The organism is Streptomyces sp. NPDC047049 (genome assembly GCF_040643995.1).
In the GTDB taxonomy this organism is placed as follows: domain Bacteria; phylum Actinomycetota; class Actinomycetes; order Streptomycetales; family Streptomycetaceae; genus Streptomyces; species Streptomyces mooreae.
On the sequence record NZ_JBEYVM010000002.1, the window covers coordinates 738,466 to 852,280 of the forward strand.

Here is a 113,815-nt window from a genome sequence, read left to right on the forward strand (position 1 = left end):
TCCCTGCTGCCGTTCTTCTACAACGTCTGGAAGACGGCGAAGTACGGCGAGAAAGTCGGGGCCGACGACCCGTGGGGATACGGCCGCTCGCTGGAGTGGGCGACGTCCTGTCCACCACCGCGGCACAACTTCCGCACCCTGCCGCGCATTCGCTCCGAATCCCCGGCGTTCGACCTGCACCACCCGGAGATCGCAGGGGGCAGGGAGGCCCTGGCGGATGCCGCCGGGAAAACGCCCGCCACCGGCATCGGGGCACGTACATGAGCCGAGGGGACGCGGAGGAGCGAGGGAACGCGGAGGGGTGGGGACATGCGACGGGGTGAGGAAATGCGACGGGGTGAGGAAAAGCGACGGGGTGAGGAAATGCAGGGGGACCAGGCCATCAACGAGATCGAGGGTTTTCTCCTCTGGGAAGCGGAGAAGGACCGGACCCGCACTCGCGCCCAGGCCTTCTGTGCCGGCCTGCCCTGGCTCACCGACTCCCAGCGGCGGGAAGTGGAGGGGCGCTACTGCCAGGACCAGCGCGACACCTCACGCGCCTACCTGGAGCGCATCGCCGTCCGCAGCGCCACTCTGCGGACCGAATACGAAGGCGTCTACCGGGCCTTGCGGCGACGGCTGATCACCGGGTTCCTGAGCGGCACGGTGGCCGTGGCGGCGCTGGTGACCGTTGCTGCCGCCGGCCTGGCCGTACGGTGAGCGAGGCGACGGTCCACTGGGCGGCGGGAACGGGCGGACGTCCCCCGGGGGCGCGAACGGAGGGAACGTCTCCCGGGGCGGGAACGGGTGACGTCCGCGTACAACGGCCCGTCACCCGTCACCGTGACCCGTCCGCCGCTCAGCCCGTGACGGTGATCTGGGACGCGGGGTCGGTGGTGTCACTCACCTTGTAGACGGCGTTGAAGGTCGAGGTGGTGGCGCTGGTGGGGCAGCCGAAACCGCCCGTCACCTTCACCGGCACCTGTGCGTTGGTGAAGCCGAGGGTGGAGGGAGCGCCGTTGGTCCAGGTGCCGTTCACCGTTGCCGCCGAGGTGGGGGCCGCGGTCACCGTGCAGGACGCCAGGCCGCTGGTCTTGAGCACGAAACCGCCGGTGGGGATGGTCAGTCCGGCGGTCACCGGTGCCCCGTTCTGCATGGCCACGCCCCAGCTGCCGCCGGTGGTGACGCTCGCGCTGACACCCGGCATGCTCGTCGAGCAGGAGCTGTAGGTGGCCGGAGTGGTGGAGCTGCTGACCGGGCCCGCCGGGTTGTGGTTGCCGGGCGCGGCCGGAACCTGTCCGCTGGAAGAGGAGACCGTACAGGTGACGGTCACCGAACCTGCCTTGAAGGTGGCCTTGCCGCTGAGCGCGGCGGTGAAACTGTGGCCCGCGGGGGTCACGGTCGTGGACGCTGCCGGGTCGGAGGGTGTCCCGGCGGGCTGTGCCGTCGCCGAGCCCGTCATGGCGAGCGACAGGCCGAGGGCCGCGACGACCCCGGTACCGGCGGTGAGCAAGGCGCGCTGACGGGGTGTGTGCCGGGCGGGCTGCGTCATGGTCATCGTGGGTCTCCTTCGAGGGGTGGGGTGCCGGAGGGAGCGGTGCGGCGGGTGGGGTGCGGGCAGCGCTCCGGTTCCGTACGCGGGCAAGGCGTGGGGATGCGCGTACGGGGTGCGCGTACGGGGGGTGCGCGTACGGGCGGACGCCGACGGGTGGCGGCGGGCTTACGGTTCGCTGGGGGCGGGCGCGCCGCCGCCGGGTTCGGCAAGGGCTCCGGGTTCGGTGAGCGCCCCGGGTTCGGCAATGGTCCGGGGTGTGGATACGGTCCCGGACTCGCCAACGGCCTTGGAATCAGCGGCAGTTGCGGCAGTTGCGGCAGTTGCGGCAGTTGCGGTGGTGGCGGCGGTTTCGGGTTCCGTCGGGGCGACCGGCTGCCAGGCAAAGATCATCGAGCCGCCGAGAATCCCGATGATGGTGCCGATCAGAAAGCCGCCGAGGTTGGACATCACCAGCGCGGCCGCCGCGCACAGCACGGTGAGCACGCCCGCGAGGCCCCGGTAGTGCGGCGCGAACCACGCCGAGAGCCCCATCACGATCATCACCAGCCCCATCAGCACCGACGGGATACCCGCGATGCCCTGTTGCAGCATGATCTTCAGTGGTGCCAGCGGGATGGCGCAGATCTCGGCGCCGGCGAGGACGGCCGCCAGACCGCCCCAGAAGGGCCGCCCCCTCCGCCAGCGCCGCCAGGTCAGAAGCATTCCTTCTTACCCTTGGAGATCTTCATATTGAGGCCGGACAGCTTGAAGGTCCCCGCGTTGGTGGCCCACGCGGTCTGCCGGAGGCTGCTGATGTTGATGTCATCGGCCTGCTGGGCGAAGAGGTCCTGCATGCCCTGGGCGCTGTCCGGCCCCTTGTCGAGGGTGGAGGCGTCCCGGCCGATCTCGATCTGGTGGAAGGTTGCATTGCCGGAGAGCTGGGTGGCGTCCACGAAGAGATTGGTCGCCTCGACGGGCTTGCCGCCCGTACCGGCGCTGAGGTTGAGCGAGATATCGCCGATGACCGGCAGGTGGGTGACGACCGACTGGCACAGGTGGTTCATCTGCGCCGACTTGATGGCGGTGACGGCGACCGGCAGGAGGTCTCCCCTGGCGTTCGCGTCCACACCGCCGTACTGGGCGAACCCGTCGCCCTTGAGGCTGTCGGCGGACACCTTGAACTGCTGCCCCGAGACGGCGAATGACGCCGCCAGCGCCCCGTTGGCCAGGGCGATGCCCAGGGCGGCGGTGCCGGCGAGGGCCGGAACGGACAGCACGGCGAACTTTCGCCAGCTGATGCGTCCCGTGACAGGTCTGCCGTGTGCGTCCTTCATGATGGTATGTCCCCTTCGAAGAGCGGTGGAGCGCACTGTCGAACGCGTGGGGGTGCGGAGACGCGAGGTGCGGGTGCGCGAGGTGCGGGTGGTGCTGGAGTCGCGCGGGGAGCCGGACCGGGCATCCATGGGGGACGTCGCGTCGTGCGGCTCGGGGGTACGCGGTGTGTCGAACGGTGCGCGAAAAGGCCGAACTACCAATTGTTACTGGCGAGTTGAATGTAAGTCTGCCCATGGCGGCTGGCAAGGTTGAGGGCGGAACCGTTTTCGGACATACCGTCGGTCCGGCTTTCACCGCTCGCCGCTCGCCGCTCGCCGCCGGCCGCCCTTCGCTCGCCACCGGCCGTTGCGCCCGTCGTCCGTTGCACCCGTCAGCTCAGCCGTAGTGCACCTGAAGCTCCTTGACGCCATTGATCCAGGCCGAGCGGAGCCGGCGCGGGTCGCCCGCCAGGCTGATGTCGGGCATGGCGTCGGCGAGCGCGTTGAAGATCAGGTTGATCTCCAGGACCGCAAGGGACTTGCCGAGGCAGAAGTGCGGCCCGCCGCCGCCGAACCCCAGGTGGGGGTTGGGGTCGCGGGTGATGTCGAAGACCTCGGGGTGGTCGAAGACCTCCGGGTCGTGGTTGGCGGAGGAGTAGAAGATCCCCACCCGCTGGCCCTTCTTGATCTTCGCTCCGCCCAATTCGGTGTCCTGGGTGGCGGTGCGCTGGAAGGAGACCACCGGCGTTGCCCACCGCACGATCTCCTCGGCCGTCGTCCCGGGGCGCTCGCGCTTGTAGAGCTCCCACTGGCCGGGATGGGTGAGGAAGGCGTGCATCCCATGGGTGATGGCATTGCGCGTCGTTTCGTTGCCGGCCACCGCCAGCAGCAGCACGAAGAAGCCGAACTCGTCCGAGCCGAGATTCCCCTCGTGCTCCGCCGCGACCAGCCGGCTGACGATGTCCTTGGCCGGGCACTCCTTGCGCGCCGCGGCGAGGTTCATGGCGTACGAGATCAGCTCCATGGCCGCGTTGACGCCGACCTCTTCGGTGATGGCCAGTTCGGGATCGTCGTACGCGATCATCTTGTTCGACCAGTCGAAGATCCGGGCCCGGTCGTCCTGGGGGATGCCGATGAGTTCCGCGATGGCCTGGAGGGGGAGTTCGCAGGCGATATCGGTGACGAAGTCGCCGGAGCCCTTCCGGCGCGCCTCGGTGACGATGCGCGCCGCCCGCTCGCGCAAGGCGTCCTCCAGGGCGCGGACGGCGCGCGGGGTGAAGCCGCGCTGCACGATCTGGCGGACCCGGGTGTGCTCGGGCGGGTCCATGTTGAGCATGATCAGCTTCTGGACGTCGATCTGGTCGCGGGTCATGGACGCCTGGAAGCGGATGATCGAGGTGTTGAGGTTCGCGGAGAAGAGCTCCGGCTTGGTGGACACCTCTTTGACGTCCTGGTGACGGGTGACCACCCAATAGCCGTCGTCACCGAAGCCGGCGATGCCGTGCGGCTGGGCGTTCCACCACACGGGCGCGGTCTGCCGCAACTGCGCGAACTCCGGAAGCGGAACGCGGGACTGGTAGACGTCGGGGTCGGTGAAGTCGAACCCTTCGGGCAACGCGGGGCATGGCATCGGCGACTCCTGGTCCATCCGGCGGCCGGCGTCCGGCGTATCGATTTCTGACGGGGCATCAGATATGGGTCGCGGTGAAGGTAGTGACGAGTTCTGCAACTGGCAAGGGCCGTGGCGACTCCCTTTCCGGACAACAGCGTTGCATGCCCCTTGCGCCCCGGGGAGTGGCTCATAAGACTGTGGCAGAACTAGAACGCGTACTAGTTCTTCTTCCGTGGGTGCCGGGACGCCCCGCGGACGCGAGGAGAGGACGAGTCAGTCATGGCCGCGGAACCCGTCATCGTCGAAGCAGTACGCACCCCGATCGGCAAGCGCCAAGGCGCGCTCGCCAACCTCCACCCCGCCTATCTCCTGGGCGAGACCTACCGCGAACTCCTCGCCCGTACGGGCATCCAGCCCGACTGTGTCGAACAGATCGTCGGCGGCACCGTCACCCACGCCGGTGAACAGTCCATGAACCCGGCACGCAACGCCTGGCTGGCGATGGGCCTCCCGTACGAGACCGCCGCGACCACGGTGGACTGCCAGTGCGGCTCCTCCCAGCAGGCCAACCACATGGTCGCCAACATGATCGCGGCCGGCGTCATCGACATCGGCATCGGCTGCGGCGTCGAGGCGATGTCCCGGGTGCCACTGGGCAGCGGCTCCAAGCACGGTCCCGGCAAGCCCTGGCCCGACGAGTGGAACGTCGATCTGCCCAACCAGTTCGAGGCGGCCGAACGCATCGCCCGCAAGCGGGGGCTGACCCGCGGGGACGTCGACGCGCTCGGCCTGCGCTCCCAGGAGCGGGCGGCCGCGGCCTGGGCCGAGGAACGCTTCAAACGGGAGACGTTCGCCGTCCAGGTCCCCACCACCGAGGACGAACAGGCCGCGGGCCAGGGCATGTGGCGGCTGGTCGACCGCGACGAGGGGCTGCGCGACACCAGCCTGGAGGCCCTGGGCGGCCTCAAGCCCGTGATGCCGACCGCCGTCCACACGGCGGGCAACTCCTCACAGATCTCCGATGGCGCCGCCGCGGTGATGTGGGCCTCCAAGCGCATGGCACGCGCCCTCAAGCTCAAGCCGCGGGCCCGCATCGTGGCCCAGGCGCTGGTCGGCTCCGATCCGCACTTCCATCTGGACGGCCCCATCGACGCCACCCGTGCCGTGCTCGGCAAGGCCGGGATGTCCCTCAGGGACATCGACCTCGTCGAGATCAACGAAGCCTTCGCCTCCGTGGTGCTCTCCTGGGCGCAGGTCTTCGAGCAGGACCTGGAGAAGGTGAACGTGAACGGCGGCGCGATCGCCCTGGGCCACCCGGTCGGCGCCACCGGCGCGCGGCTCCTGACCACCGCACTCCACGAACTCGAACGCCGGGACAAGGAGTTCGCCCTGATCACCATGTGCGCGGGCGGGGCACTGGCTACGGGGACGATCATTCAGCGGCTGTAGTGCCTGCCTGCGGCCTAGCGGTTTCTCTCCCCCCGGCGGGATCGGAAGAAAAGGAGACGGGGACGTCGAAGGCCGCCCGGCGGGTGGCGCGGCGCAGGGCCCTGAGGACGGTGCCGCCCAGTGTGCAGGTGAGGAGCACGGTGACCAGGGCCCGGGGGACGTCCCAGCCCAGGGACGTGGCGAGGCAGTAGGCGAGGTAGCGGGCGAGGTTCTGGTCGAGCGGGTCCCCGGGGACGAAGGAGACCCCCGAGGCCATGCCGCCGATGTAAGGCCAGCCCTGAAGGTTCATGACCAGGCCGTAGAGGAGGGCGGAGACGGCTCCGTAGACGGCGAGCACGGCCAGTTCACGGCGGCCGCGCAGCCTCCCCCAAGCTCTCGGCTTCGCGCGAGCAGGGGGGTCCCCCATGGCCCCCGGCAGCAGGCCGGCGCCCATCGACACCCACCCCATCGACAGCATCTGGAACGGCATCCACGGGCCGACACCGCCGGTCAGCAGCGCGGACGCGAACATCGCCACCGACCCCAGCACGAACCCGAAGCCGGGCCCGAGCACCCGCCCCGACAGCACCATCAGAAAGAACATCGGCTCGATACCGGCCGTCCCCGCGCCCAGCGGGCGCATCGCGGCCCCGGCCGCGGCCAGGACGCCGAGCATCGCGATGGCCTTGGCGTCCAGGCCGGTGTCGGCGATGGTCGCCACGACCACGGCGAGCAGCATCGGCAGCAACGCGGCGAACAGCCAGGGCGCGTCCCGGGAATGCGCGAGCCCGGACGCGGAATCGGCGAGCAGCGGCCACCCGAAGGCCATCACGCCGATGGCCGAGACGAGGACCAGCGCGGCGACGGAGCGGGGACCGAGCCGTACGGCACGGACCTGGCGGCCGGGCCCGGTGCGCGGCCCGTCGCCCTCCGGCCGGTGCGGGGGTGCGCTCATGCGGGGCCTCCGGGGTGTGTGCTCTCGCGGTGGTCTCCGGGGTTTGCGCTCACCTGGCGGCCTCCAGGGCGTGTGCCACCTGGGGAACGGTCAGCCAGGGCAGCGGGGAGAGCACCTTGGCGACCTGCGGTGCGAAGGAGGGCGAGGAGACCACGACCTCCTCGGTGGGACCGTCGGCGACGATCTCACCGTCGGCCAGGAGGACGACCCGGTGGGCCAGTTCGGCGGCGAGTTCCACGTCATGGGTGGCCAGGACGAGGGCGTGGCCCTCGGCGGCCAGTGCCCGCAGCACCTCGACCAGACGGGCCTTGGCGGCGTAGTCCAGGCCACGGGTGGGCTCGTCGAGGAGGAGCAGCGGAGGGCGGGCGGTCAGCACGATGGCCAGGGCCAGGGCGAGGCGCTGGCCCTCGGACAGATCGCGGGGGTGGACGGAGTCGGGGACGTCCGGCAGCAGCCGGGTGACCAGGGTCCGGCAGCTGCCGGGGGCGGCGTCCGCGTCCTGGTCGGCCGCGGTGCACTCGGCCGCGACGGTGTCGGCGTACAGGAGGTCGCGAGGCTCCTGGGGGACGAGGCCGGCATGGCGCAGGAGGGCCCGCGGGCTGGTGCGGTGCGGGGTGACGCCACCGACCCGCACCGTCCCGGAGAACGGTGCGTGCATACCGACGAGGGTGGTGAGCAGGGTCGACTTCCCCGCGCCGTTCCGCCCCATCAAGGCCAGCAACTCGCCGCCCTTCACGGTCAGGTCCACGTCGTGCAGCGCCTCGGTCCGCCCCCGGCGGACACTGAGCCCACGGACGACCGCGGCGGCACCGGCGGCGGCACCGGCGGCGGCACCGGCGGCGGCACCGGCGGGGGAGCCCGCGGAGGCCGGCGTGGCCCCCAGGCCCCCGCCCGTACCTGTGCTCCTACCCGTGCCCCCGCCCGTACCCGGGCCCGTCTCCCGCGCCGGCGGCCTGACTCCCGCCAGCCGCTCGCGCAGGGGTGCGGCCTTCCGGCGGGCGTCGCGTACGGACAGCGGGAGCGGCGACCAGCGGGCCAGGCGGCCCAGGGCCACCACCGGGGGGTGGACGGGGGAGACGGCCATGATGTCGGCGGGGGTGCCGACGACCGGGGGCGCGCCGGGGGACGGGAGCAGGATGACCTGGTCGGCGTACTGGACCACCCGCTCCAGGCGGTGTTCGGCGAGCAGGACCGTGGTGCCGAGGTCGTGGACCAGGCGCTGGAGGACGGCAAGGACCTCTTCGGCGGCGGCGGGGTCGAGTGCCGACGTCGGTTCGTCGAGGACCAGGACCTTGGGGTGGGTGGTGAGGACCGAGCCGATCGCCACCCGCTGCATCTGCCCGCCCGAGAGGGTGGCCAGGGCGCGGTCGCGCAGTTCGGCCAGGCCCAGCAGGTCCAGGGTCTCCTCGACACGGCGGCGCATCACGTCGGGCGCGAGGCCCAGCGACTCCATCCCGTAGGCGAGTTCGTCCTCGACGGTGTCGGTGACGAAGTGCGCCCGCGGGTCCTGGCCCACGGTGCCGACCACATCGGCCAGTTCACGCGGTTTATGGGTACGGGTGTCCCGTCCGTCGACGCTGACCCGGCCGCGCAGGGTGCCGCCGGTGAAGTGCGGGACGAGGCCGCACACGGCGTTCAGGACGGTGGACTTGCCGACGCCGGAAGGGCCGACCAGGAGACAGAGTTCCCCCTCGGGGACGGTCAGGTCGATGCCCTGGACGGCGGGCGCCGCGGCGTCCCCGTAGGTGACCGAGACCTGCTCGAACCGGATCACTGGGTGGGCTCCTTCGCGTGCGGATCGCCATCGGGGGCACGGCCAGGGGACGCGGCCCTGGCTGCCCTGCTTGCCTTGCTTGCGCTGCTCGCCCCGTCAGTTCGGCCCGCCCGGCTCGTCCCGTCGGTTCGGCCCGCCCGGCCCGTCCCGCCGGCTCGGCCCGCCCGGCCTGCCCTTCCCGTTCGGTCCCCCCGTTCCGTCCGGTCCGCCCGGCCCGTGCCCGGCGGGAGCGGGGCGACGAACGCGGGCAGCAGCCCCAGGAGAACGGAGGCGGCCGGCCAGAGCGGGAGGACGGGGGCGGTGAGCGGGACCGCGGGCGGGTGGAGGGCGGTGGCCGCGTAGCCGTTCGCCCAGATCATCAGGGCGGCGACGGCGATACCGGAGCCCGCGACCAGCCAGGCGCGGGCGCCCCACCGGTCGGGCCGGTAGCGGCTGCGCACCGACCGTCGGCCGCCGAGCCACAGCCCGGCGAGCGCCGCCGCCAGCCCGGCCAGCAGCAGCGGCAGCCCGTAGCCGCCGCCGGCGTCGCCCAGCAGCCCGTACGTCCCGGCGCAGCTGCCGAGCAGCCCGCCGAGGGTGAGGACGGAGGTGAGGTGCCGTACGGCGGGCGGCACTTCGGCGCTACGGCCGTAGCCGCGCGCGTCCATGGCCGCGGCCAGCGCCACCGAGCGCTCCAGCGCGCCCTCCAGGACCGGCAGCCCGACCTGGAGGAGCGCCCTGACACCGCGGTCCGGGCGGCCGCGCAGCCGGCGCGCGGCCCGCAGCCGCTGGACATCGGCGACCAGGTTCGGTGCGAAGGTCATCGCGACGACGACCGCGACGCCCGCCTCGTAGAGCGCGCCCGGCAGCGACTTCAGCAGCCGGGCCGGGTTGGCCAGCGCATTGGCCGCGCCCACGCAGATGAGGAGAGTGGCCAGTTTCAGCCCGTCGTACAGCGCGAAGACCATGCCCTCGGCGGTGACCCGGCCGCCGATCCGGACGCCCTTCGCCCAGTGGGGCAGCGGCACTTCGGGCAGCGTGACCAGCGTGTGCGTACCGGGGATCGGCGAGCCGAGGACGAAGGCGAAGACCAGCCGGATCGCGATCACGACCAGCCCGAGCCTGACGAACGCCCCGTACGAACGGGCCCACGGCGCGTGGGTGCGGCGGGCCGCGACGACATAGCCGGCCACCCCCACCAGCAGCCCCAGCAGCAGCGGATTCGTGGTGCGGGAGGCCGCGGTGGCCAGTCCGAGCGCCCACAGCCACCAGGCGCCGGCGTGCAGCGCGGTGGTGCGGGTCGCCTGCGGGGCGCTCATCCGCGTCGGCGGCGCGCCTGCCACACCGCCGCCGCGCCCAGGACGGCGACGGCCGCGACCCCGCCGACCAGCCCGGCGGACGGGCCGCCGTCGTCCCTGCCGCCCGCACCGCTCGCGTCACCGCCGCCGCCCGCGTCACTCCCGTCCGCCGCCGTGCCCGAAGACGGCGCGGCGGACGACGCGCCCTCCTTCGCGCCCTCCACCTGTTCCGCGCACCCCGCCTCCGGGTAGCCGGCGATGGCGCACAGCAGGGCGCGGGAGTCATAGCGCAGCGGCCGGGCGACCGCCGCCAGCGCCTCGCCCGCCGAGGCGTCCTGTGCCACCTGGGCGCACTGTGTCCTGGGTTTCGGCGGCCGCTCCCCGCCGGGCGCATCCGCCGCGGTGCCGAAGTCGATGACGATGCCGACCCGCTTGCGGCCCTCCTTCGCGGGCGTGCCGTGGCAGATCGCGTCGAAGCCCGCGGCCGTCCGGGGCTTTCCGGCCGCGGCCGAGCCGGCGCTGACGGCGAAGCGGAAGCCCGCCACCGCGCCGTCGGCCGGCCGCAGCGTGGCCGGCCCTTCGGTGGCATACGCCCAGGAGCTGCCCTTGCCCTGCCAGAAGGACCAGTAGCGGTACTCCTGCGCCTGGGCGGGCGCGGCGGCCAGGCCGGTGACCGCACCGGCCAGCAGCGCCGCTCCGGCGATCCTGGTACGCCGCACCGGACGGGACTGCCGCATCGGGGGCTGCCGCATGGGACGGGAGTGCCGCATCAGAGCTGGGTCTTCTTACGGCTGCTCAGCAGGAAGCCGATGCCGGCACCGATGGCGAGGCCGATGCCGATGATCCACACCAGACCGAAACCGCCGCCCTTGGAACCGTCGGCGTCCTTGCCGGCCTTGCCGTCCTTCGTCGCCCCGGCGGCCGGCTCGGGGCCGGTGGCGTTGAGCGCGGCCACCAGGTCGGTGCCGCCGAAGGAGCGCGGGTCGGTGCCGGTGGCGTGCGCGGCCAGCACCAACTGGGCATACGCGGCGGGGCCGTTCTGCTCGGCCCAGGCCGCCGCGTTCTTCTCCAGCCACTTCAGCGGCTTCGCGGCGGCCGTGGGGTGCGCGCCGGCCGCCAGCGCCACCACGGCGTCGGCGGTGTTGCCGACATCGGGCTGCTCCTTCGCGCCCGGCATCGCGGAGAGCAGATGCTGCCCGTTCTTGTCGAGCTGGGCGACGAGGTAGCCGGCACCGCCCTGGGCCGCCGCTGCCACATCGCTGCCGCCCGTCTTCTTGTCGTCGCCGTCCTTGCAGCTCAGCGGCTTGACGGGAGTGTCCGCGCCGTTGCCGGCCGGCTCGACGACGAAGCCCTTGCCGAGCGCTCCGGTCGCGGCGGCAGCGGTGGCGTCCGCATTGGGGGCCGCCCCCTTGAGCTGGAAGGTGAACGCACCGCGCGCGTCCTCCTTCGCCTCGCAGCCCAGCCGGAAGGTGAGCAGCGCGTCGTAGGGGGTCTTACCGCCCTTCTCCGAGGTCACGGACCGCGGCTTCTCGCCCGCCGCGGCGAGCGCGCCGATGACCACGGAAGTGGAGTTGGCGTCGCTGGCCGCGCCGGCCATCGAGCTCCAGCCGCCGTCGTCGTTCTGCACCGATTTCAGCCAGCTCACGGCCTTCTTCACGGTGTCCGCGTGCCCGCCCAGCGCGGCCAGCGCCTGCACCGCGGCGGCCGTCTGGTTGGTGTCCCGAGAGGTCTTGGCGTCGCAGGGCGTGCCCGGCTCGGCTCGGAAGGCGGTGAACGAGCCGTCGGCGCACTGCTGTCCGGCCAGCCACCGCACGGCGGACGCCGCGGGGCGTATGCCCACGGTGTCCTGGGCCAGCAGCGCGAGGGACTGCCGCCAGACCCCGTCGTACTGCGGGTCCTTGGTGCCGTACAGCCCGGCGGGCAGCTTCTTGGGGGAGGCGGAAGCGGAGTCGGCGTACGCGGCGGGGGCAGCGGCCGCGCCCAGCACCGCCACGGCCGCCAGCGCCGTGGCGGCGCGGCGCGCCAGGAAGGCGACGGAGTGCGTCAAAGGGGCCGGTTGAGCCATGGAAGCCATGGGGGCCATCGGGTCGGTGCCTCTCGGGTCGGGTCGCGGCGATGCTACGCAGCCGCGCTCGGCCGGCCACTCGCGAGCCGATGCGTACATCGGCGGCGGTGGCACCGGGCTCAGCTCCGTGTACCTCGACGGTGCCGCGCACCGGACTTCCGCACGGGCGGGTGGTTCGGTGGCGGGAGCCTTGGTCGTGCCCGGTCGGGTGCTCCGGCTCGTACGGCCCGCCACGCCGGGCCGGGGGCACGGTGCGGGCGGGGCGTCCTCACGGTTGCGGGTCAGCGCCGGATTTCCACCGGCTTCCCCCGATCGGGTACGGATGAAGTTGTCCCGCACACCTTAACCGGCGCCCGCCGGGCCACTCGCTCGCCCGTACGAGCCGGCCCCGCGCCGGGGAGCGCCGGGAGCGCCCCGGAGCCTGCCTCTGCCGCTGCCCTGAGCCCGCCCCTGCTTCCGCCCTGACCCGGACCCTGCTTCTGCCCCTGAGCCCGTCTCCCTCACACCGCCTGGTACCGCACCGGACCGGACCCCGGCACCCGCTCCGCCCGCCCCTGTTTCACCAGCCGGCGCAGATGGGCCTCGGCCTCCGAGACGGCGATATTGCGGGAGGCGTAAGGGATCTGTTCCCAGGGGCGGTTCCACTCCATGGCCATGGCGAGCTGCCAGGGGGTGCGGGGCTCGCGGAGCAGTTCCCGCAGCCGGCGGAGCCGTTCCTCGTGGTGCGCGACGAGCTCGCGTACCCGCCCGCCGGCGTCGGTGAAGGCGTGCTGATGGGCGGGCAGCACCTCGGCGGGGGCGAGCTTGCCGACGCGTTCGAGGGAGTCGAGATAGTCACCCAGGGGGTCGGGGACGCCGGCGCCCTCCGGGTCCTCGGGGTCCTGCGCGCCCTTCGGATCCTCCGCGCCCTTCGGATCCTCGTACAGGCCGATGTGCGGGGTGATGCCGGGGAGGAGGTGGTCGCCGGAGAAGAGCCGGCCGAAGCCGCCGGCCCGCCCCGAGGGGTGCTCCTCCTCCAGGTGGAGGCACACATGCCCCGGGGTGTGCCCCGGTGTCCACAGGGCGCGCACCCGGCGCCCCGGCAGGTCGAGCAGTTCACCGGGGCCGATGTCGCGGTCGGGCAGTGCGGCCCCCTGCCCGGGGAACGTCCGGCCGCGGCCTTGCGCGCGGGCCTCCCGCAGCGGTGCCAGATGCTCGTCGGGCGCGCCCGCCGCCGCGAGCCTGGCGGTCAAGTGGTCGAGCCAGCGGCCCGGTTCGGCCTCGCGGGTGCGGCGGACCACGGCGGTGTCCGCGGCATGCATCGCGATCCACGCGCCGGAGATTTCCCGCACCTTGCCCGACAGGCCGTGGTGGTCGGGGTGATGGTGGGTGATCAGGACGCCGTGGAGCTCGGCGGGCGCGAAGCCGCAGGCGGTGATGCCGGCGACGAGTGTCGTCCAGGAGCCGGGGTCGTCCCAGCCGGTGTCGATGAGCACCGGTCCGCGGTCGGTCTCCAGGAGGTGGACGAGGGTGTGTCCGAGCGGGTTGTCCGGGATGGGGACGGCGATGCTCCACACCCCGCCCTTGTGGTCGGTCACCTGCGGCGTCATCCCGGTCCCCTCTCGGTGTGCCGTACACCCGGTACCCGGCCTCACTATAACTAGAACCGGTTTCAGTGTGACTGCCCTGTGGCGGGAAACCCTCCCGCGTCATCTCGCGAAGTAACCAGCGATACTGCGGGAGTTGGGATTCGGCCTCGCGCCGTGGACTCCTGCAACTAGAACTGGTATCAGTTCCTGGGAACGCCCAGCCCCCAGAAAAACCGTCAGGGATCGTCGAACAGGCGGCCAACCCGCAGGAGGCGGCAGCGATGAGCGACCTCGTCGAGCACGGAAAGCTCTACATAGGCGGTGAGTGGGCCGACCCGGCCGGCCAGGACGTGATCGAGGTCGTCTCGCCCCACACCGAACAGGTCATCGGCCGGGTGCCGCACGCCTCGCGGGCCGATGTCGACCGTGCGGTGGCCGCGGCCCGTACGTCCTTCGACTCCGGAGTGTGGGCGAATGCCCCGCTGGCGGACCGGATCGCGGTGGTCACCCGTATCAAGGACGCTTTCGCGGCCCGCAGCGAGGAGATTGCCAGGGTCATCAGCTCCGAGAACGGCACGCCCGTCACCTCCGGCGTCATGGTGCAGTCGCTGGCCGCGATGCTGGCGTGGGACGCGGCGCTGACGGTGGCCGGTGACTTCCCGTTCGAGGAGCGGCGGGCCGGGGTGCTGGGGCCGCTGCTGGTGCGGCGGGAGCCGGCCGGGGTGGTCGCGGCCGTCGTGCCGTGGAACGTCCCGCAGTTCACCGCCGCCGCCAAGCTCGCACCGGCGCTGCTGGCCGGCTGCTCGGTGGTGCTGAAGGTGTCGCCGGAGACCCCGTTGGACGCGTACCTCCTCGCGGAGATCGCGACCGAGGCCGGGCTGCCGCGGGGCGTGCTGTCGATCCTCCCGGCGGACCGCGAGGTGAGCGAGTACCTGGTCGGGCACCCCGGTGTGGACAAGGTGTCGTTCACCGGATCGGTGGCGGCGGGCAAGCGGGTCATGGAGGTCGCGGCCCAAAACCTCAGCCGGGTCACGCTGGAGCTGGGCGGGAAGTCCGCCGCGGTGATCCTGCCGGACGCGGATCTGGACGCCGCGGTGGCCGGCATCGTGCCGTTCGCCTGGATGATCAACGGCCAGGCGTGTGTGGCCCAGACGCGGATCCTCGCCCCGCGCAGCCACTACGACGAGATCGCCGAACGGTTCACCGCGGCGGCGTCCGCGCTCACCGTCGGCGACCCGCTGGATCCGGCCACCGAACTCGGCCCGCTGGTCGCCCGCCGCCAGCAGCAGCGCTCGCTGGACTACATCGAACTCGGCCGGAAGGAGGGCGCCAAGGTCCTCACCGGCGGCGGCCGCCCCGAGGGGCAGCCGACGGGCTGGTATGTCGAGCCGACCCTCTTCGGCGAGGTCGCCAACTCCATGCGGATCGCCCGCGAGGAGATCTTCGGCCCGGTCATCTGCCTGCTCCCGTACGACGACGAGGCCGAGGCGGTACGGATCGCCAACGACTCCGACTACGGGCTCTCCGGCTCGGTGTGGACGGCCGACGTCGACCGCGGCGTCGACCTCGCGCGGCAGGTGCGCACCGGCACGTACTCGGTGAACACCTTCAGCATCGACATGCTCGGCCCGTTCGGCGGCTACAAGAACTCCGGCATCGGGCGGGAGTTCGGGCCCGAGGGCTTCGGCGCCTACCTGGAGCACAAGATGATCCACCTGCCGGCCGGTGCCTGATGGGGGACCGCTGGCGGGTGGAGGTGGACCGCGGCGTCTGCATCGGGTCCGGGATGTGTGCCGCGGCGGCGCCGGACGGCTTCCGGCTGGACTCGGCCCGGCAGTCGCACCCGGTGGCACCGGAGGCGGAGGCCGGCGAGGACGTGCTGGCGGCGGCCGAGGGCTGCCCCGTGGAGGCGATCACCCTGACCGTGGCCGGCAGCGGCGAGGCGGTCTTCCCGCCGGAGGAGTGAGCGGGCCGGGGGAGGCGGCCGTAACGGGGGAGGTCCCGTAGGGGGTGGGGGCGGCGGTCCCGTAGGGGTGCGGAAGGCCCCCTACGGGCCAACTACCCAGGTGGCGGGCGGGGTTAACGCTCCGCGCCCGGCGCGCCCGGCGCGCCGGAAGCACCGGAAGCTCCTGGGGCACCGGAAGCACCGGAAGCACCGGGTGTACCTGGTGTGCCCGGGTCGCCGGAAGCCCCCGGCGCGGTGAGATCGATCAGCCGGCACACCGTCTCGATGTCTATTTTCACCTGGGCGATCGAGGCCCGTCCCGACAGCCAGGTGATCAGTGCCGAGTGCCAGGTGTGCTCGATGACCCGGACCGCGGAGAGCTGATCGGGGGTGGGCGAGAGGGAGGGGCGCGCCGGTTCCTGCGAAGGGTGGTGGGCGACGGGCGGGGCCATCGCGTCGAGGATGATCGCGGTGGTCAGCCGGGAGACGGTGTCGACCTCGGGGCTGACGGAACGGTCGGCGAAGGTCAGCGCGCGCACCATCGCGTCCGCGAGGTGCGGTTCACGCTGCAGCGCGCGGAAGGCCCGCATCAGGGTCTGGGCGACCCGGGCGCCCGGGTCCTGCTCCGACGGCGGGCGCTTGCGCAGCGTTTCGTGCATGTGCTGGAGCTGGTCCTGCATGGTGGCGACCAGCAGATGCACCTTGGAGGGGAAGTAGCGGTAGAGGGTGCCGAGCGCGACGCCCGAGGACTCCGCGACCTCGCGCATCTGCACGGCGTCGAAGCCACCACGGGACGCCAGCTTGGCGCTGGTGTGCAGGATGCGGCGGCGCCGCGCCTCCTGACGCTCGGTCAGGGGAGGACTCGCGGGAAGGGTCGGTCTGACCGCCTTGGATTCCGTAGTCATATTTCCCATTCCGTGGCATTCCGTCCGCGATGCGGTGGGTGCCGGTGGTGTGCTCGGCACAGCATGGCAGGGGGGCGGGTGGTGGCGCGAATCACCTGGTGCGGCTCTTTTCGCCTCGTTCTCGGCCGGTAGATTCGAAGCTGGTTGAACTGATGAGTAGCCAATCAGTTCTGAAACTTGTTCTAGATTACCGCCAGCGGTTACGCTCCGGCGAAAGTCCAGTGAGAAGGGGGCCGAGCGTGACCGCAGAGGCCGTCCAGGCAGCCGCGCCTCGCCCCGCAGAGGCCTCTTCGGCCTCCGCCCCGTCGAACGGTGAGCGGCCCCTGCGCATCGCGATGCTCACGTACAAGGGGAACCCGTTCTGCGGCGGCCAGGGCGTCTACGTCCGCCACCTCTCGCGCGAACTGGCCCGCCTCGGCCACACCGTCGAGGTCATCGGCGCCCAGCCCTACCCGGTCCTCGACGACGGGGTGACCCTGACCGAGCTGCCCAGCCTGGACCTCTACCGCCAGCCCGACCCGTTCCGCACGCCGAAGCGCGGCGAGTACCGCGACTGGATCGACGCGCTGGAGGTCGGCACGATGTGGACCGGCGGCTTCCCCGAGCCGCTGACCTTCTCCTTGCGGGCCCGGCGCCACCTCGCCGCCCGCCGCGACCAGTTCGATGTCGTCCACGACAACCAGACCCTCGGCTACGGCCTGCTCGGCGGGCCCGGCGCGCTCGGCGCCCCGCTGGTCACCACCATCCACCACCCCATCACCGTCGACCGCCGGCTCGACCTCCAGGCCGCCGGCAACTGGCGGCGCCGCGCCTCCGTCCGCCGCTGGTACGGCTTCACCCGCATGCAGAAGCGCGTCGCCCGGCGGCTGCCGTCGGTGCTGACCGTCTCCGGCTCCTCCCGCCAGGAGATCGTCGACGACCTCGGGGTGTCCGCAGGACGGATCCATGTGGTCCATATCGGCGCCGACACCGACCTGTTCTCGCCGGATGCCTCGGTGGCCGAGGTACCGGGCCGGATCGTCACCACCTCCAGCGCGGACGTGCCGCTCAAGGGCCTGATCCACCTGGTCGAGGCGCTCGCCAAGGTGCGCACCGAGAACCCCGACGCGCATCTGGTGGTCGTCGGCAAGCGCGCCGACGACGGGCCGGTCGCCGCCGCCATCGAACGGCTCGGGCTGTCCGGCGCCATCGAATTCGTCAAGGGCATCACCGACGGCGAACTCGTCGACCTGGTGCGCAGCGCCCAGATCGCCTGCGTCCCCTCCCTCTACGAGGGCTTCTCGCTGCCCGCGGCCGAAGCGATGGCCACCGGCACCCCGTTGCTGGCGACCACCGGCGGCGCGATCCCCGAGGTCGCCGGGCCGGACGGCGAGACCTGCCTCGCGGTGCCGCCGGGCGACGCCGGCGCGCTGGCGGGCGGACTGCTCCGGCTGCTGGGCGACGAGACCCTGCGCCGCCGGCTCGGCGCGGCCGGCCGGGAACGGGTGCTGGCCCGCTTCACCTGGCGCCAGGCCGCCCTCGGCACCGCCGAGCGCTACCGCGAGGCCATCGCCCTCCAGGGCGGCCGGGACGCCGCCCGTTCCTCCTTGCGGGCCCCGTCCGACAAGGCCGCCGGCGCCGCGCCCGCGCCGAGCACCGCCGGGCACGTCTAGCGGCCCGGCCGGCCCCGCCCTCTTTCCGCAGCCACACCGCCACCAACCGCCGGACGAAAGCAGAACGCCGTGCTGACCGTCGACTTTTCCCGTTTCCCGCTCGCTCCGGGCGACCGCGTGCTCGATCTGGGGTGCGGCGCCGGCCGGCACGCCTTCGAGTGCTACCGGCGCGGCGCGCAGGTCGTCGCCCTCGACCAGAACGGCGAGGAGATCCGCGAGGTCGCCAAGTGGTTCGCCGCGATGGAGGAGGCGGGCGAGGCCCCGGCGGGCGCCTCCGCCACCGCCATGGAAGGCGATGCGCTGAACCTGCCGTTCCCCGACGACAGTTTCGACGTCGTGATCATCTCCGAGGTCATGGAGCACATCCCGGACGACAAGGGCGTGCTCGCCGAGATGGTCCGGGTGCTGCGCCCCGGCGGCCGGATCGCCGTCACCGTCCCGCGCTACGGCCCCGAGAAGGTCTGCTGGGCGCTCAGCGACGCCTACCACGAGGTCGAGGGCGGCCACATCCGCATCTACCGCGGCGACGAACTCCTCGGCAAGATGCGGGAAGCCGGGCTGGAGCCGTACGGCACCCACCATGCGCACGGGCTGCACAGCCCCTACTGGTGGCTCAAGTGCGCCTTCGGGGTCGACAACGACAAGGCCCTGCCGGTGCAGGCGTACCACAAGCTGCTGGTCTGGGACATCATGAAGAAGCCGCTGGCCACCCGGCTCGCCGAGCGGGCGCTCAACCCCGTCATCGGCAAGAGCTTCGTCGTCTACGCGACCAAGCCGCACCTTCCCGAGACGGCCGCCGCCGAGCCCGCCGCCACCGCGGAGGGCGAGCCCGCCGGGGCCGCCGCCCCTGCCCGTGAGCCCGCCCGGAGCACGAAGGCCGGCGCCAAGTCCGGCGCCAAGGCCGGCGCCAAGTCCGGCACCAAGGCCGCTGCCAGGAAGGCCGCGGGTGCCAAGCCGGCCGCCACGTCCGCCGCCAAGAACTCCACCGGGGCCGCCAAGTGACCAGTCCCGGGCGTACCGAACGGCTGGTCCTGCCGGGGGTGCTCACCGCCGAAGAGGCGGCCCGCACGGTGGCCGGCATCCTGGCGGTCCAGCGGCCGGACGGCGCGATCCCCTGGTTCCGGGGTCACCACCTCGATCCGTGGGACCACACCGAGGCCGCCATGGCCCTGGACGCGGCCGGCGAACACGAGCGTGCCGAGGCGGCGTACGACTGGCTGGTACGGCATCAGAACCCCGACGGGTCCTGGTACGCGGCCTACGCCGACGGTGACGCCGAGGAGCCCACCGACCGCGGCCGGGAGACCAACTTCTGCGCCTATATCGCGGTCGGCGTCTGGCACCACTACCTCTCCACCGGCGACGACACCTTCCTGGACCGCATGTGGCCCGCGGTCCACTCGGCGATCGAGTACGTCCTGGAGCTGCAGCAGCCCGGCGGCGAGATCGGCTGGAAGCGCGAGGACGACGGCACCCCTGTGGGCGACGCGCTGCTGACCGGCTCGTCCTCCGTCTACCAGGCGCTGCGCTGTGCGCTCGCCCTGGCCGCACAGCGCGAGGAGCCCCAGCCCGACTGGGAACTGGCGGTCGGCAGCCTCGGCCATGCGATACGCAGCCACCCCGAGCGGTTCCTCGACAAGGCCCGCTACTCCATGGACTGGTACTACCCGATCCTGGGCGGGGCGGTCCGCGGCGCGGCGGCCAGGGAGCGTATCGACGCGGAGTGGGAGCGCTTCGTGGTGCCCGGTCTGGGCGTGCGCTGTGTGCTGCCCAACCCCTGGGTCACCGGCGGGGAGAGCGCGGAACTGGCGCTCGCGCTGTGGGCGATGGGGGAGTCCGAGCGGGCCGTACAGATCCTCAAGTGGATCCAGCACCTCCGCGCCGAGGACGGCATGTACTGGACCGGTTACGTCTTCGACGACGATGCGGTCTGGCCCCGCGAACGCACCTCCTGGACGGCCGGTTCGCTGCTGCTCGCGGTGGCCGCCCTGGGCGGTGACGAGGCCACCACCTCGGTCTTCGGGGGCGAGTGGCTGCCGACGGGGCTCGACCCGGACTGCTGCCGGCCGGCGGCCCCGTAGGACGGTGCGCCTCCCGGAAAGGGAGCGCGGGGAGCGGGAGGGCGCACTACTGTGCGTCGCATGACACTCCAAGGATCCCTCACCCACGAGGAATACTGCGCCCAACTCCTCGCCGAGACCGACGCGTTCCGGGCGATCGTGCGGACCGCCGACCTCTCGGCGACCGTGCCGACCTGCCCCGACTGGACGCTGGCCGATCTCGCCCGGCATGTGGGGGGTGCGCACCGCTGGGCCGGCGTGCTCGTCGCCACCCGCGCGGCGGAGAGCGTCGACCCCGCGGACGTCCCCGAGGGCGCCGGGCCCGACGGCGAGGACGCGGCGGCGCTCGACGCCTGGCTGGCGGCGGGCGTCGAGCGGGCCGTCACCGCCCTGCGGGAGGCCGGTCCCGATGCGGAGGTCTGGAGCTGGACGACGGCCCGCAACTCCGGGTTCTGGGCCCGCCGGATGACCCATGAGACGGTCGTCCACCGGGCCGATGCGGCGCTCACCGCCGGCGTCCCCTTCGAGGTCCCCGCGCCCGTCGCCGCGGACTGTCTGGAGGAGTGGCTGCAGATCGGCGAACTGCCGATGGTGGTGGCCCGCTTCGCCGAGCGCGGCACGTCGCTGCTCGGCCCCGGCCGGACGATCCACGTCCACGCCACCGACGCCCCGCCCGGCGTGGACGCCGAGTGGCTGCTCGACTTCACGGGGGAGGCGCCCACCCACCGCCGCACCCATGAGAAGGCGGCGGTCGCGCTGCGCGGCCCCCTGACCGATGTGCTCCGGGTCCTCTACCGCCGGCTGCCCGCCGACAGCGACCGGGTCGAGGTGCTGGGCGAGCGCGCCCTGCTCGACCGGTGGCTGGAGTGGGCGTCCTTCGGGTAAGCGGCCGGCCGGGGTCAGGAGTTGAGCTCGGCCAGTACCCGTAGCGTGTGCGGGTCCGGGGCGGTGACCAGCAGATCCGTGACCGGGCCCGCGCGCCACGACTCCAGCCGCTCGGCGATCCGTTCCCGCGGGCCGACCAGGGAGATCTCGTCGGCGAAGGCGTCCGGAACGGCGCGGACGGCCTCCTCCTTACGGCCGTCGAGGAAGAGCCGCTGCACCCGCCGGGCCTCCTCCTCGAACCCCATCCGCGCCATCAGATCCGCGTGGAAGTTCCTGGCGGCGTGGCCCATCCCGCCGATGTAGAAGCCGAGCATGGCCTTCACCGGCAGCAGCCCCTCGGCGAGGTCGTCACACACCACGGCGCGGGCCATCGGGGCGATCAGGAAGCCCTCCGGTGCGCCGGCGAGCGAGGCCCGGTAGACCTCGGGGCGCTGCGGTGACCAGTACAGCGGCAGCCAGCCGTCCGCGATCCGGGTGGTCTGGGCGATGTTCTTGGGGCCCTCGGCACCGAGGAGGAGCGGAATGCCCGCCCGGAGCGGGTGGGTGAGGGGCTTGAGCGGTTTGCCGAGGCCGGTGCCGTCCGGGCCGCGGTAGGGGTGCGGGTGGAAGCGCCCGTCCGAGACCACCGGCCCCTCGCGGCGCAGGACCTGGCGGATGACGTCCACGTATTCGCGGGTGGCGGTCAGCGGGCTCTTGGGGAAGGGCCGGCCGTACCACCCCTCGACGACCTGTGGCCCGGAGAGCCCCAGCCCCAGCAGCAGGCGGCCGCCGGAGAGATGGTCGAGGGTCAGGGCGTGCATCGCGGTGGCGGTGGGCGTACGGGCCGCCATCTGCGCGATACCGGTGCCCAGTTTGATGCCGGAGGTGTGGGCGGCGATCCAGGTGAGCGTGGTGAAGGCGTCCGACCCCCACGCCTCCGCGGTCCACACCGAGTCGTACCCCAGCCGCTCGGCCTCGCGGGCGAGTTCGAGGTGCCGGGGGTCGGGGCCGCGGCCCCAGTAGCCCAGTGCCAGCCCCAGTCGCATGCCGATCGCCCCTCCCGGACGCGGTGACCGCCCCTCTGCTGACGGTGCGTCAGCTCTGGGGCGTCCGGCGACTGTACGGGCCGGGCGCGGACATGGCAACGGCCCCCCGCCCGCGAGGGCGAGGGGCCGCGAGGTGAGAGGCCGCGAAAGGACCGCTGTGCATCCGGTGTCAGCCGCGCTGGATCCCGGTGGTGTCCTGCAGCACGCCGCGACGGCCGTCCTGGGTCTGGGCGATCAGGGCCTGGCCGCGCTGCTCCACCGCGAGGTACCAGGTGCCGGGCGCCAGTTCGGCGATCGGCGCCGGCGAACCGTCTTCGCCGTACAGCGGGCGGGCGACGGGCACCGCGAACCAGAACGGGGCGAAGTCCGTGGGGGCGGCGGCCGCGGGAGTGGCCCCGGCGGGGGCGGCTGCCGCCTGGCCGCCGGCCGTGGCCTCGGCCGGAACCTGCTGGCCGTAGGGCTGGCCGGGCTGCGGCTGCTGCTGGCCGCCCGGATAGCCGTAGCCGTGGCCCGCCTGCTGCTGGGCGCCGGGGTAGCCGTAACCCGGGTTGGGGCCCGCGCCGTACGGGGCGGCCTGCGGCTTCGGGGCGCTGATCAGGGCGGCCTGGAGCGGCGGCACGAGCGGCGTGGCGACGGCGCCGCCGGCCAGGATCAGGGCGGAGATCAGGCCGAGGATCAGGCCGGCGCCGACGCTGGGGAAGGTGAAGAGGGTCCACAGTTCCGTCCAGGCCGCGAAGACGGTAAGGGCGACACCGAACTGGGCGAGGTCGAGACCGGCCACCTTGCGCGGCTGCGACTGCGGCAGCGCACGGCCGACGACGATGATCGCCGCGCCGATCACTCCGGCCAGGTACACGCTCATGAGGAGACTCAGCGATTGCCAGGCGTTGACGCCGGAGTAGCTGGAGAGATCGAGGAACGAGGCGATGAACAGCAACACCGCTGCTCCGATCACCACGCCGTCGCCTCGACTGAGGGAGCGGATGTTCACGTAAGGGTCCTTTGTCGGTTTCGTGGGTCCGGTCGTCGCTGTCGCGGTGCGCAGTGCGAGGCACGGCGGTGGCCACCCATCGTAAAGGGGAACCTATCGCCGAATCCTGTGGGCCGTCCTCTTCGTTGGCCGCGCTATCGGTGCGGCGTATCGGGACCGGTATCGGGTGGGTTTCGCGGGCGCGGCCGGCGCTGCGGTCAGTGCGCCAAGAAGTCCGTAATGCCCTCGGTGATCCCGCGGGCCGCTTTCTGCCGCCACCGGGCGTCGGTCAATTGCGCGGCGTCCTTCGGGTCGCGCATATTGCCGCACTCGAGGAAGACCTTCGGCACCGTGGAGAGGTTGAGGCCGCCGAGATCGGAACGTACGTCGAGCCCGGTGCCGTGGCCGATGTAATTGGAACGCGGGCTTCCGGTGACCGTGTGGAACCGGTCGGCGAGCCGTTCGCCCAGCTTCCGCGAGGGCGCCACGATCGCCGCGGTGTCGGCCGGGCCGTCCGTGACGCGCGCGGGGAGGATGACGTGGAAGCCGCGGTCGCCGGCGCCCGAGCCGTCGGCGTGGATCGAGAGCGCGGCGTCGGCGTGTGCCGCGTTCCCCAGGGCGGCGCGCTTGTCCACGCACGGCCCGTACGGGCGGTCGCCGTCCTGGGTGAACACGACCTTGGCGCCCGCCTTCTGGAGGAGGGTGCGGGCACGGCGGGCGACGTCGAGGGTGAAGGAGGCCTCGGCGTAGCCGTCGTTGGTGGAGGTGCCGGTGGTGTCGCACTCCTTGCGGTCGTTGCCGATGTCCACCTGGCGGGCGATCTCCCGGCCGTGATCGTTGTTGTGCGGATTGTGGCCCGGGTCGATCACCACGACCTTGCCCTGGAGGCTGTCGTGATGCTTCTTGTCCGCTTCGCCGGCCCGCGAGCCGTGGCCGCCGTCCTCGCCGGCCGAGCCGTGGCCGCTGCCGTGCCCGGATATGCCGCCGGTCCGCGGCGGCTCGCCGCCGGCGCCCGCCGACCGCCAGGCCAGCCAGCCCCCCAGGCCGACGACCGCCACGGCGGCCACCACGAGGAGGAGGGTGCCGCGCAGGCGGCGGGGCGGAGAAGGAGTACTGCCGTTCGACACGTCGGCGATGGTAGCCCGCTCAGATGCCGGCGCCGGTGCGCCGCAGGACGCGCAGCGACCGGTGGGCCGATATCTCGGTGAAGGCGCCGGACTCCAGGGCCCTGCGGTAGATGCGGTACGGGGCCTGGCCCGTCCACTCATCGACCGGGTCGGGGAACACGTCGTGGATCACCAGCAGCCCGCCGGGCGCGACATGCGGGGCCCAGCCCTCGTAATCGGCGGTGGCGTGCTCGTCGGTGTGCCCGCCGTCGATGAAGACCAGGCCAGCCGGCGCCTGCCAAACGGCCGCGGCCTGCGGGGAGCGGCCCACCAGGGCGATCACCTGGTCCTCCAGGCCCGCGGCGTGCAGGGTGCGGCGGAAGGTGGGCAGGGTGTCCATCCGGCCGACCTCGGGGTCGACCACGGTCGGATCGTGGTATTCCCAGCCGGGCTGCTGCTCCTCGCTGCCCCGGTGGTGGTCGACGGTGACGGCCATGACCCCGGCGGTGCGGGCGGCGTCCGCGAGCAGGATCGTGGACCGGCCGCAGTAGGTGCCGACCTCCACCAGCGGCAGCCCGAGCGCCGCCGCCTCTGCCGCCGCCGCGTACAGCGCAAGGCCTTCGTCCACGGGCATGAAGCCCTTCGCCGCCTCGAACGCGGCGAGAATCTCCGGCCGCGGAGCGGTCGGAGCCGTGGGAGCGGACATGGCTGCCTCCTGATGGTGCGGTCAGGGCCTCATCGTGCCGTACGGGCCGGGACGGGCGGGGCGCGGGTCTCCCTTACGGGCATTCGGATATCGGAACGGGGATCCTCCTTTCCGTCCATCTCCGTGCATCGGGGGTTCTCGCTGGTTTCTGCTGGTTCCCCTCGGCTTTCCGCCGGTGTCCGGTCCGTTCCCGGCGTTTTATCGCCGGTCGTTTCCCCGATGCCGGAAAGCGGGCGAATGCGCGACGGAGAACCGGGGCGGAGGGAATGGCGGCCCTCCGCGCTTCATCCCGCGTCATCCCGTGTCCTCCCGCGAAGAGCGCGTACCGGAATTCACCGCGCCGATTCCTGTGCGCCTCCCCGTGGTTTCCCGTGGTCTCTGTGGTTCCCGTGGCGCCCTCGGGAATCCCGGCGGTGGAGTGGCGCATCAGCTGTCCAGCAGGAAGCCCAGCGGTCCGCGGAGGTCGGCAGGCCCGCGGTAGTGCACGCCGGTCATCCCGAGGCCGGCCGCGGCTTCGACGTTCTCCGGCCGGTCATCCACGAAGAGGCACCGGTGCATGGCGACCCCCGCCCGCTCGGCCGCGATCTCGTAGATCGCACGCTCCAGCCTTGCCGGCTCCGTCATGTCGTAGAAGCGGATCACGTTGTCGAGGTCGCAGAGCACCGCGTCGAAGGGCCGGCCGGTCATCGGGGAAGTCGTCACCGCCCCTGGGTAGCACGGCGGGTCAGGCCGCGGGTGGCCGACGGGAACTCCCGTCACGGGTGCCCTGCCGGCGGCTGTCCCGCTCCGCGCCGCCCCGCCCACGTCACGCGTCCCTGCCCGCCTTCTGACCTACCGTCAGAATGTAACCTGTTCTAGTCTGTTGCGTATGGGCATCGGAATCAGCGCAGACCACCGTGACCTGGCCGAGGCGGCGGGGGGCTGGGCCGCGCGGGCCGTGCCGCCCGAGGAGGTGCGCAAGCTGCTCGACGCCGCGCACCGACCGCAGGGGCGGCCCGCTTACTGGGACCAGCTCGCCGCCCAGGGCCTGCTGGGGCTCCACCTCCCCGAGGCCGACGGCGGTGGCGGCGGTGAACTGCTCGATCTCGCCGTCGTGCTGGAGGAAATGGGCCGCGCCGCGCTCCCCGGCCCCTACCTGCCCACCACCCTCGCCGCCGAGCTGCTGCACCGCAGCGGCGGCCACCGGCCCCTCGTACGGGCCCTGGCCGAGGGGGAGCGCATCGCCGCCGTCGCCCTGGGGCCCGGCTCCCTCACCGCCACGGCGCACGCCGACGGCTACGTCCTGGACGGCACCGCGCCCCCGGTCCTGGCCGGCGCCGATGCGGATCTGCTGGTGCTGGCCGCGCAGACCTCCACGGACACCGTCTGGCTCGCCGTCGACGCCGGGACCTTGTCCGTACGCGTCCAGGAGAGCGCCGATCCGACCCGGCCGACCGCCGAGGTGAGCGCCGACGCCGTGCCGGTGCCCGGCGACCGGCTGCTGGCCGTCGACAGCGACCTCGTCCGCGACACCGCCGGGGTGCTGTTCGCCGCGGAGAGCTGCGGAACGGCCGCATGGTCGCTGCACACCGCAGCCGAATATGCCAAGGTGCGCGAGCAGTTCGGCCGTCCGATCGGCCAGTTCCAGGCGGTCAAGCACCTCTGCGCCGATATGCTCGTCCGCTGCGAGCAGGCCCGCGCCCTGGTCTGGGACGCGGCCCGCGCGCTGCACGAGCCGCCCGCGGTCCGCGCGCTGGTCGCGGCGCTGGCCACCGCGACCGCCTTGGAAGCCTCCTTCAGCTGCGCCAAGGACTGCATTCAGGTGCTCGGCGGCATCGGCTTCACCTGGGAACACGACGCCCACCTCCATCTGCGGCGGGCGACCGTGGCCCGCCAGCTGCTCGGCAGCGGCGACACCCACCTGCTGCGCGCCGCCCGCCACGGCGCCGACGGTGCCCGGCGCGCCCTGCACCTCGAACTCCCCGCCGCGGCACAGGAGTACCGGGCCGCGGCCCGCACCGTCGTCGACGGCGTCCGCGGCCTCGACCCCGCGGCCGTACGGCGCGCACTCGCCCCCTCCGGCTATGCCGCGCCGCACCTCCCCGAGCCCTACGGACTGGGCGCGGGCCCCGTACAGCAACTGGCCATCCAGCAGGAGTGCGCCGCGGCCGGCGTCCGCATCAGCGATCTGGGCATCGCGACCTGGGTGGTCCCCTCGCTGATCGCCCACGGCACCCAGGAGCAGCAGGAGCGTTACCTGCTGCCGTCACTGTGCGGCGACCTGCTGTGGTGCCAGCTGTTCTCCGAGCCCGAGGCCGGCTCGGACCTGGCCTCCCTGCGCACCCGCGCCGAGCGGACGGACGACGGCGGCTGGCGGATCAACGGCCAGAAGGTGTGGACCTCGGCCGCCCAGGGGGCGAGCCACGGCATTCTGCTCGCCCGCACCGACCCCAAGGCCCCCAAGCGCAAGGGGCTGACCTTCTTCGTCGTCGAGATGAAGACCCCCGGCATAGGCGTCCGCCCGCTGAAGGAGATCACCGGCGACGCCCTCTTCAACGAGGTCTACTTCGACGATGTGCTGCTGCCGGCCGACGCGGTGGTCGGCGAGGTCGACGACGGCTGGAGGGTGGCCCGTACCACCCTGGACAACGAACGCATCCACATGGCCGACCAGTTGACCTTCGATACCGGCCTGGAGGCGCTGCTCGACCGCGCCGCGGGGCTGGACGCGACGGTGCGGGCGAAGGTGGGCGCGCTGGCCGCCGAGGCGCACGCCCTGGGCTGCATCGGGCTGCGCGCCACGCTCCGGCAGGTATCGGGCCTGGAGCCGGGGGCGGGCGCCAGCATCCGCAAGCTGGTGCAGACCCCGCACCAGCAGAAGGTCGCCGAGCTGGCGCTGGAACTGCTCGGACCGGACGGCGCGGTGCGGGAAGGGGCCGGCGGACGGGCGCTGCACGGCTTCTTGATGTCGCGCTGTCTGACCATCGCCGGCGGCACCACCCAGGTGCAGCTGAACGTCGTCGCGGAGCGGCTGCTCGGCCTGCCCCGGGACCCGGAGCCCCGCCCGCTGATCTGAGACTCCCCGTATCCGGCCGCTTCCAGGAGGACATCCATGGCTGGCAAGGCGTACGTCGTAGGCGTCGGGATGACGAAGTTCGAGAAGCCCGAGACCCGCGAATGGCAGTACTGGGACATGGCGAAGGAAGCGGGCTCCAAGGCGCTCGCCGACGCCGGGATCGGCTACGAGGCGGTCGAGCAGCTGCCGGTCGGCTTCTGCTACCAGGCCTCGACGGCAGGCCAGCGCGCCGCCTACGAACTGGGCCTGACCGGCATCCCCGTCTACAACGTCAACAACAACTGCGCGACCGCCTCGACCGCGCTGATGATGGCGCGGCAGTTCGTCGAGGCCGGGATCAATGACTGTGTCATGGCGCTCGGCTTCGAGAAGATGAAGCGGGGCGCGCTGGGCGGCGGCGCGGACGGCGGCGATTTCCAGACCTCGCCGGTGGCCCGCCACTACGGCGTGATGGCTGCCGCCCACGGCTTCGAGATGACCCCGCCCACCGCCCAGATCTTCGGCAACGCGGCCCGCGAGCACATGGAGCGCCACGGCACCACCGCCGAACAGCTCGCCGCGGTCGGCGCCAAGAACCACCGGCACTCCGCCCACAACCCCCACGCCCAGTTCCAGGACGTCTACACCGTCGAGGAAGTCCTCGCCGCCAGGACCATTCACCGGCCGCTGACCAAGCTGCAGTGCTCTCCGACCTCCGACGGTGCGGCCGCGGCCGTGGTCGCCTCCGAGCGCTTCGTCCGCGAACACGGCCTGGCCGACCGGGCGGTGGAGATCGTCGCGCAGGCCATGACGACCGACACCGAGGAAAGTTTCGCCTCCGGTTCCTGCATCGATGCCGTCGGCAAGCCCATGACACGGGCCGCGGCCCGGCAGGCCTTCGCGGCCGGTGGCCTCGGCATCGAGGACGTCGACGTCATCGAGCTGCACGACTGCTTCTCCGTCAATGAGCTGCTGACCTACGAGGCCCTGGGCATGTGCGCGGACGGGGAGTCGGGAAAGCTGGTCGCCGACGGTGCCACGACCTACGGCGGCCGCTGGGTGGTCAATCCGTCCGGTGGTCTGATCTCCAAGGGGCATCCACTGGGCGCGACGGGCCTGGCCCAGACCGCCGAGCTGGTCTGGCAGCTCCGCGGCACGGCGGGCCAACGCCAGGTCCCCGGCGCCCGCGTGGCCCTGGCGCACAACATCGGCCTGGGCGGCGCCGCGGTGGTGACTTTGCTGCGCAGGTGACCGGGTGGCCGGGTGGCCGGGTGGCCGGGTGACCGGGTGACCGGGTGACCGGGTGGCCGGGTGGCCGGACCAGGTGACCAGGTGTGCCATCCCGTAGGGGCCCACCCCTACGGCCCCGGCCTCCTGCGCCTCACCCCGCCGCCCGCCCTTGAGTCCTCTCCTCTGCCGCGCCCCTCCTCCCCCCACGCCCTCCGTCCCGCGTCCTAGGTCTCCAGTCAGGTGGTCCATGCACCGATATACCGATGCGGGAGCCAAGGGGTGAATGCGAGCATGGGCGGCATGCCGCCGATAGCCGCCCCCGCCACCATGCCCGAAACCACGCGCCGGACGGCCGCACCGGCGTGGCTGGTGATGCTGCTGGTGTGTGCGGGGCAGTTCCTGGTCGTCCTGGACGTTTCCGTGGTGAACGTCGCCCTGCCCGCCATGCGGACCGGCCTGGGCCTGAGCGAACTGGGCCTGCAGTGGATCGTCAACGCGTATGTGATCACCTTCGCCGGCTTCATGCTGCTCGGTGGCCGGGCCGCCGATCTCTTCGGCCGTAAGCGGGTCTTCGTCCTCGGGCTGGCGCTGTTCACCGTCGCGAGCGTGGGCGGCGGGCTGGCCCAGCAGCCCTGGCAGCTGATCGCGGCCCGGACGGTCCAGGGCGTCGGCGCCGCCGTGCTCTCACCGGCCACCCTCACGATCCTGACCACGTCGTTTCCGCCCGGTCCGGCCCGTAACCGGGCCATCGCCACCTGGACGGCGGTCGGTGCCGGCGGTGGCGCGGTGGGTGGCCTGGTCGGCGGGGTGCTCACCGAATACCTGTCATGGCGCTGGGTGTTGCTGATCAATGTCCCGGTCGGGGCGCTGGTGCTGACCGGTGCGGTGTGGTGGCTCACCGAGAGCCGGCAGGGCACCGGGCGGCGGCTGGACGTGCCCGGTGCGGTGCTGGTGACCGCCGGGCTCGCGCTGGTGGCGTACGGGATCGTGCAGACCGAGACGGACGGCTGGACCTCGGCCTCCGCGCTGCTGCCGCTGGCCGCCGGGCTGGTCGTGATCGCGGTGTTCCTGGCCGTCGAGGCGCGCGCCAAGGCTCCGTTGATGCCACTGGGGCTCTTCCGGGTGCGCTCGGTCTCCTCGGCGAACGGGGCGATGGTGCTGGCCGGCGCCGCGATGTTCTCGATGTGGTACTTCCTGTCGCTGTACGTGCAGAACGTGCTGGGCTACCGGCCCCTGGAGGCCGGGCTCTCCTTCATCCCGCACTCGCTCTCCATCGTGCTGGGCTCCAAGATCGGGCCGCGGCTGATGAACCGGGTGGGTGCCAAGACCCTGGCCGTCACCGGTGCGGTGATCTCCGCTTCCGGTATGGCGTGGCAGGGGACGATGGACGTCGACGGCACCTACCTCGGCACGATCCTCGGCCCCGGCATCCTGATGGCCCTGGGGGCGGGGCTGACGGCGACGCCGATCGCGGCGATCGCCACGTCCGGCGCCGACCCCGCCGACCAGGGACTGGTCTCCGGGCTGATCAACACCTCCCGCCAGATGGGCGGGGCGCTGGGCCTGTCGGTCCTGTCGACCATCGCCGCGTACCGCATCGCGGTGGGCCACGGCGGTCCGAAGGCCCTGGCGCACGGTTACGGTCTGGCCTTCCAGGTCGGCTCCATGATCCTGCTGGGCAGCATCGTGCTGATGGTCCTCGCGCTGCCCCGGCGACGCGAGGACGCCGCCCACGGCTGAGTTGCGCACGGCGAAGCCGGCCACAGTCGAGTCGTCCGCGGTACCCCCGGCCCGGCCCGCTGCCTCCCCGTTACAACCAACCGTTCCGCCGCGCCGCCCGCACCGCCTCCATGCGGTTGCGGGTGCCGGTCTTGCCGATGGCAGCGGAGAGGTAGTTGCGGACGGTGGCCTGGGAAAGGTGGAGTCTGGCGGCGATGTCGGCGACCGTGGCGCCGTCCACGGCGGTGGTGAGGACGTCGCGTTCGCGCTGGGTCAGGGGGTTGGGGCCGGCGCTCAGCGCCGCCGCGGCGAGGCCGGGGTCGATGACCCGCTCGCCGGCGAGCACCCGGCGGATCGCCGCCGCCAGTTCCTCCACCGGGCCGTCCTTCACCAGGAAACCGGAGGCCCCGGCCTCCATCGCGCGGCGCAGATAGCCGGGGCGGCCGAAGGTCGTCACGATCAGCACCTTGCAGGACGGCAGCTGTTCGCGCAGGTCGGCCGCGGCGTCCAGGCCGCTGCGGCCGGGGAGTTCGATGTCCAGGAGGGCGATGTCGGGGCGGGCGTCCAGGGCGGCGGCGACGATCTGATCGCCCGCCGCGACCTGGGCCACGACCTGCATGTCCTCCTCCAGGTCGAGCAGCAGCGCCAGTGCGCCCCGCATCATCCCCTGGTCCTCCGCCAGCAGGACCTTGATCACCTGGTCAACTCCTCCACGTCCGCCATATCACCCGTGCCGACCGGCAGTTCCGCCGTGACGCGGAAGCCGCGGCGGCCGTCCGGGCCGCTGCGCAGGGTGCCGCCCGCCGCGGCCAGCCGCTCGGCCAGCCCCTTCAGCCCGGTGCCGCCCACCGGTCCCGAAGGGCCGGCCGGCGCCGCGCTGGCCGGCTCCCCGGAGCCCGGCGCGGCAGGTTCCGGGCGGTCCGTGCCGTCCGGTCCCGGCGCACTGGCCGTAGCTCTCAAGTCATCCCCCACCCCGAAGCCGCCCGGCCCGCCGCCCGGATCGCCGCCGCGCCCAGGAACGCGGTCGCGGAGCCAGGCCAGGCCGGGTGCCGGGGCAGCAGCACCGGAGCTTACGGGACCGCGGCCGTCGTCCGTGAGCGTCAGCCGGACCCGCTCCTCGTCGGCGTGGACGTCGATCTCGCAGCGGGTGGCGCCGCTGTGCCGGACGGTGTTGGTGACGCCCTCGCGGACCACCCAGCCCAGCAGCGCACCGGCCTGCGGGGGCAGCGGCGGTCCCGCCTGCCGTACGACGGGTTCGATACCGGCCGCCTCCAGCACCGAACGGGCCCGGTCCAGCTCGGTGGTCAGACTGCCCTCGCGGTAGCCGGTGACCGCCTCACGGATCTCGGTCAGCGCCTGCCGGCCGACCGCCTCGATGTCGGCGGCCTGGGCGAGCGCCGCATCCAGATTGCGCGGGGCCAGCCGGCGGACCGCCTCGGCCTTGACCACCACCACGGACAGGGTGTGCCCCAGCAGGTCGTGCAGATCGCGGGAGAAGCGCAGCCGCTCCTTCTCGACGGCGCTGCGGGCCAGCTCCTGGCGGGTGGTGTTCAGCTCCTGGATGGTGTCGAACAGGCTGAGGACCGTGGCCGTCACCATGCCGGACAGGAAGGTGCCGTACCCGATGCCGAACGAGCCCCACGGGTCGGGACCGTGCCGGCCGACCAGATACCCGGCCGTGCCGCTGAGTGCGATCAGCCAGAGGGCGAGCTTCTTGCCGCGCAGCGCGCGCACCGTGCCCGAGGCCAGCGACAGCAGCGGGAAGAACAGGAACCAGTTGCCGCCGAACCCGAGCGCGATGGCGAAGGTGACGGCGGTCAGCAGGCCGAGGGCGTACACCGGGTGGCGGGAGTCCCGCAGCCGTGGGTTGAAGGAGGACCAGACGACGGTGAGGTAGAGGGAGTTGAAGGCGAGCAGCCCGAGGCCGGCCAGCCACGGATTGCCCGTCTTGCCCTGGATGATGTTGGAAAAGGCACCCAGGCCCATCAGCAGCCACGGCAGGAAGGCGTACTTGCCCGGCCCCCGGTCCGTCTTCCTGCCCGGCCGCTTCGGCCGGCACGAGGGCTCGCCGGCGCCCTCCGCGCCGCCGGGCCCGCCGTCACCCGCGGCCCGCTGCTTGTTGTGCTGCACTGTCACTTCCCCGGTCCGCGCCATCGCCGATCACACCGTTCGTGCGGCCCGACGGTACGCGTACACCGCGTATCCGCCGAAGAGTGCCAGCCAGGCGGCCAGCACCGCTACTGTGCCCAGGTCCGGAGCACTGCCCTGGGCGACGCTCTGGCCGAGTTCGGCGAAGCGGTTGCCGGGCGTCCAGGAGGACAGCGAGCGCAGCCAGGCGGGGAACAGCTCGGCCGGGAACCACAGGCCTCCGGTGATCGACAGCAGCAGCAGGCAGCCCGTGTTGACCATGCCGGTGGACTGCGCGGAGAGGCGGTAGCCGTTGCCGAGGCCGAGCAGGGTGAAGGGGGCGGTGCCGATCCACAGCAGCCCGGCCAGCGCGGCCCACTGCCAGGCCGGCATCCGGACGCCGTTGACCAGTGCGCCCACCAGCAGTACGGAGGCGATGGCCGGCAGTACCGTCACTGAGCCGGTCAGCCCACGGCCTACGACGACCCGTAGCGGGCTCAGCGGGGTGATGCGCAGCTGCCGCAGCCAGCCCAGCTGTTTGTCCTCGGCGACGCCCGTGCCCGTGCCGATCGCCGCGCCCAGCGCGCCGTATGCGGCCATGCCGACCATCGACGCGGTCTTCCACTCCGTACCGGCGCCCCCGGGACCCGCACCGATGTTGGTCATCAGCACGTACATCAGCACCGGCATGCCGATGCCGAAGAGGACGAAGCTCCGGTCGCGCAGGGTGCGACGCACTTCGAGACGGAGGTAGTCGAGCATCACGCAAGCTCCTTCGCGGACCGGGTGGCGGCGGAGTGCACCGGGGTGTGGCCGGCGGCGCTGCCGGAGGTGAGGGTGAGGAAGGCGTCTTCCAGGCCGGTGGGGGTGACCTGCAGTGCGCGGACGAGCCCGAGTCCGGCGAGGGCCACGACGGTCGCGTCGGAGTCCGTCGTCCGCAGCAGCGCGCGGTCGCCGCGCACCTCCACGGCGCTCACGCCGGGCAGGGTGGCCAGCGGCCCGGTCGCCGCGCCCGCGAGGTTGAAGGAGACCAGCGTGCCGCCGGCCCGCTGCTTGATCGCCTCGCCGCTGCCGTCGGCGACCACCCGGCCGCCGTCCATCACCACGATCCGGTCGGCGTGCTCATCGGCCTCCTCCAGATAGTGGGTGGAGAAGACGACGGTGTTGCCGCGGCGGGCGTACGCGCGCATCGAGCGCCAGAAGGCGCGGCGTGCCTCGACGTCCAGCGCCGCGGTCGGCTCGTCGAGCACCAGCAGCTCGGGGTTGCCGGCCAGCGCCACCGCGAAGCGGACCCGCTGGGCCTGCCCGCCGGACAGCCGGTCCACCCGCCGCCCGGCGGCTTCGCTCAGGCCCGCCAGCTCCAGGGCCTCGGTGACCGCCATGGGGCGGGGGTAGGTGGCGGCGACGAACGTGACCAGTTCGCGGACGGTGACCCGCGGCAGGGGCTTGCCGTCCTGCAGCATGGCGCCCACCCTGCCCGCCCGTACCGCCGTCTCCGGGGTGCCGGCGAACAGCCGCACCGGTCCCGTACCGGGCGGCAGCAGCCCCAGCAGCATGGTGAGGGTAGTGGACTTCCCCGCACCGTTGCGCCCGAGCAGCGCCACCGTCTCGCCTGCCGCTATCTCCAGATCCAGCCCGTCCACGGCCCTGACCGCGCCGTAACTCCGTGTCACCCCGGAGAATGCCACCGCCGCGGCGCCGCCTGTCGTGTACGCAGTGCTGACCGGCTCTTTCATCCGTGCCATGCCCCCCGCCTCTCGTTCGATGTCTTTGACGTTACGGAGAGTTGCTGCGGGGCGTTAGAGGCGAATGTGTGTGATCCGCCCTGACAAATGTCACGGTTGACGCGAGGGAGGACGGGTCGCGGGCGCGCCGACGCAGGTGATCCGGGGGGGGAGATCCGACGGGACCCGAGGGATCAAGGCGCATCCGAAAGAATCTGACGCGGCGTCAGGGGGCTTCCGGGCGTGGGACGGATCGGCTATACATGAGGGCCATCGGCTAGAACGCGTTCTAGAAGTCCGAGAGGCATGCCGACGGAGCGCGGCCGCGCCGACCAGGTACGACCCCGGCACGGTCGACGGTGCGGACGGCCGGGCCGGGGTCTTCACAACGTGGTGAAGGAGCAAGCAGCCCCATGCCCATCGACGCCGCCAAGGCCACCTCCGCCGAGCCGCGGACCACCGAACTCGCCTGGGACCACAAGGACGTCCAGCTCTACCACCTCGGCATCGGGGCCGGCGCGGCCACCCCGGAGAAACCTCACCCCGCCACCGACCCGGACGAACTCCGCTACACCCTGGAGAGCGCACTGCACGTCCTGCCCAGCTTCGCCACTGTCGCGGGATTGGGGTCTCCCCTGCTCGAGCGAAGCCGAGAGCTTGGGGAAGGAATGGCCCTCGCCGGCGGGCTCTCCGCCCCGGGCATCGACGTCGACCTCGCCGCGGTGCTGCACGGCGGCCAGACCGTCACCGTGCACCGCGCCCTCCCGGTGAGCGGCCGCGCCACCCAGACCTCGTCCGTCCCCGCGGTGTACGACAAGGGCAAGGCCGCCGTCATCGTGCTGCGCTCCGAAGTCGCCGACGACGACGGGCCCTTGTGGACCTGCGACACCCAGATCTTCGTCCGCGGCGAGGGCGGCTTCGGCGGCGACCGCGGCCCCTCCGCCCGCCTCGGCCTCCCCGACCGCGCCCCCGACCTGCGCACCGAACGCCACATCCGTCCGGACCAGGCGCTGCTCTACCGCCTTTCCGGCGACTGGAATCCGCTGCACGCCGACCCCGGGTTCGCCAAGCTCGCCGGCTTCGACCGGCCGATCCTGCACGGGCTGTGCACCTACGGGGTCACCCTCAAGGCCGTGGTCGACACGCTGCTCGGCGGCGACGTGGCCCGCGTGCGGTCGTACACGACCCGTTTTGCCGGGGTGGTCTTCCCTGGGGAGACGTTGCGGATCGGCCTGTGGCAAGAGCCCGGCCGGATCCAGGTCTCGGTCACGGCCGCCGACCGCGACGACGCGCCGGTACTGGCCGACACGGTGGTGGAGCACAGCTAGCGAGACACCCCGGCAGGGAGACACCCAGCAGTGGGACACCAGTGGGAGACACCCGGTAGCGAGTGCCGTCCGGGGCGCGCCGTCGCCCCGGACGGCCCGGGCTGGGGCGGAATTGCCGTACGTACGAGAGGAGTCGTGACATGCGCGCAGCCGTACAGCACGAGACAGGTCAGGACAAGCTCGAAGTCCTCGACGACGTCGAGGCGGTGGGGTTTGGCCCCGGCAAGGTCAGGATCCGGATCCGGGCGACCGGTCTGTGCCACTCCGACCTCTCGGCGATGAACGGGGTGCTGCCGCAGCCCGCCCCCTTCGTCCCCGGGCACGAGGGCGCGGGCGAAATCCTCGACGTCGGCGACGGCGTCACCGGGCTCGGCCAGGGCGACCGCGTCCTGATGTGCTGGCTGCCCGCCTGCGGCAGCTGTCCGTCCTGCAAGCGCGGCCAGACCCATCTGTGCCTGGCCGGGTTCATGAACGCCGGTACCCCCAATTTCCGGCGCGCCGGCGGTGACGTGTTCGGCTTCGCCGGCACCGGCACCTTCACCGAGGAGGTCGTGGTCGCCGCCAACTGCGCGGTCCCCATCCCGGACGACGTTCCCTACGAGATCGCCGCGCTCATCGGCTGCGGCGTCACCACCGGGCTCGGCGCCGCCCTCAACACGGCCGAGGTGGAGGCGGCTTCCTCGGTCGCGGTGATCGGCTGCGGCGGCGTCGGCATCTCCGTCATCCAGGGCGCGAAGGCCTGCGGTGCGGCCCAGATCATCGCCGTCGACCCGGTTCCCGCCCGCCGGGAGGCCGCGCTCCGCTTCGGCGCGACCGAAGCCGTCGCCCCGGAGGAGTTCGCCGACGCCAAGGCCCGGATCACCGCGGGGGAGGGCTTCGACTACGTCTTCGAGGTGGTCGGCAAGTCCGCCACCGCCCGCACCGCCTACGAGATGACCCGGCGTGGCGGCACCCTGTGCGTGGTCGGCGCGGGAGCCATGGACGACACCTTCCAGGTCAATATGTTCGAGCTGTTCTTCGACGAGAAGCGGATCCTGCCGTCCCTGTACGGGGGCGCGGATGTGCTGCGTTCCTACGAGCGGGCCATCGCCCTGTGGCGGGCCGGCCGGATCGACCTCGAAGGCCTGATCACCCATCGCGTCCGGCTCGCCGAGATCAACGACGCGCTCGACCAGATGCGCTCCGGGACCTCGCTGCGCACCTGCATCGAGATCTGACACCCGCGCTCACGACGCTCCCAGCGCTCACGGCACTCACGGGCCTCACGGCGCGCACCCCGCGCACCGGACCCACCGCACCCACCGCACCCCACCGCGCTCCGCGAAGACTGGAGAGGACAGGAATGGCACAGCCACTGGAGGGCCTGACCGCGATCGTCACCGGTGCCGGGCGCGGCCTGGGCCGCGCCGAAGCCCTCGAACTCGCCCGCCTCGGCGCATCCGTCGTGGTCAACGACTACGGACAGCCGGGCCGCGACGGTTCGGGCGAGGCCTCGGCGGCGCCCGCCGAGGACGTCGTCGCCGAGATCCGTACGGCGGGCGGCCGGGCGGTCGCCCACCTCGGTGACGTCGCCGACCACGACGACGCCCGCGCCCTCGTGCAACTGGCGGTCGAGACCTACGGACGGCTCGACATCCTGGTCAACAACGCGGGCATCCTGCGCGACCGGATGGTGTTCTCGATGACCGAGGACGAGTGGGACTCGGTCATCCGCGTCCACCTCAAGGGCCACTTCAACACCACCCACTTCGCTGCCGCCCACTGGCGCGAGCGCGCCAAGGCGGCCGGTGGCCCGGTGCACGGCCGGATCATCAACACCTCCTCCGAGGCGTTCCTGGCGGGCTCGGCGGGCCAGCCCAACTACGCGGCGGCCAAGGGGGGAATCGTCGGCCTGACCACGTCCACGGCCCTGGCGCTGGCCAAATACGGCGTGACCACCAATGCGATCTGCCCGCGCGCCCGTACCCGTATGACGGAGGACGTCTTCGCCGGCTTTCCCGCACATCCGGGGGGCCGGGAGGCAGGGGAGGGCGAGGGGGGCGGGCTCGATGTGCTCGCGCCCGAGCACGTCGCACCGCTCGTGGGCTATCTCGCCTCGTCGGCCGCGGCCCGGGTCAACGGCCAGTTGCTGGTCGTGCACGGCGGCATGGTCGCCATCGCCGAACGCCCGCGCATCGCCGTCAAGTTCGACACCGGCAAGGATCTCTTCAGCTTCGAGGAGCTGGATGAACTGCTGAGCCCGTACTACGCGCAGCGCCCGCCGGACGAGACCTTCGCGGCGGCCGAGGTGCTGGCCCTCAAGCACGACTGACCCGCCGCGCGGTGCGCCGTGCACCACGGCCGTGGCCGCCGCCCGCGAGGACGCGGTGCGGCGGCCACGGCCGTTCGTACGGTCGGCGAGCGGGGCGCGCCGGACCGCCTTACGCGTCCTGCGGCTGCTTGTCCCGGCGGTGCCGGCCATGGGCGGCGGAGCCGGACTCCTCGGCGGCGGCCGGGCCGCGGTGCTTGCCGGAGCTTGCGGCCGCGGCGGCCTGGGCGGATGCCTCCTGGGGGCTCGCCTGGGTCGTGTCGGTTCGGGCTTCGGACATGGAAAGAGTCACTCCGTCAGATTGCTTACAGCTGTACGCGTCGGGACCTCGCCCGACGACCGCCAAGGCTGACCCGAGCGGCACTGTCGGTGGCCGGTCAACCGGCTGCGTAGCCCCCGCCCGAAATTCTAACGGGGCCGGAAATCGCGCTTCACCGGGTCTACCGGGCCGCCTGAGGTGCCTGTTGCAGGGGAACTGGCCTGCACATTCCAGGATGTGGGGGAAGGCTCCGCGGTTCCGTGGTTGCGGGCCGGGGTTGTGCAGATGCTGTGGAGCGGTTGTCAGTATCCGCCGCATCCGGGAAAATCCCCCCGCCGCTCCCGGCGGCCGTCACGGGCACCGCCCCGGAAGGTGCCTCTTGCATCTCCTGCTGCATCGCCTGCATCGCCTGCATCTCCGGCGCCTCCTGCTCCGGCTGTTGTGGCGGTACCGGCTGCGCCTCCTGCACCGCTTGCTCCGGCGGCTCCACCAGCCGCTCAGCCCATGCCGGCCCCTCGGCAACCACCGCCCCCGCCGGCTCCGCTGTCTCCACAGCCCCCACCGGCTCCGCCACCCCCACCGGCTCCGCCACCCCCACCGGCAGAAAGACCCGCGCCACCCCGCACGGCTCCGCCCCCGTCGCGTACGGCAGCAGCAGTTCACCGTCCGCCGTCCACAGCCCGGCACCCGCCAGCCACCCCTCCGGCGCCGGGTGGTGCCGCAACTGCCGCTCCGCGGGCCGCCAGACACCCAGCCATGTCCCGTTCGCCGCGGCCACCCGGAACGCCACCGCACAGCTCTCCGGCGCCAGCATCTGTCCCGGCTGCATCGCGAACGGTGTGAGGGCCGCCTGCGCCGGACGCAGGCACTCCGGGAAGCGCACCGGCAGACTGCTGCCCAGTACGCACCAGCCCAGCCGGTCGTGCCCCGGGGCGTCCGACCGCAGGAGCAGCAGCCCGCTGTCCGGATCGGCGAGCAGCAGCCGGTCGTTGCTCTCCTCGGTGATCTGCAGCAGCGGACCGGTCTCGCCGCCCCGCTCCAGATCGACCACCACGGTCTTCGTCCGGCCGTCCGTCTCCCGGTCCAGCGCCAGCAGCCGGCCGCCGCGGTCCAGCCAGACGCCTCCCGTACAGCGTCCCGGGATACGGGCGGCCCGCTCGGGTCCTTCCGTACCGCCGTGCAGCAGCCAGAGGGTGGTGTGGTGCTCCTCGGGAGCCAGGGCGTAGCCCCGTTTCCCGCCGGGGGCGGGCGGCAGCAGGGTCAGCGCGGGGGCGTGCACGGCGCCCAGCAGGAGTTCACCGGTGCCGGGGCCCGCCGGGTAGAGCAGGGAGACGGCGAAACGGCCGGCGACCCGACGCAGGATCAGCACCCGTCCGTCCGCGAGCGGCAGCAGCGCGCTGTCCGGTTCCTCGGGCTGGTTGCCCTGCAGCGGCACGGCGTAGGGCTCGGGGCCGTTCAGCGTCCAGCGCTCCGGAAACCAGTTCCCGGCGGCGTCGTCGTGACGGGCGAGCCGGGCGGCGTACGAACCGTCGGCGGCGATCGTCAGCGCCGCACGGTGCGTGCGGTCCCGCACGTCCCGCACGTCCCGCATGTCCTGCATGTCCCGCATGTCCCGCGCACTGGCGTCCTCAGTGGCGCAGATCGTCATCGCAAGGTCACCTCCAGTCGGCAACCGAAGCTAGTTTTCGCACGTCCGGCCGATCGCCGGGAGACGCCACACTTCACGCATAAGGGTGGCGATCGTCCGGTTCGCCGGTTCCCGGCAGGAGGGTTGTGCCTCGGATCTCCGGCACGGGCGGTGCGGATCTCCGGCACGGGCCGGTACGGATTTCTGGCACGGGCCGGTACGGATTTCCGGCACGGCCGGTGCGGATTTCCCGCATGGGCAGGGCGGCGGAGGGGCAGGGGCGGGGGAGACGACCCGAGGGCCCCGCGCCATGTCACAGCTGGGAGGTAATCTTCCACCCGTGCCCGTACTGTCTGAAGTCCTCACCGCGCTCGACGCCCTCTGGCCCCCCGAGCGGGCCGAAGGGTGGGACGCCGTCGGCACGGTCTGCGGAGATCCCGGCGCCGAGGTCCGCCGGGTGCTGTTCGCCGTCGACCCGGTCCAGGAGATCGTCGACGAGGCGGTGCAGCTCGGCGCCGACCTCCTCGTCACCCACCACCCGCTCTATCTGCGCGGGACGACGACGGTGGCGGCCTCGACCTTCAAGGGCAAGGTCGTGCACACGCTCATCAAGCACGACATCGCCCTGCACGTCGCGCACACCAACGCCGACACCGCCGACCCCGGTGTCTCCGACGCCCTGGCCGGCGCGCTGGACCTGCGTATCCTCGGCCCGCTGGTGCCGGACCCGAGCGATCCGGCGGGCCGCCGTGGCCTGGGCCGGATCTGCGAGCTGCCGCATCCGATGACGCTGGCCGAGCTCGCCGCATACGCCGCGGAACGGCTGCCCGCCACCGCCCAGGGCATCCGGGCGGCCGGCGACCCGGACCGCGAGATCCGGACCCTCGCCGTCTCCGGCGGCTCCGGCGACAGCCTCTTCGATGACGTACGGGCGGCCGGTGTGGAGGCGTTCCTCACCGCCGACCTGCGCCACCACCCGGCCTCCGAGGCCGTCCAGACCACCGGAGACCGCCCGCCGGCGCTGCTCGACGCCGCCCACTGGGCCACCGAATGGCCGTGGTGCGAGCAGGCCGCGGCCCAGCTCGATGCGGTCTCCGACCGGCACGACTGGGGACTGCGCACGCACGTCTCCCGTACGGTCACCGACCCCTGGACCGCCCACGCGGCGTCCACCCCCTTCTTCGCCCCGACCCACACCACAGGAGCCCCACGCTGAACGCCGCGCCCGCCGACCAGATCCGCCTCCTCGACGTCCAGGCCCTGGACGTGAGGCTCACCCAGCTCGCCCACCGGCGCAACAACCTGCCCGAGCTGGCCGAGCTGCAGACCCTGGAGGCCGACCTCATCCAGCAGCGCGACCTGCTCGTCGCCGCGCAGACCGAGGAGAGCGACACCAGCCGCGAGCAGACCAAGGCCGAGCAGGACGTGGACCAGGTGCGCCAGCGCGCCGCCCGCGACCAGAAGCGCCTGGACTCCGGTGCCGTCACCTCCCCCAAGGACCTGGAGAACCTCCAGCGCGAACTGACCTCGCTGGCCAAGCGCCAGGGCGACCTGGAGGACGTCGTCCTGGAGGTCATGGAGCGCCGCGAGAGCGCCCAGGAGCGGGTGACCGAACTGACCGGCCGGGTCGAGGCCATCCAGGCCAAGGTCGATGACGCCGCCGCCCGCCGCGACGCCGCCCACGCCGAGATCGACGCCGAGCGCGGCACGGTCGCCAAGGAGCGCGAGCTGACCGTCGCCGACATCCCGGCCGATCTGCTGAAGCTCTACGACAAGATCCGCGCGAAGGAGGGCGGCGTCGGCGCGGCCCGCCTCTACCAGCGCCGCTGCGAGGGCTGCCGCCTGGAGCTGAACATCACCGAGGTCAACGACGTCCGTGCGGCCGCCCCCGATGCGGTGCTGCGCTGCGAGAACTGCACCCGCATCCTGGTCCGTACGCCCGACTCGGGTCTGTAGGCCGTGTCGCGCGCGCTGATCGTCGAGGCGGACGGCGGCTCCCGGGGCAACCCGGGACCGGCCGGCTACGGCGCGGTCGTCCTCGACCCGGAGTCCGGCGAGGCGCTGGCCGAGGCCGCCGAGTTCATCGGCACCGCCACCAACAACGTCGCCGAGTACAAGGGCCTGGTGGCCGGTCTGCGGGCGGCGCATGCGATCGATCCGCAGGCCCGCATCCGGGTGCGGATGGACTCCAAGCTCGTCGTCGAGCAGATGTCGGGACGCTGGAAGATCAAGCACCCGGACATGAAGCCGCTGGCCGCCGAGGCCGGTGCGGTCTTCCCGCCCGGCCAGGTCACCTACGAGTGGATCCCGCGCGCGCAGAACAAGCACGCGGACCGGCTCGCCAACGAGGCGATGGACGCCGGGAAGATCGGCCGGCAGTGGGAGCCGGGCAACTCCACGGCGGCGCTCGTCACCGCGGCCGCGCCCGCCCGCAGCGCCGCCGCCCGGGCCGCCGACGAGGCGGTGGCGACGGCGGAGGAGGCCGCGTCCTCGGCCGCCCCGGCCGTCGGCTGGGGGTCCCCCGACCTCGGCCCGCCGGCGACCTTCGTCCTGCTGCGGCACGGCGAGACCCCGCTGACGCCCGAGAAGCGGTTCTCCGGCAGCGGCGGCACCGACCCCGCGCTCTCCGCCGCCGGGCGCCGCCAGGCCGAGGCGACCGCCGCCGCGCTCGCCGCCCGGGGCACGATCCAGGCCGTCGTCAGCTCTCCGCTGCGGCGCTGCCGGGAGACCGCCGGTGCGGTCGCGGACCGGCTCGGCCTGGAGGTCCGTATCGAGGAGGGCCTGCGCGAGACCGACTTCGGGGCGTGGGAGGGGCTGACGTTCGCCGAGGTGCGCGAGCGCCACCCCGACGACCTCGATGCCTGGCTCGGCTCCGCCAAGGTGGCGCCCACCGGAGGCGGCGAGTCCTTCGCGACGGTCGCCCGCCGGGTCGCCGTCGCCCGCGACAAGCTCCTCGCGCGGTACGCGGGCAAGACCGTCCTCGTGGTCACCCACGTCACCCCCGTCAAGACGCTGGTCCGGCTGGCGCTGGGCGCCCCGCCGGAGTCGCTGTTCCGGATGGAGCTGTCCGCGGCGTCGCTCTCGGTCGTCGCGTACTACTCCGACGGCAACGCCTCGCTGCGGCTGCTGAACGACACCTCGCATCTGCGGTAGCCGGTAGCGGCCGTGGCGCGACAGCGCGGCCTCGGCCCCCATGGCGACGGCGACCGGGCCCGGCACCTCACAGACCGAGGTGCCGGGCCCGTCGTCGTACGCGACGGCCTCAGGCCGCCAACGCCGCCGCCTCCCGGGCGAGCCGGCGCACCCGGTCCCAGTCCTGGGCGGCCAGCGCCTCGGCCGGCAGCATCCAGGTGCCGCCGACACAGCCGACGTTCGGCAGCGCCAGATAGGACGGCGCCGCCGCCAGGCCGATGCCCCCGGTCGGACAGAAGCGCGCCTGCGGCAGCGGCGCGGCCAGCGCCCCGAGATACGCGGTGCCGCCCGCAGCCTCGGCCGGGAAGAACTTCATCTCGGTGACGCCCTCCGCCAGCAGCGTCACCACCTCCGAGGCCGTGGAGACCCCCGGCAGGTACGGCACCCCGGAGTCCTGCATCGCGCCCAACAGCCGCGGTGACCAGCCGGGGCTGACCAGAAAGCGGGAGCCGGCCGTCAGGGCCGCCCCGACCTGGCCGGGGGTGAGCAGGGTGCCCGCGCCGATCACCGCCTCCGGGACCTCGTCGGCAACGGCCCGGATCGCGTCCAGCGCGGCGGGTGTCCGCAGGGTCACCTCGATCGCGGGCAGCCCGCCCGCGACGAGCGCCCGGGCGAGCGGTACGGCATCGGCCGCGTCGTCCAGCACGACGACCGGGATGACGGGGGCGAGCCCGAGGACCGAGGAGGGGGCGGCGCGAGTCACGCCGCCCATAGTGGGCCCGCTCGCCCACTCTCCGCAACGAGCGTTGCACATGCTGCAATCATGGCCCCCTCGCTGTCCGCCGGGCGCTCTTGCCGCCGGCCCGCCCCGCCCGTCCGCCCCTGTCCCCCGCCCTACAGCTCCGTCACGATCACATCGACGGCCCAGGCCTTGCCGTCCTTGGCCGGCGGCTCCGCCTCCACCGCGTACCCCAGTCCCCGCAGCGCCTCCACCAGCTCCGCCGGATCCGCCGGCGCCAGGCCCGCCGACAGCAGATCCCGCACCAGCCGTCCCTTGGTCGCCTTGTTGAAGTGGCTGACCACCGTCCGCTTCTCCACGCCGTCCACGGTCTTCGACTGCAGCACCCGCACCGTCGCGGTCCGCCCGGCCACCTCGCCCTTGGGCTTCCAGGCCGTCGCATACGCCGCCGAGCGCAGATCGAGGACCAGCCCGTTCCCCGCGGCCTCGGGCATCACCTCGGCCATCGGCGCCCGCCAGTACGCGCCCAGCGCGCCGAGCCCCGGCAGCTTCACACCCATCGAGCAGCGGTAGGACGGAATCCGGTCGCCGATCCGTACGGCGCCCCACAGCCCCGAGAACACCAGCAGGGACCGCTCGGCCCGCTTCCGGGCGGCCGCGTCCAGGGACGCCAGGCCGAGCGCGTCATAGAGCACCCCGGTGTAGATCTCCCCGGCCGGCCGCGTCCCTGCCGTCCGCAGGCCCGCGTTCTTGGCGATCTCGCCCTTGAGGCCGTCGCTGAGCCCCAGCACCTCCTGGGCCTTGGCCTCGTCCGCCGCGCACAGCCCGACCAGCTCCTCCAGCACCGCCTCACGCGCGTCGGTCAGCGCGGGCAGCGACAGCGCACCGGCATCCAGCGGCGCCCCGGCCGCTCCCGCGGCCTTCCCTTCGGACGGCGGCAACAGCACGAGCACGGTGGTTCTCCCTCACGGCGGTACGGGCGGTACGGCGGGGCGCGGCCCCGGCACAGGGTATGGCCTGCGGCGGACGGGCCGAGAACCCGCGAGGCGCCGTCACCCGGCCGGCAACCGCGCGCCACCCCGGCCCGGTACCCGCAGGTCACCCCGAGGCCGACGACCGCACGCCCCCGGTTCCGTTCCCGCACGTCCCCGGCCCGGCACCCGCACGCCGCGCCGGGAGCGGCCGCCCGCCATACGCTCGATGGCATGCCCCGTCTCCATATGCATGTGACCGACGCAGCCGAGGCCCCGCTGCGGGTCGCGCTGCAGGAGCTGCGTGGAAGGCTGGAGATCCCGGACCACTTCCCGCCCACGGCCCAGGCCGAGGCGGAGAGCGCCGCCCGCGCCCCGCGCATACCGGCCGCCGACGGCGCGGTGGCGACCGAGCACACCCTGGAGGACGCCACCGACCTCCCCCTCTTCACCCTCGACCCGCCCGGCTCCCTCGATCTCGACCAGGCCATGTTCCTGTCCCGGCGCCCCGGCGGCGGCTATCGCGTCCACTACGCCATCGCCGATGTCGCCTCCTTCGTGACCCCCGGCGGCGCCCTGGACGCCGAGGCGCACCACCGGGTGATGACCCTCTACTTCCCCGACGAGCGGGTGCCGCTGCATCCCCAGGTGCTGAGCGAGGGCGCCGCCAGCCTGCTGCCCGACCGGGACCGCCCGGCCGTCCTGTGGCAGCTCGACCTCGACGCGGACGGCGCCCTGACCGCCGCGTCCGTACGCCGCGCCCTGGTCCGCTCCCGCGCCCGGCTGGACTACGCGGGGGTCCAGCGGATCCTGGACGACGGGACGGCCGAGGAGCCGCTTGCCCTGCTCCGCGAGATCGGCCTGCTGCGCGAGGAGCTGGAGGTCGCCCGGGGCGCGATCTCCCTCCACGTCCCCGAGCAGGAGATCGTCGAGCGGGACGGCCACTACACCCTCGAATACCGCGCCCCGCTCCCGGCCTACGGCTGGAACGCGCAGCTCTCCCTGCTCACCGGCATGGCGGCGGCCGAACTGATGCTGGCCTCCGGCACCGGCATCCTCCGCACGCTGCCCACGGCCCCCGACGGCTCCGTCGCCCGGCTCCGCCTGACCGCCCGCGCGCTCGGCGTCGACTGGCCGCACCACACCTCGTACGCGGCGCTGATCCGCACCCTCGACCCGCGGCGCCCCGCCCAGGCCGCGTTCCTGCAGGAGTGCACCGCCCTGCTGCGCGGCGCCGGCTACACCGTCTTCGACGGCACCGCGCCACGGTCCTCACAGGCGTTGCACGCCGCGGTCGCCGCCCCGTACGCGCATGCCACCGCGCCGCTGCGGCGGCTGGCCGACCGCTACACCTCCGAGCTGTGCCTGGCCGCCTCGGCCGGCGCCGAACCGCCCGGCTGGGTGCGCAGCGCGCTGCCCGCCCTGCCCCGCGAGATGGAGACCGGTGCCCAGCGCGCCAACCTGGTGGAGCGTTCCTGCGTCGACCTGGTGGAAGCGGCGCTGCTCCGGGACCGGGTCGGCGAGATCTTCGAGGCGCTGGTCGTCGACATCCAGGAGAAGGACCCCACCCACGGCACCGTCCACCTCTACGACCCGGCCGTCATCGGCACCGTCGAAACCGCCCCGGAAGGCCCCGCGCTGCCCTTGGGCCACCGCATCCCGGTCCGCCTCGCCGAAGCCGAACCGGGCCACCACCCCGTCCGCTTCACCCCTGCCTGACCGCGGCCCCGCCCCTCTCCGGCGCCGCGCCGTCTCCCGTCCCCGGCGCCGAGCTCCCTCCGGACCCCGACCCCGGCCCCGGCCCCGTACCCTCTCCCGTCCCCGCGTGCACCGCCGCCAGTCGCGCCCGCAGGGCCGTCACCGCCGCCCGCGGGTCATCGGCATGGAACCGCACCGTACGCACCGTCTCCCGCCGCCCCAGCAAGCCGACGGCCACGACCGGTTCGGACAGCTCGACGGTGACCGAGGTCTGATCGCCGACCACCAGCTCCACCACCTCGCTGCCGTCCTTCGCCGGCTCCCGGACGAACCGGAGGTCGTGACGCACGGAGGCGATCAGCTCCAGCGGGATCCGGATGTCCCGGCGCGCACCGGCCCGTAGCCACAAGGTCTCCGCCCCCAGCACATGCGGCCGGGTGACCGCCGCCGCCTGCAGCCCCAGTACCACCAGCACCGTGTAGACGTCGAGCACCAGCATCACCGTGTGCGCCACCGGACGGTCCGCCAGCAGCACGCTGACCCCGACCGACTCCACCACACACACGAACGCCAGCCCGTACACGAACGCGGCCTGCGCCCCCGCATACTTCAGAGCCCGCTCACCCGGCGCCACCCCGATCCGCCGCCGCGCCACCCACCAGCCGAGGCTGACCAGCCACCGCGCCTCGTAGGCGGCCAGCCGGCGCAGCGCGGCCCCCCGGCTCACCGCGCACGCTCCGCGACCAGCTGGATCGCCCGGCGTACGGCCTGGGCCTGCGCGGGCGCGAAGTGCGCGTAGTACGCCGCCGTGAACGCACCACCGGACTCCGTGGCCGCGCGCTCCCAGTGCCCCTCCCCGCCGACCGCGGCGACCACCGCCTCCGGAATGCAGTCCGCCAGCGCCCGCGCGGCCGCTTCCACCCGCGGATCGTCCGCCGCGGCCTCCGCCAGCGCGTCGAGCAGGCCGTACACCTCGTACATCCGCTGCATCGCCCCGGGCGCCGCGACCGCCTCCCCCAGCAGCTCCATCATCCGCTTGTTCCCCTCCGCCTCGCCCGTCGTTTCGAGCAGCGCCAGCACCTCCCGTTCCTTCGCCGCCATCGCGGGCTCCGGCCCCGGGCGCGCGGCGGACGCGCGGGCCATCTCCGCGAAGAGTGCCGCGAGTTCGTCCGACACCGGCCCCTCCGCGGGCAGCCCGCCGTGCTCGTCCGCCTGCCGCCGCACCGCCGCCAGCCGGGCCCGCCGCGACCGGATCTCCTCCTCCTGGCGCGCCAGATCCGCGTCGAGCCCGTCCAGCACCTCGTGCAGCTCACGCCCCGCGTCGGCGGCGAGGACGTCCCGCACCTCGTCCAGCCCCAGCCCCAGCTCCGTCAGCCGGCGCACCCGGGCGAGCGCGACCGCGTCCCGCAGCCCGTACTCCCGGTAGCCGTTGGCGCGGCGTTCCGGTTCGGGCAGCAGCCCGAGGTGGTGGTAGTGGCGTACGGCGCGGGTGCTGACGCCGATCAGACCTGCGAGCTCTCCGATTCTCATGCGCCCAGTACAAACGTTGCCGCTGCGACAAGGTCAAGGCCCGGACATGGCGGGAAAAACGGGGAAGCCCGAGAGGGAACGGGGAAGCCCGAGGAGGAACCGGGAAGCCCGAGGGGGGCGGGGAAGCCCGAGGAGGAACCGGGAAGCCCGAGGGGGGCGGGGGAGCCCGGGGTGGAACCGGGAAGCCCGAGGGGGGCGGGGGAGCCCGGGGTGGAACCGGGAAGCCCGGCGAGGACCGTCTTCCCCTACGGGTAGCATGGTCACCACGGCGGACGAGCCGGCCGGACGGCCGCGTGGGGATCACTGATCCCCCCGAGGAACGTCCGGGCTCCACAGGGCAAGGTGGTGGGTAACGCCCACCCGGGGTGACCCGCGGGACAGTGCCACAGAAAACAGACCGCCGGAGGCTTCGGCCTCCGGTAAGGGTGAAACGGTGGTGTAAGAGACCACCAGCCTCCGAGGTGACTCGGAGGGCTAGGTAAACCCCACCTGGAGCAAGGTCAAGAGGAGGCATCGGCTGATGCCTCTGCGCGGACGACCGAGGGCTGCCCGCCCGAGTCCGCGGGTAGACCGCACGAGGCTGCCGGCAACGGCAGCCCTAGATGGATGGCCGTCTCCCCCCGGCCCGCAAGGACCGGAGGCGACAGAACCCGGCGTACAGGCCGACTCGTCCGCCATTACCGCTCTGACCTGGGGGAATGCCCTGGGCGGGCCGTTGTGCGTCCAGCCGGATTGCCCGGGTCAACGCGGTACCGACGACATAGGGAATCGTCGCCTCTATGCCATCACTCAACTGGCCGAGTCCCGTTCTGACCAAGCAGATGAGAGTCCCTGCATCACCTGGCCGATGGTTAGCCGCGCCTGCGACGTTGAGCCCTCTCCCTCATTGATTCAGCGGGGGGCAGACCAGCCGATTTGGATGACACGGGGCCGCTGCCGGGGATCGACCAAACGGACGCGCCCGGGTGGCATGGGCTCAGCCCTCGTAGTGCCCACCAGCGGTCCTTCGTCCGGGCTCCCCGACAAGATGACGCCTGTGGCTCTGAGTTCCTTGAGGCGTCGGGTAACCGGATCGAACGAGGCGCGGGCTGCGCCGGCGGTGTTGCGGGCGACGATGACGCGGAGGCCGATGTCCCGTGCGTAGGGGAAGTACTCGGTCAGTGCTTCGAGGGGGTTGCCGGAAGGGAGTGCGACGAGATCGTAGTCGTCGATGACGATGAAGATCTCGGGGCCGTGCCACCAGTTGCGGGCGCGCATCTGCTCGGCAGTGACCTGGTCGGTCGGCATCCGGGCTTGGAGGATCGGGGCGAGGCGGCCCAGGCCGTCTTGGAGCGACGCCGCTGCGGGCGCGTAGTGCAGTACGTGGTTCTCGGGGAGCTGGCCGTGCAGTGCACGCCGGTAGTCGCCGACGACCACCAGGGCTTCATGGGGCTGATGCCGCTCGGCGAGGCGCCGGGTAAGCAGGCGAAGGAGCGCGGTCTTCCCGGACTCGCTCTCGCCGTAGATAAGCAGGAGCGGATCGGTGTCGAAGTTGACGTAGGCCGGCGCGAGAGCGGTTTCGTCGAGGCCCACGGCGAAGCCCAGGCCGGGTGTTTCGCTTGCCTTGGGGAGGGCGTCGGCGTGCAGGCGTTCCGGAAGCATGCGCACGGGTGGGCAGACCGGGCCGGACCAGTGGGACGCGATGGCCGCGATCAGGTCGGCGGAGCGTGCAGTGCTGTCCGCATGATCGTGCGTGGTGTGGAAGTCATTGGCATGTGGGAGCGCGGCGGCGTAGTGCAGCCCGCCGATGGCGAGGCCGTGTCCGGGACGGTCGGTGGGCACATTACGGGCGCGTTTGCGGTCATGTTCGGAATCCAACGGATCGGCCATCCGAAGTTCCAGCCGAGTGCCGAGCTGATCTTTGAGAGCGGGGCGGATCTCGTTGTATCGGCCGGCGGCAAGGACAAGGTGGATACCGAAGGCGAGCCCGCGCATGGCCATTGCCTCGACATCGGGGATCAGCGGCTCGTGCTCCCGTTTGAAGGCGCCCCAGCCGTCGATCACAAGGAAGACATCGCCGAAGAGGTGATCGGGATAATGTCCCACGGCACGCCGTCCACGGTAGGTCCGGATGGAGTCGATGTGGTGGGCCCGGAAGAACTGCTCCCGCTCGTCGAGGAGCTCTCGTACTTCAGCGATGGTCCGTCGCACCTTGGCCACGTCCAGTCGTGAGGCCACGTCCCCGACGTGCGGGAGACCAGCCAGGGACGACAGGCCGCCCCCACCGAAGTCCAGGCAGTAGAACTGCACTTCCCGGGGTGTGTGCGTCAGAGCGAAGGACGTGACGAGGGCGCGGAGCAAGGTGGACTTGCCTGAACGGGGGCCGCCGACGACTGCGGCGTGGCCCTGCGGGCCGGAAAAGTCGCACCGGAGAACTTCGCGGCGCTGTTCGAAGGGCACGTCGACGATACCGAGCGGGATGACCAGGGACATCTCCTGCCAGTCGGCAGGCTGGAGACCCCGTTCGGCTGTCACCACGAGAGGGGGAAGCAGATCGTCGAGGGAAGGAGACTCGTCCAGCGGCGGCAACCAGATCTGCTGTGCCGACGGCCCCTGGTCCCGGAGGCGGTCCACCAGGACATCCAGTACGGAACGGCCGGCCCCCTCACCGTCTTGCGGGCCCTCGTCCTGGCCTTGGAAGGACGGTTCTGGAGGTTCGAGGGCGGACTCTGCGGTGAACAGCATCGGTGCGAGGCATTCCCGCCGTCCGGAGGCCGTGGTGTGCCCGGGGCGGTACGGGCCGGAAACGTATGCGGCCTTGAATTGCGTCAGACCTTCTACGCCGTGGCTCAGGAGTCCGGCTCCAGGGACGTTGGGCAAGTGGTAAGCGTCCGTGACACCGAGGGCGATCCGGGACTCTTCGGCGGAGAAGGTCCGCATCACCAGCCGGTAGGAGAGGTAGGTGTCCAAGCCCCGCAGGCGGCCTTCGTCCACCCGCTGTGAGGAAAGCAGCAGGTGCACGCCGAGCGAGCGTCCGATGCGTCCGATCTGCAGAAACGTGTCGATGAACGCGGGCCTGGCCGTCAGAAGCTCGCTGAATTCATCCAGGATGATCAGCAGTGTGGGTAACGGCTGAAGTGGTGCCCCTGCCGCCCGCGCTCTCTCGTAGGCGCAGATGTTGGCGAAGTTGCCGCTGGAGTGCAGCAGTTCCTGACGCCGCCGAAGCTCGCCGGCTAAAGCATCCTCCATCCGGTCGACGAGGGTGAGGTCGTCGGCGAGATTGCTCATGAACGCGGCCACGTGCGGCAGGTCGGCCAGGCCGGCGAAAGTAGCGCCCCCCTTGAAGTCGACAAGGACGAAATTGAGCGACTCGGAGCTGTGGGAGGCCGCCAGGCCAAGAACCAGGGTGCGCAGCAGCTCGGACTTGCCCGAACCGGTGGCGCCGACGCACAGGCCGTGGGGCCCCATCCCGCCTTGGGCAGCTTCCTTGAGGTCGAGGACGACGGGTTTCCCCTCGGCGTCGACACCAAGAGGGATACGAAGCCGTTCCATCGCGGCGGGCTGCGCCGAGGGGGGATCGAAGGCTGTGGGATCGCCCATTCCCATCAGGTCCGTGAATTCCACACTGCTCAGCAGCGGGTCGTCGTCCTCGTCGTCGCTGGTTCGCAGAGGTGAGAGGGCACGAGCGACCGCTGTGGCTTCGACTGCGCCCAAGACATCCGGAATCCCGGTGTAGACGGAGCCGGCGCTGGAGACCAGGCTCAGGACATCCGGCTCAACAGCCAGCCCAGGGCGGCGATCCTGGGACCAGCCGCCTTCGCGCGCACGACCCTGCCGCTTGGAGCCGATGGCCGGCTCCAGCTCGACGACCGATACACCCAGGTATGCGTCCCGGCCGAATGGCCAGAGGAAAGCCGAGGCGGGATCGGGATCCAGAAGTATCACCACGTGGGGACGGTCGAGCAGAGGCCGCGCCTCCCGCTCCCAGGCAGGGCGCGTGGACAGTTCCGCCGCGAGCCCCTCTTCGAGGGCATCGAGCGAGGAATAGATCAGCAGCCGCGGCCGCCCGCCCCCACTATCGGCAGGTCCGTGCTGGGCCTGGCGCGCGTGCGGCAGCCACTTGATCCAATCCCACTCCGAGGCCGAACCGGGAGATGTCACGACCGCGATCCACAGATCGTCCGGCGAGTGCAGCGCCGCCAGCTGGCAGACCATGGCCCGGGCCGTACCCTGCACGGTCTCGGCATCGCCCCGGATCGTCAACCACGGAAACGCACGCAGGGACAGCGCCAGGGGCAGCCTTTCCAGGTACTCGTACGCTTCCACAAAGCACCCCAGGGCATGTGCGGACAGCGGTTCCCACTCCTCTGTGGGCCCGGCCTGCGGTACCACCAGCCGGGTCGCGAGCAGCTGCGGTCCCAGCCCCACACGCACCTGACCGAAATCGTCGTCCCCCGGCCGGCGCTCCCACAGCCTCCTGCGCTCAGCAATCACCGCCCACAGCTGCCCCGGCTCGGGGAACGTACGGCACTCGGCCAGACGCTGAGCTCGCGCTGTCTCCCGCACCTCCTCCCGCGTACGGGCCAGGTACTTCAGGTAGTCCTGACGCGCCGCACGCACCCCTGACGAAGAGCCGCGCCGAGCACGGACGACCTGCCTCACCCCCATAGCCGCAGCCGAGACGACCATGATGCCGCCCATGATCCTCATAATCGGCGGTGAGCCGGGCAGGAAGAAGTACACCGCGCTACTGACCATCGCCACCATGGGCAGCAGCATCAGCACAGCAGACTCGCCCTGGCGCTCGGGCAGTACGGGAGGCGCCTTCAGCTGTAGGTCGACCTTGGAATAGTCAGGGAGCGCCGCACGTGGAGGGCGCTTGATGGTGATGGTTGCCAAGGTGAGTCGGCTACTGCCTCGGGTCGGGGCCGGACGCCCGCTGGCTGTAAGGAGACTGCGGCGGAACGACGGGGCGGCGGCGCTTGACGACGACCACCGCTACTCCCGTAAAGAGCCCCAGCACTGCCGCACCGGCGACACCCCACACGACGTACGCCGACCAGCCCTTGCCGGCAGACGCATCCGGAGCTGCTGAGTGAGAAGGGGAAAGCGCCGCTGTGGACGAGGAAGCTGATGGGGCAGGCAGCGGTCCGTTCTTCGGGCCGGCGGGGATGTCCTCGGTCAGGGCACTGTATGGCCGGATGAAGCCATAGCCGTAGCGCTTGTCGGGAAGCTGGGCTCCCTTCATCGACGCGGGCAACTTGGCTGTCTTCACCAAACGATTAGCGATCTGGCCAACCGTGAGCTTCGGGTACTTCGAGCGGAGGAGCGCGGCCGCAGCCGATACGTAGGCCGTGGCATCAGAGGTTCCCGATTCGGTCTGGTACTGGTGGTTCAACCCCGCCGAATAATTGTCCACCCCCGGCGCCGCGAGCATGTTGTTCGACCCGTAGTTGGACTTTTCCCAGATCCTTCCTGATGAATCGACGGCGCCGACTGAGATCACTCCTGGAAAACTCGCAGGATAGTTCGGCTTGCCCCCACCGTCGTTCCCTGCGCCGGCGACAACCACAGCGCCCTTCTGCTGCGCATATCGAACCGACTCCTCCAGATCTGGGGCCCTGTGGGGGGAGGCCAGGGACAGGTTAATGACCGACGCGCCGTGATCGACGGCATAGCGGATGGCTTGCGCCACCCCTTTGGTGGAGCCGAATTGCAGTTCGCCGTCCACATTGACTCGCAGTGGCAGGATCTTCGCGTCGGGAGCCAGACCCTTGATACCTGCGGCGTTGCGCGGTCCATGTCCATGACCTGCGATCAAGGAGGCCATCGCAGTGCCATGGACATTGTCCGTTTCACGATCGGCCCGCCCACCACCCGAGAGGAAATCCTTTCCGGGCAGTACGTTGCCTACGAGATCGGGGTGGGTACCGTCGACGCCGGTGTCAACGACGGCGACGGTCACCCCGCGGCCCGTGGATACCTTCTCCATCGCATCCGCATCGAATGCCGACAAGGCCCACTGGTGGTCGCGAATGGAATCCGCGGCAGCTGGAGGCGCCAGATGCACGCTGCCGACCGCGCACAGCAGCACCGTCCCGCACGTCGCTTTCATCCATCGCTTGAACGTCACGCCCTGCCGCTTCCTTCCGAACGATCTGGTTCTGCCTGATGGTTGCCCTGTACTGGCCCGTCAGGGTCACCAGCATCCTCAGAAGCCGAGACGCCGACAACTCCCGGCACGACGTCCCGCTGCGACGCCCAGGTCTCCTCGTCCTCGACCAAGTAGTCGGGGCGTGAGGACTGTCGCCGTTTCTTGTCGTCGCTGGCCTGCTGTCCACCGTGCGGCACACCCATCGGGCCGCGGGCACGGGATGCGCCCTCCGGACCCCCACTCAGGGCGCCGCCACGACTGCGATGCAATCCAGATCCACCTTGTGCACCACGCCCCGGCATTCCGGGCTTTGCCGGCTCGCCGACAACACCGCCCGGGCGTCGTGCCAACCCTCCGCCTTGACGACCGCGGATGCCTTCCTTGCTCGAGGCGCCTGGGCCGGCGGCACCACCGATCGGCGGGCGTCCCGTCTGGCCCGGCTGCTTGGGAGTCCCCGGCGCACCAGCCCCCTTCGCACCCGCACGACCTCCAGGAGGCGTGCTGGGAACACCAGGAATGCCGGGGAGCGCGACCTGCCTGCCAGCATTCGAACCACGCCCCCCAAACACTGACTGACCACCAGGTGGCATACCTATCGGACCAGGCCCTGAACCCGGAATTCCGGGCGTTCCGGCTACCGGGCCTCCTCGCATGGCAGGAGGATCAGCGGGGGCGGGCACACCACCGCGGACTCCATCCAACGCCGTCCCAGGAAGTGGCGCTTTCGGCATCGGCTGTTGCGCCCTGCCGCTGGCAGTACCGGTGTCAGAACCGTCTGTCTTCGCAGTATGCGGTGAGCTGACAGCTGCGCCCGGCATCCTCGTTCCGCCTGACGTTCTGTGGGTTCGTGAGGAATTGGGGCCGGCTGTCCGCGGGCTCGCCACAGTGGGAGCGGGGTCAGCTGACACAATTGGTGGCGGCACGATGGTGTCCGGCGCCGGGACAGGCTTGTTCTTCTCGGTGATCGGCGGTCCCGCAAGCTGATTCGCCTTGATGTTGTACGAAGCCCCGAGTTTCTCCATGTGTGCGGCCGCCTGTAGGGCGATCTCCCGTCCACGGGACAGCGAGTCGGCATTCTTCGCCCGCGCGTCGGCAGCACTCATTCCCTTGGACGTATCGTGCTTTAGTCCGGAATCGTCGCGGCTGAAGGCGTCTTCCACCTTGTCCCAGCCATCTTTTGCGAACGAGATTGCTGCCCCGATAAAGTGCCCGTGGTTGTACTCACTCGCGGTGTCCTGTAGCGCGGTTACAGCCCGCTTGGCCTCCCGCAGGTCGATCGCGGCGGACTTCAGCGTGTGCGAGGTGTTTTTCGCGTACAGCGAGCCGTTCTTGAGGCTCGTACTCAAAGTTTTGGCTCGTACTGCGAAGGCCTCCGCAGCGGTTCCGTGCCAGTACTCCAGGACATCGGCCACAGCCTTGTCCAGTAGATCGCGCACACTGCCGTCCGGTGCATCACCGGCGAGCTGGTCATGTACGTGCTTCCAGTGGTCGGCGATTTCCTCGACCTTGTCCGGCTGCGCGTCGCGCACCATGGCCTTCAGCGACTCAAGCGTACGGCCTGAGAAGTCGGTGGTATGTCCGCCCCCGCTACCCATCTCAATCCTCCCCGTTGCGCCGACCTGCTTGCATGTGCCGGCTGCAGTTCACCTCAGCGCATGGATACGCGGACCTCTTGCTCACGGCTGTCGTAGCCATCGTGCACGGTCCTCGTGTTCTTGCCGACTTCGGCGATCATGTGCTTCAGCTCGGTGACCATGTCGGCGAGCTCTCGCTTCATCTTGCTGTGCGCCTGTCGGAGCCCGGCCTCTTCAGCGAAACCCTGCCCGAGGTACCCCTCCGGCAACTCCGTTTTGTACTCCGCGGTTGCTCCGACACCGTCCATGGTGTCCACGATCGAGTTGAGCCGAGTGATGACCTGTTGCAGCGCGCTCAGATCGACTCGATATTCCTCGGCCATCTGTAACTCCCCCCGGTGTCACGCTTGGTGCTGTGCTGTGTTTGGCGCCTGACGCCACAGGCGGCGGACTTATGTAACTCCCGTCAGAAGCCCAGGTCAACCGGCTTCCTGGCGGTTACCAAGGAGTTCCATATCTGTCCTGAAAGCGCCGCTGATATGGCTGACGCGAGGCGTGGAAAGACGGCGCTAGTGGCCGGGTACGCCCAAAGGGGGTGTACCCGATGCAGCGGTGATGGAGCGGTCGGGCATCCATCACCCAGTGCGATGACGCCTGGGTGCGACCACCGTCCGGTCAGCACCGTCACGGCAATTTTAGATCTGTACAGCCGTGGCGCTTCGCAGACCGGGTGGCAAATTCCCTCAATGCCTGCCTCTTCCCCTGGGCTGCGTCGCCGGAGAACGTTTCGGACCCATCGGCATCGCGCCCGTTGTAATTACTCCAGCTCCCGATGATGTAGCGAGCTCGCTGTCCATTTGAGCACGTCGCCGAACCCCGGTACATTTCGTCACCCTCGTCGTCGGAGTAAATGCTGTACCCCGCGTGCGCTTTGTCGAACGGAGGGTAGTAGGCGCTCATGACGTATCGCGTTCCGAGTCCATCCCTTGACTGAATGAAGCAATCCTCAATGGGTGCGCTTCCGTCTGCGCGTGATCCAATGGTGCTGACGTTGATTCCTTGACAGGTCCCTGCAGCTTTTCCTGGCGGCTCAGGCTTCATGGAATCGTTGCCAGGAATGGCATTGACTTGATCTCGGCCTTGGGGTGTCTCGCAACCCCATGCTTCGGCTGCCCGCTCAGCGGTGTGAACCGCGGTGAATCCCAGCCGCGTCTTCTGGTTTGAACTCGCGGCCTTGAACGTTCCGTCCAGGGTTACGAGCAGACTGCGTCCACGACCCTTATTTGAGCAGTTCATTGCGACGACAGCGGCACCTCGATCTTCCGTCCCAGCCACGACGCCGTGCCAGCCATGTCCGATCGGCGAAACCGGACCGGGAGCCCCGCCAAACGACCCATGCCGCAGTTCACCGACACCTCCGTCCGGATTATCATTCCAGTCAAGTGACACATCGAGATAGTTACCATTGGCTTTGGAGGAGACTATGCAGCGATGCAGAGTGCCTGAGTCAAATTCCCGACCGTTGTTGATAGAGGCGTCCCTTGCTTTTAGACTGTCCACACCCAAGAGTTGATTCAGTTGGGACGACTCGATGCTTCCCCGGCAGGCATCGGAAAGGGATCTACTGTCATTCCAACGGTCATACGCCCCGCTGAAATAGAAGATGCTGGGCACCGCCACCACGAGGACGATGGCCGCAGTGATCAGCCACCGCTTGCGCTCCCGGCGAACGATCCGAGGGTCAGGGTCCCCGATACGGCGTTCAGCCGTTGTGGATTCCATGACTAGTTGTCTCCGCGTCCAAGAGAGCGCCCCGCCTCGGTGAGGCCGCTTTCGTACGTGTTGTTCGTATTCTGCTGGTCGTCGTCGGCTTCCCCGCTGTCGGGGTCCAGGCCGCGCTCGGTGTACCAAGTGGCGACCATCTCATTCACACTTTTGCTGCCGGCCCGAGCATTCGCCTCAAGCTCCCCATCGGCGTTCAGCTGAATGTTGGTCGTCGCATGGTCCAGCCATGCCTTGGATCCAGCGTCTATAAGCCGCACGGCAATGTCTCCGGCAACGGGAATCTTAGTAGCGCCGGCGGAAACTATGTGCTGAGCAGCCTTTGTCTGCCATGCCTTTGCCGATGCTTCACTCTCTTTGTGATCCAGAATGACATCTGCCTGAACCGCGTCATAGGCGCCCATGGCATGGGCCGCATTTTTCATGAAGCCGTTCATGGCCTTCGGGCTGACATCGGGCTGAAGCGAGGCCAACTCATGCGCCGCGTGCTTGATTTCGGCTTCATGTAGGGCGCGGAAGGAATCAGGGTCCTCTGCGACTCCCCGCATGGTCCTGGTGAGAGCCCCAGGGTCGAGGCGGACCGCCGTATTGTCCTGAGTGCCGGAAAGTGCGTCGTGCGTCTCGGAGACATAATCACGCAAGACGTTGGTGATGGGGCCCCGCATATCGCTCAGGAGCGGCTTGTACGGACGAGACTCGTCATCGTCTTTACGATTGGGGGGCGGCGTTTCGCCGCCCAAGGCATTGACAGCGTCGCGCATAACCCTGGTCTGCGCTTCGGTATGTTCACGCGAGCCGTATTCGGTGGCGCCTCCGGGCCCAGTTGCTCCGGCCTCGATCGCTAACGCCAACGAGTGATGGCCTGTCTTACCGTCAAAGGGGTCCTTCGGCCACTCCCGTTCGCCGGCAAGGTACTTGAGGCGATCGTCTTCGTGGTTCACACCCGGATCCAAGAATTGGGTGGCGGCATCAGGGTTCTTCGCCAAGGCGTCCATCAACCCCTTCATGGGGTCGCTGCCCCCTCCTTCACCCGAGTAGTCGACCCGAGCCATGACAGAGTCGGGCGCCCACAACAGCTGCGGCGTCAGTGACTTGTGGGACCGTTCAAAGCCCACCAGGCCCCGGCCGTAGTCATTGAGGAAGTCGGTGTCGTAGCTGCCGCCCCGCATGAGACTGCTCATGAGCTGGTAGCCCTTGGCGCTCGGCCCGCCGGCCCCTCCCGGGTCGATCGTCTGCGACCCGAGGGCCAGCATCTTCTCCTTCCACCCGTCCATCGCCACGCTGTCGCTCTGCGTGGCGATTCCGAGTGTGGAGCCGAGGCCGGCCTGCAACTGCTTGAGGGCGGCGTTGCGCTCGGCACCCGGCTCTCCCGAGTTCGGGCCTGACGCCTCACGCCAGAATTCGAGCGCCCCCTTCGGACCCAGCGTGGTGGCGAACCTCTCCGCGAAGACCATGTCGTTCTTCCGCTTCGAGAGGATACTTCCCAAACGCTCCAGCTCATCGTTGGACAGGTCTTCGCCCCCCTTCTTGGTGAGCCTGAGCGCGTCGGTCAGGTCTTTCTTGGCGTCCCGGGCCGCATCCAGCGACGTGTAGATGTTCTTGTTGAACGACTCGTTGTTCTTGCCGTTGGAGTCCTGACTCAGGGCCCACTCCGCGGCTTCGTCCGCAGCGGTGGCATCTCGCAGGACCTTTTCGATGCGATGCTTCATCGCATCGATGGCTTCCTGACGCTTTTCGTAGTAGCGGATGCGGGAGTACGACCCTGGAAGGTCATCGGGCTCGGGTTTGACATCGGTGATCGTGCCGTCCCCCGCCACCTGGAGATGCTCCGACGGCGCTTCCTCATCGACGATCCTGCGGAGTTTCCTCTGGGCGCCGCTGAACTCCGCATGCGCATCGCGCAGCAGCGAGGTGACGGACTGCGCCTCTGCTGCCGCCGCCTGATACTGCTTCTTGATCGTGGCGAGCGAGACCTGCGCCTGCTCAGATGCCTCACCCTTCCAATCAGATTTCAGGGGCTTGGTGACACGAGCCTCGAAGAGCTCCTGCAGCCCCTGGTACTTGTTCGGCAGCAGCTTCCACTCGTCTGCCGCAGCCTGAAGCTTTCCGAGGTTGGCGTGGAGGAGGCCGGAGAAGGTAACCACGATCAGTTCCTCCCGCCGTTGAGCGCGTCCATTCGGGACTTCTCGGCATGATCGGTCTGCGCGTACGACGTGGTGGTGTTGTGGAGCTTCGCAGTGGCATCGGACAGCATCTTGCTGAGGTTGCCGGCCTCTGCCGCCCACCGCCTGTGCAGCCGGTCCAGCCCGTTGGCGGCTTGCCAGCCGCTCAGCGCGCTCCATGCCGCGTCTGTTGCGGACAGGGCGTTCATGTCAACCTTGTCCGTGTCGCTCCGCAACTGCTCGAGCGTGTTCGCCGCCTTGGTGAGTACCTCAGTACTCACAGACGTCTGGCGGCCGGGGTGCCCCGTGCCGCTGGCGCTCTTGCCTGCGGCGGAGTTAAGTTCCATCTTCACGTTCTGCCCCTTGGCAGAATCCGTGAGCGATCCGTCAGCGTTGTAACGGAAGGGATTGAGCCGGCGGTCCCAATCCTGGTCGTAGGTCACGTGCTTCCCCCTGGCGATGCTTCCGTGTGATCACTATGAACACACGGAAGCAGGAGCCTAGGACGTCAAGTTGAGCAGGAGCAACGAGCTCAGTGGTCTGTTTCGAGCCGACTTGTACCTGAGGGTGCCAGCCGGTCGTCGGCCCCCTCACTCGGGTGGCGAACGCCCGCCACAGTCTGGATCGTGCAGCGATCGAGCTGGACTGGTCACCGTGCGCGACCGTGCGTGCTCCCTCCCGGACTCGCCTGAGCGCGATGCCGACGGGCGCCCGGTCGCCATCTGGTACTGATGCTGATCGTTCGTCCTGTGTCCGCCGCGTGCCGTTGCGTCGATCCGTCCCGTACGTCGTGCACCGGATGTGCACCGCGGTGGTTTTGAGGCTGTATCTACGCAGGTCACGGCGCCTGTCGGTAAAAGCACCAGCAATCCCCGGCGTACAGGCCGACTCGTCCGCCCTCACGACTCCGTACCGGGCCGCCAGGGCCCGTCGGTGGCCCGGGCTGTTTCTGGACGGTCGGCGCGGGTGGCCCCAGAATCACCGGGGGATTGGCATTTTCCGGAGAATGCGGAAGATGACTGCCGGATTCCGGTGTACCGATGACTGCCCGCTGCCGGCCGGGCCGGATCAACCGCCGGTGTCGAGGTGCGAGGAGAGCCGGGGCACCAGGCCTCGTTCCCGTAGCTGGTGGGAGTGCAGGAGGTAGCCGAGGTGCAGCCGGTTTCTTGCTCCCAGCCTTCGCATAAGGTCGGAGACATGGCGCTGGCAGGTCCGTAGGGACATGCCCAGGCGGCGGGCGATGACCTTGTCCTCAAGGCCCTCTGTCAGCAGGTGGGCGATCGTGGTCTTGATGTCGTCCAGGACTTGGTCGGCGGTCACCGGGTCGTACCTGGAGGGGAAGGGAATGGCCGTGCTCCAGGCCGGTTCGAACGAAGTCCGCATGAAATCGACCACATGGGGATCCCGGACGATCAATGCGCCGTACCGGTCGTCGCACAGCGAGGTCACCGCCACCTTGCCGTCGAAGAGGAGCAGCTTCATGAATCCGTCGCTGCGGGTGCGGACTTCGGCTCCCCGCGCGGTGACGTGATGGACGAACTCCGTGGTCGCGGGGCTGAATCGCGCGGTGTGCTGGTAGAGGGTCCGCAGCCGGACGCCCCGGTCCAGTAACTCGTCGGTGCGCTCCTGCGATTCCTTGAGCGCTTCGGCCGGCCGTGCTCCGCCCGGCTGAGCGGTGATCACCTCCTCGGTGGCCTCGGCGGCGAGCTGGGTGAGGGCCCGGCGGACCGAGGGAAGGTCCGGAATGATCTCCAGCGGGCTCGCCCCGGCCTCGTGCAGCGTGGCGCTCTCGTAGACCTGCGCGAGCTCGGAGTACACCTCGCGGATGGCGTCCACCTCACGCTGACGACGGGTGAGTTCCCTGACGATCGGCCAGACGAACTGCACCCTGGCGCTCTCGGGTGAGAGGGCCCGCAGGGTGCCCTTTTCCCACGAGGACCTGCAGAGCAGCCTGAGCGTCATCAACTGGTCGATCGCCCGGTCCAGGCACTCGTCGGACATCCGCGTCCGCGTACGCACCTCGTGGGTCGCGATGCCTTCGGGGACCTCGGCCAGGAACCGGTACACAGCCCGGACTTCCTCACTCAGCACAGGCCATTCCCCTGTGGCATGAAGGCCGGATACCTCCACGTTGCACACCCCCGGTGTGTCTGAGCCGCGCGGCACATCGATACCTGGCACGCCGGAGGCCGACTCCGGAGGCGGAGCACCCGGAAGCGGCCTCGATTACCCCATCACTCATACTTTATGCCGAGTTAAGGAATTCTCCGTACTGGCTTCGATGTTCGCCACAATTGGCTGGTTTCAGCGGAGTGGCGACGCAGCGGAGTGGCGACGCAGCGGAGTGGCGACGCAGCGGAGTGGCGACGTAGCGGAGCGGCGGACAGGACGGCCCGGAGCGCGGGCCGGATGCGCGGACCGGATCGCTCCGCTCCCCAACTCCTGCTCCGTTCACCGCCCCTTGACGTATCTGCGCCAGACGCAGACACGACACCCCGGGTGTGTGTACGCACCGCCCGTTGTCACGCAGGCTCATTACGGTGCCGGTCCCCTGAAGACACGGAGTGGTCATGACGCTCACCGCACGATGTCCGGCTGTACCCGTACACCACGCCCTGACCAGCGGCCCGTCGGCTCTCGGCCTTGGCATGACCGCCGACCTCGGCTGGGGAGACTGAACGTTCCTCCTCCCCGGCAACCGTCCGCTGACAGGAGTTCCGTCCGTGAACGCAAGGCGCTATTCGCTCACCCCGCAGATGGCCCAGTACGACGACTTCGTCGATCGCGGGGAGACCCGCTGGGTGCCCTACCTGATGTACTTCCACCGTGCGGACTACCGCTCCGGCGTGGTGAACACCGATCGTCTCGGATTCCGCGTCTCCCATGGCGCCACCGGCACCGCCTCCGTCGCCGACGCACCCGCCGACGGCACGGTCAACGTACTGGCGGGCAGCTCCACCGCATTCGGCGTGGGCACCACCAGCGACGCCGCCTCGATCCCGTCGCGGCTGTGGACCCGGCACGCGCCCTCCGCGCCCTGGCTGAACCTCGGTGCCCGCGGATACTGCTCCACGCAGGAGATGATGCTCTACCTGCTGCACCGCGAGATGCTGCCGCCGGTCGACCAGCTCGTCATCCTCTCCGGGCTGAACAACCTCGCGCTGGCCGGCCTCCCGCGGGCCCTGCAGGGCGATTACGGGGCCTTCTTCTTCTCCGGCGAGTACTACCAGCAGATGGAGGAGCTGCGCGCGCGCCACCGCAAGGCCAAGCGCACCGGCCGGTTCGGGCGCGGCGAACGCCGGTCCGCCGAGCCGCCGCCGGCCCCCGCCGACGAGGCGCCGTTGACCCTCGACGAACGGCTGGCGACCGCCATCGAGCGCACGGCGCTCGACCTGGAGCGCTTCAAGCTGCTGGCCGGCACCTCCGGCACCCGGATCTCGTTCGCCCTCCAGCCACTGGCCACCTGGGTGCGGGAGACCCCCTCGCCCGAGGAGGCCGAGCTCTTCCGCGAACTCGACGGCAAGCAGTCGACGTTCTGGCAGCTCTTCGGTGAGATCGCCCCCGCCGAGGTCGGCCGCCGTTACGCCGAGGGCATCGCGCAGGCGTGCGCCAAACACGACGTGGCGTTCCTGGATCTCAACCCGCTCGTGGCGGAGGCCGCAGATCCCGGGCAGTGGCTGTTCGTGGACCGCGCGCACTTCACCGACGAAGGCTACGACCTGGTCTCCGGTCTGCTGGCCACGGGCCTGGGTCTGTCCTGACCACGGGCCCGGCACACCGGAGCGGCCGGCCCCGGCCTGGCCACGGGCCCGGCGCACCCGACGGCCGGTCGCGTCCTGACCGCGCCGACGGACCCCCGCATCGCACCCGCCACTCCTGAAGGGAACCTCCCATGGCTCTGCTGCGTAAAGTGCTCGGCTTCTTCTCGCGCAAGCGCAAGACCAAGTCCAAGGACGACGCCTCCATCTACCCGATGTTCTGACACCCCGGACCCGGAACCGGAACCACAGGAGGAGCGTCGATGCAACGCCAGCAGGCGGCGGCCGGCACCGCCGGCCGCCGGCCCCGGGCTGTCGCGGAGGAGTGCCGCACGCTGTACGTAGAGGCCGCGGACCCGGAGGGGTTTCCCCCGAGGGTGGCGCTTCCCGGCGAGTACTCCCGTGCGCTGACGGCATCCGCGCCGACCCTGGAGGACTGGGAGCGCCGGGCCGGCGCATGGTCGGCCCGGGCCGGCGACGACTACCGGGCGCTCGCGGCCCGGGCCGCCGACCAGGAGTCGCGCGATGCCCTGGTCCGCCGGGCGGCCCTCGGCGCGGCCCCGCTCGCGCTGGTCTCGGGCGCCTGGCTGCAGTGGCTGAGCAGTCCCGGCAACGGCGACAGCGAGCTGACGATGCGTACGCTCGCGCTCTACGCCCAGGACCTGGGCGCGGGGCATCCCGGCGCCGACCGGGGCAGCGCGTACCGGGCCCTGCTGCACCACCTGCGGCTCGCGGAGCGCGCCGCACCCGCCACCCGGCTGACCCAGGACCCGCAGGTCTCCGACCTGGCCTTCGCCCTGCCCGGCCCGCTGCTGGCCATGAGCCGACGGCCCGACGAACACCGCGCGGAGCTGGTGGGCGCCGATCTGTGCCTGCGGGCGGCCGGGCTGCTCCCGCCCCTCGCCCTGGTGCGGGAACTGCTCCCGGCCGCGGCCGACTGGACCGCCCTGGACCCCGGGGCCGCCCGCCGGGCGGATACGCCGACCGGCCTCGCGCTCGGCCGTGCTGCCGCCGCCGCGTTCCCGGCCGGGGGCCCGGATGCGCCGGCGCTGATCGCGGGATTCCGCTGGGCCCTGGACCTGCTGCAGCGGTGGAGCAGCGGCCTGTACGAGGAGGTGTCGGCGGCCCTGGACCCGGCCCATGACATGGCGGAGCTGCTGAGGCTCAGGGCCCGCGAAGCGGCCCTGTACCACCAGGAGTTCAAGGTCGAGGGCCGCCCGCTCGGCGACTGGTTCGCCGAGGCCCGTACCGCACCCCACGGACTGCTCCGGGCCCTCGCGGCCAGTCGGCTCGTCAGGCCGGGGAACCCCGGGCGCAGCCCTCTGCTGCGCGGCCTGATCTCCGAGAACGGCCCGATGTTCCGGATCTTCTCCCCTGCGGACGAGGCCGTGATCCGGCGCTGGATCCGTTCGCTGCCCGCGGGCGCGGGCGCGGTTGCGGACCGCGGTGGACAGGCCACGGGCACGGACGCGGACACAGCCACGGACATCACGGCCACGGACGTCACGGACACGGCCACGGACACGGACACCGTCACGGTCACAGTGACAGTCACGGACCCGGACCCGGACCCGGCCCCGGACACCACGCGGCCCCTCCCCGCCCCGGCGGCCGTACGAGCCCCGGCCGCGCGGCGCGACCGGGCCCCCGGCACCCTGCGCGAGGCGTACCACCTCCTGCTCAGCCGCGGTGACACACCCGCGCTGCGCCGGTACGCCACGGGGTACGTACACGGCTGGCTGGCGCGCTCCCGCGTGGGCTGGGACACGGCCGGGCATCTGCCTCCGCGCCACTGGGATCCGCGGGGGCTGCGCCCGTGGCTCCAGGAGCAGCACGACCGGCACGGCCGGGAATTCGAGCAGGGGGCGGGCGCACCCGTGCCCTCCAAGGAGGCGCTGGTCGACGCCACCGTGCAGCTCGCCCCCCTGACCCTGATAGACGGCAGCTGGCTGCAGGGCTTCACGGACTACGGCCATGCCTCCTCGGACGTCGGCCATCTGCTGTTCTCCACCTACTGGGACGAACTCGGCAACGGGGACCTCGGCCTCAACCACCCCCTGATCTACCGCGAGGTGCTGCGGGAGATGGGCGTCGAACTGCCGCCCACCGCCTCCCGCGAGTTCGCGCAGTGGCCGGGGTTCCGTGAGGAGTCGTTCGAGCTGCCGGTGTACTGGCTGTGCATCGGCCGGCTGCCACGCACCTTCCTGCCGGAGGTGCTGGGGCTGAACGTGGCGATGGAGCTGTCCGGCGTCGGCGGCGGCTACCGGCGCGCCCGCATCGGCCTGGAGGCGTACGGGTTCAGCACCCGTTTCGTCGACATCCACAACACCATCGACAACGTCGCCACGGGCCACTCCGCCTGGGCGGCCGACGCGGTGGACGCCTATATGGCCACCCTGCCCTCCGTACTGGGGCCGGGGTGCGAACCGGAGATCTGGGAGCGCGTCAGAACGGGCTACCGGTCGTTGAACCCACCGGGCGGACGGCGCGCCAGAAGGGCCGCCCGGCATGCCATACGCGCATACGAGAACAAACGCCCGTACGGAAACAAGGGAGAGGTTCATTGAGTCACGTCCTGGCCTTCATCGCCGTCGCCCTGGTGGTGAATCTGACACCGGGACCGGCGATGCTCCACTGCGTCGCGAGCAGCGTCAGCAGGGGGCCGCGGGCCGGTATCAGGGCAGCTCTGGGCGTGGAACTCGGGGTCTTCGTCTACGTCGTGGCGACCGTGACCGGGCTCGCCGCGCTCCTGGTCTCGGCCCCGACCGCCTACACCGCGGTGCAGCTCCTCGGCATCTGCTTCCTGGCCTACATGGCCTGGACGAGCATTCCACGCGGCAAGCAGGGCGAAGGGGAGGACGGCGTCGCCCAGCGGGGTTCCGGTGGCCGCCCGTTCGTCAAGGGCTTCCTGCTCAATGTGTCCAATCCGAAGATCGCCCTGTTCTTCCTGACCATCCTTCCCCAACTGGTGCCCTCCGGAGCGAGTTCCTGGCAGCTCCTCGCCTTCGGCCTGGGCTTCAACCTCTCCGGATTCACCGTCAACACCCTGGCGGGCCTCCTCGGCCACCAGCTCGCCCCGGTCACCGACCGGCTCGGCCCCGTGCGCAATGTCCTGCCCTGGATTCCTCCCGCGGTGTTCCTCGCCCTCACCGCGGCCGCGCTGTGGAGTGTGATCACGTGATGCGAGAACGGCTGGCGGCCCTGCGGGCCCGAATAGACGCCGCGGCCACGGCCGCGGGCCGGCGCCCCGAGGCGGTGGAACTGCTCGCCGTCTCCAAGGGACACCCGGCCTCCGCGATCCGCGAGGCCCACGCCCTCGGCCTGAACCGTTTCGGCGAGAGCTATGCCGGCGAGGCCCTGCCCAAAACGGCCGAACTCCGCGGCTCGGGTGTCCAATGGGTGTACCTGGGACCGATCCAGAGCAACAAGACCAGACTCCTGACGGAGCATTTCTCCTGGGTGCTCGGGCTCTGCTCGCTGAAGGCGGCCCGACGGCTCGACGCGCAGCGCCCCGACGACCTGCCGCCGCTCCAGGTGTGCGTCCAGGTCAACGCCGACGGCGATCCCGCCAAGGCGGGCCTCGCCCCGGATCAGCTCGATCCGTTCCTGGAGTCAATCCAGGACCTGAGGCGCCTGACCGTCCGCGGCCTGATGACCATTCCCCGCAAGGCGGTGCCCGCCGCCCCCGTGACCGGCCCGCCCGCCTTCGAGGTACTGGCCGAACTGTTCGCCAAGCAGGTCGCGGCCGGGCACCGGTGGGACACCCTCTCCATGGGGATGAGCGGCGACTTCGAGGCGGCGATCGCCGCCGGATCGACCCAGGTGAGGCTGGGGACCGCACTGTTCGGCCCCCGGCCCGCCAAGCCCGGCACAGGCACCGACACCGGCACCGGAATCCCAGGAGTGGACGCTCACCATGACTGACCTCGTTCTGGGAATCTCCGCCTACTACCACGACAGCGCGGCAGCCCTCGTCGACGGCACGGCCATCGTCGCCGCCGCGCAGGAGGAGCGCTTCACCCGGCGGCGCCACGACCCGTCCTTCCCGGCCCACGCGGTGTCGTACTGCCTGGCCGAGGCGGGCGCGACACTGCGGGACGTCAGCGCGGTGGCGTACTACGAGGATCCGGCGCTCAAGTTCCGCCGCGTGCTGGCCTCGTACGCCGGGGCCGCGCCGTTCGGCTTCCGCTCGTTCCGGGACACCCTGCCGGAGTGGCTGCGCTGGAAACGGCGGGCCGAACAGACCGTCCGGCGGGAGCTGGCGGCACTAGGGCTGGGAGCGGTGCCGGACATCATCTGCCGCCGCCACCACGAGTCCCACGCGGCCTCCGCGTTCTTCCCGAGCCCCTACGAGTCCGCGGCCGTGCTCTGCATCGACGGAGTGGGGGAGTGGGCGACCACCTCGCTCTGGCACGGACGCGCGGACCGGCTCGCGCCACTGGCCGAGCTGCGCTTCCCGCACTCCCTCGGCATGCTGTACTCCGCGTTCACCTACTTCTGCGGATTCAAGGTGGACTCCGGCGAGTACAAGCTCATGGGGCTGGCGCCCTACGGCACGCCCCGTTACGCGGACCTGATCCGCGAACGGCTGATCGATCTCAAATCCGACGGCTCCTTCCACCTGGACATGCGCTACTTCGCGTACCTGCGGGGGCAGGTGATGACCGGCCGTCGCTTCGAGGAGCTGTTCGGCGGGCCGCGCCGCCGTCCCGAAAGCCCGCTGACGGAGCGCGAGTTCGACCTGGCGGCCTCCGTGCAGCAGGTGACCGAGGAAGCGGTCCTGCGCCTGGCCAGGACCGCGCAGCGGCGGACCGGGGAGACCCGGCTGTGCCTGGCGGGCGGGGTGGCGCTCAACTGCGTCGCCAACGGCCGGGTGATCCGCGAGGAGATCTTCGACGGGGTGTGGGTACAGCCGGCGGCCGGTGACGCGGGCGGCGCCCTGGGCGCGGCGCTCGCCGTCGCGATGGAGGGCGGCGCCGAGCGCACCCACCTCGGGAGCGGCGGGGACGCCATGTCCGGCGCCCTGCTGGGACCCGCCTACGGGGACGAGGAGATCCAGGCGTACCTGGACGGCGCCGGTGTGCCGTACACCCGGTTCCAGGCGGACGCGCTCGCGGCCAGGGCGGCGGCGGAGCTGGCGCGGGGCAAGGTGGTCGGCTGGTTCCAGGACCGGATGGAGTTCGGGCCGCGCGCCCTGGGTGCCCGGTCGATCCTGGGCGACCCCCGCGACACCGCGATGCAGTCCGCGATGAACCAGAAGATCAAATTCCGGGAGTCCTTCCGCCCCTTCGCGCCGGCCGTCCTCGACACCGACGCAGAGGACTACTTCGAACTCAAGCAGGAGAGCCCCTACATGCTGGTGGTCGCGGACGTGGCCGCCGCCCAGCGGCTGCCCGCCGAGGACTCGGGCGCCCGCGGACTGGAGCGGCTGAAGGTCCACCGCTCGACCATCCCGGCCGTCACCCACGTGGACATGTCGGCCCGCGTCCAGACCGTGAGCCAGGAGGCCAACCCGGCCTTCCACCGCCTGCTGACCGCCTTCAAGGCCGAAACCGGCTGCCCGGTCCTGGTGAACACCTCCTTCAACGTGCGGGGAGAACCCATCGTCCGCTCGCCCGAAGAGGCCTACCGGTGCTTCATGCGCACCCGGATCGACGTCCTCGTCCTCGGCAGCTTCCTGCTGCTCAAAGAGGACCAGCCGGCCTGGAGCGAGGACGGCGACTGGCGCGACGAGATCCCCCTCGACTGACCCTCCGCCGGACCAAGGAGAACCGCCCATGACCATGAGGAACTTCGCACTCCTCCTGCTCTACTGTCTGATCGTCGTCCCCGCGGGCCTCGTGGCGGGCCTGGGCCGCGACCCCCTGCGCCGCGGCATCGACCGCACCGCCGCGACCTACTGGCTCGACGCCGGGGGAGCGCGCAGAAGACCGAAGGCATGAGGGCCGGGCCGGTACCGCCCGGCCCGGCACGCATGGCGGCCCCCTCGCCCTTAAGATCGCTTACTCATTCGCGAGGGGGAAGCATGCGCAAGATCATCATTGGCACGGCTCTGGTCCTGACCACGTCTCTGCTGACGGGATGCGGCAGTGACGACAAGCCCGTGCCCGCCGACAAGTCCGCGCACGCGCAGGCCGACGCGGGCGGGAAGCCGGGACCGGACGGCGCAAGCGGCGAGGTCAGGCACAAGGTCACGCTCGAAGTCCTCGGCACCGGCACGTCGAAGGTCTACTACAACCTCGACACCAACAAGATGGTGACGGCGACGCTGCCCTGGAAGAAGACCTCGACCATCGCCCTGACCACCGACGCCGAGAAGCGGATCGGCATCGGGGTGTCCGTCGTTCCCGGCTCCGTGCCCGCCTCCGACGGCACGCTCCGCCCGGCGGCCTGCGTCATCACCGTCGACGGAAAGAAGGTCTCGGACAACAAGGGGGGCAAGTCCGACAAGATGTGCACGTACACGGTGAAGTGAGGCCCCTGGCCGACCGGCCGTGAGAACGCCGCCACGCTTCACCGTGCCGGCGTGGGCAGAGGGTGGCACGACAGGATCCGGGGGAGGCTACGCCCCCGGATCAGCACCGGCGAGCACGGCCGGCACCACCACCACGACTGTCGTCGTGCGCCTGCTGGGTATCGGTAAGGGCCTGCGCCCTCTGCTCGCTGTCATGGCTCCCCTCGGGCCGACGGGGGAGGGCCGTACGTCCCGATGTCCCGGCCCCGAAGGCGGTTGTGGCGCCGGGCTCTCCCCTGTGGAGCCCGGCACCACCGCTCGGAAGGCGGCGGTTGCGAGGCACGGAAACCGTGCGATCGGTCCCCACGTGCAAGGTGAATCCAGGTCGCACAGCGGCACCGCCCTGGCGAGGATCCTTCAACAACAACGCGTTGTCAACAATCGTTTAATCCGGGAGTGCCGGCTGCGGGCTTCCGGGCCGCCGAGCGGTCGTACCCGACACAATTGTGGTGCCGTTCATGGCGTACGGTGCTGGCGACCGTTAATCTCGGAGTGGCTGCGAGTGCGCCGCCGCCCCCGCTCGTCTACCGACCAGGAGACCGCCCATCGCCATGGATGCCTCCCACGCGCACCCGGCGGATGGTCTCCCCGCCGTCGTCGCAGCGATCGACGAACTCCTCCGGGACCTGGGTCTGGGACGCGACGTCATCGACCTCGACCACCTTTCGCACCGGACGGGCATCACGGTCCCCCGCGTCCAGGCGTTGCTCGACGACACCGGCCAGGAGCCCGGGAACGTGCAGGACTCGTTCCAGGACCGCCTCGTCTTCCTGCGGGACACCCGCCGCAAGCCCGACGGGAAGAGGTACACCCTTGACGAGATCGGTGCGGGGGCCGGCATCTCCCACGGTCAGGTCGGCTACCTCCTGAACGGGAAACGGAAGAGCCCCGGGCTGGACGTCACCCGGAAGCTGGAGAAGTTCTTCGGCGTCGAGCCCGGCTTCTTCACCGCCACCGAACGTCAGGCGCTGTACCGGGCCCTGCAGTCGACGCACGAGCAGCTGACCCATCTCGCGCTGCTCCGGGGCAAGGGCATCGACCGGCTGGCGATGCGCAGCGGCACCAGCGGTGACAGCAAAATCGACCGGGAGCTGCGGGAGGCGCTTTCCGAGGCCCTGAGCCGGCCGGAGCGCGAGGATCCCGAAGTGCGGGAGCTGACGGACCGTATGTGCTCCCTGCCCACCAGGAGCAGGAGGCGGGTCTTTCCCCTGATCCAGGGGCTGTTGGGGCTGGCGCGACCCGAGAGTGACGACGGCCCGCCGCCCGCCCGGCGCGGCACCTGAACGGCAGGACCCTCGCCTGCGCGGCACCTGAACGACAGGCCCCCGCCTGCGCGGCACCTGCACGGCACGCGAAACGCGCGCACCGCGGTACCTGAACGGCACGTGCACCCCGCGGGCCGCGTGGACTTCGAGGCGGTGGGGTTCAGCTCCCGCCGACCGCGCCCGGCGCGGTGGTGCCGGCTGCCGGAGCCGCGTCGCGACGGCGGCGCGCTGCCACGTACTCCCGGCCCAGAAGCCGGAGCGCCGCGGCCACATCAGGCCGGGCGGACCCGTCGAGCAGTGCGGTGCCCTTCCGTGCCACTGCCCGCAGGGTCAGGCCCTGGATGCTGATCAGGGCGCGGACGAACGGCCGGCTTCGGGCGTGCACCAGATCCACGAGCCCGTAGGACGCGGTCAGCCCCGTACGGATCTGCCGGGCCTGGTCGCCGACCAGTCCCCGGAAGCCCTCGGGGGCGCCGCGCTTGCGGGGCGGGCCGGTGCGCGTCAGGTCGGTGCGGGTCAGACCGTGCCGGGCGAGGAGTTCTTCCGGGATGCCCAGCCGCCCGTTGCCCAGGTCCTCGGCGAGGTCGTTCAGGAAGTCGAGACGCTGACTCGCCTCGATGAAGCTCCGGCAGCCGGCCAGGTACGCGTCCGCGGGCGCCCCCGCGTCGAGCAGGCCCGCGATGAGCATGAAGGCGGGCAGCGAATAGCCGTCGATGTAGTGCTGGAAGTCGCTCTCCGAGGCAAAACCCTGCGTCCGCACCTCCAGGGGCGCGCCGGCGAGGAAGTCTTCGACGTACTGCCGGAGCCGGGGGTGCCTGGTGAGGGTGTCAAGAAGCGTCCGCAGCACGGGCTCGTCGGCTTCGCCGCTCTTGAGGGCGGCGTGCACCCTGCCTTCCCAGTCGGCGAGCGCGGCGATCCGCTCGTCGGCCGGTCCTTGGTCGATGAGGTTGTCGCTGTGGTGCATGAACGCGGTCGCGGCGATGACGTCGGGTACGAGCTCGGCGGGAAGGAGCAGGCGCACGGCGGTGTACTCGGCGCGGGCGTACCCCGCCACCAGCCGGCGCTGCTCGCTGTAGTCGCGACGCAGCGAGGGGTCCGTGATCCCGGCCCGGTCGAGCGTCTTCGGCCACGTGGCCATCGTCAGCTCTCCTCCATGTTGGCGGTGCACTTCACCTTAGGTGATCGCGGTGGAGGGGCCTTACGGGGCTGACCCGATCCGTCCCGGTACCGCCGGTCCGTGCCGGGTGGTGTGCTGTCCACCCGGACGTGACGGCAAGGCGCCCCGGCCGACGCGGGGTTGACGCTTTCGGCCGGGGCGTCCTACGGGGGAGAGGCGGCGGTGTGAGGAGGGAGGTGAGGACGGGCCTCAGCGAGCAGTGGCCAGGACCCGTGCCGTCCGGGCCAGCACCCGGGGGTGGGTCAGCGCTCTCGGATGCCGGCGCATGTGTACGACGTCCATGAACGCCTGGTTGACGCCGGAGTCGAGGACGGACGCTGCCGCGATCTTGTCGCCGGCCCAGCGGGCGAGCCGGTAGCCACGGGGGTACGGGCCCGGTACATGAGGCTGGGCGAGGTCCGCGGTCGCCGACACCTGCCAGGCCGCATCGACCACCACGGCGGCCCGCCGGAAGTACTCCCAGGCCGGATCGTGCGGAGGCGACCCGGCGCGCAGATACGCGGACAGGCACGAGGCCTGCAGCGCGGCAAGGGTGACACCCTGCCCGTAGACCGGGTTGACCGAGGCAACGGAGTCTCCCACCGCCACCAGCCCGCCCGGGAACCGCCGCAGCCGGGTGAAGTCGCGGCGGCGGCTCTCCTGGAAGGGGAAGGTCCGGACGTCGCCGAGCAGGGTGCACCGGTCCGCCACCTCGTGCAGCGGGGAGACACAGCGCCGCATCCGGGCCAGAAAATCGGCCGGATCTCGCCCCGGGCGGTGATCCGTGTAGCCGGCCAGCACCACCATCCAGCGATTGTCCTCCACCGCCACCATCGCGCCCGGTTCGCTGAGCGTGGGCTGGTATCCACTGGCAGGGCCCGGGGAGGCGTGTGCGACGACCGTGGAGGGGAGTTCGTCCCCGCGCCGGAAGACGGCCGTGGCGTAGCCGAGGTCGATCCTCATCCGGTGCAGCGGGGCGTGGTCCCACCCGGCGCGGAGCAGCCAGGTGCCGAGGCGGCTGGACCGCCCCATGGCGTCGACCACCAGGTCGGCGTCGAGTTCGTCCGTCCGGCCGGCCTGCGGTGACGTTTCCTCAGCGGTCGAGTAGCGCACGCCGCGGACCCGGCCGGCGCTGAAGCACAGATCCTCGGCGCGTCCCCGCACGACACGGACATGCGGCAGGGCCGTGACCCGCCGGCGGACCCGGCTTTCGATGAACGGCCGGCTGGCGCCCAGCATCCGGAGGTCGGGAACCGGCGCCTTGAGTACTCCGTCGACGTAGAACTGCACCTCCGGGCCGGTCCCCCAGCGTGCCCCGCCCGCGACGAGTTCCCCGGTGATGCCCGGGAACCAGCGTTCGAGGTGGGCGTGCCCTATGGAGAGCAGCGCATGCAGTTGCTGCCGGTGCGGAGCGCCGCGCCCGGTGCCGTCTTCCGCCAGGTCGTCCGCTTCGAGGATGACGACGTCGTCGGCATGGTCGCTCAGCACGCGAGCGGCGTACAGGCCGGCGATGCTCCCGCCCAGGACCACAGCTCGTTTCATAAGTCCCCCTAGGTGATTCGATGGTGCCCCGCGGCACGGGGCGCCGGGCATGGTCGGGTGCCCGGTGCCGGCACGGGAGCGGCCAATTCTGCCGCAGCCGTCCGGCGGGTCAGGCGGGGCGGCGGGTCAGGCGGGCGGCGGGTCAGGCGTCCGGCGTCGCCTCGGACACTTCGCTCCCGGACCGCTGTACGCGCACCGCCCGCAAGGCCGTGGCGACCAGCGGGGCGGTGAGCGCCTGGGCGACGCGCAACAGCCGTTGGCGTTCACCGGAGGCGGGGGTGTCCTCGCCGGGCAGCGCCACCTGCGGGCCCCCGGGCGCCTGGGGGTGACCGGGATGGCCCCGCAGCGCCGCTTCGCGCCGGGCGGCCTGCAGGCGCTGGGCCGCGTCCCGCAGGGCAGCGGCCGTGGCGGCCGCCTCCAGGTCCCGCTCCGAGAGGCGGCGGGCATCCGTCTTCCCCTGGGACGGCTCGTGCTCGTACGCGGCGTACACGGCGGCCGCGGGCAGCGGCGACACCCAGGGACGCAGCGCGCGCATCCCGTCCAGGATCTCGATCACGCGGCGGTGCAGATTGAAGCCGACGTTCCATGCCAGGCGATGGCTGCGGGCGCTGTCCACGCTGAAGGCGAGGTCTTCGTCGACCCCTTCGACGACGAGATCCCACAGCGGCTGCAGGGCCTTGATGTCACGCCGTTCGCGCAGCCATGCGCCCACCGCGGCTCCCGAGAGGCCGTAGCTGGTGATCAGGGCACCGATCGAGCCGAAGGTGGAGCCGAGCACCCCCACCGTGTCCAGGGTGTGGTTGCCCAGGGCGGCCAGCGTGATGGCGGGGGCGCAGCACACCACATAGCCGAAGACGAACAGCATGGCGATGCCGAAGGAGCGCAGTGCGCGCTGGAACCGGGGGTCTTCGAGCTTCACCATGCGGCACTGCCGGTAGGTGCTCAGGGTTCCGCAGGCCAGTGTGGCGAGGAAGACCGCCAGGAACACCTGGACCGGCGGCTCGGTCGCGAAGTTGGTGTTGAATTTCAGGGGGTCCGCCGGGCCGGACAGGCCGGCGGAGCAGAACGCCACGATCATGACGGCCGGCGCCGCGACGTACACCGCGGACCACAGCGTGACCCTGCGGCGCAGCACCGCGGGACGCTGCCGCAACCGGGGATCCCACAGCATCGTGAGCAGGTGGAGGAGGGAGAAGCAGGTCAGGATGCCGATGTAGACGGGAAGGGTGGCGAAGCTGGGGACGCCGGTGAGTTCGCCCAGCCGCCGGTACCCCACCGGAGCGGCCATGGTGAACACCAGGCCGGACGTCACGAAGTTCACCGTGATCAGGGACAGAGTGGGGGTGGGATCGCGCAGCAGCGCCAGGCACTTCCACCCGGCGATCACGAAGTCGAGGAGCGCAATGGTCAGGTAGACGACGTTCGACGTGCTCTCAGACACCGGACCTCCGGTGGGAGAGCGCCGAGGAGAGGAAGCCGTTGATGTGCTGGTCGCGCCGCAGTTCGAGGTGGCGCTGAAGCATCACGGTGGCGAACGCCTCGGCCCGTCGTTCATGGGCGCTGTCGTAGTGCGACCGGTTCAGGACCTGCAGCACCGGGCCCGTCTTCAGGCCGGGAAGGAGCTGCCGCACGGTTTCCTCGGTCATGAGCTGGTCGGCGGAGCCGTCGTCGGACGGATGCTCCTCCCACAGGTGGAACAGCTCGTGGAGGCTGGCGTGGAGGCGGGTCAGCTCGTTCGCGGTGGAATCGACCACGATGAAGTCACGGTCCTTGCCGCGGGCGCAGAATCCGGACACCTGCTGCGGAAGCGGCACTTCAGTGATCGTGATCGGCTTGTCGCGCCGCACGGCCACCGCGTCGACGAGGCCTTGCATGTCCCGTACACCCGACAGCCGGAGATCGCGGTGGACGAGACGGGTGACGGACCAGGTGGCGAAGAAGACCGCCGACTGCTCTCGGAGTGAGGTCCACGGGGAGCTGGGAGGCCGGTGCTGAGGGGGCTGCGGCAGCGCTGCTCGCTGCGCTGGACCATGACGGCGGGGCCACCACATGAACGGATACTCCTACGGCTGTCGCTGTGCTCGGGGGGAAGAGGGGACGGGGCACGGGGACGGGAGAAGAGGGGACGGTACGGGGCCGGGGAGGACGACGGCTCGGCGGGTGCCGGACGGTCGGGGGCGGTGCGGTCTCAGCCACAGTGACTGTAGGGCTACCGAGGGATACCGCACGGCATGTTTCCGGCGGGACCAGACGGAGGAAGGCCTTCTTTGGCCAAAGACGGGGCAGGTCCGGACAGGGGCCACCCCTTCCCGCGGTGGCTTGGAGGGCGCCCCCTCGCCTGCCGGAACGCCCGCACCGCCCCGCAATTCGCTGCATGTCCAACCCATTTCGACTGGCGAGAGTGTAGTGCAGCCCCCGGCCCTTGGTGAGGACACGTAAACCCGGCGCTTCCGGGTCGGATCACGCGCGGGATACCTGTATACCTGCTGGTCAGAGAGGTGCGCCGGGGTGAACCGGCGGTCCCGGCCGCCCTCGCCCGCACGCCATGGCGCCCCCGCGGATCCCCGCGGACAATGGGAGGCGGGAGCGGTGCCGGCCGTCCTCTCGGGCGGTGGGCGCCGCGGCAGTGCTCAGTGCTCCGGGGGGTTGCTCCGAGGACGGTGTGATGCTCGTCGACTGGGATGCGCCGATCACGATGGACGACGGGGTCGAGCTCCGCGCCGATGTGTTCCTGCCGGACGACGGTGCGGCCCACCCCGTGATCATGAGTCATGGGCCGTACGCCAAGGGCCTCGCCTTCCAGGAGGGGTTCGCGCCGATGTGGCGCACCCTGGCGGACGAGCACCCGGATGCCGTCGCCGGGTCCTCGAACCGCTACCAGAACTGGGAGACGGCCGATCCGGAGAAGTGGGTGCCCGACGGGTACGTGGTGATCCGGGTCGACTCGCGCGGTGCCGGCCGGTCACCGGGCTACCTGGACATCTTCTCGCCGCGCGAGACGCGGGACTACTACGAGTGCATCGAGTGGGCGGGCGCCCAGCCCTGGAGCAACGGCAGGGTGGGGCTGCTCGGCATCTCGTACTACGCGGTCAACCAGTGGCAGGTCGCCGCGCTGCGGCCGCCGCACCTCGCGGCCATCTGCCCCTGGGAGGGCGGCACCGACTTCTACCGCGAACTCACCCATCACGGCGGGATCCTGCACACCTTCCTGCAGCAGTGGTACCCGGCCCGGGTCGCCTCGGTGCAGCACGGCGTGGGCGGCAGTCCCCGGCACCGGATCACGGGCGTTCCGGTCACCGGTCCCGGGGTGCTGAGCGACGAGGAGCGGGCGAAGAACACGGCCGACCCGGTCGGCGCGGTGCACGATCATGCGCTGCTCGACGCGTACTACCGGGAGCGGACCGCCGACCTGTCGCGGATCACCGTCCCGGTGCTGACCGCGGTCAACTGGGCGCATCCCCTGCACACACGGGGCGGCTTCGAGGGATATGAGCGGGTCGCCAGTGACCGGAAGTGGCTCGAAGCGCATGGGCTGCAGCACTGGGTGGAGTTCTACACGGACTACGGGGTCGGCCTGCAGAAGCGGTTCTTCGGGCACTTCCTCCAGGGCCGCGACACCGGCTGGGACGACCAGCCGCCGGTCCTCCTCAACATCCGGCGGGCCGACGGCGGCTTCGCGCAACGGCCGGAAGCGGAGTGGCCGTTGGCGCGCACCCGGTGGACGGCGTTCCACCTCGATCTCGACCGCCTGGCGCTCGCGCCGGCGGCGGCCCCCGGTGAGCGGAGTGCCGGGTTCGACGCGCTCGGCGAGGGTCTGACGTTCTGGACCGAGCCCCTGACGGACGAACTGGAGCTGACCGGCCCCGCCTCCGCGTCGCTGCGGGTGGCCTCGTCGACCACGGACGCCGATCTGTTCCTCACCCTCCGGGTGCAGGACCCCGGCGGCCGCGAGGTCACCTTCGTCAGCGCGATGGACCCGCACGGGGCGGTCGGACTGGGCTGGCTGCGGGCCTCGCTCCGCAAGCTCGACCCCGCGCGCAGCGAGCCGTACCGGCCCTGGCACACCTTCGACGAGCGGCAGCCGCTCACCCCCGGCGAACCGGTCGACCTGCACGTCGAGATCTGGCCGACGTCGGTGGTCGTCCCGGCCGGCTACCGCCTCGGCGTCTCGGTCCAGGGCCGGGACTTCGAGCTTCCGGGGGAGGGGCCGTGGCCGTCGGCGTCCGGGGTCGCGATGCGGGGCAACGGCACCTTCCTGCACACCGACGCCGAGGACCGGGGCTCGGACGTCTACGCGGGCCGGACGACGCTGATCAGCGGGGGGAGGCATCCGTCCTTCCTGCTGCTGCCGGTCGTTCCGGAAAGGGACGGCGGGTGAGGGGGCCGCACGCGGTCCGGCCGTACGGCCCCCGGGGGGACGGGGCGGGAGGTCAGGAGGACTGGGCCGTGGTGTAGAGGTTCTTGGCGTCGTCGCCGAAGTACGGGCCGAACATGGTGTTCGGCCAGAACTGGTAGCCGAAGCTGTTCACCGAGGACTGCAGTCCGGTGCCGGTCTTCTCGTCGAAGGTGGTGAACCAGGGGCCGCCGCTGGAGCCGCCGGTCATGTTGCAGGCCAGACCGTGGTCACCGGAGAACAGCGGGTCCTTGAAGGCGGTGCCGCTGCAGTAGATCAGCTTGCTGCCGTCGTACGGGGCGGCCGCGGGGAAGCCGAAGGCGTACATCGCCTTGCTGTAGCCGGAGTTGAAGGACAGGCCCTGGCCGCCGACGACATCGGTGAGCTTCTTGCCGTCGAGCGGGGCGACCACCGCGGCGCCGACGTCGTAGTTGATGTCCTCGCCGGCCGTCCACTGCGGGGTGGAGAGCGTCTTGGCCGCCGCCCACTTGCCGTACGGCGCCTCGCCGTCGTGGTAGCCGGGGACGAAGATCCAGTCGGTGTGCCAGACGCCGCCCAGCTTCACACAGTGCCCCGCGGTGAGCACGGTGCTCTTGTTGCCGCTGGTCACCGCGTCACCGGAACAGGCGGCGGTGCGGCCCTGGTAGGTGAAGAACACCCGGCCGGTGGTCTTGGTGACCGCGCCGCCGCCGGCCCAGGGCCCGCCGGCCTGGGGGAGCGTGCCGGGGAGCAGCGGGGCGGCGGAGGGCGCCATCGGGGCCTGCGGGAGCCGTGGGAGCGTGGGGGCCACCTTCAGCGGGGCGCTGCGCGGGACCGTGGTGACGGGGGCGTGCTTCGCGGGCGCGGTGAGGTCCAGGGGAACGGCGCCGCGCATCCGCTCCGCGGTCCAGAAGGCGGCGGTCCGCGGGGCGGGGGAGCGGTGGGAGGGGGAGTCCTGCCCGGTGGCGGCGGCCGGGCCGGTGGGGAGCAGCAGGGCGAGCAGCGTACCGGCGGCGGTCAGGGTGCCGAGGGCGGCCCGGGACCTGCGTGCGCGGTGGGGCGCGGGTATGCCGTGAACTGCCGGTATGCCGCGAACGGTTCGTCTCACGCGTAACTCCTTCTGCGGGGGCCGCGCGCGCCGGGGCGCGCACGGCCGCAAGGGATCGGGGCCGCGCGCGGGCGGCCCCGGCAGATGAGTGGTGCGGATCCGAGGCAAGGGTGCCACCGGAAGCGACAGGAGGGCAGGGGTCGTACGGGGATTCGGCGCGCCGGGCCGGTGCGGCGGACCGGCCCCCGGCGGTGGCGCCGCCCTCAGGACCGGCGCCCCGGCCCGCCTTCAGCCTCCGCGGCCTCGCCCCGGCCCCTTCCCTCAACCCCGCCCGATGTAGGGCATGTTGGTGGCCATCACCGTCGCGAACTGCACATTGGCCGTCAGCGGCAGCTCCGCCATGTGCACCACCGTGCGGGCCACATCCGCCGCGTCCATCACCGGCTCCACCGCCAGTTGGCCGTTCGCCTGCAGAATGCCGGTCTGCATCCGGCCGGTCATCTCGGTCGCGGCATTGCCGATGTCGATCTGGCCGCAGGCGATGCCGTACGGACGGCCGTCCAGGGACAGCGACTTGGTCAGGCCGGTCATCGCGTGCTTGGTGGCGGTGTACGCGACGGAGTGCGGACGCGGGGCGTGCGCGGAGACCGAGCCGTTGTTGATGATGCGTCCGCCCTGCGGCTCCTGGGACTTCATGGCGCGGAACGCGGCCTGGGCGCAGAGGAAGGAGCCGGTGAGGTTGACGTCGACGACCGCGCGCCAGTCGTCGTAGGCCAGCTCCTCCAGCGCCGCCGCCGGGCCGAACGTGCCCGCGTTGTTGAAGAGCAGGTCGACCCGGCCGAAGCGTTCGCGGGCGGTGGCGAAGAGGGCGTCGACCTCCTCGGGGCGGGTGACATCGGTCGGCACCGTCAGCACCGCGGGGCCGCCGGAGTCCAGCGGGCCCGCCAGCCGGGAGGTCTCCGCCAGTGCCTGCGCGCGCCGCCCGGCCAGGACCACCGTCCAGTGGGCGGCGATCAGCGCATGGGCGACCGCCCGTCCGATGCCGGACCCGGCGCCGGTGACCACGGCCACCTTCCGGTGCGGCGCCCCGTCCTGTCGTGCCTCCTGTGGCGTAGGTGCCGTCTGCGTCCGCTGTGCGCCCCGCGAGGTCGGTGCCGGCAGCGTGGGCCGGTCCGCGGTCGCCGTGCCGCCCACCTGCCCGGCCCGTGCCCTCGGCGTCGTCCGCGTGGTCCGTGCCGGCTCTGTGTTCTCTGCCATGGCGGCAGCGTAAACGGCGTACGGCGGGCGGACGGGCAGCCGCCGCGCCTCAGCCCGTGGTGTGGAAGCGCTGCAGCACCGCGGCCTTCGTGGCGGTGAACTCCTCCTCGGTGGTGCACCCGCTCGCCGTCGAAGGAGGGCAAGGCCTCCCCCAAGCTCTTAAGGAGCAGGGCGGTGCCCCCATCCCCGGCGGCCGACAGCGGCACGGCCGGGCCGGGCAGCAGATAGCGGTCGGCGGGGCCGTCCGGAATCTGCTCCAGCAGCAGGGCCTGGCGCACCGCGTCCACGAAGTACTCGGCGACATCGGCCCGCGCGGCGTCCACGGCCACCTGGTACGGATTCGCCTCGTCCGGCAGCCCGCCGCCGGTGACCTGGAGCAGCGGGTCCGCGGCGTCCCGCAGCCGCAGTCGCAGCCGGCCGCCCTTGCGGGCCGGTTCGTAGGCGATCGAGGCTATCGCGATCAGCGGCACGGTGAACTCACCGAGGTCCCGGCGGAGTTTGTGCACCCCACGCTCGTGCCCCGGCACGATCCGCACGGCCTCGTGGTCGAAGGTCCAGGTGCCGTCGCGCACCATCAGTTCAGCCATGCCCCGAATCCTATGGAGGCACGGCGGGTGCCGTGATTGTCCGACGGCGTCCGTTGCGGGACCGGTCCTCATCCACCTGTCATGCCTGCGTCGTGCACGGGACAGCGCCGCGCCGTCCCGCGGCCTTGCAATCACTGGGACAACCGCCGCCAGGGGAGGGCCAGATGACGCACCACGCACCGCACGACCAGGAGATCCGGGCCGCCGCCGCACACGTCGGACGCCGCCGCTTCCTCACCGTCACCGGAGCCGCCGCCGCGCTCGCCTTCACGACCAACCTCCCGGGCAGCGGCGCCTTCGCCGCCGAGGCCGACGCGCGGAAGATCGCCGAGAACCCCTTCACCCTCGGCGTGGCCTCCGGCGACCCGCAGCCCGGCTCCGTGGTGCTGTGGACCCGGCTCGCACCGCGCCCGTACGAGCCGGACAACGGCATGCCGGACGCCAGGGTCACCGTCCGCTGGGAAGTCGCCTACGACGAGCGCTTCCAGCGGCTGGCCGGCCAGGGCCGCGCCGAGGCGCACCCGGAGTTCCACCACTCCGTGCACATCGAACCCACCGGCCTCGCACCCGACCGCGTCTACTACTACCGCTTCCGCGCCGGCAACTGGATCAGCCCGGTCGGCCGCACCCGCACCGCGCCCGCCCGCGCCGCCCGGCTCTCCGAGCTGAAGCTCGCCGCGGTCTCCTGCCAGGCCTACCACGACGGCTACTTCACGGCCTACCGGCACCTGGCCGAGGAAGACCTCGACGTCGTCTTCCACCTCGGCGACTACCTCTACGAGTACCCGGTCGACGCGGCCGGCGGCGTCCGCCACTACACCGACCGCACGCTGCCCGCGGTCTTCAACCGGGAGACGCTCACCCTGGAGGACTACCGGCTGCGCTACGCCCTCTACAAGTCCGACCCGGACCTGCAGGCCGCGCACGCCGCGCACCCCTTCATCGTCACCTGGGACGACCACGAGGTGGAGAACAACTACGCCTCCGACATCAGCGAGGACGACCTCCCGCCCGCCGCGTTCCTCGTCCGCCGGGCCGCCGCCTACCGGGCGTACTGGGAGAACCAGCCGCTGCGCCGCCCGCAGCGGCCCGACGGTCCCGACGCCCGGCTCTACCGCCGCGTCCAGTACGGGCAGCTCGCCCAGTTCGACATCCTCGACACCCGCCAGTACCGCTCCGACCAGGCCTACGGCGACGGCTGGCACGCCCCGGGCCCCGAGTCCCTGGACCCCGCGCGCACCCTGACCGGCGCCGCCCAGGAGCGCTGGCTGATCGACGGCTGGCGGCAGTCCTCCGCGCGCTGGAACGTCCTGCCGCAGCAGGTCACCTTCTCCGAGCGGCGCAACGCCACCGGCGCCGGCTACCAGCTGAGCATGGACGCCTGGGACGGCTACGCGGCCTCCCGCGACCGGGTCCTCGCGGGCGCGGAGTCGGCGGGCGTGGACAACCTCGTCGTGCTCACCGGCGATGTGCACGTCCACTACGCCTTCGACATCAAGAAGGACTTCAAGGACCCCGGCTCGCGCACCGCGGGGGTGGAGTTCGTCACCACCTCGATCGCCAGCGGCAAGGACGGCGCGGACAAGCCCGCCAACTGGGCCACGTACCTGGACGCCAACCCGCACATGAAGTTCTACAACGGCCGGCGCGGCTATGTCACCGTCACCCTCGGCCAGGACACCGCCCGCGGCGACTACCGCACGGTGTCCGCCGTCACCACCCCCGGAGCGCCGGTGCACACCGCCGCCTCCTTCGTCTCCGAGGCGGGCGCTCCGGGGCTGAAGCCCGCCTGACCGGGCCGGCCGGGACCTGGGACCTAGGACCTCCGCACGTCCGGTTTCCGTCCAAGGGACCGGTCCGGAACCTGCCGGGAGCCGCCTTGTGCATGACACCATGGTGCCGCCCTCGACGACCCATGGAGACACCGATGACGGAGCCCGGCGCGGCCGATTCCGCGGACCTACCCGCCATAGCCGAGCGGGGCGCGCCGGCAGCACCGGGTGCACCGGCCCCGCTGCCCGCGTCCCGCCGCACCGGCCTCCTCGTCACCCTCGTCCTCGGCGGGCTCACGGCGGTCCCGCCGCTCTCCATGGACATGTATCTGCCGGCCCTGCCGCAGGTCACCGCCGCTTTGCACAGCCCGGCCGCCACCGTCCAGCTCACCTTGACGACCTGCCTGGCGGGCATGGCGCTGGGCCAGATGATCGTCGGCCCGATGAGCGACAAGTGGGGCCGCCGCCGGCCGCTGCTGGCCGGCATGGTGGTCTACATCCTGGCGACCGCGCTGTGCGCGTTCGCCCCCACCGCCGAACTCCTCATCGGCTGCCGCCTGTTGCAGGGCCTGGCGGGCTCCGCCGGGATCGTCATCGCCCGGGCGGTGGTCCGCGATCTGTACGACGGCGTGGCGATGGCCCGGTTCTTCTCCACCCTGATGCTGATCTCCGGAGCGGCGCCGGTGGTCGCCCCGCTCATCGGCGGCCAGATTCTCCGGATCACCGACTGGCGCGGCGTGTTCGTCGTCCTCACCGCCGTCGGGGTCGCGCTCACCCTCCTGGTGTGGCGCCGGCTCGACGAGACCCTGCCGCCCGCCCGCCGCCACCCCGGCGGCCTCGGCCAGGCCCTGCGCACCATGCGCGATCTGCTCGCCGACCGCGCCTTCTCCGGCTACCTCCTCGTCGGCGCCTTCGCCTTCGCCGCCCTCTTCGCCTACATCTCCGCCTCGCCGTTCGTCATCCAGGAGATCTACGGCGCCTCCCCGCAGACCTTCAGCCTGCTCTTCGGCCTCAACTCGGTCGGCCTGGTGTGTGTCGGCCAGTTCAACGGCAAGGTCCTGGTCGGCCGGGTCAGCCTCGACAAGGTGCTCGGCACCGGGCTGGCCGTGATCGCGCTCGCCGCCGCCGGGCTGCTGGTGATGTCCTCCGGCGTCCTCGGCCGCCCCGGCCTGGTCCCGGTGGCGGCCGGCCTCTTCGTCCTCATGTCGGCGATGGGCCTGGTCATGCCGAGCACCAACACCCTCGCGCTGCTGCGCACCCCGCATGCGGCCGGCTCCGCCTCGGCGCTGCTGGGCACCTCCACCTTCCTGCTCGGCTCGGTGGCCTCGCCGCTGGTGGGCATCGCCGGCGAGCGAACGGCCCTGCCGATGGCCCTCGTACAGCTCTCCTGCGCCATATTGGCGCTCGTGAGCTTCCTGGGAATGTGCCGCCCGTGGCAGCGTAGGGGGGAGAGCAACGGGAGCACGGCCGGCGAGAGGACCAGGCCCTGAACGCACCGAGACTCACCTACGGCACGCCGTCCCGGGCGGGGCTGGACCCCGCCTCCATGGAGCGGCTGGTCCGCGGCGTGCGGGCGCTGCCCGAGGGCCGTCCGCCCTGGGCACCCGGAGTCGTCGTCCTGGCCGGCCGCGGCCCCGTCGTCGCCGCCGAGGCCGCCGCGGGCTGGGCGCTGCGCTACCGGGCCTGGGACCCCGGGCGCGAGCGCGGCCTCGATCTGCCCCGCGACCTGTGGGAGCCGATGCGGGTCGGCACCGTCTTCGACCTCGCCTCGCTCAGCAAGCTCTTCACCGCCATCGCCGCGGTCCAGCAGATCGAGCGCGGCCGGCTGGCCCTCGACGACGAGGTCCGCGCCGATCTGCCCGCCTTCGCCGCCGGCATCACCGTCCGGCAGCTCCTCACCCACACCTCCGGCCTCGCCCCCGAGCTGCCCTTCCACGACCACCGGACCCGCGCCGCCCAACTGGCCCTCCTGTGGACCGAGGCCGCGGCCCCCAGCGGCCGCCCCGGCGCCGCACACCGCTACTCCGACCTCAACCTCATCGCCCTCCAGCTGCTCCTGGAGCAGCGCACCGGACACCGGCTCGACGCCCTGATCCGCGACGGCATCACCGGCCCGCTGGACATGTCCAGTACCTCCTACGGCCCGCTGGCGCCGCAGGGCGTGGCGGCGACCGAGGATCAGCGGCGGCCCTGGGCCAAGGCGGACCGCGGCCTGGTCCGCGGCGAGGTGCACGACGAGAACGCCTGGGCGCTGGGCGGCGTGGCCGGCCACGCGGGCCTCTTCTCCACCGCCCAGGACCTGGCCGTGCTGTGCCGCACGCTGCTCAACGGCGGCGCCTACGGCACGGCCCGGATCCTCGGCCCCGACGCCGTCGCCGCCCTCCTCGGCCCGCCGGGCCTGGGCTTCGGCGTCGACCAGCCGTACTTCATGGGCGAGTTGGCGGGCCGCGGCGCGGCCGGGCACACCGGCTTCACCGGCACCAGCCTGGTCCTCGACCGGGCCACCGACACGTTCCTCGTCCTCCTCGCCAACACCGTCCACCCCCGCCGCCACAACGGCGGCAGCGCTCCCCGCGCCGCGGCCGCCACCCGGCTGGCCCGCGCGGTCTCCCGCGCCACCTGACCGGGCGGGGCACCGGACCGGGCAAGACCCCGTGATGCAGGCGAGGCACCCCACGACCAGGCGGGGCACCCCACCGGCCCCCGTAGAATTTCCCCCATGCACGAGGAACTGCGCGCCGCGCTGGCGGGCCTGCTCGACGGCCTGCCGCCCAAGCAGGCCGCGCAGGCCGTCGAGCGGCTGATCGCCAACTACCGGGGACGTACCCCCACCGACGCCCCGGTCCTGCGCGACCGCGCGGATGTGGCCGCGTACGCCGCCTACCGCATGCCGGCCACCTTCGAGGCGGTACGGGCGGCGCTGGCCGCGTTCGCCGCCCGGGTCCCGGACTGGTCCCCGGCCACCCACGTCGACATCGGCGGCGGCACCGGCGCCGCCACCTGGGCCACCGCGGCCACCTGGGAAGACCCCCGCAGCACCGTCCTGGACTGGGCGCAGCCCGCCCTCGACCTCGGCAGGGAACTGGCCGCCAAGACCCTCCCCGACACCACGTGGCAGCGGGCGGTCATCGGCGAGGGCCTGTCGGTCCCCGCCGGCACGGACCTGGTCACCGTCTCCTACGTCCTGGGGGAGCTCCGCCCCGAGGACCGCCGCGCCGTCGTCGCCGCGGCGGCCGCCGCGGCGGCCGCCGCGGCCCGTACCGTCGTCCTGATCGAACCCGGCACCCCCGAGGGCTACCTCCGTATCCGCGAGGCCCGCACCCAGCTCACCGAGGCCGGCCTGCGCATCGTCGCCCCCTGCCCGCACAGCGACACCTGCCCGATCGTCCCCGGGCAGGACTGGTGCCACTTCGCCGCCCGGGTCAACCGTTCCTCCCTCCACCGCCAGGTCAAGGGCGGCTCCCTCCCGTACGAGGACGAAAAGTTCAGCTACGTGGCCGCGACCACCCTCGACGCCGGCCCCGCCCCCGCCCGCATCGTCCGCAAACCCCAACTCCGCAAGGGCCAGGTCCTCCTGGACCTGTGCACGGCGCAGGACGGTCTGCAGCGCACCACGGTGACCAAGCGGCACGGCACCCACTACCGCGACGCCCGCGACGCCTCCTGGGGCGACGACTGGTCCTGAGCCGGCCCAGGGGGCCTCGCTATGCGCGAGACGTGTCGTCTCGTCAAGACGATACGTCTCGCCTCCCCCTCGCTAGACTTCGCCGCATGGCCGAGAAAGCAGCCCCCGACTCCACCCGCCGCAGCGAACGCTCCCGCCGGGCGATCTTCGATGCCGCCCTCGCCCTGGTCGGCGAGGTGGGCTACGACAAGCTCACGATCGAAGGCATCGCCTCCCGGGCCGGGGTCGGCAAGCAGACGATCTACCGCTGGTGGCCCTCCAAGGCCGCGGTCCTGCTGGACGCCTTCACCGCCGGTGTCGACGACTACTCCGCACAGGGGCTGCCGGACACCGGCGATCTGGCCGCGGACCTGAAATCCGTGCTGCGCGCCACCGTCGACGAATTCAACGATCCGGCGTTCCAGGCCCCCTATCGCGCCCTCGCGGCCGCCGGCGCCAACGACGAGGAGCTGTCCCGCACCTTCGTCGCGCGGCTGATGGAACCCGGCATCCGGGTCTACACCGACCGGCTGCGGGCGGCGCAGGAGGCGGGCGAGGTGGCCGACGGCGTCGATGTGCGGATCGCCACCGAGATGATGCTGAGTCCCTTCTCACAGCGCTGGCTGATGCGTACCGGTGAATTGACCTACGACTTCGTCGACACCCTTGTCGACCAGGCGCTGCACGGCCTGCGCCCCCGCGGCTGAGCGCACCGGCCGGCCGGGCTCGGGGGCGGCATCCTGTCGTCGATGACCTGAATTGCCGGTATTGGTCCGCGCTTCGTTCACCCCGGATCCGCACACCGGTCACCCGAGGAGCAGGATGGTGGCAGCATTGATCCCAGACCACCGCTCGAAGTGAGGGGATAGATGGAACGCAAGAGCAGGTTCTCCCAGTGGCTGCGCCGGCCGAAGAGCGGATCGGACGGCGGCGATACGGACACGGGATCAGCGGCTGCGCGCAGCCGCGAGGACCTGCTGCTGGCGGCGGCCGACGCGGGCTTCCCGGTGGCTCCGGCGGCGCACCCCTCCGGCTACGGCTGTTCCTGTGAACGCATCGGCTGTCCCACCCCCGCCCGCCATCCCATCTCCTTCGGCTGGCAGACCGTCGCCACCACCGACCGCGACAAGGTCGCCGCCTGGGTCCGCACCCTCCCGCAGGCCAACTTCATCACCGCCACCGGCATCACCCACGATGTCCTGGACGTCCCCGTCGAGGCGGGCCGCAGCGCCCTGGGACGGCTGGACGCGGCGGGTATCGACGTCGGGCCGATCACCCTCAGCGGCGCCGGCTTCAACGGCCGGATGCTCTTCTTCACCGCCACCCGCGGCACCCCGGACGACGAGGACGAGTGGTGGCCCTGCGAGCTGGACTGCCACCCCGAGACCATGGACGAGCACCCGGGGCTGCGCTGGCACTGCCGCGGCAGCTATGTGCTGCTGCCGCCCTCGGCGCTGCCCGGCGAGCAGCCCGCGGTGACCTGGCTGCGCGGCCCCGAGCTGCCCCTGCCCGACCCGCTGACGCTGCTGGAATCGCTCACCGACGCCTGCGCCGAGTTCAACGACCGCGAACCGCACCACCACGAGGCGGCGGCCTGGCCGATCGGCCGCTGAGCGGGCCCCGTCACCTCTCCGCTCACCCCGTACGCACGCACCGAAGGGCCGCCGGGGCACCCCGTCGGCCCTTCGCGTACATACGGCTTCGTGTACGTACGGTTTCCGGCCGGCCGGCTACAGCGGCTTCACCGCGGTCTTCGCCTCGATCCGGTTGAGGACCGCGACCTTGCCCCCGGCGCTCTTGGCGGGCACCTTGACCGTCTGACCGGAGACCGTGGTGAACAGCATCCGGTTGGTCTTCTTCGGCGGCCCCTCCATGAGGCCCTTCAGCTTCCCGACCGAGATCGTCGCCCCGGCGAACAGCGTCTGCTGCTGGTGGTAGACGGTCGAGAAGAACACCAGCGCACCGCCGTCCGTCGTCCGCAGCGCCACCGGCGGGTAGGTCGCGGGCGAGTCCTCCCACATGATGCGCTGGCCGGCCCGGTTGGCGTCCTTGGCGCGCCGCGCCCGCCAGCCGTCGGTCTGCGGGCCGGAGGCGAAGGTGCTGCCCTTGCCGGTGTTGAGGTAGTCCGCGTAGGTACTGCTCAGCTTGCCCGGATCGACCGCCAGACCGGACTTCGCGCCGGCGGGCACCGCCTCCGCGTAGCCCTTCTTGTCCGTCTTCAGCTCCGGGGCCTTGTTGTCCGCGAACGTCGCCAGATACACCGCGCGCCACTGCTCGTCGATGCCGTTGCGGCTGAACACCAGGAACCAGCGGGTGTTCTGGCCGTGGGCGTTCTTACGGTTGCTGGCCGCGTCCGCGATGAAGTACTTCGGCCAGCCCGCCTGCTGGGGCACGGTGAAGTGCGGATCCGTGAACGCCAGGTCTTTGAAGCCCGGATTGCCCTGCGGCCGCAGGGCGTGCGCCGCCTTCACCCCGGCCTGGTCGATGGCGAGCAGCGCGCCGCCCTCGAACGAGGGGTTCAGCGCCGGATCGAGCTGACGGTTGGTCTTGTTGAAGCTCTCGGTGAAGTGCGTGAGGGCCTTGGTGCCCTCAGCCGTCGACACCGCCGGCAGCATTACCCTCTCGCCGTGCACCGTCATGCACCCGCTCACTATCACCATCGCCGCCACTGCCGACGTCAGTGTTGCGGGCACCCGGAACGGCGACCTGCGTGTCATGGGGCTCGGGCTCCTTCGGGGCGACCGGGGCGGACGGGGCGGCCGCCGGGGTGGCACGATTCGGCGCCACCCTACCGGGGGCGAAGAAGATCGTGAGCGTGGGGATCAGATACAGAGCCCACACCGTGACCTGAAGAACCGTCGGGTCCGGCTGGAAGTTGAAGATGCCCTTGAGCAGGGTCCCGTACCAGCTGTCGGCCGGGATCTGCGCGCTGATGTCGAACGCCTGCGAGGCCAGCCCCGGCAGCAGGTCCGCCTCCTGCAGGTCGTGGAAGCCGTACGCCAGCACGCCCGCCGCGACCACCACCAGCATGCCACCGGTCCAGGTGAAGAACTTCGCCAGGTTGATCCGCACCGCACCGCGGTAGAACAGCCAGCCCAGCAGCACCGACGTCAGCAGGCCCAGCAGCGCCCCGATCAGCGGCCGGACACCGTCGTTGGCGGACTGCGCGGCGGTCCAGACGAACAGCGCGGTCTCCAGGCCCTCGCGGCCGACCGACAGGAACGCGGTGACCACCAGCGCCACGGTGCCCATCTGCAGCGCCGCGTCCAGCTTGCCGTGCAGTTCCTTCTTCAGGTGCCGCGCGGTGCGCCGCATCCAGAAGACCATCCACGTCACCAGGCCGACCGCGATGATCGACAGCGAACCGCCCAGCGCCTCCTGGGCCTCGAAGGTCAGGGTCTGCGACCCGAACTGCAGCGCCGCACCGAACGCGAACGACAGCACCACGGCGAGCGTGATCCCGAGCCAGACCGGACGCAGCGCCTCCCGCCGCCCGGTCTTGACCAGATAGGCGATGAGGATGCAGACGACGAGGCTGGCTTCCAGGCCCTCGCGCAGACCGATCAGGTAGTTGCCGAACACGTCGGTTCCTTCCCTTCCTTCATGGTGCCGACGCCCTTCTTTCCGGCGTCGGCGGTGACGATGGTGCCGGCGGTGACGATGGTGCCGGCGGTGACGACGGACTCAGGCGAACAGCTCCCGGCCCCACCAGTCGTCCGCGTTCCGGACGCCCGGCGGCACCGCGAAGACCGCTGAACCCACGTGCTGGATGTATTCGTTGAGCGCGTCGTTGGCCGCCAGCCTGCGCTGGAGGGGGACGAAGCCATGGCGCACGTCCCGCTGGTAGGCGAGGAAGAACAGTCCCGCGTCCAGCCGCCCCAGGCCGTCCGTACCGTCCGTGAAGGAGTAGCCGCGGCGCAGGATGCGTATCCCGCCGTTGGAGTCCGGGTGCGCGAGGCGGACATGGGCGGTGGGCAGCATCGACTTCAGATGCGGGGTGTCCCGCTCGTGCTTCCTGCCCACCGGAGCGCCCTCGCCCTTGTCGCGGCCGAAGATGTCCTCCTGCTCCTTGCGCGAGGTGCGGTCCCAGGTCTCGATGTGCATCCGGATCCGGCGCGCGACGAGGTAGGAGCCGCCGGCCATCCAGCTCTCCTTGCCCTTCGCCTCGCCGTCCGCCACCCAGACGTGCTTGTCGAGCGCGGCGGTGTCGGTGCCCGCCAGGTTGTGGGTGCCGTCCTTGAAGCCGAACATGTTGCGCGGGGTCTGCGCGTCCGGCGTCGTCGAGGAGGTCTTGCCGAAGCCCAGCTGCGACCAGCGGATCGCGACCTTGCCGAAGCCGATCCGGGCCAGGTTGCGGATCGCGTGCACCGCCACCTGCGGGTCGTCCGCACACGCCTGGACGCACAGATCGCCGTTGCTGCGCGCCTTGTCGAGGTTGTCGCCGGGGAACTGCGGCAGATCGATCAGGGCATCGGGCCGCCGGGCCTTGATGCCGAACCGGTCCTTGCCGTCCTTCTCGAACAGCGTGGGGCCGATGCCGAAGGTGAGGGTGAGCCGGGACGGCGGCAGCCCGAGCGCTTCACCGGTGTCGTCCGGCGGGGCCTCCGCGAGCCCGCCGACCGCGCCGTCCCCGACCGGGTCCCCGGCCGTCATCCGCGCCGCCGCCTTCGTCCACTCCTTGAGGAGCGCGATCAGTTCCTCGCGGTCGTCGGTGGTGACGTCGAAGGAGGCGAAGTGCAGCCGGTCCTGGACGGCGCTGGCGATGCCCGCCTGATGCCTGCCGTGGAAGGCGATCGCGGAGCGCGAGGTCGCGTCCGCGCCGGCCGGCTGGGCGTCGCCGCCGGTGCGCAGCGCCGCCGCCGTCCCGCCGGCCGCGACCGCGCCCAGCGCCAGGCCCGCGCCTCCCCAGCCGAGCAGGGACCGCCGGGACGGGGCGCGCCCGTCGGCGGTCCGCGCGGCCGTGCCGTCGGCGGTTGCCGTGCTGCCCTCGGTGGCCGTGCCGTCCTCGGTGGTGGTGTGGCCGTCGACGGCCGGGCCGTCCGTGCCGGTCATGCCCTTCTCCTGCGTCATCGTGCTCCCTCGCCCGCGGCGGACTACTTGGTGGTGGCCACAGCGGCGGCCAGCTTCGACAGCGGCTCGGCCAGCGCGTTGACGCCGTCGGAGAGCTTCTTGCGGTCGTCCTTGCCGACCGAGTCGTAGGAGGCGAAGCCGTCCGCGGACTTGCTGTCGCGGTGGTCGTCGAGCAGCGCGTGGATCGCCTTGAACTGCTTGTCCAGCTCCTTGGCGAGCGCCGGGTCGTTCTTGCCGACGACCGGCTTCAGCAGCTCGTACGCCTTCTCGGCACCCTCGACATTGCCCTGGAAGTCCACCAGGTCGGTGTGGCTGTAGCGCTCTTCCTCACCGGTGACCTTGCCGGTGGCCACCTCGTCGAGCAGTTCCTTGGCGCCGTTGGCCATGCTGGTCGGGGTGATCTCGGCCTTGCCGACCCGCTTCTGCCAGTCCTTCAGGTCGGTGATGAGCTGCCCGGCGAGCTTCTTGTCGTCCCCGGAGATCTTCTTCTCCTCCCACAGGGACTTCTCCAGCTTGTGCCAGCCGGTCCACTTCTGGCCCTTCTCCACACCGTCGGCGCGCACATCGACCTTGGGGTCGATGTCACCGAACGACTCGGCGACCGGCTCGGTGCGCTCCCAGCCCACCCGCGAGTGTGCGTAGGCCTTCTTGGCGGCCTCGACATCGCCGTCCTTGACCGCGTCGGCGAACTTCTGGGCCGCCGGAAGCGTCTCGTCGGCCTGCTCCTGGACGTAGGTGCGGTACGCCGCGACCGCGGCATCCAGCTTGGGGTCGCGCTGGGCATTGGCGCCCTTGCCGCTGGCGGTCACCTTCTGGCGGATGCCGTGGCCCTTCATGCCGGGCTTGCAGGCGACCTCGTACGCACCGGCCTTGATCTCCGCGGTGATCTCCGCGTGGGTGCCGGGGCCGATGTTCTCCCGCTCGGTGACGATCCGGTCGCCGGGCGCGTAGACGTACACCTCGGTGACCTTGGACCCCTTGTTCTGGACCGAGAACCGGACATGTCCGGCGGGGAACTCCTTGGCGGAGAGCTCGCAGCTGGAGTCCGTCGCGGTCACCTCGATGGCGCCCTTGCCGCCGCCCTTGCCCTCGTTCTTCGCGGCGCAGCCGGCGACGGCGGTGACGGCCGTGGCCGCGGCGAGGGCGACGACGACGGAGGAGCGGTGGGCTCGCATACGGGGGCTCCAAGCGGGCTCGGTGGAACGGAAACGACTACGCGAACGATAAACAGTCAAGAAGTTCGCCACTAAGGCGGCCCTAACTTATCTGAGGCTTACCTGTTTTCGCCCGCCCCGTCCAGTGATCCCGCTCTCATGGACAACGACTCGATCACGGCTTGGCCCGCACCCGGTCACGGAAACGTCATGCGTCGGTCAAGGTAAGGGTCACGCTGTGCGACGGGTGATGACGGCGGAGTTGCGGTCCGCGACGGCCCGCGGACGGCCGGCTGCCCCTCGGCGGTGGCCTCTCGGCGCCGGCCCCTCGGCGGTGGCCCCGCTCACCTCCTCCGCACCGCCCCGCGCTTCACTGTCCGGATGACCGAACTCGATGTGCTCCGGGTGTTCTGCGGGCCCGACGGCGCCGGCGGCAATCTGCTGGGCGTCGTCCGCGACGGGGCGGCCGTCCCCGACGCCGCCGAGCGAGCCGCCCTCGCGGCCGAACTCGGCTTCAGCGAAACCGTGTTCCTCGACGACGCGGACCGGGGCACCGTGGACATCCACACCCCGAGCGTCCGGCTCCCCTTCGCCGGGCACCCGTTGGTGGGTCTGGCCTGGCTGCTGCGGAGCCTGGGGCGGCCGCCGTGCACCCTGCGCCCGGCGGCCGGTGAGGTCGCGGTCCGCTTCGAGGGGGACGTGGTCTGGGTGCACGGGCGCGCGGAGTGGGTGACCGCCCGCACCACCCGGCGGTACGCCTCGGCGGCCGAGGTCGACGCGCTGCCCGCACCGCCGCCGGGGGAGGGCTGGCTCTACGCCTGGGCCTGGCAGGACGAGGCCGCGGGCGTGGTCCGGGCACGGGCCTTCCCGCGGCGCGGCGACACGGTCATCGAGGACGAGGCCACCGGCGCCGCCGCCCTCCTGCTGACGCACGAACTGGGGCGCCCGCTCGACATCCGGCAGGGCACCGGCTCCCGGATCCTCACCCGCCCGCATCCGGACGGCACCATCGCCGTCGGCGGACGGGTGTGTCCCGGCACGCGCTAGCGGTCATGGGCGGAGCCCGTAGGGCCCGTAGGGGTGGCCCCTAGGCACTCAACGGGAACTGCTCGCCCAGCTCCTGGAAGACCGCGCTGTTCAGCCGGAAGGCGCGCTTGCACTCGTCGACCACCCGCTGCTTCTCCAGATCGTCCACCGGCAGGGCGTCCAGCAGCGCCCGGTACTCGCGTTTGAAGGCGGCAGGGTTGGCGATGTCCTCGAAGACGTAGAACCGCACCCCGTCGCCCTTGCGGGCGAAGCCCCAGGTCTTTTCGGCCGTGCCGCGGATGATCTGGCCGCCCGAGAGGTCGCCGAGGTAGCGGGTGTAGTGGTGGGCGACGAAGCCGCCCGGCCAGTCGCGGGCGCAGGCCGCTATCCGGTCGGCATAGGCGGCGGTGGCGGCCAGCGGCTCCAGGCCGGTGCGCCAGGACGGGCCGCCGAGGTGGGCGAGGTCGCGCTCCAGTGCGGCGGTGCGGGCCAGCTCGGGACGGACGAAGGGGCCCGCCACCGGGTCGTCGGCGAGCGGTCCGGAGGCATCCTCCAGCGCACGGTAGACGAACCACAGCTGCTCGGTGTAGCGCCGGTAGGCGGCGACGCCGAGCCTGCCGCCGAGCAGGTCGCTCATGAAGGAGGAGTTCTCGGCCTCGGTGTGCTGCTCGTGGGACGCGGTGCGGATGACCGCCGAAAACGGGGTGCCGGGGGCGGGCGGGGTCGGGCTGGACGCTTCCAAGACGGACCTCCGGGGCCGGGGGTGGGCGTCCCCCTGCTCGGATCCGAGAGCTTGGGGGAGGACGGGAACAGGCCGGCTCCACCGAGCCGCCGACCCTGGGCCACCCAAATACTTGGGCTTGCCTGAGTCAACCCGTTCCCGACGTCCTGTCGGTAACGAGCCTACGCCTGTTCCCGACGCCCTGTCGGTAAAGTTCCGGCCGCTCTCGTCAGGGCAGCGTGAGGATCTCCGCCCCGGTGTCCGTGACCACCAGCGTGTGCTCGAACTGCGCCGTCCGCTTGCGGTCCTTGGTCACCACCGTCCAGCCGTCGTCCCACATGTCGTAGTCGTGGGTCCCCAGCGTCAGCATCGGCTCGATCGTGAACGTCATGCCGGGCTTGATGTCGGTGGTGTGGTGCGGGCTGTCGTAGTGCGGAACGATCAGGCCGGAGTGGAAGGAGGAGTTGATGCCGTGACCGGTGAAGTCGCGGACCACTCCGTAGCCGAAGCGCTTGGCGTACGACTCGATGACCCGGCCGATGATGTTGATCTGACGGCCCGGCTTGACGGCCTTGATCGCGCGGTTGAGCGCTTCCCTGGTCCGCTCGACCAGCAGCCTGGACTCCTCGTCCACGTCGCCGCACAGGTAGGTGGCGTTGTTGTCGCCGTGCACACCGTTGATGTACGCGGTGACGTCGAGGTTCACGATGTCGCCGTCCTTCAGGACGGTCGAGTCCGGGATGCCGTGGCAGATGACCTCGTTGAGCGAGGAGCACAGGGACTTGGGGAAGCCGCGGTAGCCGAGCGTGGACGGGTAGGCACCGTGGTCGCACATGAACTCATGGGCGACCCGGTCCAGTTCATCGGTCGTCACACCGGGTGCGATCAGCTTGGCGGCCTCCTCCATCGCCTGCGCGGCGATCCGGCCGGCGATCCGCATCCGTTCGATCGTTTCGGCGTCCTGCACCTCGGGCCCGGTGTACGGGGTGGGTGCGTCCTTCCCGACGTATTCGGGGCGCGGGATCGAGGCGGGGACGGGGCGGGTGGGGGAGATCTTCCCCGGGACAAGAAGTGACTGGCCAGACATGCCAGCGAGTGTATCCGCGGGCCGTCGGGCAGGATGGTGGCACAGAGCACCCACAGGAGGCGGTAATGGCGCTGTTCAAGAGGCGTACGGTCGGCAAGCCCGGCGAGTGGTTCTACTGCCTCGAGCACCGGACGGTCGAGGAGGGGCCCCAGTGCCGCGCCGCCGACCGCCTCGGCCCGTACTCCACCCGCGAGGAGGCCGAGCACGCCATGGAGACGGCCCACGAGCGGAATGTGGAGTGGGAGACCGACCCGAAGTGGCACGACGGCGCGGGCCGGGGGGAGGGCGGCGCGGAGGGCTAGACGGGACGGACGCCGGCCCGGACTACCAGCGAGGCGGCGGCGGGGCGGTCAGTCCGTCCGCGAGGCGGGCCAGGCGGTCGCGGAAGCGGCGGTGCCTGCGGGGCGCGGGCAGGCTGTTCTCGCCGGCGGCCGCGCTCACCAGATGCTGGACCGTGTCGAGGTCCAGGTCGGCCGGCGCCTCGTCCGTGCCGTCGGGCGGGGGCGGGGGTGCGGCGAGCGCGTCATGCGCCAGGGCGTGCAGATCGCGGTCGCCGCCGTCCAGGGCGAGCACCGTCGCGCCGTTGCGGCGGGCGTCGTGCACCCGCTCCAGCAGCCCGGCGCCCGGCTGCTCCGGCGTCACGACCAGCAGCGTCTCGCCGCGTCCGGCCGCCGCCAACCGGCCGAGGCCCACTGCCAGATGGGCCGGCGCCCCGCCGGGGACGCGGTGGCGCACCAGCGTCGGCGACAGCTCGGGCAGGCCCGACCAGGCGGCCTCGTCGTCGAGGTGGGCGGCCAGGTGCCAGGGCTCGTACGAGGCACTGCCGACCAGCAGCAGCCCCCCGCCGTGCGGGGTGACGGCGCCGCGCAGCGTCCCCGCGAAGCGGCGGGTGGCCTGGACCCACTCGGTCCCGGCGAGAACTTCGCGCAGCAGGGCGACCCGTACGGCATCCATGGCCCGGCATCCTGCCGCGGCACGGTGCTGTCCGGGGGCGGTTTCCGCGGGTGTCACCCGTACGGGACGGGGCGCTGCCGGACGGGCCGCAGGCCCGCGTCGGAGAGCCGACGTCCTACCTCCGCCACGGCCGCTTCGCTCAGCGGGCGCTGCGGAAAGGCGGTGGCGCCCCCGTCGATCACGCCGAGGAGGTGCAGGGCCGCCTTGAACGCACCCAGCGCGGAGGAGCTGCGGCCCATCTCCGGCTCGGGGCCGGCGTCGACCATGGCGAACAGGGTGACCAGGCGTTCCTGCTCGGCGGCGGCCCGCTCCCAGTCGCCGGACCGGGCGGCGTCGTAGAGGCGGACGTAGGCCGCCGGGTCGACGTTGCCGATGCCGGGGACGACCCCGTCCGCGCCTGCCAACAGGGCGCCGTCCACGGTCAGTTCGGAGCCGGTGAGGACCGAGAAGCCGGGGGCGGGGCCGGTGTGCCTGGCGGTGCGGCCGCCGAGCGCGGTGAGCAGGCGGCGCAGCGAGCCCTCGTCGCCGCTGCTGTCCTTGAGCCCGGCGAGCGTGCCGTCCGCGGCCAGCTCCCGCACCAGTGACGGGGACAGCTTGCTGTGCACGGCGACGGGGATGTCGTAGGCGAACAGCGGGAGGTCCACGGCCGTGCGCAGGTGGCGGAAGTGCGCGGCGATCTCCCGTGGGTGGGTGCGGGTGTAGAAGGGCGCGGTGGCGACCAGGGCGTCGGCGCCGAGGGCGGCGGCGGTCCGGGCGTGGTCGAGCACCCGCGGGGTGGTGGTGTCGATGACCCCGGCGAGCACCGGGACCCTGCCGTCCGCGGCCTTGAGGACGGTCTCCAGCGCGGTGCCGCGCTGGGCGTCGGTGAGGTAGGCGGCCTCGCTGGTGGAGCCGAGGGCGAAGAGTCCGTGGACGCCGCCGTCGAGGAGGTGGTGCACCAGGCGGGTCAGCGAGACGGTGTCGATCTCGCCGCGCGGGCCGAGCGGGGTGCAGACCGGCGGGATGACGCCGTGCAGGGGGGCGGGCAGTGCCATGGGGGCTCCGGGGGCTCCGAGTCCGACATAGGACATCCCATGTCCTATGTCGAGCACAATAGACCTGTTCACAGGCGGTCGGTCAAGGAACCGCGGCCCGGTGGTGCGGGTGACGGACGGGGGCGGGCCGTATGCAGACGCGGGAGCGGGAGAGGGAGTTTCCATGGCACGAGGGACGATGGCCGAGGATGTGCAGGCGCAGATCAAGCAGCTGATCCTGCGGCGCGGACTGACGCCGGGCGATCCGCTGCCCACCGAGGCCGAGCTGGTCGGCCTGCTCGACGTCAGCCGCAACTCGGTGCGCGAAGCGCTCAAGGCGCTGCAGGCGATGCGCATCGTGGAGATCCGGCACGGCTTCGGCACCTACGTCGGCCCGCTCACCCTGGAGCCGTTCGTCGAGGGCGTCGCCTTCCGCGCCGCGGTCCGCCACCACCAGGGCGAGTCCAGCCTGTACGAGCTGATGGAGGTCCGCGAGGCGCTGGAGGCGGGCCTGATCGGCGCCGTCGCCCGGAACCTGCCCGCCGAGGATCTTGCCGTCCTCAGGGGGCTGGTGCAGCGGATGGCGGAGGAGGCGCGGGGCGGGCAGGTGCAGAGCGCCACCGACCGGGCCTTCCATCTCGCCCTGTACCGCTCGCTGGGAAACCACTTGCTGAGCGAGGTGCTGGACGCGTTCTGGGCGGCGCTGCGCCGGGTGCGGGAGGACCTGTCCGACGACGGCCCCGACCCGGAGGTGACGTACCGCCAGCACCAGGAGATCGTCGATGCGCTGGAGGCGGGTGACGGCGACCGCGCCGTGGAGGCGATGCACCGCCACTTCGACGGCATCCGGCGCCGGCTGACGGAGTGCTGAGGGAGCCCCGCTGACGGTGCGGTGAGGGAGCCGGGCCGGCCGAGGGCGCGGCAGTGGTACGGCAGGGGCGCCGTGCAGAGGTGCGGTGAAGGTGCCGCCGCGATCGCCCCGTCGCCGTCCCCGTTCACCGGGAGGCCACCCCGTGTCGACGGCGCCTTTGCCGATGCGGGAATGCCCCATGTGCGGTGTCTTGACGGCAAGTTGGGTACTCCCTATGGTCGCCGCAGGACGAGGGACATCCTACGTCCCCGCCCGTGGGGGCGCCCGACCGCTCCACGGGGCGGGCGACTGCAGCGCGTGCTCGACGATCACCTTTCGCCGCATCCGCATCCTCGTGGGGGAGCCGGTATGAGCAACCGCACCGTGCACCGCAGAACGGTCCTGGGCGGGGCGGCTGCCGTCGCCGCCGGCTGGGCGCTCACCGGCTGCGGCGAGGGCGGCGACGGCAGCCCGCCCCGGGAGCGCAAGAAGGGACAGCGGATCCAGCTGACCTTCTGGTCCTGGGTGCCGGGCATCGACAAGCCCGTCGGCCTCTGGAACCGCAAGCATCCCGAGGTCCAGGTCAAGGTCGAGAAGGTGTCGGCCGTCAACGGCCAGCAATACGCGAAGATGCACGCCGCCATCAAGGCCGGCAACCCGCCCGACCTGGGCCAGATCGAGTTCCCCGTCCTCCCCGGCTTCCTGCTCGACGACGGGCTGCTCGACCTCGCCCCGCTCGGTGCCGCCCGGCACCGGAGCGAGTTCTTCGGCTGGCAGTGGCAGCAGTCCGTCTTCGGCAAGGGCATCTACGCCATCCCCCAGGCGTCCGGGCCGATGGGGCTGTTCCTCCGCCAGGACCTCTTCGACACCTGGGACGTGCCGGCCCCGCGGACCTGGGACGAGTACGAGGCCGCCGCCAAGGCCGTCCGGAAGAAGGGCGCCTGGATCGAGACCTTCGCCCCCACCAACGGCAACCGCTTCGCCGGCCTCGCCTGGCAGGCGGGCGCCAGGTGGTACCGGACGCACGGCGACACCTGGATCGTGCACCTCGACGACGAGCCCACCCGCAAGGTCGCCGACTACTGGGAATCCCTCGTCAGGCAGAAGCTCGTCAAGACCATCCCGGACCGGCAGAACGCCTGGTACAAGGATCTGCAGACCGGCGCCATCCCGGCCTGGGTGGGCGCCAGTTGGGGCGATGCGCTGCTGGCCGGCAACGCGCCGGGCACCAAGGGGACGTGGCGGGCCGCGCCGCTGCCGCAGTGGAAGGCGGGCGAGCAGGCCTTCGCCAACTGGGGCGGCTCGACCACCGCCGTCTTCGCCAAGGCCCGCTACCCCAAGGACGCCCTGGACTTCGCCGTCTGGCTCAACACCGACCCCGAGTCGATCGCGCTGCTGATCGACGGCGGCTACGGCTTCCCCAGCGCCAAGAAGGGCTATGCCGCCACCGATCTCGACGTGGACAAGGACTTCTTCGGCGGCCAGGCGTACAGCAAGGTCTTCGCGGCCGCCGGGGCGCATGTGGACACCAGCTGGCGGTGGGGACCCGGCGTGGACACCCTCTACCAGCGGCTCGGCGACGCCTTCACCGATGCGCTCGCGGACGGCGGCTCCTTCCGCGCGGTCCTGACGAAAGTGCAGGCCCAGACCGTCGCCGACCTCAAGGGCAAGGGCCTGAAGGTGGAGAGCGGGTGAGCCGGGCCACGCCGATCCGGCCGGGCCCGGTCACCCGCGGCGCGACCCGCCACAGCACCGGCCGCCGCCCGCGCCGCGCCCCCGCACCGAGGCCCGCAACGCCCGCGCCGCTGCCGGATTCGTCCTGCCGTTCCTCGTCCTCTTCGCTCTCTGCTTCCTCGCCCCCATCGGCTACGCCCTCTACGAGAGCCTGCAGAGAACCGAACGCACCGGCCCGCTCGGCCTCGGCGGCCAGGCACACCAGGCCTTCGCCGGTCTCGCCAATTACGCCCACGCCCTCTCGGACGACCGGTTCCTGGCCGGTTTCGGCCGGGTGCTGCTCTTCGGCGCCGTCCAGATCCCGCTGATGATCGTGCTGGCCACCGCCCTCGCGCTGCTGCTGGAGAGCGCGAGCGCCCGCGCGGTCCCGTTCTTCCGCGGCGCCTTCTTCCTGCCGTACGGCGTGCCGGGAGTGATCGCCTCGATCCTGTGGGGATTCCTCTACGTGCCGGGCATCAGCCCGCTGGTGAAGATCGCCGAATCCGTGGGCTGGAGCCTCGACTTCCTCTCCCGCGGCACCGTCCTGTGGTCTCTCGCCAACATCGTCACCTGGCAGTTCACCGGCTACAACATGCTGGTACTGATCGCCCAGCTCAAGGCCGTACCGGGGGAGCTGTACGAGGCGGCACGGATCGACGGGGCGAACGCCTGGCAGGTCGCCCGGCACATCAAGATCCCGCTGCTCCGCCCCGCGCTCGTGCTCACCGGTGTCTTCAGCATCATCGGCACCCTCCAGCTGTTCGCCGAACCCATGGTGCTGCGCCCGCTGGCCTCCTCCATCGACTCCGGCTTCACGCCCAACCTGCACGCCTACAGCGAGGCGTTCGTCGGCAACAACCAGCAGGTGGCGGCGGCCGAGGCGGTACTGCTCGCGCTGGTGGCCTGCGCGGTGTCCTTCGGCTTTCTGCGGCTGGCCGGCGGGCGCGCCGGGGAGCACACGGGGGAGCGCGGATGACACCGCCCCCGGTCCGCCACCGGATCGTCACCGCCTCGCTGCTGACCGTCGCCGCGCTCTACTTCCTGATGCCCGTCTACTGGCTGGCGGTCTCCGCCACCAAGAACAGCGCCGACCTCTTCGGCACCTTCGGCTTCTGGTTCTCCGGCCACCCGCACCCCGTCGGCCACCTCGTCGACGTCCTCACCTACGACCACGGCATCTACGCCCGCTGGTTCGCCAACTCCCTCTTCTACGCCGGGACCGGCGCGGTCTGCGCCACCCTGCTGTCCGCCGCGGCCGGCTATGCGCTGGCCACCTTCCCGTTCCGCGGCCGGGAGGCGGTCTTCAACGTGGTGCTCGCCGGCGTGCTGATCCCCGGCACCGCGCTGGCCCTGCCGCTCTACTTCCTCTTCAGCGCGCTGGGCCTGTCCAACACCTACTGGGCGGTGCTGATCCCCAGCACGGTCAGCCCGTTCGGCGTGTATCTGTGCCGGATCTACGCCGCCGCGGCGGTCCCCGACTCGCTCCTGGAAGCGGCCCGGATCGACGGCGCGGGCGAGGCCAGGATCTTCGGCGGGCTCGCGCTGCGGCTGATGACCCCGGCGCTGGTGACCGTCTTCCTCTTCCAGTTCGTCCACATCTGGAACAACTACTTCCTGCCGCTGGTGATGCTCTCGGACTCCGACCTCTACCCGGTCCAGCTCGGCCTGACCTCCTGGACCGGCTACGCCGACCGCCAACCGGTGCTCTACCAGTACACGGTGGGCGGGGCCTTCCTGTCCGTGGTGCCGCTGATGGTGCTGATGACGGTGCTCCAGCGGTACTGGCGCACGGGTTTGACCGAGGGCAGCGTGAAGGCGTGACGGTCCGCGGTGACGGCGCGACCGGTCCGCGGTGACGGCGTGACCGGTTCGCCGTGACGTCACGACGGGGTCGCCGCGACCGCCCCGACCGGCGCCGCGCCGAGTGCCTGACCCGTTCCGTGCCGAGGGCCCGCCCGGTTCGTGGTGGGCGCGTGACAGGATCGCTGTCATGACTACTCCTGATGATGGCCGGTTCTCCCCGAACGCCGCGACGCGTGCGAAGGCCGCCCTCAAGCGTGACCCCTGGGACCTCCCGGACGTCTCCGGCCTGGTGGTCGGCGTCCTCGGTGGCACCGGCGACCAGGGCCGGGGCCTGGCCTACCGGCTGGCCCGGGCCGGTCAGAAGGTGATCATCGGCTCCCGGGCCGCCGAGCGCGCCGAGACCGCCGCCGGCGAACTCGGCCTGGGCATCGAGGGCGCGGAGAACGCCGCCTGCGCCCGGCGCAGCGATGTGGTGATCGTCGCCGTGCCGTGGGAGGGCCACGCCAAGACCCTTCAGGCGCTGCGCGAGGAGCTGGCCGGCAAGCTCGTCATCGACTGCGTCAACCCGCTCGGCTTCGACAAGAAGGGCGCCTACGCGCTCAAGCCGGAGGAGGGCAGCGCCGCCGAGCAGGCCGCGGCCCTGCTGCCCGAGTCGCGGGTCACCGCCGCCTTCCACCACCTGTCCGCGGTGCTGCTGCAGGACCCGGAGACCGAGCGGATCGACACCGATGTGATGGTCCTCGGTGAGTCCCGTGCCGACACCGACCTGGTGCAGGCGCTGGCCGCCCGTATCCCCGGTATGCGGGGCGTCTTCGCCGGCCGGCTGCGCAATGCGCACCAGGTCGAGTCGCTGGTCGCCAACCTGATCTCGGTCAACCGGCGCTACAAGGCACACGCGGGGCTGCGCCTCACCGACGTCTGAGCCGGCCGGCCGCGGCGACAGCGGTTACGGCGGCCGCTCCCGGACCGCCGACCGGCGCACACGGGGCATGGGGGACACTGGGGAGGACCGCACCACTCCCGACAGGAGCCGCTTCCATGCCCCTCTTGCCCCCGTCCGGCCCGGCCCGCCGGCTCGCTCTCATGGCCCTCGCCGTGTGCGTCCTCTCCGTCGCCGCGGCCGTGGTCGCGTTCGTCCAGGGCAGCTTCGTCGGCATCGTCTGGATCCTGATGGCGGGCATCTCCAGCAACATGGCGTGGTTCTACCTGCGCAGGGCGAAGCTCCAGCGGGCGCAGCAGGCCGGCTGAACCCGGCGCCGCGGGCCCTCCCGCTGAGCCCGGCCCCTCACGTCGGCCCGCGGCGCCCGGTCCGTCACGCCGGCCGGGCCCCGGCCCTCAGAAGAGGCCGCCCTGCGGCAGCTGCGGCTCGCCCTGCCAGAAGCGGAAGAGCTGCTGGCCGAGGTAGCTGTCGAGCGACGAGACGCCGAGGCCGTGCAGGATCGTGTCCACCAGGCCGAAGAAGGCCTGGTTGATCTCCGGTACCCACAGCAGCCCGAAGACCGCCAGCAGCCCGAACGGCGCGAACGGCTCCACCTGCCGCCGCAGCTTGTACGACAGCCACGGCTCGATCACCCCGTAGCCGTCCAGGCCCGGCACCGGCACGAAGTTCAAGATCGCGGCGGTCACCTGCAGCAGCGCCAGGAACGCCAGCGCGAAACGGAACGGGGCGGGCACCCCGTCCAGCCCGTGCAGCCAGAACGGCGCCGTGCACACCGCGGCGAACACGATGTTGGTCAGCGGCCCGGCCGCCGAGATCAGACTGTGCCGCCAGCGCCCCTGGATCCGGCCCCGCTCGATGAACACCGCGCCGCCCGGCAGCCCGATCCCGCCCATGATCACGAAGATCACCGGCAGCACGATGCTGAGCAGCGCATGGGTGTACTTGAGCGGGTTCAGCGTCAGATAGCCCCTGGCCTCCACCGAGATGTCGCCGCTGTGCAGCGCGGTCCTGGCGTGCGCGTACTCGTGCAGGCACAGCGACACCACCCAGCCGGACACCACGAACAAGAACACCGCGAAGCCGGTGTTCGCCGCGAGCGTCTGGCTCCACACCGCCCAGCCGGACACCGCCATGACGGCGACGAGCGCGAGGAAGACCGGGCTGATGCGGCGGTCGGCGCGTCGGATTGCTGTGGTCATGGTGCACGGCTCCTGGATGTCTGGTGAGGGCAGCCATGACCGTAACCGCGTCACGGCGGCCGGCGCACGGCGGAAGGCCTGCGGGCTCGTGCACGGACCCCTGCCCAGGTCCCGTGCGCCCGAAAACGACGCTCGGTGCCTGGGGAGTTGTGGCCTTCGACGACAATGGGCCGGTGCGCTACGGAATTCTCGGCACCACCCAGGCCGACCGGCCCGACGGCACCCCCGTCGCGATCGGCGGACCACGCCTGCGCGCGCTGCTCGCCGCCCTCGCGCTGCGCCCCGGCCGGGCACTCTCCCCGGACGTGCTGATCTCCGACATCTGGGGCCTGGACCCGCCCGCCGACGCGGCCGGCGCGCTGCAGGCGCTGGTCGGCCGGCTGCGCCGTGCCCTGGGGCATGCCGCGGTCGCCTCGGCCGACGGCGGCTACCTGCTGTGCGCCGAGCCCGACGCCGTCGATCTGCACCGTTTCGAGCGGCTTGCGGCGGAGGGCGGCCGGGCGCTGACCGCGGCGGACCCGGCCGGCGCCGCCGCCCTGCTCGACGACGCCCTGGCGCTCTGGCGCGGTCCGGCCCTCGCGGACCTGCCGGACGCGGGTGCCGAGGCCACCCGCGCCGAACGCCGCCGCCTGGACGCCCAGCGCACCCGCCTCGCCGCCGACCTCGCCCTCGGCCGGGCCGACCGCGCGCTGCCCACCCTCCTCGCGCTGTGCCAGGACCATCCGCTGGACGAACCCCTCCAGGCCCTGCGGCTGCGCGCGCTGCGTGCCGCGGGCCGTACGGCGGAGGCACTGGCGGCCTACGAGGAGATACGCACCGGCCTCGCCGACCGCCTCGGCGCGGACCCGGGCCCGGAGCTGCGCGCCCTGCACGCGGAACTGCTCCGTCCGCCGGCGCGGACGGCCCCGCCGCCCGCGCACCCCCACGCTCCCGGCACCGCACAGCCGCCGGCCGCCCCCGCAACCGTCCCCGCCCCCTACCTCACCCCGCCCCGCCCCCGCCCCGGCAACCTCCGTGCCCGGCTCACCTCCTTCGTCGGGCGGGACACCGACCTGGCGGCGATCCGCGCCGATCTGGCCGAGCACCGGCTGGTGACGCTGCTGGGCCCCGGCGGCGCCGGCAAGACCCGGCTGTCGCAGGAGGGCGCGGAGGCCGCCGCGGCCGCCCTGCCGGACGCCTGGCCGCACGGCGTATGGCTGGCCGAGCTGGCACCGGTGGACGATCCGCAGACCGTGCCCGAGGCGGTGCTGACCGCGCTCGGGGCCCGGGAGACGGTCGTCCGCGGCACCACCGCGGAAGGCCTGCGGGCCGCCGCCGACCCGACCGCCCTGGACCCGCTGGGCCGGCTCGCCGAGCACTGCGCCGGACGCCGGATGCTGCTCGTCCTCGACAACTGCGAGCATGTGATCGGCGCCGCCGCCGAGCTCGCCGAGCGGCTGCTGGCCGACTGCCCCGGGGTGACGGTGCTGGCCACCAGCCGGGAGCCGCTGGCCGTCCCGGGCGAGGTGCTGCGGCCGGTCGAGCCGCTGCCCGCCCCCGTCGCGCTGCGGCTGCTGGCCGACCGCGGGGCCGCCGCCCTGCCCGGCTTCCGTATCGACGCCGACGAGGAGACCGCCGCCGCCTGCACCGAGATCTGCACCCGGCTGGACGGGCTGCCGCTGGCCATCGAACTCGCCGCGGCCCGGCTGCGGTTGCTGACGCCGCGGCAGCTCGCCGACCGGCTCGACGACCGTTTCCGGTTGCTGACCAGCGGCAGCCGGACCGTGCTGCCCCGCCAGCAGACACTGCGCGCGGTCGTGGACTGGTCCTGGGACCTCACCGACGAGCCCGAACGGGCGGTGCTGCGCCGGCTGTCCGTCTTCGCCGGCGGCTGCGACCTGGCGGCAGCCGAAGAGGTGTGCGCGGGCGACGGCGTGGACCGGCGCGAGGTGGCCGGGCTGCTCGGTTCGCTGATCGACAAGTCGCTGGTGGTCGCGGCCCCGGCCGGCCGGGCGCCGGGCGGTAGCCGCTCCGGCGGCGGAGAGATGCGCTACCGGCTGCTGGAGACGGTGGGGGAGTACGCCGGCGAGCGGCTGGACGAGGCCGGGGAACGGGCCGGTGCCGAGCGCCGCCACCTCGTCGCCTACCGCGAACTGGCCCGTACCACCGACCCGTTGCTGCGCGGCCCCGGCCAGCGCGCGGGCATGGAACGGCTGGAGCTGGAGCACGACAACCTGCGCACCGCGCTGCGCCGCGCCCTCGCCGCACGGGACGAGCACGAGGCGCTGTGCCTGGTGCTGTCCCTGCAGTGGTTCTGGTCGCTGCGCGACCACCGCAGCGACGCCCGCCACTGGGCGAGCGCGGCCGCCGCGCTCGGCCCCAACCCCTTCACCCCGCCCGCCGAACCGGCGCCCGACCTGCACGAGAGACCCATCGACGCGCCCCCGCCGATGGCTCTTGAGCAACTGCTGGAGGCCCGCCGCGAGGTCCGGCTGGTCGCGCTCTCCAGCCGGGACAGCGATATCGAGGCGCTGCTCGATCCGGCGATGCAGGAAGAGCTGGCCGGGATGCTCACCGTCTACCGCACCGGTATGCCGCAGACCTGCAAGGTGCCCGGCGCGCTGTGGTACTACGCGGTGCTGATCACCGGACGGTTCGACGAGCTGGCCGAGCTGGTCGAGGGCGCGGTGCAGGCCTGCCGCGACCTCGGCTACGAGTGGGAGCTGGCCTACATCCTGCAGTTCCGCTCGAAGATCCTCAACGAGCGCGCCGGCGGGCTGGCGCAGGCGACGTGCGATGCCGACGAGGCGCTGCGCACCTTCCTGCGGCTCGGCGACGCATGGGGCGCGGCCGAGGCGCTGGCGGGACGCGCGGAGACCCATGAGAAGCGGGGCGCGTACGCGCAGGCGGCGCGCGACTACCGGGCGGCGATGGTGCACGCCGAGAACCTGGGGGCGCACGGCCAGACCCTGCTGCTGCGCTGCCGGCTGGGTGCCGTACTGATCGAGGACGGCCAGGCGGAGACCGGCGAGCGGATGCTGCGCGAGGTGCTGGCCGAGGCGGCGAAGGGCAACAGCGGCCGGGACACCGAGCCGTTCGCCCGGCTGACCCTCGCGATGTGGCTGACCCTGAAGGGGGACCGTCAGGGGGCGCGGGCGGAACTGCACATGGTGCGCGAGCTCTTCGCCCCGCGCGCCCCGGACCTGTTCGCCGGGATGCTGGAGTCGTTGCTGATCTCGCTGGACCTGGACGAGGGCCACCGCGAGGAGGGCCTGCTGCCGAGGTTCCGGACGGCCATGGACCGTATGCAGGACTCCCTGACGCAGATGATCGCGCCGGACCTCCCGGTGGTGCAACTCCTCACCGGTGCACGGGCGTTGATGGCGGTACGCGGCGAGGCCGCGGGGCGGGACGCGGCGCGCCTGGTGGGGGCGTACGACGCGCTGCGGGCGACCAGCCATGTCCCGCCACGGCTCATCCGCGACGACCGGGCCCGTACCGAGGCGGCCGCGCGGGCGCTGGTGGGCGATACGGCCTATGCGCAGGCGTACGCCGAAGGCGGTGACCTCTCCCTCGAAGAGGCCACCGCCCTCATCTGACGCGAGCCGGGCGAAGGCGGTCCCGCAGGGAAGCCCCCTGCGGGACGCGCGTCAGGTCTTCTTGCGGAACTTCGCCACCGCGAGCGGCATGGTGACGGCCGTGATGGCGACCGCCCAGCCGAGGGTGACCAGCGCCGGGTGGGCCACGGCGCCCTGGTCGTTGATCAGCGCACGGGACGCGTCCGCCAGGTTGGAGAGCGGGTTGACCTTGGTGAACCCCTCCAGCCAGCCGGGCATCGAGGTCGTCGGCGCGAAGATCGACGAGCCGAACTGCAGCGGCATCAGCACCAGCATCGCCATGCCCTGGACCGCCTGCGGGGTCTTCACGGTGAGCCCCAGCAGGATGAAGATCCACATCAGGGCGGCGCCGAAAACGGTGGACAGCACGACCGCGGCGAAGAACGCGAGCATGCTGCCCTTGATCTCCAGGCCGAGCAGGAAGCCCATGCCGAGCAGGATCGCGGTGGCGATCAGCATCCGGCCGATCTCGACGACGATCTTGGCGATGAGGACCGAGGACCGGGCGATGGGCATCGTCCGGAAGCGGTCCATCACGCCCTTGCGGAAGTCCTCGTTGACGCCGCTGCCCACCGCCATGGCGATGTTCATGCCCAGCATCGCCATCATGCCGGGCACCAGGCGCTGGATGTACTCGTGCTGGTTGCCCTTGCCGGCGATCGCGCCGCCGAAGACATAGGTGAACAGCAGGATGAAGATGATCGGCATCAGCAGGACGTCCATCATGGACTCCGGATCCTGCTTGATCTGCAGGGCGTTGCGCCGCACCAGCGCCCCGATGTGCCGCAGATTGGCCCGCAGACCGATCCGGCCCTCATCGGCGCCGGCCTTCACCCGTGGCGCCGTCATCGTTGCCGTACTCATGCCGGTACCCCCGCGTACTGCTCGTCCCTGGCGTCCTCGGACCCGGACCCGGCCTCGGCCTCGGCCTCGGAGGTCTTCTGGCCGGTGAGGGCCAGGAACACCTCGTCCAGGCTGGGCAGATGGGTGCTGATCCCGGCGAGCGCGATGCCCTCGTGGCCGAGCACACCGACCACCGCGGTCAGCTGCTCGTCGCTGGTGATCGGCACGTTGACCACACCCCCGTCGTGGTCGGCGGTCGCCCCCGCGATGCCGTCCAGGCCGGCCCGGGCGACGGCCTCGGCCATCCGGTCCAGCTCGCCGGGGTCCGCCGGCCGGATCTGCAGCGTCCGCCCGCCGACCTTGGCCTTGAGCTCGTCCACCCGCCCCTCGGCGATCACCCGGCCGCGGTCGATGACCGTCAGCTCGTTGGCCAACTGCTCGGCCTCTTCCATGTATTGGGTGGTCAGCAGCACCGTGGCACCGTCGTGCACCATCCGCTGGACCTCCTGCCACACCTCGTTGCGGGTGCGGGGGTCCAGGCCGGTGGTCGGCTCGTCCAGGTAGAGGACCGCCGGCCGGCCGATCATCGAAGCGGCCAGGTCGAGCCGGCGGCGCATACCACCGGAGTACTTGGCCGCGGCCCGCTTGGCGGCCTCGGTCAGCGAGAACCGCTCCAGCATCTCGTCCGCGCGGCGGCGGGCGTCCTTGCGGGACAGATCGAGCAGCCGCCCGATCATGTAGAGGTTCTCCCAGCCGGAGAGCTTTTCGTCGACCGAGGCGTACTGCCCGGTCAAGCCGATGGTGCGGCGCAGTGCACGGGGCTGGCGCACCACATCGAAGCCGGCCACGACGGCGCTGCCGGCGTCCGGCACGAGGAGGGTGGACAGGCACCGCACGAGGGTCGTCTTGCCGGCGCCGTTCGGGCCCAGCACGCCCAGCACGGTGCCTTCCTTCACGTCCAGGTCCACCCCGTCGACGGCCTTGACCGCGCCGAAGTGCTTGACCAGACCGCGCACCTCCACGGCGTTGCCGCCCTTGGTGGATATCGTCTGTCGCGTCATGAGACCAAGGTGTCAGCCGCCACCGACATCGTGCCGATAGATTGCCGACAGGGCCTTGCGCTTGGCTTTTCGGCTGTCCCGCCGTGGGGGTGGCTCGCCGTTCTTCGCCCCGCTGCGCGGGTGCGCCCGCCGTTGCGCCTGGCGGCGGGCCGGGGCCGCTGCGCGGGGCTGTGGGTGCGGTGACGGGCCTCCGGGGCCTGGTGTGTGGACTGCTTCGCTTTACGTCCACACACCAGGCCCCTCCGGCCCGTCCCCTCCCGTGGGTGGATAAGTGAACGTGGGTGGGGGTGCACGTAGTCACTTACGTGCACCCCCACCCACGTTTTTCCACCCACTCACGGGAGGGGCCGCGCCGCAGGACGAAGTCCGGAGGAGCGGCACCGCACCCGACCACCCACGCCCGCCGCAGGGGGCCCCTCCCACGCCCTTTAGGCAGTGGGGGAGCAACGGCGAGAAACCCCTACGGCGGGTCAGCCGACCTGAACCGTTCAGTGAAAGAGATGCGGTTCCGCCGGAAACGCACCGCCGACGACGTCCTCGGCGAACGCCTTCGCCGCCCCGCCGAGCTGCGCCCGCAGGTCCAGGTACTGCTTGACGAACTTCGGGACCCGGCCGGCCGTCATGCCGGCCATGTCGGTCCATACCAGCACCTGGGCGTCGCAGTCCGGGCCGGCGCCGATGCCGACGGTCGGGATGTAGAGCGAACGGGTGACCTCGGCCGCCAGCTCGGCGGGTACCGCCTCCAGGACGACCGAGAACGCACCGGCGTCCTGCACCGCCTTGGCGTCCCGCAGCAGCTGCTGGGCAGCCTCCTCGCCGCGGCCCTGGACGGGGTAGCCCCCGTAGGCGTGGACCGACTGCGGGGTCAGCCCGACGTGCGCCATCACCGGGATGCCGGACGAGACCAGCAGCTCCACCTGGCCGGCGGAGCGCTCACCGCCCTCCAGCTTGACGGCGCCCACGCCCGCGTCCTTCACCAGCCGGGTGGCGTTGCGCAGCGCCTGTACCGGGCCTTCCTGGTACGAGCCGAACGGCAGATCGCCGACGACGAGCGCGCGCTTCGTGCCCCGGACGACCGCCGCGGACAGCAGGGTCATCTCGTCCATGGTGACCGGCACGGTGGATTCGTAACCGAGGTGGCAGTTGCCCATCGAGTCACCGACGAGCAGAACGGGGATGCCGGCCTCGTCGAAGACGGAGGCGGTCATGGCGTCGTAGGCGGTGAGCATCGGCCACTTCTCGCCGCGCTCCTTGGCGGCGGCGATGTCCCGGACGGTGATCCGGCGCGACCCCGAGCCCCCGTACAGAGACTTGGCAACCGGCTTCTGGGCAGGCGAAGGCTGCGTCATGGTGACGGCTCCTGTTCGTCATCTCGAGGCACCCTGACGGTGTCCCCGGACTCCTGACCATGCTGGCACGGCCCGCGCACAAAGGAAAAGGGGAACGGACGTGACCGCCCTCGCTTCGGCCGGAAGCCACCCCTGCCCGGCCCGGACGACCGGTCTCGTCGCCCGGACGACCGCCCTCGCTTCGGCCGGAAGACGGCTGCCGCTTCGCCCGAAGGAGGGCCCCCTCCGCGCGGCTTCCCGATACGGAACGGCCCCGTATCGGAACGACCCTAGGGTGCCGGGCATGGCCTCCTCCTCCAGCACCCCGGGCGCTCCGCCGGCCCGACAGATCCCGGAACCCGTCCACCGCCGCCGCTGGGCGATCCTGTCCACCCTCATGCTCAGCCTGCTGATCGTGGTGCTGGACAACTCGATCCTCAATGTCGCCATGAAGACGATCGCGACTCCGGCCCCGCTCGGCCTCGGCGCCACCCAGAGCGAGCTGGAGTGGGCGATCAACTCCTACACGCTGGTCTTCGCCGGTCTGCTGTTCACCGCGGGCCTGCTCGGTGACCGGGTGGGCCGCAAGAAGACGCTGCTCTTCGGCCTGGCCGTCTTCGGTGCCGGGTCGGTGCTCGCCGGGGTGTCCGGATCGCCGGCGGAGCTGATCACCTTCCGCGCGCTGATGGGGCTGGGCGGCGCCTTCGTGATGCCGTCCACCCTCGCCATCCTGATGAACGTCTTCGAGCGGGAGGAACAGCCCCGGGCGATCGGCATCTGGGCCGGCGGGGTGGGGCTGGCCATCGCGGTCGGCCCGATCGCCGGCGGGCTGCTGCTCGCCCACTTCTGGTGGGGCTCGGTCTTCATGATCAACGCCCCGGTCGTGGTGGTCTCGCTGATCGCGATGGTGATCCTGGTGCCCGACTCCAAGGACCCCGGCCCCGGCCGGCTGGACCCGTTCGGGGTGCTGCTGTCCGTCGTCGGACTCGTCCTGCTGGTCTACGGCATCATCAAGGGCGGTCAGCTCGCCGACTTCACCGACCCGCAGGTGGTCGGCACGATCGCCGGCGGCCTGACGGTGCTGGTCGTATTCGTGCTGCACCAGAAGCACAGCGACCACCCGTCCATCGACATCAGCTACTTCCGCAGCCCCGCCTTCTCGGCCGCCATCGCCGCCATCGCGCTGGTCTTCTTCGCGCTGATGGGCGTCGCGTTCTTCACCGTCTTCTACATCCAGAGCGTGCGCGGCTACACCCCGCTGCAGGCCGGGATGCTGTTCCTGCCGCTGGCCGCCGCCCAGACGATCTTCGCGCCACGGGCCCGGCTCGCCGTCGACCAGTACGGCGCCCGCGCGGTGTGCACCTTCAGCATGTTCGTGGTGGCCACCACCATGTCGGGCATGCTGCTGCTGGACACCGACACCCCGATCTGGGTCCTGGAGGCGCTGTTCTTCCTGCAGGGCGCCGGGATGGCGCACATCATGCCGCCGGCCACCGTCGCGGTCATGCAGGCGCTGCCCCGGGAGAAGGCCGGCTCCGGCTCGGCGCTCAACAACGTCTTCCGGCAGGTCGGCGGCACCCTCGGCGTCGCCGTCCTCGGCTCGCTGCTGTCGACGAGCTACCGCGACCGTATGCAGGACACCCTCGACCGGCTGCCGGGAGTACCGCCGGCCGCCCGGCACGCGGCCGGGGAATCCATCGAGGCGACCCACGGGCTCGCGGACAGGATGGGGCTCGCGGCCAGGATGGGGCCGACGGGCCGGTCGCTGACCGCCGTGGCCGACGAGGCCTTCATCCACGCCATGCACATCACCGCGCTCGGCTCGGCCGCCGTCGCGCTGCTGGGGCTGGTCGTGGCCGCGGCCTTCCTGCCGGGCAAGACGGCACCGGTGCCGCAGCCGGCCGAGCCGCAGGAAGAGCGGAAGGCGGGCGCGGAGCGATGAGCCGGGCGGCGGCGGACTCCGGGGCGGCGGCCGGGGGGCGGCCGGACCCGGCGGCCCCCGGGCGGCGTGGCCGGCCGCGCAGCGCCGCGGCCGACTCGGCCATCATCGAGGCCGTGCTGCGCCTGATCGAGGACGGGGCCTCCATAGGTGAGCTGTCCATGGAGCGCATCGCCCGCGAGGCAGGCGTCGGCAAGGCCACGGTCTACCGCCGCTGGCCGGGAAAGAGCGCACTGATGCTCGATGTCATGCGGTCCCTGGACGTCCCGGGCCCGCTCCTGGACGGCACCTCGGTACGCGACGACCTGGTCTCGCTGCTGGAGTTCCTGCGCCACCGCGGCCTGGCCAAGCGCAGCTCCGCGCTGCTGCGCACCCTCGTCAGCCACGTCCAGGCACAGCCCGAGCTGTGGGCGGAATATCACGACACCGTCGTTCGGTCCCGCCGCGAGGCGCTGCTCGGGGTGCTCCGGCGAGGGGTGGCGAAGGGTGAGATCCGCACCGACCGGGACCTGGAGACCGTCGCCGACCTCTTCGTCGGGCCGATGCTGGCCCGCGCCCTCCTCCACGAGTGGCAGGAACTGCCCGAGAGCCTTCCGGCGGACATCGTCGACATGGTCCTGGAGGGCGTACGGCCGGGGGCACCGGATGCGACGGCACCGGAGGTGACGGTGGCGGATACGAGAGCGGCGGATACCGCGGCGGGCCGAACTCCGCGGCGCGGCAGGGGCCTTGGGGGTAAGGACACCC

95 protein-coding genes, 1 other RNA gene, 2 pseudogenes and 1 riboswitch (1 of these 99 cut by a window edge) are annotated in these 113,815 nt (G+C 71.7%); of the genes and pseudogenes, 46 read left to right on the plus strand and 52 right to left on the minus strand.

Features of this window, described 5'->3' with window-relative positions:
• Positions 1-264, plus strand: the 3' portion of a protein-coding gene (gene ctaD, locus ABZ851_RS07355; RefSeq protein WP_361123349.1) for a cytochrome c oxidase subunit I. Its footprint begins 1,386 nt before the window's first position; 264 of the gene's 1,650 nt are visible here — the last part of the coding sequence; the start codon falls outside the window, past its left edge; the stop codon is at positions 262-264.
• Between the two features lie 99 nt (positions 265-363).
• Positions 364-699, plus strand: coding sequence for a hypothetical protein (locus ABZ851_RS07360; RefSeq protein ID WP_361123352.1), 336 nt, complete (start codon positions 364-366; stop codon positions 697-699).
• A 139-nt stretch (positions 700-838) separates the two neighbouring features.
• On the opposite strand, the gene ABZ851_RS07365 is transcribed toward ABZ851_RS07360, so the two are convergent.
• The 4 genes from ABZ851_RS07365 to ABZ851_RS07380 all read right to left on the minus strand — a co-directional run bounded on the left by ABZ851_RS07365 (position 839) and on the right by ABZ851_RS07380 (position 4,456).
• On the minus strand, positions 839-1,537 hold the full coding sequence (locus ABZ851_RS07365) for a hypothetical protein (RefSeq protein WP_361123355.1): 699 nt from the start codon (positions 1,535-1,537) through the stop codon (positions 839-841).
• 162 nt (positions 1,538-1,699) lie between these two features.
• Positions 1,700-2,236 carry a DUF6114 domain-containing protein gene (locus tag ABZ851_RS07370; RefSeq protein WP_361123358.1) on the minus strand — a complete coding sequence of 179 codons (537 nt, stop codon included), beginning with the start codon at positions 2,234-2,236 and terminating at the stop codon, positions 1,700-1,702.
• A complete protein-coding gene (locus ABZ851_RS07375) occupies positions 2,227-2,847 on the minus strand; it encodes a DUF6230 family protein (protein ID WP_336051364.1) in 621 nt (206 codons plus the stop codon). The genes ABZ851_RS07370 and ABZ851_RS07375 overlap by 10 nt, the downstream gene beginning before the upstream one ends.
• A 376-nt stretch (positions 2,848-3,223) precedes the next feature.
• Entirely contained in the window at positions 3,224-4,456 is a 1,233-nt protein-coding gene (locus ABZ851_RS07380; protein ID WP_361123362.1) for a cytochrome P450, read from the minus strand.
• Positions 4,457-4,717: 261 nt separating this feature from the next.
• On the opposite strand from ABZ851_RS07380, the gene ABZ851_RS07385 reads away from it, so the two are divergent.
• Positions 4,718-5,887, plus strand: coding sequence for a steroid 3-ketoacyl-CoA thiolase (locus ABZ851_RS07385; protein ID WP_361123365.1), 1,170 nt, complete (start codon positions 4,718-4,720; stop codon positions 5,885-5,887).
• On the opposite strand, the gene ABZ851_RS07390 is transcribed toward ABZ851_RS07385, so the two are convergent.
• From ABZ851_RS07390 to ABZ851_RS07415, 6 genes are all read right to left on the minus strand, one after another.
• Positions 5,871-6,821, minus strand: coding sequence for an ECF transporter S component (locus tag ABZ851_RS07390; RefSeq protein WP_361123368.1), 951 nt, complete (start codon positions 6,819-6,821; stop codon positions 5,871-5,873). The two genes, ABZ851_RS07385 and ABZ851_RS07390, sit on opposite strands and share 17 nt — an antisense overlap.
• A gap of 49 nt (positions 6,822-6,870) precedes the next feature.
• Positions 6,871-8,595: an ATP-binding cassette domain-containing protein gene (locus ABZ851_RS07395; protein WP_361123371.1), complete on the minus strand. Its 1,725-nt coding sequence runs from the start codon at positions 8,593-8,595 to the stop codon at positions 6,871-6,873.
• Entirely contained in the window at positions 8,592-9,893 is a 1,302-nt protein-coding gene (locus tag ABZ851_RS07400; RefSeq protein ID WP_361123374.1) for a CbiQ family ECF transporter T component, read from the minus strand. The genes ABZ851_RS07395 and ABZ851_RS07400 overlap by 4 nt, the downstream gene beginning before the upstream one ends.
• Positions 9,890-10,642 (minus strand): SCO2322 family protein, encoded by a 753-nt coding sequence (locus ABZ851_RS07405; RefSeq protein WP_361123377.1) that lies wholly within the window; start codon positions 10,640-10,642, stop codon positions 9,890-9,892. Before ABZ851_RS07405 ends, ABZ851_RS07400 begins: the two co-directional genes overlap by 4 nt.
• Positions 10,642-11,937, minus strand: a complete 1,296-nt coding sequence (locus tag ABZ851_RS07410) for a prenyltransferase/squalene oxidase repeat-containing protein (protein WP_361123380.1) — start codon at positions 11,935-11,937, stop codon at positions 10,642-10,644. Before ABZ851_RS07410 ends, ABZ851_RS07405 begins: the two co-directional genes overlap by 1 nt.
• A gap of 206 nt (positions 11,938-12,143) precedes the next feature.
• Positions 12,144-12,246, minus strand: a riboswitch (cobalamin riboswitch).
• 191 nt (positions 12,247-12,437) lie between these two features.
• Positions 12,438-13,526, minus strand: a complete 1,089-nt coding sequence (locus tag ABZ851_RS07415) for an MBL fold metallo-hydrolase (RefSeq protein ID WP_361123383.1) — start codon at positions 13,524-13,526, stop codon at positions 12,438-12,440.
• 260 nt (positions 13,527-13,786) lie between these two features.
• On the opposite strand from ABZ851_RS07415, the gene ABZ851_RS07420 reads away from it, so the two are divergent.
• Entirely contained in the window at positions 13,787-15,238 is a 1,452-nt protein-coding gene (locus ABZ851_RS07420) for an aldehyde dehydrogenase (RefSeq protein ID WP_361123386.1), read from the plus strand.
• The gene (locus ABZ851_RS07425; protein WP_361123389.1) at positions 15,238-15,471 is read left to right on the plus strand and encodes a ferredoxin; all 234 of its coding nucleotides are present in this window, start codon (positions 15,238-15,240) and stop codon (positions 15,469-15,471) included. Before ABZ851_RS07420 ends, ABZ851_RS07425 begins: the two co-directional genes overlap by 1 nt.
• Before the next feature lie 113 nt (positions 15,472-15,584).
• Here ABZ851_RS07425 and ABZ851_RS07430 read toward each other — a convergent pair whose 3' ends face one another.
• Positions 15,585-16,355 (minus strand): TetR family transcriptional regulator, encoded by a 771-nt coding sequence (locus ABZ851_RS07430; protein WP_361123392.1) that lies wholly within the window; start codon positions 16,353-16,355, stop codon positions 15,585-15,587.
• 239 nt (positions 16,356-16,594) lie between these two features.
• Here ABZ851_RS07430 and ABZ851_RS07435 point away from each other — a divergent pair, with 239 nt between their 5' ends.
• From ABZ851_RS07435 to ABZ851_RS07450, 4 genes are all read left to right on the plus strand, one after another.
• Complete coding sequence (locus tag ABZ851_RS07435) at positions 16,595-18,007, plus strand: glycosyltransferase family 4 protein (protein WP_361123395.1); 1,413 nt, start codon at positions 16,595-16,597, stop codon at positions 18,005-18,007.
• Positions 18,008-18,076: 69 nt separating this feature from the next.
• Positions 18,077-19,009: a class I SAM-dependent methyltransferase gene (locus ABZ851_RS07440; protein ID WP_361123398.1), complete on the plus strand. Its 933-nt coding sequence runs from the start codon at positions 18,077-18,079 to the stop codon at positions 19,007-19,009.
• Positions 19,006-20,088, plus strand: coding sequence for a prenyltransferase/squalene oxidase repeat-containing protein (locus ABZ851_RS07445; RefSeq protein WP_361123401.1), 1,083 nt, complete (start codon positions 19,006-19,008; stop codon positions 20,086-20,088). Before ABZ851_RS07440 ends, ABZ851_RS07445 begins: the two co-directional genes overlap by 4 nt.
• A 60-nt stretch (positions 20,089-20,148) precedes the next feature.
• Positions 20,149-20,952: a maleylpyruvate isomerase family mycothiol-dependent enzyme gene (locus ABZ851_RS07450; protein WP_361123404.1), complete on the plus strand. Its 804-nt coding sequence runs from the start codon at positions 20,149-20,151 to the stop codon at positions 20,950-20,952.
• A 14-nt stretch (positions 20,953-20,966) separates the two neighbouring features.
• Here ABZ851_RS07450 and ABZ851_RS07455 read toward each other — a convergent pair whose 3' ends face one another.
• The 5 genes from ABZ851_RS07455 to ABZ851_RS07475 form a co-directional block, all read right to left on the minus strand.
• Positions 20,967-21,977: an LLM class F420-dependent oxidoreductase gene (locus ABZ851_RS07455; protein ID WP_361123407.1), complete on the minus strand. Its 1,011-nt coding sequence runs from the start codon at positions 21,975-21,977 to the stop codon at positions 20,967-20,969.
• Between the two features lie 169 nt (positions 21,978-22,146).
• The gene (locus ABZ851_RS07460; RefSeq protein ID WP_361123410.1) at positions 22,147-22,968 is read right to left on the minus strand and encodes a hypothetical protein; all 822 of its coding nucleotides are present in this window, start codon (positions 22,966-22,968) and stop codon (positions 22,147-22,149) included.
• A gap of 197 nt (positions 22,969-23,165) precedes the next feature.
• Positions 23,166-24,074, minus strand: coding sequence for an N-acetylmuramoyl-L-alanine amidase (locus ABZ851_RS07465; protein WP_361123413.1), 909 nt, complete (start codon positions 24,072-24,074; stop codon positions 23,166-23,168).
• Positions 24,075-24,093: 19 nt separating this feature from the next.
• Complete coding sequence (locus ABZ851_RS07470) at positions 24,094-24,759, minus strand: class I SAM-dependent methyltransferase (RefSeq protein WP_361123416.1); 666 nt, start codon at positions 24,757-24,759, stop codon at positions 24,094-24,096.
• A 426-nt stretch (positions 24,760-25,185) separates the two neighbouring features.
• Entirely contained in the window at positions 25,186-25,461 is a 276-nt protein-coding gene (locus tag ABZ851_RS07475) for an HAD-IA family hydrolase (protein ID WP_361123419.1), read from the minus strand.
• Positions 25,462-25,627: 166 nt separating this feature from the next.
• On the opposite strand from ABZ851_RS07475, the gene ABZ851_RS07480 reads away from it, so the two are divergent.
• The 3 genes from ABZ851_RS07480 to ABZ851_RS07490 all read left to right on the plus strand — a co-directional run bounded on the left by ABZ851_RS07480 (position 25,628) and on the right by ABZ851_RS07490 (position 30,763).
• Complete coding sequence (locus ABZ851_RS07480; protein WP_361123422.1) at positions 25,628-27,814, plus strand: acyl-CoA dehydrogenase family protein; 2,187 nt, start codon at positions 25,628-25,630, stop codon at positions 27,812-27,814.
• Positions 27,815-27,850: 36 nt separating this feature from the next.
• On the plus strand, positions 27,851-29,044 hold the full coding sequence (locus tag ABZ851_RS07485; RefSeq protein ID WP_361123425.1) for a lipid-transfer protein: 1,194 nt from the start codon (positions 27,851-27,853) through the stop codon (positions 29,042-29,044).
• Positions 29,045-29,314: 270 nt separating this feature from the next.
• Entirely contained in the window at positions 29,315-30,763 is a 1,449-nt protein-coding gene (locus tag ABZ851_RS07490; protein WP_361123802.1) for an MFS transporter, read from the plus strand.
• A 70-nt stretch (positions 30,764-30,833) separates the two neighbouring features.
• On the opposite strand, the gene ABZ851_RS07495 is transcribed toward ABZ851_RS07490, so the two are convergent.
• The 4 genes from ABZ851_RS07495 to ABZ851_RS07510 are packed head-to-tail and all read right to left on the minus strand — an operon-like array spanning position 30,834 to position 34,614.
• On the minus strand, positions 30,834-31,439 hold the full coding sequence (locus tag ABZ851_RS07495; RefSeq protein ID WP_361123428.1) for a response regulator transcription factor: 606 nt from the start codon (positions 31,437-31,439) through the stop codon (positions 30,834-30,836).
• Complete coding sequence (locus ABZ851_RS07500) at positions 31,436-32,896, minus strand: histidine kinase (protein ID WP_361123431.1); 1,461 nt, start codon at positions 32,894-32,896, stop codon at positions 31,436-31,438. Before ABZ851_RS07500 ends, ABZ851_RS07495 begins: the two co-directional genes overlap by 4 nt.
• Before the next feature lie 6 nt (positions 32,897-32,902).
• Positions 32,903-33,631: an ABC transporter permease gene (locus tag ABZ851_RS07505; protein ID WP_361123434.1), complete on the minus strand. Its 729-nt coding sequence runs from the start codon at positions 33,629-33,631 to the stop codon at positions 32,903-32,905.
• Positions 33,631-34,614: an ABC transporter ATP-binding protein gene (locus tag ABZ851_RS07510; protein WP_361123437.1), complete on the minus strand. Its 984-nt coding sequence runs from the start codon at positions 34,612-34,614 to the stop codon at positions 33,631-33,633. The genes ABZ851_RS07505 and ABZ851_RS07510 overlap by 1 nt, the downstream gene beginning before the upstream one ends.
• 392 nt (positions 34,615-35,006) lie before the next feature.
• Here ABZ851_RS07510 and ABZ851_RS07515 point away from each other — a divergent pair, with 392 nt between their 5' ends.
• The 3 genes from ABZ851_RS07515 to ABZ851_RS07525 all read left to right on the plus strand — a co-directional run bounded on the left by ABZ851_RS07515 (position 35,007) and on the right by ABZ851_RS07525 (position 38,232).
• A complete protein-coding gene (locus tag ABZ851_RS07515; RefSeq protein WP_361123440.1) occupies positions 35,007-35,921 on the plus strand; it encodes a MaoC/PaaZ C-terminal domain-containing protein in 915 nt (304 codons plus the stop codon).
• A 140-nt stretch (positions 35,922-36,061) separates the two neighbouring features.
• Positions 36,062-37,138 carry a Zn-dependent alcohol dehydrogenase gene (locus tag ABZ851_RS07520; RefSeq protein WP_336051403.1) on the plus strand — a complete coding sequence of 359 codons (1,077 nt, stop codon included), beginning with the start codon at positions 36,062-36,064 and terminating at the stop codon, positions 37,136-37,138.
• Between the two features lie 125 nt (positions 37,139-37,263).
• Entirely contained in the window at positions 37,264-38,232 is a 969-nt protein-coding gene (locus ABZ851_RS07525; protein ID WP_361123444.1) for a 3-oxoacyl-ACP reductase, read from the plus strand.
• A 109-nt stretch (positions 38,233-38,341) separates the two neighbouring features.
• Here the strand turns inward: ABZ851_RS07525 and ABZ851_RS07530 are convergent, their stop codons facing one another.
• Both ABZ851_RS07530 and ABZ851_RS07535 read right to left on the minus strand, forming a co-directional pair.
• Entirely contained in the window at positions 38,342-38,509 is a 168-nt protein-coding gene (locus tag ABZ851_RS07530; RefSeq protein WP_361123447.1) for a hypothetical protein, read from the minus strand.
• Positions 38,510-38,669: 160 nt separating this feature from the next.
• On the minus strand, positions 38,670-40,079 hold the full coding sequence (locus tag ABZ851_RS07535) for a hypothetical protein (RefSeq protein ID WP_361123805.1): 1,410 nt from the start codon (positions 40,077-40,079) through the stop codon (positions 38,670-38,672).
• A 376-nt stretch (positions 40,080-40,455) separates the two neighbouring features.
• Here ABZ851_RS07535 and ABZ851_RS07540 point away from each other — a divergent pair, with 376 nt between their 5' ends.
• Genes ABZ851_RS07540 through ABZ851_RS07550 form a run of 3 tightly spaced genes read left to right on the plus strand, consistent with a single transcriptional unit; the run spans position 40,456 to position 43,268 of the window.
• Complete coding sequence (locus ABZ851_RS07540) at positions 40,456-41,331, plus strand: Nif3-like dinuclear metal center hexameric protein (RefSeq protein WP_361123451.1); 876 nt, start codon at positions 40,456-40,458, stop codon at positions 41,329-41,331.
• Positions 41,328-42,071, plus strand: coding sequence for a C4-type zinc ribbon domain-containing protein (locus tag ABZ851_RS07545; RefSeq protein ID WP_361123808.1), 744 nt, complete (start codon positions 41,328-41,330; stop codon positions 42,069-42,071). The genes ABZ851_RS07540 and ABZ851_RS07545 overlap by 4 nt, the downstream gene beginning before the upstream one ends.
• 3 nt (positions 42,072-42,074) lie before the next feature.
• Positions 42,075-43,268 (plus strand): bifunctional RNase H/acid phosphatase, encoded by a 1,194-nt coding sequence (locus tag ABZ851_RS07550; protein WP_361123454.1) that lies wholly within the window; start codon positions 42,075-42,077, stop codon positions 43,266-43,268.
• 109 nt (positions 43,269-43,377) lie between these two features.
• Here the strand turns inward: ABZ851_RS07550 and eda are convergent, their stop codons facing one another.
• Entirely contained in the window at positions 43,378-44,019 is a 642-nt protein-coding gene (gene eda, locus ABZ851_RS07555; protein WP_361123457.1) for a bifunctional 4-hydroxy-2-oxoglutarate aldolase/2-dehydro-3-deoxy-phosphogluconate aldolase, read from the minus strand.
• Positions 44,020-44,141: 122 nt separating this feature from the next.
• Positions 44,142-44,939 (minus strand): peroxide stress protein YaaA, encoded by a 798-nt coding sequence (gene yaaA, locus ABZ851_RS07560; protein WP_361123460.1) that lies wholly within the window; start codon positions 44,937-44,939, stop codon positions 44,142-44,144.
• Positions 44,940-45,191: 252 nt separating this feature from the next.
• On the opposite strand from yaaA, the gene ABZ851_RS07565 reads away from it, so the two are divergent.
• Positions 45,192-46,676 carry an RNB domain-containing ribonuclease gene (locus ABZ851_RS07565; protein ID WP_361123463.1) on the plus strand — a complete coding sequence of 495 codons (1,485 nt, stop codon included), beginning with the start codon at positions 45,192-45,194 and terminating at the stop codon, positions 46,674-46,676.
• On the opposite strand, the gene ABZ851_RS07570 is transcribed toward ABZ851_RS07565, so the two are convergent.
• A complete protein-coding gene (locus ABZ851_RS07570; protein ID WP_361123466.1) occupies positions 46,663-47,382 on the minus strand; it encodes a hypothetical protein in 720 nt (239 codons plus the stop codon). The two genes, ABZ851_RS07565 and ABZ851_RS07570, sit on opposite strands and share 14 nt — an antisense overlap.
• Positions 47,379-48,185 carry a MerR family transcriptional regulator gene (locus ABZ851_RS07575; RefSeq protein WP_361123469.1) on the minus strand — a complete coding sequence of 269 codons (807 nt, stop codon included), beginning with the start codon at positions 48,183-48,185 and terminating at the stop codon, positions 47,379-47,381. The genes ABZ851_RS07570 and ABZ851_RS07575 overlap by 4 nt, the downstream gene beginning before the upstream one ends.
• 273 nt (positions 48,186-48,458) lie before the next feature.
• Between ABZ851_RS07575 and rnpB the strand changes: the two genes are divergently transcribed.
• Positions 48,459-48,859: RNase P RNA component class A (gene rnpB, locus ABZ851_RS07580), an RNA gene on the plus strand.
• A 217-nt stretch (positions 48,860-49,076) separates the two neighbouring features.
• Here the strand turns inward: rnpB and eccCa are convergent.
• The 7 genes from eccCa to ABZ851_RS07615 all read right to left on the minus strand — a co-directional run bounded on the left by eccCa (position 49,077) and on the right by ABZ851_RS07615 (position 61,903).
• Positions 49,077-53,063 (minus strand): type VII secretion protein EccCa, encoded by a 3,987-nt coding sequence (gene eccCa / locus ABZ851_RS07585; RefSeq protein WP_361123471.1) that lies wholly within the window; start codon positions 53,061-53,063, stop codon positions 49,077-49,079.
• Between the two features lie 10 nt (positions 53,064-53,073).
• Positions 53,074-54,297, minus strand: coding sequence for a type VII secretion-associated serine protease mycosin (gene mycP, locus ABZ851_RS07590; protein ID WP_361123474.1), 1,224 nt, complete (start codon positions 54,295-54,297; stop codon positions 53,074-53,076).
• 1,669 nt (positions 54,298-55,966) lie between these two features.
• Positions 55,967-56,275 carry a hypothetical protein gene (locus ABZ851_RS07595; protein WP_361123477.1) on the minus strand — a complete coding sequence of 103 codons (309 nt, stop codon included), beginning with the start codon at positions 56,273-56,275 and terminating at the stop codon, positions 55,967-55,969.
• A 301-nt stretch (positions 56,276-56,576) separates the two neighbouring features.
• Positions 56,577-57,674 carry a hypothetical protein gene (locus tag ABZ851_RS07600; protein ID WP_361123480.1) on the minus strand — a complete coding sequence of 366 codons (1,098 nt, stop codon included), beginning with the start codon at positions 57,672-57,674 and terminating at the stop codon, positions 56,577-56,579.
• 2 nt (positions 57,675-57,676) lie between these two features.
• A complete protein-coding gene (locus ABZ851_RS07605) occupies positions 57,677-59,818 on the minus strand; it encodes a DUF6571 family protein (RefSeq protein WP_361123483.1) in 2,142 nt (713 codons plus the stop codon).
• Between the two features lie 2 nt (positions 59,819-59,820).
• Complete coding sequence (locus ABZ851_RS07610; protein WP_361123486.1) at positions 59,821-60,279, minus strand: hypothetical protein; 459 nt, start codon at positions 60,277-60,279, stop codon at positions 59,821-59,823.
• Between the two features lie 625 nt (positions 60,280-60,904).
• Positions 60,905-61,903 (minus strand): helix-turn-helix transcriptional regulator, encoded by a 999-nt coding sequence (locus ABZ851_RS07615; RefSeq protein WP_361123489.1) that lies wholly within the window; start codon positions 61,901-61,903, stop codon positions 60,905-60,907.
• 656 nt (positions 61,904-62,559) lie between these two features.
• Between ABZ851_RS07615 and ABZ851_RS07620 the strand changes: the two genes are divergently transcribed.
• The 8 genes from ABZ851_RS07620 to ABZ851_RS07655 all read left to right on the plus strand — a co-directional run bounded on the left by ABZ851_RS07620 (position 62,560) and on the right by ABZ851_RS07655 (position 71,391).
• Positions 62,560-63,597, plus strand: coding sequence for an Inducer of phenazine A (locus tag ABZ851_RS07620; protein ID WP_361123492.1), 1,038 nt, complete (start codon positions 62,560-62,562; stop codon positions 63,595-63,597).
• A gap of 260 nt (positions 63,598-63,857) precedes the next feature.
• Positions 63,858-66,161 carry an iron-containing redox enzyme family protein gene (locus tag ABZ851_RS07625; RefSeq protein ID WP_361123495.1) on the plus strand — a complete coding sequence of 768 codons (2,304 nt, stop codon included), beginning with the start codon at positions 63,858-63,860 and terminating at the stop codon, positions 66,159-66,161.
• The gene (locus tag ABZ851_RS07630) at positions 66,158-66,775 is read left to right on the plus strand and encodes a LysE family translocator (protein ID WP_361123498.1); all 618 of its coding nucleotides are present in this window, start codon (positions 66,158-66,160) and stop codon (positions 66,773-66,775) included. The genes ABZ851_RS07625 and ABZ851_RS07630 overlap by 4 nt, the downstream gene beginning before the upstream one ends.
• Entirely contained in the window at positions 66,775-67,518 is a 744-nt protein-coding gene (locus ABZ851_RS07635) for a YggS family pyridoxal phosphate-dependent enzyme (protein ID WP_361123501.1), read from the plus strand. The genes ABZ851_RS07630 and ABZ851_RS07635 overlap by 1 nt, the downstream gene beginning before the upstream one ends.
• Positions 67,511-69,343 carry a carbamoyltransferase gene (locus tag ABZ851_RS07640; RefSeq protein ID WP_361123504.1) on the plus strand — a complete coding sequence of 611 codons (1,833 nt, stop codon included), beginning with the start codon at positions 67,511-67,513 and terminating at the stop codon, positions 69,341-69,343. The genes ABZ851_RS07635 and ABZ851_RS07640 overlap by 8 nt, the downstream gene beginning before the upstream one ends.
• 28 nt (positions 69,344-69,371) lie before the next feature.
• Positions 69,372-69,536, plus strand: a complete 165-nt coding sequence (locus tag ABZ851_RS07645; RefSeq protein WP_361123508.1) for a hypothetical protein — start codon at positions 69,372-69,374, stop codon at positions 69,534-69,536.
• Positions 69,537-69,619: 83 nt separating this feature from the next.
• Complete coding sequence (locus tag ABZ851_RS07650) at positions 69,620-70,069, plus strand: hypothetical protein (protein ID WP_361123511.1); 450 nt, start codon at positions 69,620-69,622, stop codon at positions 70,067-70,069.
• A gap of 590 nt (positions 70,070-70,659) precedes the next feature.
• Positions 70,660-71,391, plus strand: a complete 732-nt coding sequence (locus tag ABZ851_RS07655; protein ID WP_361123514.1) for a helix-turn-helix transcriptional regulator — start codon at positions 70,660-70,662, stop codon at positions 71,389-71,391.
• A 142-nt stretch (positions 71,392-71,533) separates the two neighbouring features.
• Here the strand turns inward: ABZ851_RS07655 and ABZ851_RS07660 are convergent, their stop codons facing one another.
• The 4 genes from ABZ851_RS07660 to ABZ851_RS07675 form a co-directional block, all read right to left on the minus strand.
• The gene (locus ABZ851_RS07660; protein WP_361123518.1) at positions 71,534-72,511 is read right to left on the minus strand and encodes a squalene/phytoene synthase family protein; all 978 of its coding nucleotides are present in this window, start codon (positions 72,509-72,511) and stop codon (positions 71,534-71,536) included.
• 228 nt (positions 72,512-72,739) lie between these two features.
• On the minus strand, positions 72,740-74,071 hold the full coding sequence (locus ABZ851_RS07665) for a hypothetical protein (protein WP_361123521.1): 1,332 nt from the start codon (positions 74,069-74,071) through the stop codon (positions 72,740-72,742).
• Between the two features lie 142 nt (positions 74,072-74,213).
• Positions 74,214-75,512 (minus strand): MAB_1171c family putative transporter, encoded by a 1,299-nt coding sequence (locus ABZ851_RS07670; protein ID WP_361123524.1) that lies wholly within the window; start codon positions 75,510-75,512, stop codon positions 74,214-74,216.
• On the minus strand, positions 75,505-76,122 hold the full coding sequence (locus tag ABZ851_RS07675; protein ID WP_361123527.1) for a hypothetical protein: 618 nt from the start codon (positions 76,120-76,122) through the stop codon (positions 75,505-75,507). The genes ABZ851_RS07670 and ABZ851_RS07675 overlap by 8 nt, the downstream gene beginning before the upstream one ends.
• 614 nt (positions 76,123-76,736) lie before the next feature.
• Here ABZ851_RS07675 and ABZ851_RS07680 point away from each other — a divergent pair.
• Positions 76,737-78,449 (plus strand): CocE/NonD family hydrolase, encoded by a 1,713-nt coding sequence (locus tag ABZ851_RS07680; protein ID WP_361123530.1) that lies wholly within the window; start codon positions 76,737-76,739, stop codon positions 78,447-78,449.
• A gap of 52 nt (positions 78,450-78,501) precedes the next feature.
• Here the strand turns inward: ABZ851_RS07680 and ABZ851_RS07685 are convergent, their stop codons facing one another.
• From ABZ851_RS07685 to ABZ851_RS07695, 3 genes and pseudogenes are all read right to left on the minus strand, one after another.
• Positions 78,502-79,551, minus strand: coding sequence for a peptidase (locus ABZ851_RS07685; protein WP_361123533.1), 1,050 nt, complete (start codon positions 79,549-79,551; stop codon positions 78,502-78,504).
• Positions 79,552-79,812: 261 nt separating this feature from the next.
• The gene (locus ABZ851_RS07690; RefSeq protein ID WP_361123536.1) at positions 79,813-80,748 is read right to left on the minus strand and encodes an SDR family oxidoreductase; all 936 of its coding nucleotides are present in this window, start codon (positions 80,746-80,748) and stop codon (positions 79,813-79,815) included.
• Between the two features lie 170 nt (positions 80,749-80,918).
• Positions 80,919-81,335: pseudogene (locus tag ABZ851_RS07695) on the minus strand (DUF4429 domain-containing protein); the annotation flags it as partial.
• 164 nt (positions 81,336-81,499) lie between these two features.
• Here ABZ851_RS07695 and ABZ851_RS07700 point away from each other — a divergent pair.
• The 6 genes from ABZ851_RS07700 (at position 81,500) to ABZ851_RS07725 (ending at position 88,384) form a co-directional block, all read left to right on the plus strand.
• The gene (locus ABZ851_RS07700) at positions 81,500-83,128 is read left to right on the plus strand and encodes an alkaline phosphatase D family protein (protein ID WP_361123539.1); all 1,629 of its coding nucleotides are present in this window, start codon (positions 81,500-81,502) and stop codon (positions 83,126-83,128) included.
• 134 nt (positions 83,129-83,262) lie between these two features.
• Positions 83,263-84,597, plus strand: a complete 1,335-nt coding sequence (locus ABZ851_RS07705; protein ID WP_361123542.1) for a multidrug effflux MFS transporter — start codon at positions 83,263-83,265, stop codon at positions 84,595-84,597.
• Between the two features lie 56 nt (positions 84,598-84,653).
• Positions 84,654-85,730 carry a serine hydrolase domain-containing protein gene (locus ABZ851_RS07710; RefSeq protein WP_361123545.1) on the plus strand — a complete coding sequence of 359 codons (1,077 nt, stop codon included), beginning with the start codon at positions 84,654-84,656 and terminating at the stop codon, positions 85,728-85,730.
• 96 nt (positions 85,731-85,826) lie between these two features.
• On the plus strand, positions 85,827-86,792 hold the full coding sequence (locus ABZ851_RS07715) for a small ribosomal subunit Rsm22 family protein (protein WP_361123548.1): 966 nt from the start codon (positions 85,827-85,829) through the stop codon (positions 86,790-86,792).
• An 86-nt stretch (positions 86,793-86,878) separates the two neighbouring features.
• On the plus strand, positions 86,879-87,478 hold the full coding sequence (locus ABZ851_RS07720; protein ID WP_361123551.1) for a TetR/AcrR family transcriptional regulator: 600 nt from the start codon (positions 86,879-86,881) through the stop codon (positions 87,476-87,478).
• A gap of 162 nt (positions 87,479-87,640) precedes the next feature.
• A complete protein-coding gene (locus ABZ851_RS07725; RefSeq protein WP_361123554.1) occupies positions 87,641-88,384 on the plus strand; it encodes a bifunctional DNA primase/polymerase in 744 nt (247 codons plus the stop codon).
• A 117-nt stretch (positions 88,385-88,501) separates the two neighbouring features.
• On the opposite strand, the gene ABZ851_RS07730 is transcribed toward ABZ851_RS07725, so the two are convergent.
• The 4 genes from ABZ851_RS07730 to efeO form a co-directional block, all read right to left on the minus strand.
• On the minus strand, positions 88,502-89,374 hold the full coding sequence (locus ABZ851_RS07730) for a hypothetical protein (RefSeq protein WP_361123557.1): 873 nt from the start codon (positions 89,372-89,374) through the stop codon (positions 88,502-88,504).
• On the minus strand, positions 89,361-90,353 hold the full coding sequence (gene efeU / locus ABZ851_RS07735) for an iron uptake transporter permease EfeU (protein ID WP_336051454.1): 993 nt from the start codon (positions 90,351-90,353) through the stop codon (positions 89,361-89,363). The genes ABZ851_RS07730 and efeU overlap by 14 nt, the downstream gene beginning before the upstream one ends.
• Positions 90,354-90,455: 102 nt before the next feature.
• Entirely contained in the window at positions 90,456-91,841 is a 1,386-nt protein-coding gene (gene efeB / locus ABZ851_RS07740; protein ID WP_361123561.1) for an iron uptake transporter deferrochelatase/peroxidase subunit, read from the minus strand.
• A 23-nt stretch (positions 91,842-91,864) separates the two neighbouring features.
• Positions 91,865-93,016, minus strand: a complete 1,152-nt coding sequence (efeO, locus tag ABZ851_RS07745; RefSeq protein ID WP_361123565.1) for an iron uptake system protein EfeO — start codon at positions 93,014-93,016, stop codon at positions 91,865-91,867.
• A gap of 360 nt (positions 93,017-93,376) precedes the next feature.
• Here efeO and ABZ851_RS07750 point away from each other — a divergent pair, with 360 nt between their 5' ends.
• Positions 93,377-94,042 carry a PhzF family phenazine biosynthesis protein gene (locus ABZ851_RS07750; RefSeq protein ID WP_361123568.1) on the plus strand — a complete coding sequence of 222 codons (666 nt, stop codon included), beginning with the start codon at positions 93,377-93,379 and terminating at the stop codon, positions 94,040-94,042.
• A gap of 40 nt (positions 94,043-94,082) precedes the next feature.
• On the opposite strand, the gene ABZ851_RS07755 is transcribed toward ABZ851_RS07750, so the two are convergent.
• Both ABZ851_RS07755 and map read right to left on the minus strand, forming a co-directional pair.
• Positions 94,083-94,763, minus strand: a complete 681-nt coding sequence (locus tag ABZ851_RS07755; protein ID WP_361123572.1) for a biliverdin-producing heme oxygenase — start codon at positions 94,761-94,763, stop codon at positions 94,083-94,085.
• 208 nt (positions 94,764-94,971) lie between these two features.
• Positions 94,972-95,829 carry a type I methionyl aminopeptidase gene (gene map, locus ABZ851_RS07760; protein WP_311627652.1) on the minus strand — a complete coding sequence of 286 codons (858 nt, stop codon included), beginning with the start codon at positions 95,827-95,829 and terminating at the stop codon, positions 94,972-94,974.
• A gap of 65 nt (positions 95,830-95,894) precedes the next feature.
• On the opposite strand from map, the gene ABZ851_RS07765 reads away from it, so the two are divergent.
• On the plus strand, positions 95,895-96,131 hold the full coding sequence (locus tag ABZ851_RS07765) for a hypothetical protein (RefSeq protein WP_361123576.1): 237 nt from the start codon (positions 95,895-95,897) through the stop codon (positions 96,129-96,131).
• 22 nt (positions 96,132-96,153) lie between these two features.
• Here the strand turns inward: ABZ851_RS07765 and ABZ851_RS07770 are convergent, their stop codons facing one another.
• Positions 96,154-96,783, minus strand: a complete 630-nt coding sequence (locus ABZ851_RS07770) for a hypothetical protein (protein WP_361123579.1) — start codon at positions 96,781-96,783, stop codon at positions 96,154-96,156.
• A gap of 53 nt (positions 96,784-96,836) precedes the next feature.
• Complete coding sequence (locus tag ABZ851_RS07775) at positions 96,837-97,817, minus strand: dihydrodipicolinate synthase family protein (RefSeq protein ID WP_361123582.1); 981 nt, start codon at positions 97,815-97,817, stop codon at positions 96,837-96,839.
• A gap of 163 nt (positions 97,818-97,980) precedes the next feature.
• Here ABZ851_RS07775 and ABZ851_RS07780 point away from each other — a divergent pair, with 163 nt between their 5' ends.
• From ABZ851_RS07780 to ABZ851_RS07805, 6 genes are all read left to right on the plus strand, one after another.
• Positions 97,981-98,667, plus strand: a complete 687-nt coding sequence (locus ABZ851_RS07780; protein WP_361123585.1) for a FadR/GntR family transcriptional regulator — start codon at positions 97,981-97,983, stop codon at positions 98,665-98,667.
• 348 nt (positions 98,668-99,015) lie between these two features.
• Positions 99,016-100,341 (plus strand): sugar ABC transporter substrate-binding protein, encoded by a 1,326-nt coding sequence (locus ABZ851_RS07785; RefSeq protein ID WP_361123588.1) that lies wholly within the window; start codon positions 99,016-99,018, stop codon positions 100,339-100,341.
• 124 nt (positions 100,342-100,465) lie between these two features.
• Entirely contained in the window at positions 100,466-101,335 is an 870-nt protein-coding gene (locus ABZ851_RS07790) for a sugar ABC transporter permease (protein ID WP_361123811.1), read from the plus strand.
• The gene (locus ABZ851_RS07795; protein WP_361123591.1) at positions 101,332-102,180 is read left to right on the plus strand and encodes a carbohydrate ABC transporter permease; all 849 of its coding nucleotides are present in this window, start codon (positions 101,332-101,334) and stop codon (positions 102,178-102,180) included. Before ABZ851_RS07790 ends, ABZ851_RS07795 begins: the two co-directional genes overlap by 4 nt.
• A 169-nt stretch (positions 102,181-102,349) precedes the next feature.
• A complete protein-coding gene (gene npdG, locus ABZ851_RS07800; RefSeq protein WP_361123594.1) occupies positions 102,350-103,084 on the plus strand; it encodes an NADPH-dependent F420 reductase in 735 nt (244 codons plus the stop codon).
• 116 nt (positions 103,085-103,200) lie between these two features.
• Complete coding sequence (locus tag ABZ851_RS07805) at positions 103,201-103,410, plus strand: hypothetical protein (RefSeq protein WP_361123597.1); 210 nt, start codon at positions 103,201-103,203, stop codon at positions 103,408-103,410.
• Between the two features lie 87 nt (positions 103,411-103,497).
• Here the strand turns inward: ABZ851_RS07805 and ABZ851_RS07810 are convergent, their stop codons facing one another.
• A complete protein-coding gene (locus ABZ851_RS07810) occupies positions 103,498-104,301 on the minus strand; it encodes a site-2 protease family protein (RefSeq protein WP_361123600.1) in 804 nt (267 codons plus the stop codon).
• Between the two features lie 149 nt (positions 104,302-104,450).
• Between ABZ851_RS07810 and ABZ851_RS07815 the strand changes: the two genes are divergently transcribed.
• Positions 104,451-107,879, plus strand: coding sequence for a BTAD domain-containing putative transcriptional regulator (locus ABZ851_RS07815; protein WP_361123603.1), 3,429 nt, complete (start codon positions 104,451-104,453; stop codon positions 107,877-107,879).
• Positions 107,880-107,930: 51 nt separating this feature from the next.
• Here ABZ851_RS07815 and ABZ851_RS07820 read toward each other — a convergent pair whose 3' ends face one another.
• The 3 genes from ABZ851_RS07820 to panB form a co-directional block, all read right to left on the minus strand.
• Positions 107,931-108,761: an ABC transporter permease gene (locus tag ABZ851_RS07820; protein WP_361123606.1), complete on the minus strand. Its 831-nt coding sequence runs from the start codon at positions 108,759-108,761 to the stop codon at positions 107,931-107,933.
• Positions 108,758-109,801 carry an ATP-binding cassette domain-containing protein gene (locus ABZ851_RS07825; protein WP_361123609.1) on the minus strand — a complete coding sequence of 348 codons (1,044 nt, stop codon included), beginning with the start codon at positions 109,799-109,801 and terminating at the stop codon, positions 108,758-108,760. The genes ABZ851_RS07820 and ABZ851_RS07825 overlap by 4 nt, the downstream gene beginning before the upstream one ends.
• A gap of 488 nt (positions 109,802-110,289) precedes the next feature.
• Positions 110,290-111,150 carry a 3-methyl-2-oxobutanoate hydroxymethyltransferase gene (panB, locus tag ABZ851_RS07830; RefSeq protein ID WP_361123612.1) on the minus strand — a complete coding sequence of 287 codons (861 nt, stop codon included), beginning with the start codon at positions 111,148-111,150 and terminating at the stop codon, positions 110,290-110,292.
• A 283-nt stretch (positions 111,151-111,433) separates the two neighbouring features.
• Between panB and ABZ851_RS07835 the strand changes: the two genes are divergently transcribed.
• Complete coding sequence (locus ABZ851_RS07835; protein ID WP_361123615.1) at positions 111,434-113,071, plus strand: MFS transporter; 1,638 nt, start codon at positions 111,434-111,436, stop codon at positions 113,069-113,071.
• Positions 113,068-113,703: pseudogene (locus tag ABZ851_RS07840) on the plus strand (TetR/AcrR family transcriptional regulator); the annotation flags it as partial. The gene ABZ851_RS07835 and the pseudogene ABZ851_RS07840, both read left to right, overlap by 4 nt.
• Positions 113,704-113,815: the final 112 nt, after the last annotated feature.

Coding starts and splice junctions, on each gene's coding strand:
- ABZ851_RS07360 (WP_361123352.1), top strand. CDS start 364: ATGCAGGGGGACCAGGCCATCAACGAGATCGAGGGTTTTCTCCTCTGG.
- ABZ851_RS07365 (WP_361123355.1), bottom strand. CDS start 1,537: ATGACCATGACGCAGCCCGCCCGGCACACACCCCGTCAGCGCGCCTTG.
- ABZ851_RS07370 (WP_361123358.1), bottom strand. CDS start 2,236: ATGCTTCTGACCTGGCGGCGCTGGCGGAGGGGGCGGCCCTTCTGGGGC.
- ABZ851_RS07375 (WP_336051364.1), bottom strand. CDS start 2,847: ATGAAGGACGCACACGGCAGACCTGTCACGGGACGCATCAGCTGGCGA.
- ABZ851_RS07380 (WP_361123362.1), bottom strand. CDS start 4,456: ATGCCATGCCCCGCGTTGCCCGAAGGGTTCGACTTCACCGACCCCGAC.
- ABZ851_RS07385 (WP_361123365.1), top strand. CDS start 4,718: ATGGCCGCGGAACCCGTCATCGTCGAAGCAGTACGCACCCCGATCGGC.
- ABZ851_RS07390 (WP_361123368.1), bottom strand. CDS start 6,821: ATGAGCGCACCCCCGCACCGGCCGGAGGGCGACGGGCCGCGCACCGGG.
- ABZ851_RS07400 (WP_361123374.1), bottom strand. CDS start 9,893: ATGAGCGCCCCGCAGGCGACCCGCACCACCGCGCTGCACGCCGGCGCC.
- ABZ851_RS07405 (WP_361123377.1), bottom strand. CDS start 10,642: ATGCGGCACTCCCGTCCCATGCGGCAGCCCCCGATGCGGCAGTCCCGT.
- ABZ851_RS07410 (WP_361123380.1), bottom strand. CDS start 11,937: ATGGCTCAACCGGCCCCTTTGACGCACTCCGTCGCCTTCCTGGCGCGC.
- ABZ851_RS07415 (WP_361123383.1), bottom strand. CDS start 13,526: ATGACGCCGCAGGTGACCGACCACAAGGGCGGGGTGTGGAGCATCGCC.
- ABZ851_RS07420 (WP_361123386.1), top strand. CDS start 13,787: ATGAGCGACCTCGTCGAGCACGGAAAGCTCTACATAGGCGGTGAGTGG.
- ABZ851_RS07425 (WP_361123389.1), top strand. CDS start 15,238: ATGGGGGACCGCTGGCGGGTGGAGGTGGACCGCGGCGTCTGCATCGGG.
- ABZ851_RS07430 (WP_361123392.1), bottom strand. CDS start 16,355: ATGACTACGGAATCCAAGGCGGTCAGACCGACCCTTCCCGCGAGTCCT.
- ABZ851_RS07450 (WP_361123404.1), top strand. CDS start 20,149: ATGACACTCCAAGGATCCCTCACCCACGAGGAATACTGCGCCCAACTC.
- ABZ851_RS07455 (WP_361123407.1), bottom strand. CDS start 21,977: ATGCGACTGGGGCTGGCACTGGGCTACTGGGGCCGCGGCCCCGACCCC.
- ABZ851_RS07470 (WP_361123416.1), bottom strand. CDS start 24,759: ATGTCCGCTCCCACGGCTCCGACCGCTCCGCGGCCGGAGATTCTCGCC.
- ABZ851_RS07480 (WP_361123422.1), top strand. CDS start 25,628: ATGGGCATCGGAATCAGCGCAGACCACCGTGACCTGGCCGAGGCGGCG.
- ABZ851_RS07485 (WP_361123425.1), top strand. CDS start 27,851: ATGGCTGGCAAGGCGTACGTCGTAGGCGTCGGGATGACGAAGTTCGAG.
- ABZ851_RS07490 (WP_361123802.1), top strand. CDS start 29,315: ATGGGCGGCATGCCGCCGATAGCCGCCCCCGCCACCATGCCCGAAACC.
- ABZ851_RS07500 (WP_361123431.1), bottom strand. CDS start 32,896: ATGGCGCGGACCGGGGAAGTGACAGTGCAGCACAACAAGCAGCGGGCC.
- ABZ851_RS07505 (WP_361123434.1), bottom strand. CDS start 33,631: ATGCTCGACTACCTCCGTCTCGAAGTGCGTCGCACCCTGCGCGACCGG.
- ABZ851_RS07510 (WP_361123437.1), bottom strand. CDS start 34,614: ATGGCACGGATGAAAGAGCCGGTCAGCACTGCGTACACGACAGGCGGC.
- ABZ851_RS07515 (WP_361123440.1), top strand. CDS start 35,007: ATGCCCATCGACGCCGCCAAGGCCACCTCCGCCGAGCCGCGGACCACC.
- ABZ851_RS07520 (WP_336051403.1), top strand. CDS start 36,062: ATGCGCGCAGCCGTACAGCACGAGACAGGTCAGGACAAGCTCGAAGTC.
- ABZ851_RS07525 (WP_361123444.1), top strand. CDS start 37,264: ATGGCACAGCCACTGGAGGGCCTGACCGCGATCGTCACCGGTGCCGGG.
- ABZ851_RS07530 (WP_361123447.1), bottom strand. CDS start 38,509: ATGTCCGAAGCCCGAACCGACACGACCCAGGCGAGCCCCCAGGAGGCA.
- ABZ851_RS07535 (WP_361123805.1), bottom strand. CDS start 40,079: ATGCGGGACGTGCGGGACGTGCGGGACCGCACGCACCGTGCGGCGCTG.
- eda (WP_361123457.1), bottom strand. CDS start 44,019: ATGGGCGGCGTGACTCGCGCCGCCCCCTCCTCGGTCCTCGGGCTCGCC.
- ABZ851_RS07565 (WP_361123463.1), top strand. CDS start 45,192: ATGCCCCGTCTCCATATGCATGTGACCGACGCAGCCGAGGCCCCGCTG.
- ABZ851_RS07575 (WP_361123469.1), bottom strand. CDS start 48,185: ATGAGAATCGGAGAGCTCGCAGGTCTGATCGGCGTCAGCACCCGCGCC.
- ABZ851_RS07595 (WP_361123477.1), bottom strand. CDS start 56,275: ATGGCCGAGGAATATCGAGTCGATCTGAGCGCGCTGCAACAGGTCATC.
- ABZ851_RS07600 (WP_361123480.1), bottom strand. CDS start 57,674: ATGGAATCCACAACGGCTGAACGCCGTATCGGGGACCCTGACCCTCGG.
- ABZ851_RS07625 (WP_361123495.1), top strand. CDS start 63,858: ATGCAACGCCAGCAGGCGGCGGCCGGCACCGCCGGCCGCCGGCCCCGG.
- ABZ851_RS07635 (WP_361123501.1), top strand. CDS start 66,775: ATGCGAGAACGGCTGGCGGCCCTGCGGGCCCGAATAGACGCCGCGGCC.
- ABZ851_RS07640 (WP_361123504.1), top strand. CDS start 67,511: ATGACTGACCTCGTTCTGGGAATCTCCGCCTACTACCACGACAGCGCG.
- ABZ851_RS07645 (WP_361123508.1), top strand. CDS start 69,372: ATGACCATGAGGAACTTCGCACTCCTCCTGCTCTACTGTCTGATCGTC.
- ABZ851_RS07650 (WP_361123511.1), top strand. CDS start 69,620: ATGCGCAAGATCATCATTGGCACGGCTCTGGTCCTGACCACGTCTCTG.
- ABZ851_RS07655 (WP_361123514.1), top strand. CDS start 70,660: ATGGATGCCTCCCACGCGCACCCGGCGGATGGTCTCCCCGCCGTCGTC.
- ABZ851_RS07660 (WP_361123518.1), bottom strand. CDS start 72,511: ATGGCCACGTGGCCGAAGACGCTCGACCGGGCCGGGATCACGGACCCC.
- ABZ851_RS07665 (WP_361123521.1), bottom strand. CDS start 74,071: ATGAAACGAGCTGTGGTCCTGGGCGGGAGCATCGCCGGCCTGTACGCC.
- ABZ851_RS07675 (WP_361123527.1), bottom strand. CDS start 76,122: ATGTGGTGGCCCCGCCGTCATGGTCCAGCGCAGCGAGCAGCGCTGCCG.
- ABZ851_RS07680 (WP_361123530.1), top strand. CDS start 76,737: ATGCTCGTCGACTGGGATGCGCCGATCACGATGGACGACGGGGTCGAG.
- ABZ851_RS07690 (WP_361123536.1), bottom strand. CDS start 80,748: ATGGCAGAGAACACAGAGCCGGCACGGACCACGCGGACGACGCCGAGG.
- ABZ851_RS07700 (WP_361123539.1), top strand. CDS start 81,500: ATGACGCACCACGCACCGCACGACCAGGAGATCCGGGCCGCCGCCGCA.
- ABZ851_RS07705 (WP_361123542.1), top strand. CDS start 83,263: ATGACGGAGCCCGGCGCGGCCGATTCCGCGGACCTACCCGCCATAGCC.
- ABZ851_RS07710 (WP_361123545.1), top strand. CDS start 84,654: ATGGAGCGGCTGGTCCGCGGCGTGCGGGCGCTGCCCGAGGGCCGTCCG.
- ABZ851_RS07715 (WP_361123548.1), top strand. CDS start 85,827: ATGCACGAGGAACTGCGCGCCGCGCTGGCGGGCCTGCTCGACGGCCTG.
- ABZ851_RS07720 (WP_361123551.1), top strand. CDS start 86,879: ATGGCCGAGAAAGCAGCCCCCGACTCCACCCGCCGCAGCGAACGCTCC.
- ABZ851_RS07725 (WP_361123554.1), top strand. CDS start 87,641: ATGGAACGCAAGAGCAGGTTCTCCCAGTGGCTGCGCCGGCCGAAGAGC.
- efeB (WP_361123561.1), bottom strand. CDS start 91,841: ATGACGCAGGAGAAGGGCATGACCGGCACGGACGGCCCGGCCGTCGAC.
- efeO (WP_361123565.1), bottom strand. CDS start 93,016: ATGCGAGCCCACCGCTCCTCCGTCGTCGTCGCCCTCGCCGCGGCCACG.
- ABZ851_RS07750 (WP_361123568.1), top strand. CDS start 93,377: ATGACCGAACTCGATGTGCTCCGGGTGTTCTGCGGGCCCGACGGCGCC.
- map (WP_311627652.1), bottom strand. CDS start 95,829: ATGTCTGGCCAGTCACTTCTTGTCCCGGGGAAGATCTCCCCCACCCGC.
- ABZ851_RS07765 (WP_361123576.1), top strand. CDS start 95,895: ATGGCGCTGTTCAAGAGGCGTACGGTCGGCAAGCCCGGCGAGTGGTTC.
- ABZ851_RS07770 (WP_361123579.1), bottom strand. CDS start 96,783: ATGGATGCCGTACGGGTCGCCCTGCTGCGCGAAGTTCTCGCCGGGACC.
- ABZ851_RS07775 (WP_361123582.1), bottom strand. CDS start 97,817: ATGGCACTGCCCGCCCCCCTGCACGGCGTCATCCCGCCGGTCTGCACC.
- ABZ851_RS07780 (WP_361123585.1), top strand. CDS start 97,981: ATGGCACGAGGGACGATGGCCGAGGATGTGCAGGCGCAGATCAAGCAG.
- ABZ851_RS07785 (WP_361123588.1), top strand. CDS start 99,016: ATGAGCAACCGCACCGTGCACCGCAGAACGGTCCTGGGCGGGGCGGCT.
- ABZ851_RS07795 (WP_361123591.1), top strand. CDS start 101,332: ATGACACCGCCCCCGGTCCGCCACCGGATCGTCACCGCCTCGCTGCTG.
- npdG (WP_361123594.1), top strand. CDS start 102,350: ATGACTACTCCTGATGATGGCCGGTTCTCCCCGAACGCCGCGACGCGT.
- ABZ851_RS07805 (WP_361123597.1), top strand. CDS start 103,201: ATGCCCCTCTTGCCCCCGTCCGGCCCGGCCCGCCGGCTCGCTCTCATG.
- ABZ851_RS07810 (WP_361123600.1), bottom strand. CDS start 104,301: ATGACCACAGCAATCCGACGCGCCGACCGCCGCATCAGCCCGGTCTTC.
- ABZ851_RS07820 (WP_361123606.1), bottom strand. CDS start 108,761: ATGAGTACGGCAACGATGACGGCGCCACGGGTGAAGGCCGGCGCCGAT.
- ABZ851_RS07825 (WP_361123609.1), bottom strand. CDS start 109,801: ATGACGCGACAGACGATATCCACCAAGGGCGGCAACGCCGTGGAGGTG.
- panB (WP_361123612.1), bottom strand. CDS start 111,150: ATGACGCAGCCTTCGCCTGCCCAGAAGCCGGTTGCCAAGTCTCTGTAC.
- ABZ851_RS07835 (WP_361123615.1), top strand. CDS start 111,434: ATGGCCTCCTCCTCCAGCACCCCGGGCGCTCCGCCGGCCCGACAGATC.